Below are 115,343 nucleotides of genomic sequence, written 5' to 3'. Positions count from 1 at the left end.
AAAGATGGAGCTGGAAGAGATATTTATCGTGCCAGTGTGAAAGTCAATGGTAAAAAGACTGCCAGTTCAGTTATTGAGGCTTTAAAAAAAGAGAATCCTGCTATTTATACCAGAGAATATCTTGCAAATAAAGGGATCATTGAATTTGATATTCGGGCTGTTTCTGATGAGGAAATGGCTATGATTAGTCAACGCATAAAAAAAATAATGAATGAGGCGGAATAAATGAAATTGACACCAAATTATTTAGAAAATAAAATTTGTTTAAATGTATTAGCAAATTCGGTAAAAAATGCTCAAGAATGCTATGATGCTGCGGAAGGACATGTGATTTTAGGCGTTTTATCAAAAGATTATGAAACAGATGAAGCTGCCATCGTTGATATGAAAAAATATCAAGAAGCAACGAACAATGCACTTTCAGTAGGACTAGGTGCTGGCGACCCAAATCAAAGTCAAATGGTTTCACGAATTTCTCAACAGTTACAACCGCAACATGTAAATCAAGTATTTACTGGGGTTGGTGCGACACGAGCTTTATTAGGGCAAAACGAAACAGTAGTCAATGGCTTGATTTCTCCTACAGGAAAAGTTGGTTATGTAAATATCGCTACGGGACCATTAAGTAGTAAAGCACCTAAAACGGAAGTTCCAATTGAAACGGCAATCAAACTTTTACAAGATATGGGCGCTTCTTCAGTGAAATATTTTCCGATGAACGGACTTGCGCATAAAGAAGAATATCAAGCTGTTGCAAGAGCCTGTGCAGTCTATGACTTTTATTTGGAACCGACAGGAGGTATCGATTTAGATAATTTTGAAGAAATCGTTCAAATAGCTGTAGATGCTGGTGTAAAAAAAATAATTCCACATGTTTATAGCTCGATCATTGATCAAGAAAGTGGAGATACGAAAACTGAGGATGTAAGAACATTATTGGCAATAATGAAAAAAATAGTAAAGTAGAGGAAATCAGATGAAAATAGGTGCTTTTGGAGAGGTCATGTTACGTTTAACGCCACCAGAACAATTATTATTAGAACAGACCAATACTTTACGAATGTCATTCACTGGAACCGGCGTTAATTTATTAAGCAATTTAGCACATTTTGGATTTGAAAGTTTTTTGTTAACAGCCTTGCCTAACAATCGTCTTGGCGAAGCGGCTCTTAGTAAGCTTCAATCACTGGGAATCAATACAAAAATGATTAGGAAACAGCATGATCATTTAGGCACATATTTTGCTGAAGTGGGGTTTGGTGTGCGGCCGACACAAGTCACGTATCAAAATCGAACGAATAGCTCTTTTGGTCTATCCAAAATTTTAGATTATGATCTAACTGGTTTTCTTAGACAAGTTGATTTAATTCATATTTGTGGTATTTCTTTAAGTTTGACTGATAGGACAGCTGAAGCCGCACTAGAATTGGCAAAAAGAGCTTACGAAAACAATAAGAAAGTTTGTTTTGATTTTAATTTTCGCCCAAGTTTGAATCAAGAACCAAAGAAGAAACAACAGCTGAGATCACTTTATGAAAAAATTTTACCGTATTGTTCGATTATTTTTGGTTCTAGTCGAGATTTGATTGAATTGCTACAAGAAGAACCAACGAATGACGATGATAAAAATATTATGCTGATTCAAAAGTTCTTGAAAAAATATGATATCGAATGGTTTGCTGGTACACAAAGGGAGACCACGATAGATAACAAAAAAATTAGCGGTTATTTGATTACACAAACAGAAAGCTTTCAAACAAAAATGTATAACTTAAAAATTTTAGATCGAATTGGTGCTGGCGATGCTTATGCAGCAGGTATTTTACTAGGATATGCAGAAAAATGGTCTTTAGCAGAAACGGTTGAATTTGCTTTAGCTAATGCAGTGTTAGCCCATACGATTCATGGAGATGTTCCATTGACCACACGAGAACAAGTTTATCAAATTTTACACAATCCAACCGTTGACTTGATTCGCTAGAATAAAAATATTTAGTGAAATTTTGAAGCGATTAATAGGTCAAAATGATTCGATTTCTGATTTAGAAGATAGAACAAAAGTGATTTTTACTTTTGTTCTATCTTCTTACTTTTTTATTTCTAGGGAATACAAATTTCGTTATAATCTTAAGTCTTGTTCTAATATTTTTTGTTTTATAATTAGAGTAAGTAAAGTTATGTTTCTAAATTAATTCTTGCAATATAAGAGTCTAATGTTTGTTTATCTATTAATGAGGTAACGACACCGTCTCTAGAAATTGAAAATCCAGCTGCATAAGTAGCAATTTCTATGGCTTTTTCAATTGGGTAACCATACATTAAATAAGCTGTTAAGGCACTAATAAATGCATCTCCAGCTCCAGTGCTATCAATAACTGGAAAATCAGAAGCGCGAAAATATTTGTTTGTCGTTCTAGTTTTTAAATAACTCCCTTTTGCTCCCAACGTAACAATTACTACACCAACGCCTTGCTCAAGTAACCAATCTGTTTTTTCTTCTAAGGAATCCCCTTTTTCAGCAATACTATTCAAGGCATCTTCGTTTGGAATCAAGTAATCAATTTTTTGCATGATTCGTTTAGGGATTTTTTGATTGATCGCAGGTTTTAAAATTGTTTTTGCTTGATAATGATGGGCTAAATCACAAGCTTTTTCAATCGCATCAAGTGGAATTTCAGTTTGTAATAAGCAATAAGCTGTATCACGGAAACGTTCTTTTTGTTTTTCTAAATCTTTTGCAGAAAGTTCGCTATTTGCTCCAGGTAATATGGAAATCATAGATTCGCCATCCGCTTGCACAAAAATATAAGCACGACCTGTATGACTAGAATCAGATTGAATTAATCCAGATGTACTGATACCACGAACTTCTAATTCCTTATAAATCCGATCGCTATCTGTATCGACACCGATTTTTCCAATCAATTTGACACGTTGACCAAGTTTAGCTACGCCTACCGCTTGATTAAGTCCTTTTCCACCTGGAAGATTTGAAACGTTTGAGAGAATAATTGTTTTTCCTTCTTTAGGAATTTCTGGTGTATTTAAATAAGTATCAATGTTGATGCTGCCTACAACCGTTACTTTAAGTGAATGTAGATCATAAGGCTTGCTAATTGTCGCAAAATGATCAATTTCTAAAGTATCGCTTAAAAAATTCGTTTTAGATTGTTGTCCCTCAATAAGATTAATGATTTCTGTACAAATGAACTTTCCAAAATCAACATTTTTAATAATCAAAGAAGAAATTTTTATTCTAGAACTTGATAATATGGCGGCATCATCATCATTTTGTATCGAAATAATTGAAAAATTATCTGGAATTCGGATAGTAGAATGATTTATTAACGCATATAATTCCATTGCTTGAAGATAGTGTGAAATGATAATTCCTGATATTTTCTGATTCTTGATCAAACGCAACAAATCATTCGTTATTTCTTGAAAAACTAACGTATCATCTAATTTTAATTGTTGATTAAATAAGGCTTTTTTATAACCTGTGATAAAGGTATTCATCTGTTTATTATCGGAAACGAGACAGGCAATAGTCGTATGCCCTTTTTGAATCAAGGTATTCGTCATTTTATTAGCCGCTTTTTCATAAGGTAAAAGAAGGGCATTGTCTCCACCATTGATTCCTACTGTTTGAAGCGGGACATTCAGTTCCTCAAGTAAATATTTATAAGATAAACTCTCTTTGTCTACAGGTTCCCAAATAATGCCGTCAATATTTGAAGTGCACAATTTTGTAATGTTTTTAAGTTCTTGTTCAGGATCACTATAGTTATTGAATACTAATGTACTATAACCATTATTTTGTGCTTCTTTTAAAATCCCATCTAATGTTGAATCTAAAGTAATAGCAGAATTTAATAAGATGCCAAGCACCCAAGATCTTTTAGGTGAAGCGATTTTGGAAGAATAGGGTGAATAATTGTATTCCTTAACAATTTTTAAGACTCGTTCACGCGTTTCTTGACTAATCGTCTCATCTTTTTTATTCACTATTTTCGAGACTGTTGATACAGAAACACCCGCTAATTTTGCTATATCTTTAATATTCATTTCAAACCTCCTTTAAATTCATAAGTTATCTTGACTTAATGATAATCTATTGCAGGAACTATCGTCAAATTGTTATTAAAAAAATACAGAAAAAGATTGACAACGCTTTCAAATGGTGTTAAATTTTAATTAAGTTAAGAAAGTATTTTCCGAAAACATTTTCTTTAGAAGTGATTATCTACAATTCACTTAAAATGGGAGAGATCATATGAAAAAAAAATCGTTGAAACTTTTTTTTGCTAAACAATTAACAACGAAGTCTCTAGTACTTATTCCAATTGCGGTCGGTATTAATTTAATTGGTGGAACGTTATGTTCGACGCTTAAATTACCTTTATTTTTAGATATGATTGGGACAATTTTGATTGCTTGTTTATCTGGTCCTTGGGTTGCAGCTCTTTGTGGATTAATTACAAATATATTTTTGACGATTGTTGCTAATCCAATTTATTTACCTTACTCAGTTGTGAGTATTCTTTGTGGATTGCTTACCGGCTATCTGGTTAAAATGGGTCTATTTAAAAATATATGGGGTGCAAGTCTTATTTGGTTATCCTGTACATTGATGAATACAATCAGTGCTTCTTTGATAACGATATTTGTATATGGTGGTGCGACGGGTGTTAATACAAGTTCGTTAGCAACCGCAGCTTTGATCGCAGCAACAAAAGAAATTATTTTTTCTGTTTTTTCAACGTCAATGATTGAAAATTTAGTTGATAAAGGAATTGTTTTTTTTATTGCTTACTCACTTTATAAAAAGATTCCTAAGAAATTTGCTGCTCAATATGCACCTTTAGACTCTACGAATGTTTAATAATTGTAAGAAGGAGGGGGAAAAATGCAACAACTATCTCAAGTTATCTGGAAATTGAATCCATTAACTAAATTATTAGCAGTCTTTATTTTTGGTATTATGACTCTGATTTTCCCGAAACCTTGGCTAGGACTTAGTCTACTATTCTTTTTATGTATACTTGCTATTATTATTAAGCTTTTTCCTGCTTTTTTTAAACTAATTATAAGTTTCGGTATCCCATTAACATTAATGCTTGTTTTTATTCAAGGGTTTTATAGTCCGAAAAATAAGACAATTTTGTTTGATTTAGGTTTTGCACAGCTTGGTACAGAAGGGACTCTTTATGCACTTAAATTAGTCAGTACAGTGTTGGTTTTTATGGGGGCCTTTTTTCTAATGAATGAAACAACGCCAACTTCTGATCTTGTCGCAGCATTGGTGGCTAGTGGAGTTAATACTAAATGGGGCTATTTAGTTTTAGCAAGTTTAAATGTAGTTCCTCAGATGAATCGTCGAATGAAAATCATTAAGGAGGCACAAGAAGCGCGAGGGGTTGATATGAGTGGCTCTATTATTCATCGAGTTAAGACGATCCTACCACTTATTGGTCCGGTGGTTTTAAGTTCATTCACGGATGCACAAGAACGGGGGATGACTCTGGAAACGAGAGGATTCGGATTAGTGGGAGTCAAACCTACGACATTAAATGTAATCAATTATTCATATGTTGATTTAATTGTCAGAATTATATTAATAACTTTATTAATTAGTGTTATTCTATTCGTTTTATTTATCAGTTAAATATTGAATAAAGTAGGTGAAAAATATGAAACCAATAATTGAAGTGTCAGATTTATCTTACCGCTACAACCAAAGTAAAGAACGGAGTTTGGATCACATTAGTTTTACGGTTGAAGAAGGCGAATTTTTCTTTATTATTGGCCCCAACTCTGCTGGTAAATCAACGCTTTGTAATGCATTAGTTGGACTGATTCCGCATTTTTTTGTAGGAGCAAAATCAGGAAGTATAAAAATTCAAGGAAATAATGTGGATGAGTCGACCATTGGTGAATTATCGACGGTCATTGGCTTAGTCTTTCAAAATCCTTTTAACCAATTATCTTATACCACTGAAACTGTAGCTGAAGAATTAGCATACGGGTTAGGAAATCGCGGTATTTCGAGAGAAGAAATGATAAGAAAAATTGATATTGTTGCAGAACAAGTCGCTTTAACGGATTTTCTAAATAAAGATCCATTAGAACTTTCTGGTGGGCAAGTGCAACGAGTGGCTTTTGGTTCAACGTATATCTTATTTCCGAAAATTTTAGTTTTAGATGAATGTACAACACAGCTCGATCCTATTGGGAGTGAAAAACTAATGAGCATTATAAAAAGATTGAATGCTCAAGGTGTCACCGTTATTATGGTTGATCACGACATGGAACGAGTAGCTAAATACGCCGATCGAATCTTGATCTTGAATGAAGGTAAAGTAGGGGCAATTGGTACGCCAAGACAATTGTTTACACAAGAAAATGCTAAGAAATATCAAATTGATTTACCTAATTTTGTAAAATTAAGTTACGCTTTACAAGAACATGGGTATAGCAATGAGACAATTGCTTTAACTGAAGCTGAAGCATTAGACATGATGAGGAGGCTAAAAACTGATGTTAGTGGAACTACGTGACGTAAAGTATACTTATCCATCAGGAGAAGAAGTTCTAAAGGGAGTTAGTTTCAAAATAAATACGACGGATCCAGTTGCAATTATTGGTCAAAATGGTGCAGGAAAAACAACAACGGTAAAACATTTAAATGGCCTACTAAGACCAACTTCCGGAGAAGTAATCATTGATGACATCGCCATTCAAAAACGAAAAACAGCAGAATGGGCAAAAACGATTGGTTATGTTTTTCAAAATCCAGATAATCAACTTTTTTTAGATTCAGTAAAAAAAGAATTTGAATTTGGACCTAAACAACTTAAAATGCCCAAGCATGAAATCACTGAACGATTGACTTGGGTCGCTGAATTAATGGGATTGGCACATAAATTATCGGTGCATCCGTTTGATTTAACTGCGACAGAAAAAAAGTTCTGCACAATCGGTTCTGTACTGATGATGAATCCGAAAATAATAATTTTTGATGAACCAACTTGTGGACAGGATTGTGCAGGAACAAAGCGTTTACGCACTATTATTCAAGAGATAACTAAAAAAAATATCTTATGTATAACGATTTCCCATGATATGAAATTTGTAACAGAAAATTTTGAGCGAATTATTGTGATGAAAAAAGGGAAAGTAATTTTAGATGGAGAAAAAGCTCTAGTGTTCAAAGAAACTGAAAAACTAGCTAGCAGCTATGTTTCACCACCCCCTATTACAAGATTGGGACAACTTATGGGTTTAAATCAATTAGCATTCAATGCTGATGAATTTATAAAAATAGTTGAGGAGGAAAGCATTAATGACTGATATTATTTGTCAGATTTATTGAAGTAGTACTAGCCATTCACTAAGAAGATAAGCTAGCTTGCCAATAGGGGACACTAGCTGATTGTTTTAGTTATCACAATCAGTATGCGAAATCAAAGAGTTGATCATTTAAAAGTATGAAATACTTTATGAATTAATTGTAATTGACGGTCAATGCAAAGAGTTGAAAGTGAGGAAGAAAATGGAAAACACAAAAGAAGTATCACAAGTTACGGGTGTACCAGTACCAGAAGAAGGCACGCAAGAATTTGAAAAAATGAATAAGATGGCCAAAAAAGCTATACCGTTGATTTTGCTGATTTTTATTTTTGGAATTTTGGAACAACAAGCTTTTGGAATGATTTTTGTGAATATCGGGGAACAATTGGGCACGCCTAATTTAGCTTCTCTTATAACTTCAATTCCAGGGATTATTTTAGGAATTGTTTGTGTTATTTATGGTTCATTAGGTGATTTTGTTTCTTTGAAAAAAATGACAATTTTAGGCGTCATTATTTTTGTAGTAGGTTCAGCTATTGGATTTATCTTCGGACCGATGAGTATTTGGGCAGTTGTTATCGCTCGTGTTTTACAATCAGCAGGTGGACAAGTTGCTGGTTCTGTTTTTCTGGTACTAGTATCAAAATATATTTCTAAAGAAGACCGGGTAATTTATTATGGGATTTTTGTAGCAGTCTTTCGTTTTTCAGCAGCATTAGGTGTTGTTGCAGCAGGATATATTACCAAAATAGATTGGCGTTGGTTGTTTGCAGTACCATTGGTTTCAATTTTCTTTATTCCTTCGCTTGCAAAAAACTTACCTGATGATAAAGCAGAAGGAGCAAATATTGACTGGTTTGGTTTTGCTTCAATAGGTGCATTTGCTGGTGCAATGACTATGTTTTTCACCGACATGACTATTTTTTGGGCAATTTCTTCAGTCGTCACTTTGATCATATTTATTATCTATATCAATAAAGCCAAAAATCCATTTATTACACCAGAATTTTTCAAAAATCCAGCATTTATTGCAACAATGATCGTTATTTTTGTAGGATATTTCTTCAGTTATACATTAAATGCGGGGATTAATGCAATTGGTTTAAATGTATTTAATATTGATTCAGCTGAAGTGTCAACAATGTTGGTTTGGTCAATTTTGTTAGCAGCAGTTTTAGGATTTGTTTGTGGGCCAGTTGTTAAGAAAATTGGCCGTTCAGCAGCAATTATAATGGCGTTATTATTTATGGGCTTAGGCTTGCTAGCGATTGCGTTTGCAATTCCATATGGAAAAATTATGACTTTAGCCATTGCTCCTTGTGTCTATTATTTCGGTACTTCATTTTTCTATTCACCGATTGTTGATACGGCGACACTTACTGTAACGCCACAAGAATCTGGACGTGTATTAGGTGTTAATGATCTTGTTCAAGCCATTACTGGTTCGGTTGGTGTAGCAGTTTTTGGTGGCATGATGTCTTCTGGCGCTATGTCAGGTGGTAGTATTACAGGTGTTGAAACAGGTGTAGCTTCGACTTATTCGAATGTTTTCTTGCTTGGCGGTGCAATTGTTTTAGCTGCAATGGTTATCTTTATTCTAACTAAAAAAATGATTTATAAATATTCAAGTTCTATTAAACGTTAATATATATAAATGAATGAAATTTGGAGGCGGACAAAGAATGAAAAAAATAATTTTGGATTGTGATCCTGGTCATGATGATGCAATGGCTTTATTGATGGCGTTGGCATCAGATGAAATTGAACTATTGGCAGTTACAACTTCTGCTGGGAATCAAAAACCTGAAAAAACATTTGCTAATGCAAAAAAATTATTAGCATTAGCTAATAGAGAAGAGATTCCTGTAGCTAAAGGGGCTAATAAACCATTGCTTCGAGACTTGATCATTGCAGAAAATATTCATGGAAAAACAGGCTTGGATGGTGCCGAATTACCAGAACCTTCAGTTCCGGATTTAACAATTCCTGCCAATGATTTGATTGCTAATATGTTGAGAGATTCTGAAGAAAAAATAACGCTGGTAGCTACGGGACCATTAACGAATATTGCTATTTTTCTATTGTCTCATCCAGAATTGAAAGAAAAGATTGAAATGATTTCATTTATGGGCGGTGCTTGTTTTGGAGGCAATTATTCATCGCATGCCGAGTTTAATATCTATGTTGACCCTGAAGCTGCGAGTATCGTTGTTAACTCAGGTGTGCCGATTGCAATGTTTGGCCTGGATGTAACCCTTAAAGCACAGCTATTTGAGAATGATATTAAAGAAATTAGAGTAATTGGGAATCCTGTAGCGACAACGATGGCAGACTTACTAGACTTTTTCAATTTAACAACCACGGTTCCTTTTTGGGCAGATAAAGATCATGTGGAAGGAATCCATATGCATGATCCTTGTGCGGTTGCTTATATCATTGATCCAACATTATTCACGGTTTATCCAATGAATGTTCAAGTAGAAACAAGTAATGGGTTATCATTAGGAAGTACAGTTGTTGATTACGATAATATATTTAATAAAGAGAAAAATGTTTTAGTCGGATTTGATGTAGATTTGCCACGTTTTCGAGAGTTGACGATGAATACGATGAAGTATTTCAATAACTAAACGGGAGGCAAGAAAACTGTCTATTCAGCAATTATTTATTGAATAGAGATGAGAGGGAAATGTATGAATAGAGTAGCGGTAATCGGGAGTATAAATTTGGATACTGTATTGAGAATGGAAGAATTGCCTAAACCAGGTGAAACTGTTCATTCAAAAGAAGTTTTTACAAGTGGTGGTGGAAAAGGGGCCAATCAAGCCATTGCTTCGCAGCGAAGCGGCGCTGAAACATATTTTATTGGAGCTGTAGGGAATGATGAATCTGGCGAATTATTGTTAGATTTGTTGTCTCAGGAAGGTGTGGATATTTCACAAATAAATAGATTAGAGAAGGAACGGACGGGTTCGGCCATCGTGATGGTAGATGATCATGGTGAAAATAGCATTATTATTCATTCAGGGGCCAATAATCATGTGAATTTGAAAAATCGTCAAGTCATCGAAACAATTGAAACGAGTGATTTTTTAATTTCGCAATTTGAAATCAATATTGATGTAATTATTGAAGCTTTTAAAATAGCGAAAAAAGCGGGCGTAAAAACGATTTTAAATCCAGCACCAGCAATAAAAGAAATTCCTATTTCCTTGTTAGAAAATACAGATATTTTAATCCCAAATCAAACTGAAGCAGAAAGCATTACAGGAATCAAGCTAGATAGCCAGCAGCAATTAGAAGCAGCAGGAAAAGAAATGCAAGACTGTGGTATTGATGCTGTAGTAATCACTTTAGGACAACAAGGCGCGTACTATCTTACAGATACTATGAGTGGAATTGTACCTGCACAACAAGTTACAGCTATTGATACAACGGCCGCTGGAGATACATTTATTGGTGCATTGGCCGCTGTTTTACGAAAAGATTATCAAAATCTACAAGCAGCAATCAATTATGCATCACACGCTTCAGCAATTACAGTGCAACGATTAGGAGCACAACCTTCGATACCTTACAAAACTGAAATTGAAAACACTTTGTAAGATAGAGAAAAAATAGAATAACATTATGAATCACTAATAACTGAATGGATAAGAAATGTTATCGAATCCTTTGGTTTTTGGTGATTTTCATTTTCTTAATGGTCCCCAACAACAAAAAATGCAGATTTTTTTTGTTGTTGGGGACCATATCTTTATTTTTCTATTCATGTGAAAATAAGGATCAGGAGGCGAGATAGAATGATAAAGAAAGCAACAATAACGAAATTTTTGTATGATGTAGGAGCGTTGGCGATCGTTAGAACGGATTCTTTTGAAAGGGCTTGCGAAATTGCTGAAGGATGTATGGCAGGCGGGATCCCAGTAATGGAAATGAGTTATACCTTAAGCAGTGCAGGAGAAATGATCGAACAATTAAAGAAGAAATATGGGGATAAATTATGTGTTGGTGCTGGAACAGTACTTGATTCAGAAACAGCTAGACATGCAATTTTAAAAGGTGCAGATTTTATTATAGCGCCTAATTTTGATATTCAAGTTGCCAAAACATGTAATCGCTATCAAATTCCTTATGCACCTGGTTGTACCTCATTAACTGAGGCGGTCGATGCTTTATCGGATGGAGTAGGGTTTATTAAAGCATTTCCTATTTCTGATTTCTATGGTCATGGATTAGTTAAAGTCTTTAAAACTCCGATTCCAGATATGCCAATTTTGGCAAGTGGCGGAATCACGTTAGAAAATTTACATTTATGGTTAGAAAATGGCGTCGATGTTTGTGGTTTTGGTTCATTGCTAACAAAAGGAACAACGGAAGAAATTGCTGGAAATGCAAAAGAAATTTCAAAAATAATAAAAAAATATCGAATGGGTAGTGAGGGATAAATTATGGGGATTGCATTAACAAGAATCGATTTTCGTTTAATTCATGGACAGGTGATTACTCGTTGGCTTAAGCAGTGTGATATTAATGAAATTGTAACAATTGATACCGAATTAAGTAAAGATAGTTTTATGCAAGATGTATTTAAAATGGCGGCACCTAAAGGCGTTAAAATCAGTGTGCTATCTTCTGATGCTGCAATCGAAGCGCAACGTGAAGGAAAATTTGAAAAAAATAGAGTCTTGCTACTATTTAAAAGTGTAAAGGAACTAAGTAAATGTGTTCAAGATGGCTTAGTTTTAGAGGAAGTACAAGTTGGTGGGTTAGGTGGGGGACCAGGAAGAAAAGCGGTAAATAATGCCATCACATTAGACCGAACAGATGCTGACTTGTTATTAGCTTTAGAACAAAAGGGAATTCATGTTTATTTTCAAACAACACCAGATTATCCATCAGAAACGTTAAAAAATGCTGTCGCGAAATTATAAAAAGGAAAGGAGATTATTATGGTTATTCAATCAGCGTTAGTTGGTCTTATTTATTGGATTGCAATGGGGAGAGCGCAATATTTCTTCTCATTTGCATTTAGAAAACCCGTTGTTTTGGGTGTGTTTATTGGGTTGGTTTTTGGAGATGTTCAACAAGGTTTATTATATGGAGCAACGATTCAATTGATTTATATGGGAGGAATCGAAGCAGGTGGGAACATCCCAAGTGACCAAGCTTTAGCAGCATGTATTGCGATTCCAGCCGCTTTGTTAAGTAATTTAGATGCTAATGCTGCGGTTGCATTAGCGGTTCCGTTTGGCGTTTTAGGGGTATTAATCAACAACGTTAGACGAACATTTAACTCTTTTTATAACACAAGAGCGGATAAACTTATTGAAGAAGGAAAGTACAACCAATTATCAACCTTTTCCTTTTTAATTCCTTGGTTAACAAATGGCGTGCTCTATTTTACACCTGTTTTTATCGCAACACTTTTCGGTGCCAATGTCGTGAAAGCTTTTATTTCCGTTATTCCAGAATGGTTGATGAACGGATTATCTAATGCAGGAGGGATGTTGCCAGCTTTAGGTTTTGCATTGACGCTAGTTGTAATGGGGAAAAAACAATATTTACCATTTTTTGTATTGGGATTCTTTATGTATTCAGTGATGGGTTTTTCAATGTTAACAGGCGCCGTTTTTGCTGTTTGTATTGCAATGATCAGCTCGTTATTTAAACAAAATTCTGATGAGGGGGAATATGTATGAGTGAAGTGAGTACAGTGTCAGAAAAGAAAGTTACTCGTTTAGATTTGTTAAAAGCATGGTGGAAATGGTGTTTAGCTGTCGAAGTGCCTGTAAGTTTCGATAGAATGCAAGCGCTAGCATTTAGTTATTCAATCAATAAAATTTTGCAAAAAATTTATAAGGATGATCCAGAAGAACTACAAGCGGCGATGAAACGCCATGTGCAAATGTTTAATACCAATGCTGACTGGGGAAGTGTGATTCACGGAATCATTATTTCGTTAGAAGAAGAAAGAGCGATGGGAAATGAAGAAATCACACCAGAAGTGATGGAGTCGTTAAAAATTGGCTTAATGGGTCCATTAGCTGGAATTGGCGACAGTGTTGATCAAGGAATTGTTGCAACGATTCCGTTAGCTATTTTCGTACCAATGGCGTTAAATGGATCAGTATTAGCAGCATTTATTCCTGCTTTGATTTATCTTGCTTGGTCTTATGGCTGGTCATGGTTTTTGTTCAACAAAGGATATACATTAGGGAAAAATTCGGTCATGAATATTCTGCAATCAGGAACAATCAAAAAAGTAATCGATATAGCTAGTATTGTTGGCTTATTTATGATTGGTTGTTTATCGGCGGCTTATGTGAAATTTTCGACGGTGCTTGAATTTGCTAATGATGCAGGGAAAGTTTCATTACAGGAAATTTTGGATGGAATGTTGCCAAATCTTTTACCGTTTTGTTTAGTGATGGCGATGTATTTATTTATCATTAAAAAAGGACCTAAGTATTTGTATATTATCTTAGCTACGATGGTCTTTGCTATCGCACTAACATTTTTCGGGATTATTTAGGAGTGAAAATGGATGAAAGTATTAATTACACCACGTGGTTTTGCTACGTATGGACAAGAACAAATTAAAAAAATGCAACACTTAGGAATTGAGGTTCATTACAATGATACAGGACTCGCTTATACTGCTGATACGTTTTTAGAATTAGCAAAAGATGCAGACGGAATCATTGTAGGCGTTGATTTAATTGATAAAGAGTTTATTGATAGTTGCCCCAACTTAAAAGTGATTTGTAAATTTGGAGTGGGGACGGATAATATTGATGTAGCGTATGCTGAGAGTCAAGGGATTTATATTGGTAAAACCATTGGCTCTAACTCGAATGCTGTTGCTGAACATGTAATGAGTTTAATCTATTGTGCTTCGAAGAATTTATGGACAACAATCAAAGAAGTGAAAAGTCATCAATGGAATAAACCAACGGGTGTTGAAATTAGAGGGAAAATCTTAGGAATTGTTGGGTTTGGCGCGATTGGAAAACATTTAGCGAAACAAGCAGTAGGCGTAGGAATGACTGTTCAAGTAAATGATGTTTTTCCAATCTCAACGGAAACTTTGGACGAGTACAGCGTTGAAAAAGTCGAACTAGATCACTTGCTTGAGACAAGCGATTATATCTCACTACACCTACCGCTAATTAATAATACCAAAAATATGATTTCAACGGAAGCATTTAGAAAAATGAAACCATCTGCGTGCTTAATTAATACAGCTCGAGGTGGAATTGTGGATGAACAAGCTTTGTATCAGGCATTAGTGAGTGGGGAAATAGAAAGTGCTTGTTTCGATGTGTTCAGTGAAGAACCGCCTGCTAAAACAGAGGCCCTATTAACGTTAGATCAATTTTTATTAACGCCACATATAGCGGCAAGAACTGTTGAATCAGAGCAAAGAACCTGTGAGCTTTCGACCAAGATTGTCATTGAAAAATTAAAAGTAATATAGGAGAGAGAAAATGAGTGGATTAAATATAATCGTTGCAACACACGGGAGATTTGGTGAAGAATTAGTTAAATCGGCAGAGATGATTATTGGTGAAACAAATAATGTATACGCTTTGTCCTTATTGCCAGAAAAATCATTTGAAGATTTTTATGAAGAAACAAAGGAAATTTTTACTGAAATCGAGGGACCAACGATTGCTTTGGTTGATTTATTTGGAGGAACACCTTCGAATGTTTTAACTGCATTGACACAAAAATATGAACACAAAGTAGTAAGTGGTCTAAATTTACCATTATTTATTGAGTTATATATGAAAGCAACTTTGTCAGATACGATTGATTTAGATCAATTGATTGAAGAAAGTCAAACTGTTTTTACCGAAAGTTTTGTTTTAACAAATGATCGCTTAGCAGATTAGTAAAGGAGAAATGAAAATGTTTGATGGAATTATTACCCCAATAGTGACACCATTTAATCGAGACAAGGATGAAACCATTAATTTAGAAGCGATGAAACAATTAGTTGATCATTTAATTGATAAAGGCGTTTCTGGAATTTTTCCTTTAGGTAGTAACGGTGAATTTCATGTGTTAGATAGTGCTGAAAAGTTGGCTTTTACACAGGCCGTAATTGATCATGTGAATAAACGGGTTCCTGTTTATGTAGGAACAGGAGCTTGTTCGACGAAAGAAACTATTTATTTATCTAAACAAGCCGAATTAATGGGCGCAGATGCTTTGTCTGTGATTACGCCTTACTTTATTAAACCGAATGATGAAGAATTGATTGCTCATTTTACTGAAATAGCCAATAGTGTTACAATACCTATTATTTTGTATAATATTCCGAAAAATACCGGGATTACTATTTCTAAGAAGGTCTTAAAAGAGCTTGCTAAAATAGAAAATATCAAAGGAATTAAAGACAGTAGTGGTGATTTAGAAAACTTAAAGGACTATATTGCTGTGACTGAAGGAACGCAAATTAGTGTTTTGGTTGGTTCTGATTCTAAAATTTTGGACGGTTACTTATTAGGTGCTTCTGGTGCTATCGCAGGAACGAGTAATTTGATTCCTTCCGTTTTAGTAGACTTAGATCGTGAAATTCGTGCAGGAAATATAGCGAATGCTGAAGAATTACAGTTGAGTATTGAAGAATTAAGAATAGCTTTGAAATTAGGAACCGTACCTGCTATTTTGAAACGAGCAGTGGAACTGGCTGAAATTGCGGAAGTAGGGCCAGCTAGAAAACCTGTACAAGCTACGACCGATGAGACAGATGAAAAAATAAAAAAAATGCTCGCATACTATCACTTATAGCCAACTATGAAAAGTCGGGAAAGCAACTGTTGTCCTTGAGAGTTAATGATGTATAATTTTGTAGTTTTATAAGATAATACTCTTAAATTAGAATTTTTGGTGATTAAAATGAAATTGAATCAAATTTTTGAGGAATTTATTCATGTAGTCCAGGAGAATCCCGACTATATTATTGGGTTATTAGATAAAAAAGGAATGATTATTTCTTGTAGTATTGAAGCAAAGAATGGTAGTCGAGTGAATCTAACAGAGTTGGATTCAAATAGTCGAATTTATGCGATAGAGATTAAAGGAAGTAGTTATGGGTATCTCTGGATTAATGGACCTAGCCAAGCCATTAACATGGTAGGGAATATTTTATTCGATTCTTTGAAGACACGAATTCAATATGAAATCAATCAACAAACGGCGAAGAAAAGTTTGTCTGTAGAGGACCAAATTATTAAAGAATTACTGAAAGAAGAGCGCTCTAACTATCATTATTTAGAAAAATTACTAGAAAAGGTACAGTTCGATCTTTCGTTACCGAGAATTTCAATTGCTATTACAAAAGATGAAGAATTTGACCGTGATGAGATTATGGGGCTCAAATATAAAATGAATGATAAGAGTACCATTTATTCATTGATTACTAGTCAATTTTTATTGATTTTCAAATCGGTGCCAGAAAATTTGAATGATAAAAGTTTATTTGGATATATTTCGGACTTTATCAATGAATTGATTGAATGGGGCTTATCGGATTGTTATTATGCAATTGGTACAATTCAAATGGATCTCGACTTATACCGTTTGAGCTATAAACATTGTCTATGGTTGAAAGAAAATATTTCTATGAATAAAGACAACCCCCTTTATTTTGAAGATTATCTTTTTTCATATGCTGCTTCCAAAAACTCACCCCAAACAATGGCATCGATTTTTGATTATTATAAGAAAAAAGCGACTCAAATAGATATAGATGAGCTTATTATTATAGTTGAAGAACTTTATTCAAATGATTTTAGTGTTAAAAAAACAGCAGAACTATTGTTTTTACACAAAAATACGTTGTTATATAAAATTAAGCGGTATGAAGAATTATTTAGTATTGACATTAGAGGAAGTTTTCATGGGAAAATGTTCATTTACTACTTAGCCAATTTTCTTAAAGACGAAAAAAGTAGAAAGCCGTAGGTGTATGAAAAGATGAGTCTGAAAATAAAATTAGTTCGTGTGGATAATCGATTATTACATGCTACTGTTGCTTTAAATTGGAATAGTTTTGTCAATGCTAATTTTATTGCTATTGTGGATCCTAGTCATATAGACGATCCTTTTTTAACGAAAGTATTGCAATTGAGTTTCCCGAAAAAAGATGGGGTGGGAATTTTTTCTATCGAACAATTGTTAGATTTTTTAGCACAAGACAGAGATGAAAAATGTAATTTAATGATTATTTTTAAAAATTTAGATATTTTAAATGAAGCGGTCGAGAAAGGATTCCAAGTCAAAGAAGTTCAACTTCCTTATCCTGCAAGTAGAGTGCTTATTAAAAAGTTAGATGCGTATTTTAGCGAAAAAGAAATTGATATGATCCGAAAAATGCAAAGAAAAGGGGTCAACTTTTATTTACAAACGGCACCTTACGATTCTAAAGATTATACAATTTTTAAGTAAAAAGATCGGAGGTCAAGCATGACAATAAAATTTGAAACGATTATTAAAAATGAAATCGCTCAATTATTTGATACCTTAGATATGGAAGCTTTAGAAAAAGCAAAGCAACTAATTTTAACAGCGGAAAGTCAAGGTGGACGTGTTCACATAACAGGAATTGGAAAACCGTCGTATGTTTCTGGTTACATTGCTTCTTTGTTTTCTTCTACAGGGACACCGACATATTTTTTAGACGGAACAGAAGCAATTCACGGTTCAAGTGGACAAGTTAAACCAGGAGATGTGGTTATCGCAATCTCTAACAGCGGAGAAACCGAAGAGTTGCTACGATCTGTTCGAACATTGAAAAACAACGAGGCTATAATTATCGGTGTGTCTAGTAGCAAGGAGTCTTCTTTGAGTCTACTAGCCAATGAAAGTTTATGTACGTTTACTGAAAATGAAGGAGACGATTTGAATAAGCCTCCTAGAGCATCTATAATTAAACAAACACTCTTGTTACAAGTATTATCTATTTTACTTCAGGAAGCCAAAAATATAGGTCCGAAAGAGTATGTGAAATGGCATCCCGGTGGAGCAATCGGGAAATCTTTTACAAATCAATAGAATTGAAATTTTTTGATTCCTAAAAAAATGATAGAGAAAAAAGCTGCAATTTATGAGAAATCTTTTTTGATTTTCTATAAATTGTGGCTTTTTTTTCAGGGAATAAGTTGATTTTGGAATGATTTCAGAAACCCAAGGACAAGCTGATTTATATGCTATACTTAATCAAAAGGGGGGAGACAATGAATCGCTTATTTGAAATAGTTTTACTATTGATTGACCATAAAAAAATGACCACTAAACAACTCGCAGACTATTTTGAAATCTCTCAAAGAACTGTTTTAAGAGATTTAGACAAATTACTTGTAGCAGGAATTCCGATTGAAACGAATCAAGGTTATCAAGGAGGAGTGTCACTTGCAAAGACTCACCGTTTGGCCATCGATTTTATGAGTAAACAAGAAAAAGAAGCCTTAGTAGTTGGTGTAAAGGCAATCGATAGTGTTCAAGCCAACCCCTTGTTACCGATTGTCACAAGAAAAATTTTTCAACACCTACCAGATGAAAGACCAATGATGGAAATCGATTTGTCCTCATGGTATGGCAATAGTCTAAAAACTAAAATTGAATCAATCAAAGATTGTATTTCTCAACAACAGAAATTGTCATTTCTTTATTATTCAGAAGCAGGAGATAAAGAGAAAAAAGTCTCTCCTTATCAACTTGTTTTTAAATGGGGAAATTGGTATTTAAAAGGAATTTGTGAGGAAAATCTAGATTACCGTTTATATAAATTAAATCGTATGGATCAACTAGAAATCATTGCTGAAACAGCTTATTCATTAGATGAAGAAACAGAAACTGATGATTATTTTGAACAAATTAATTTTCAGGTTTATGCTCGATTTAGCAAAAAAGTAAAAGCACAGTTGATTGACGATTTTGGGAAAAATTCGTTCACAGAAAAAGAAGAAGGTCTTTATTTTAAACAAGGATTTACGAATAAATGTTACTTGATTCGTTGGCTTTTAGGTTTTGGTGCAGAAGTAGAAATTTTAGAACCACAGGAAATCAGAAATGAATTGAAAGAAATCAGCCAAGCAATAAGTGAACTTTATTAATATGACAGTCAGTTGTCATATTTCTTTTGGTAAACTAATTTGGAGGAGGTATTCAAATGAAACTTTCAATGGTTGGAATTATTGTTAAAGAAATGGAACGAGCAATTGCATTTTATGACTGTTTGGGATTAGTAGTTAGTGAACGATTTGGTGAAGAGTATGTGGAATTAAGTAATGCAACGATTCGCATCTCATTAAATACTCAATCAATGGTCAAAGGAGTCTATGGTTTTGAACCAAATCTATCTGGTGAACGACTTGAGTTAGCTTTTGAACTAACAGATAAAAATGAAGTCGATGCATTGTATCAAAAAATCAAAGACAATGATTATGCAATAATCAAAGCACCATGGTCTGCGCCTTGGGGACAATATTATGCATTAGTGGCAGATCCAGATGGGAATATTTTGAGTTTATTTTCGAATAATTAGGAGGAAAGAAATATGGAAGTCGATATTCCGAAAAGACAAGCCGAACTGATTACTTGGGGTGAATCGAAAAAAGGAGCAGAAGTCTACTTTAGAGAGGATTGGGATTGCTATTATTTTTCTTTACTAGGAAAATGCTACGGGATGATGAATAATGAGTTGATCACGTTGAAAGGACCTGTGACAGAAAATGAACAGCTAAGAGAAATGTACCAAGATATTATTCCAGGCTATTATGCGAATAAAGCGCATTGGAATTCTATCTATCTGAAAACAACTGAATTGACAGTTGAAGAATTAAAGCAGTTTATTGATCGTTCCTATCAGTTAGTTTTTCAAAAATTGACGAAAAGGGATCAGCAGAAAATTAATGAGTTGCCGACCGATTGATTGTGCGATGTACTTATTTTCATAAAGAAGAACTAAAAACAGCGTGCCTTAATGAGTGATTCGAACGACCACTCATGTAAAGGGATGCTGTTTTTAGTGATTGATGGAATTATTTTTATCGTTATAATGATTCGATAAAATGGTCTGGATAAGTATTCCAATAGTCCATGTAAATACGATTCTTGTTTTTATCCAAATTCATTTGATAAAGCCGAAAAGTGACTAGTTTATTCTTAGGTTGCCACTGTTCTTTGTAAGAGTATTGATAGTTGAATCCAAGCTTTGTCATGACAAGACCGCTTGCTTGATTATAAATATCGTGGGTGGCAGTTAGATAAGTCCAACCTTGATTTTTTAGAAAATGGATTACAGGTAGACAAGCTTCTGTTGTAATTCCTTGATTCCAAAATTTTCTTAATAATCCATAACCAAAATCATGGCTAGCTGTTCCGTTAATCGAGATGTATCCGATTGGAGTGTCATTCTCTTTTAAACAAATGACGAAGTAGTAGCCATTTTGTTCTTTATAATGTTTTATTTTGGTTTTATAAAAATCTTCGGTCTCTGCTATAGTTTTTATCGGGAACCATGGCAAATAAGTATTAACTTCTTCATCTGATAAAATTTTGTAGAGTGCTTGCATGTCGCAACTATTTTCTTTTATTTCTCTGACAATTAATCTTTCTGTTTCAAGCATAGATTCATCCTTTTTATTTAATTTTAGAGGAAAAGAGCTTGAGACGAAAGTCAATCACTTTTGATTCAATCTCTTTATCCTCGTAAGTTTACTGCCAGTTATTATCAATTGCGATGTTTAATGACGATAAGATAAAATATTTATCTATTTACGGAACGGGCAAAACGTGAAACGGTATGTCGTTTCCCTCTGATGGCATCAGAAAGTTCTTTGATATTTTCAATTCCAACAAGGCCCATGTTTGCATCACCGATATGCTGGATATCAATACCTAATACTTTATTTCTGATAGCTAACTCACGAATCGTTTGAGGATCAGAGCTTTCCTGAGAAGTTCCAATAGCACTCATAACAAGTACATTATTGGCATGAGCGAGTTCTACTACTTGGCGAACTTGTTCGTCACTAATTCCCCAAACTGTTCCGACAGCTGGAACTAGAATAATATCAGCACCAGCTTCAATAAATTTTTTAGCTGATTCTGTACTAACAACAGGTTCATCCACTCCTGAACTATGCATTTTACCAGCTATAATGACACCTTCGAAATGTTCTTTAGCGATTTTGATATTTTCTTCAATTAGTTTATTTGTTACCCCAGTACCTGGGTTACCTGTTAAAAGAATGAAGTCTAATCCTAACTTATTAGCTTTGATAAAGCTATCTTTAGAAGCTTGTCTTCCTTTAGCAATAGTCAAGCGAGTAGAGGTCATCGTAGCATCGTCATCTACAGGTTCAAGGTTTGCTCCGATAGGAAGACCAACGATATGTTTCAAATCTTCAATTGCTGATTCATGAGGTTTGGCAGTATCCAAAGTGAATTCTTTGTCATAGAGTCCTAGTATAATCGGTTCATTTACATCAAATGCATTTAATAAAATCATGTCAGCACCATAAGCACGTGCTAACTCGCTTGAAGTGATGTCTCCTACAATTGAAGGATGAACGACTACATTTTCACTTAAAATAACCCTTCCTTCACTCGCTTTGATACTTTGAAGTAAATCGTTCTTTGAAAAATTTTTGATTTCACTCGCATTAGCACTGATTAATCGATTGACCATTTTGTTACCACCTTTATTTAGTATTTTTTTGTAGTTTGTAGAATATATTTTTATCCGATAGTTCCTTCTCTTTGTTTTCTATCGACTGCCAAGAAAAATGGAAGATAACAGAAAATGTCGACTGCTATAATAATGATTTGCCAAATCACTCCGGTAATGCTACCTGTGGCGATGTATCCACTAACAAGCGGTGGAGTTGTCCAAGGTACAGCAATCCCAATAGTTTTGTGAAGTAAGCCAGTAGACATTGCAAAATAGGTGATAATGACATTTACAACTGGCGTAAAAACAAAAGGAATCAAGAATGCCATATTCAACATGATTGGCATCCCAAACATCAATGGTTCACTGATATTGAAGATATTTGGAACAACACCAACAGCTTTCATTGCTTTAGATTCTGGGCTTCTTCCCCAGAAGAAAATAGCTAAAGCTAAACCGAATACTGCTCCACCACCACCGATATAAACAAACATATCAAAAAACTGTGTAGTAATAATATGTGGTAATTCTTGACCAGCTTGCATAGCAAGACGATTTGCATCTGTGTTTGCTAGAAAAATAGGTGCTGTTACAGAACCAACGATATTTCCCCCATGAATTCCAACAAACCAAAAAAGACTGTTAAGCATAACGGTGATTATAGCACCAAAGATGTTCCCACCAATGAAGCCTAAAGGGCCAGCCAAAATTGTCGCTAATAATTCATGACTATTTTCGAATGGAGACAAATCAATAGCTAAACTACAGACAAATGCTAAAGCTAAAATCACAGCTCCAGGAATAATTGCGACAAAGCTGTTACTAACTGCAGGTGGTACACTGTCTGGCATTTTAATGATAATTTTACGATTTACGAACCATTGGAAGATGTAAGCTGAAATAAGTGCAACAACAATTGCGATAAATAATCCTTTACTTCCTAGATAAGTGACAGGAACTCCTTCGCCTAAATCACTAATAATATTAGGTGTTAAAACTAACCAGGCGGACATAGATAAAACTCCAGCAGTAGTACCATCAACGTTGTACTGTTTAGCCATACTGCGACCAATCCCAAATGCTGCAACAAGTCCCATGATACCAAATGAGGAATTTACTACGTGATTAATTGCATTTGTCAGTTTTCCATCTAACAGTGTAGCTAAAAATTCTGGCCAACCAACGATTGGAAAACTACCAATAATAAGAAAAATACTACCAATAATTATCAAGGGCATAGCTAAGGCGATTCCATCACGGATAGCAATTAAGCCTTTGATGTTTCCTAATTTTGCTGCAGTGGGCATTAAATATTTTTCCATCCAAGCTTCGACCTTTTTCATAATTCTAACCTCCTAGTTTTTTTTTGGTATATACCTTAATTAAATGATAGCGCTTTCTTATCGTGGTGTCAATGGGATTAGCAGCTTTATTGGGTGTTCGAAATGATTATCTAATAGATTTTTTTTTGTTATTAAATGTACTTTTAAGTGTTTCTTGGTTAAGAAAAAATAATTATAAGTTAAAAATAAATGTTATGTCTTTTTATGATTTATGTAAAAAGTGTAGGGAATATAAAGTAGAAACTTATTTTATTTGATAAAATCAAAAATATGGTTTGACAGCGTTTACAAATGATGCTATAGTACTGTTTATAAACACAGGGTGTAACTATTAAATTAGGCACGACCTAAGATTTTTTTCTTAGGTCGTTTTTGTGCCTAAAAAATTTAGTTAGTGTGAAGATAAAAATGGGAGAAGGATAATATGTAGCGAACTGAAAAGGGATAATTTCACTTAGCTTTCTGAAGAAGGAGAATGTTAATGGGGATGAGTATTACAAAAAAAATAAATCACAATGTTGTTTTAGTAGAGGATGCTGGAGTCGAAAAAGTTGCTATGGGCAAAGGAATTGGATTCTCTGCCGTCATTGGGGGAGAGTTTGATGAATCAGCGGCAGATAAAATATTTGTACTGGATTCCAAAGAAAAAACCAAATTATTCAGTGAGTTAGCAGCTCAAATTCCGTTAGAATTTATTGAGTTTTCAGAAGAAGTCATTCGTTTTGTCCAGTCGAAAATTAGTATCACATTAGATTCGAATATTTATATTGCTTTAACTGATCATATTTATTTTGCGATTCAACGAGGAAAAGAGAATAGTCAAGTAACAGCTATTATGTTACCTGAGATGAAATTGCTGTATCCTGATGAATATTATGTATCAAAAGAAGTTGTTGAGATGATCAATCAGCGTTATGGAACAATACTTGGAGATAACGAGGTTGGTTTTATTACTATGCATATTATTAATGCAGAATTAGGGGAAAAAAATAGTTTAAATAGTTTGAAATTATTAGAAATGACGACCGAAATTTTACAATTATTAGAACGAGAATATTTTATGGAGATAGACAAAGATTCGTTGTTGTATCATCGTCTAATGATTCATGTTAAGTTTTTAGTCAAGCGTTTGATTTACAAAGAGCAAGTGCCAGATGAAGATTATTCTTTCTTCAATGAATCTTTTATTAAAAGTTCTCCATATAAAACAGCAACTTATATTACAAAGATTATAAGTGAAAAATATGGACTTGAAATTAAAGAAAATGAAACTATTTACTTAGCGATTCATCTTGCAAGAATTAAATGAAAACGATTTAGGGTGTTACTATTCGGTAGGCGCGACCTAATAAGTATTTTTAGCAGTAAGCTATTAAGATACTTATTAGGTTGTTTTTTTATAAAAAAGAAAAGAGGATTTAAATGGGAAAAGTAATAATAAATTCAGATGATTTTGGCTACAGTCGAGGAGTAAATTATGGGATTATTGATACCTATCAAAAGGGAATTTTAACATCGACAACATTGATGCCAAATATGTATGGATTTGATCATGCAGTAAAACTTGCTAAGGAGTTTCCAGATTTTGGTGTGGGTGTCCATTTAACACTAACTTGTGGCAAACCGTTATTACAGAATTTGAGTAGTCTGATTGATGAACAAGGTTTTTTTAAAAAGTTACCATTTTATGAACATGAATTTGAAATCGATCTTGATGAATTATACCAAGAATGGAATGCTCAAATACAAAAAATTTATCGAGCAGGAATTGAACCAACGCATCTTGATAGCCATCATCACACTCATACTTTTGCACAAAATCAAGAAATTATTGTTTTGTTAGCTAAAAAATATGATTTACCAGTTCGAGGGAATTTTGAAAAAAAAGCACAAGTTCGTCATGTTGACTATTTTGAACCATTTTTTGATGATGTAGGAACGCCAAATCAAGAAGAACAATTTGAAGAATCATTAAATAATTATCTATCAAAGTTATTGACGCGATTGCGAACAGAAAAAACGACAGAGATTATGTGTCATGCTGCTTATATTGATCAAGAATTATCTCGTGGTTCAAGTTTTATACAATCTAGAATCAATCAAGTTAATTTTTTAATTCACTCAAAATTTGCTACCGAAGTAAGCCATGATAAAGAAATAGAACTGATTACTTATCGTGATTTGTAAAAAGGGATGATAGAATAGAACGTTTATAGTAAAGATTTATTGAGTTTAATTCTAGATAGGAGGAAGAAAATGACAAATTTTAAAGCAAATATACAAAAATTAGGTAGAGCAATGCTGTTACCTGTGGCAGCTATGCCACTTGCTGGGTTGATCTTACGTTTATCTGCAGGCGATATGTTCAATATTCCAGTTTTGGGAGCTGCCGGAAATGCTGTTTTTGGTAATTTAGATATTCTTTTTGCGGTGGGGGTAGCAATTGGTTTTGCAAAAACTAAAGATAAAGGCATCCCGGCGTTAACTGGATTTTTAGCGATTGCTACGCTAAAACAAGGTCTAGAAATTATGAATCCAGATGTCAGTATGGGGATATTTGGAGGGATTATTTCTGGATTGATTGCTGCTTGGACGTACAATCGTTTTAAAAACCAAAAATTACCACTTGTTTTCTCTTATTTTGCTGGAGAAAAATTTCCCTTAACAATGGTTATGATTATCCAAACGGTAGCATCTGTTTTTTTGGGAATAGTGTGGCCTGTGATTCAAGCAGGAATTGACAGTTTTGCAAAAATACTGGTTGATATGGGCGCTTTAGGTGTTGGAATCTTTATGTTTTTAAATCGTTTATTGATTCCTTTTGGTCTTCATCATGTGTTAAATACGTATGTTTATTATGATTTAGGTAGTTATACAAATCCTAGTGGAGAAGTATTTCGCGGTGAGATGACACGCTTCATAAATGGCGATCCGCAAGCGGGGTTATTTTTATCTGGATTTTTTGTAGTGATGATGTTTGGGATTCCTGCGATTTGTTTGGCGATTTATCGCGCTGCTTTTAAAGAAAATAAAGAGATGGTTAAAGGCATTATGGGAAGTGGAGCGGCCACTTCGATTATTGCTAATATAACAGAACCAGTTGAATTTAGTTTTATGTTTATTTCGCCAATGTTGTATGTTATTCATGCTTTTTTTGCTGGTCTTGCAGGGATTGTTTGTTACTTACTCAATATCCGAATTGGTTTTACTTTTGGTGCGTGTATTGTTGATTATTTGATTAATTTTAGGATTGCTACAAACCCAATTTTGATTGTACCAGTTGGAATAGTGTTTTTTATTCTTTATTATTTTACATTTTATTATTTGATTACTAAACGAAACATTCCGACTCTAGGAAGAGAAACCACCGCTGAATTTAATGAAGAAGTAAATGAAGGGAAAGAAGAAACTCTCTCCTTGGCAAGTAAAAACTATGAATACATGGCGAAAAAATTACTTGATGCATTTGGAGGGAAGGAAAATATTGAAGATGCTTATAGTTGTAATACACGTTTGAGAGTTGAGGTTAAGGATAACAACGTTGTAAATGAGCAACGGATTAAACAATTAGGGGTTAGCGGACTGATTAAACCGACTGAGAGAAACTACCAAGTGATTATTGGTTTGGAAGTAACATATATTATGGCAGAATTTGATAAATTATTAGAAAAGTAAGGACCGGTGAAAAAAATGACAAAAAAACAAATTATCACAATTGCGGGTGGCGGAAGTACGTACACTCCAGGAATCATTCAAGCAATATTGAATAATTCAGTTAGGCTTCCACTTAAAGAAATTCGTTTGTATGACATTGATAAAAAAAGAAACGATGACATGTTTTTGATTATTGATCTTATGTTGAAAAAGGAGCATCAAGAGGAGGTATCATTGGTTTCCACGGAAGATCCTGAAATCGCATTTTCGGACTGTGATTTTGTTTTCTCTCAAATTCGTGTAGGTGGTATGAAGATGAGGGAACAAGATGAAAAAATCCCATTAAAATATGACTTAGTTGGGCAAGAAACTTGTGGATTAGGAGGATTTTCCTATGGAATGCGTTCAATCAAAGGATTATTAGAAATTGTCGGATATGTTCAAACTTTTGCTCCTACTGCTTGGATTTTAAACTATACGAATCCTGAATCAATTGTTTCAGAAGCCATTCGCCGGACGTACCCTGAAGCAAAAATGATCAATGCTTGTGATATGACGATTTCTATCGAAGAAACAATTGCTGTAAATTATGGTTATGACAGAAAAAATTGGATACCTAGTTATTACGGGTTGAATCATTTTGGTTGGTATACATCAATTTATGATAAGTCACTTTGTAGAGATGTTATGCCAGAAATTATTGAAAAGTTAAAGACACAAGAAATGACGGTGGCTGATTTTAATGCTGGTGATAAAACCTGGCAGGAAGCTTTTAGTATGATGTCGATTATTACCCAAAACTTTCCTATGAATATTCCAAATAATTATTTAGAATATTATCTTTATCCTGATATGGTTGTTGAACATACAGACAAAAATTATACTAGAGCAAATATGGTTATGGATGGAAGAGAGAAAAATACACATGAAATGGCACATAAAATACGTGAAGGATTAACAGAAGATGTCCTCAATTTTAATTTTGGGGAACACGGGCAGTACATTGTTGATATGGCAACCTCTATCTTAAATGATGAACGACGCCGATTTATGTTGATTGTTCCAAATCAAGGTGCGATTCCTAATTTACGATTGGATGCAGTTGTAGAAGTTCCTGCTTACGTTGGAGCAACAGGAGTTGAACCAGTTTCCTTAAGAGAGCCAATTAATGATTTTCATAAAGGTTTGATGGAGGCGCAGGTTGCAGCCGAAAAATTATTAGTGGATGCTTATTTTGAAAACTCCTATCAAAAAGCATTACAAGCATTTACCTTAAATCAAACAGTACCTAACGCTAGAGTTGCAAAATTAGTTTTAGATGACATGATTGAAGCTAATAAAGAATATTGGCCAAAGTTAGTATAGAGGTGGCGGGGAAATGTCAATTTTTAAAAAGAAAAAAATAATAAAATCAGTTACTAGCGGACAGTTAATTTCTTTAAATGAAGTAAAAGATCAAGTGTTTTCTAAAAATATGATGGGGACAGGTTTTGCAATTGCTCAACATAGTGGGCAAGTTTTTTCCCCGATTGCTGGTAAAATTTTATCTATTTTCCCAACCCGACATGCTATTACCATTGAAACAATAGTAGGTGATAAACTATTCATTCATATGGGATTAGATACTGTAGAACTAAAGGGAGAACCATTTCTAATTTCTGTAAAAGAGGGAGATATGGTCACTTGTGGCCAATTAATAGCTGAAATGGATATTGCGATGATTGAAAAAAAGGAAAAGGATACGACGATTGTTGTTGTATTACCTGAAGTTTCTAAAGGGAAAGTGAGTAAGAAGAAACAAGTTACTATTGAAGATGATGTTTTTGTCTTTTGAAAAATAAAAAATTTTAGAAAATAAGTAATTTTTATATTCGTCTCAGATATATAAAGTAGAAAAACTAGTCAAAACGAATTTTTGGTTTTGGCTAGTTTTTTAGCATAAAATAGAAGAATGGACTAAATATATTATTTTTAATAGCGTGTAGTACAGCTGGAAATTTATAGAAGAGAATTTTTTGAAAAGTGTTGAAGCGTATCGTTGAAAAAGTTTTTGTACATTTTATATAACATGAATCGTTTGTCTAGATTTTCAGCAAAATTATTAGGGAATCTGAATTCCTTAATTAGCTACAAACTTACTATAATTTTAATTAAAGCTAATTCTTGCTATAATGAGGTTGGGACAAAGGCGGTTAGCTCCAAGTAATAAGAAGGAATTTCCGAAAATTGCTCTTCAAATTTTTGGTAAATTTCGGCTTATTTCTGAAGGAGCTGCTTTTGCAACACCGTTTGTTCGGTTTTAAGAGGTAAAACAAAAGTGTTCTTTACTTTTGTGTCATCCACACTTATAGACAAAAATTGACATTTTTAATTGCTGATCAATTCTATTCAATAATAAATTCTGGGGGGAATAAAAATGAATGAAGAACAACAAAATAATACATATCACACATTTGATTTTTTGAGTAAAAGAAGAAATGACCCTAAGTGGCGACCACAGTATTTGGAACGATTAGCGGAAATGCAGAAGTTAAAAAGTAAAAGGGAAAATAAAGTGATTGCTTTTTTAATAGTAGTTATCATTATCGAACTCGTAATACTAGGTTATTTAATGTTTTTTAATCCCAATGCTAATCAGGAATCTAGTATGAACTATCCAAGTCAGACTCAATCCCACATAGAGATACATCAAGAAGAGACACAAAAATTATAACTGAAAGTTTAAAGTAGCCAATGGAGTAAAGTGATAATTTGGAGGAATAAAAATGTTGTTTATCTCAAAAGAAGAAATGATGGAACATTATACGATGAGAGAGGCGATTGAGGCGGATAAAAAAGCTTTAACGGCTTATTCAAGTGGTAAAGCGACTGTTCCACTGAGAACAAATCTGGCAATACCTGAAGCGAACGGGCAAAGCTTGTATATGCCAGCCTATGTGCAGGGAAGTCAGCCGAGTTTAGGTATCAAAATCGTCTCTGTCTATCCTGAAAATAGTAAAAAGAATTTACCGAGTGTACCAGCCACAATGGTTGTTTTAAATCCAGAAACAGGAATTGTTGAAGCGATTTTGGATGGCACTTATTTAACACAGTTACGAACTGGAGCAGTTCAAGGGGCGGCTACAGAATTATTAGCTAGAGAGGATGCTGAAATAGGGGCTTTGATAGGTACTGGTGGTCAAGCTCAAGCACAATTAGAGGCAATGCTGACTGTAAGAAAACTAAAAGAAGTTCGCATTTTCGATGTTGATGTAGCGCGTGCTTGTCTATTTGCAGAGCAAATGAAGGAATTGTTTGAGGCAACTATTGTTGCTATAAAAACGAGTCAAGAGTGTGTAACGGATGCAGATATTATTACCACAGTAACGACATCTAAACTGGCAACTTTTTCGGCAGAATGGATTAAAAAGGGAGCTCATATTAATGGGGTAGGTGCATATACACCTGAAATGTGTGAAATTCCTAAAGAAATTATCAAACAAGCGGATGTAATCATTTTTGATACGATGGAAGGTGTGTTAGCGGAAGCTGGAGATTTTATGCAACCTTTGAAAACTGGTTTTATTTCAAAAAATCATTATCGTGGGGAATTGGGACAATTGATTAATGGAGAGATTCAAGGGAGGCAATCAGCTGACGAAATTACTATTTTTAAAACCGTCGGATCTGCTGTTTTAGATACGACGGTTGCTAATGAAATTGTAGCGAAAATAAAGCAAAAAAATTAATTTGCTAAAAAGACAACTGAGTATTAGGTTGAAATGAGAATTATTACTTGCTGAATAAGTTGTTTCAGTAGGATATAGTTGGAAAAATGTGGGACAAAAGTGGTTCTTGGAGCTAAGTACTTCTGTCCCAATAATTTATTTGAATAACTCTTTATTACTCAAAACCTTGCGGATGTTTCTCTTGCCAACGCCAAGCATCTAAACACATTTGCTCAAGAGAATGTGCAGGTTGCCAATTCAGTAGTGCTTTTGCTTTTTGAATTGAAGCGAAACTTTTTGCGACATCACCCGTTCTTTTTTTTGTATACTCATAGGGGATTTTGGTACCAGTAACTTTTTCAAAAGTAGTAATAATTTCTAATACCGAATAACCTTTTCCACTTCCGAGATTAATTGCATCAAAACCATTAGTCTGGGAGCTATCAAGTAGATAGTTTAGAGCTAAAGTATGACCTAGTGCGAGATCTTCAATATGCAGGTAATCTCTGACGGTTGTACCATCGATTGTGTTAAATGTACTACCGAAAATTTTTAGTGAAGGCAGATTTCCAAGCGCAATTTGAGTGATATAAGGAATTAGATTATTTGGAATTCCTTTCGGATCTTCCCCAAGGTCTCCGCTACTATGTGCGCCAATAGGATTGAAGAAACGCAATGAAATGAAGCGCCAACGTTTATCTGAACGTGCCAAATCTTTAAGAATAATCTCGTTCATTTTCTTGGTTTGCCCATATGGGCTGATTGGTGTTAAGTCCGCTTCTTCAGTAATTGGCAGCACTAACGGAGTGCCATAAACGGTTGCAGAGGAACTGAAAACTAAATGAAAAACTTGTTTTTTTTGCATAATGGTTAACAGATTGATCAGACCACTGACATTGTTTCGATAATAATCCAAGGGAATTTTTGTCGCTTCGTTTACCGATTTTAATCCAGCGCAGTGTATTACGGCAGTAATTTTATTTTCTTCAAATACTTGTTTAAGCTGAGAAAAACTACAATAATCAATAGGATAAAAAGTAATTTTTCTATTTGTTAATTTTTCAAGGGCAGCAATAACTAAAGGATTTGAATTACTAAAATTATCTACAATAACAACTTCAAATTGTTTGTTGATCAAGTCAATCACGACGTGAGAACCGACATAACCAGCCCCACCAACTACTAAAATTTTATTCATAAAAACCTCTTTTCTAAAGAAAAAGCTAAAAGTCTTCTGTAATTTTTTTTGAGATTGAGACAAAAGGATTAGCTACGAGAAAAGAATGGATCCGATGCATCATCGAATCACTACGTTCTTCGTGTTTTGTCTCTCACTTTTTTATTTGAACTATCTTTAGTGTAATCATTTTGTTTTGAATCAGTTAGGACATATGTCATACTCAAAATAATAATGAGAAGGAGTTGACGAATGGAAAAAGCTAATTTGACTCAAAGAGACAAGCAACTATTAAAAGCATATCAATTAGAGGCACAAAAGCTAGAAAACATTTGTGTAGTAACGTATGCTCCAAGTGAAATTCTTTTTTTTGAAGGAACTCGAAATGAATACTTGTTTATCATTACTGCGGGACAGGCGCAAGTTCGTACCACAGCTACAAATGGTAGAAATCTAATTTTAAGTTATTACATTGAAAAAGGGTTACTAGGAGATATGGAAATGATGTCTGACTCAAAAAAGGCTTATGCCACAGTGACGGCAGTGACTGCTGTTTCTTGTATCTTAATTCCTTATGCTAAAAATATGGAAATAATCAAAACAAATAACCGTTTTATGAATATTTTAGCCAAAAGTTTATCTGATAAACTAATCAACAGTACCAATCATTTTGTGTTAACAACCCTCTATAATGGCTTGCAGCGAGTTTGCGCATTTATCTACCAGCAAGCTGAGGAAGATTTTTTTCAAGTGAATTTAACGGATATGGCTGATACGATAGGGATTTCGTATCGTCAACTACATCGTTTGCTCAAAAAGCTTTGTGAACAAAAAATATTAAAAAAGAGTGCGAAAGGTTACGTTATTCTAGAGAGTCAAAAATTGTGGGAGCTTTCAATGGAATAACTAAGAGATACTGAAAAAACAGGAGTCGAATAAAAAAGATTTTTACTTTTTTATAGTGATCGTTATTTGTTTTAAATAATTCCAAATTGAAAAAAGTTTTTTTCGCGATAGTTTTTGGCTATCACTGGTTTGTTTTTCCTATAAAGTGAGTGCTTGAATAACGAATTCAAGTCTTGTATATTTAAGGAGAATCAATAGATAGAGTTGCAGTTAAATGAAGTAGATGATTTAACCGTCAAAAAGTGATGATTGAAGCGTTGTGCAGTAAGTAGTTAAATATATAGGAGGAGATTGTTATGACAAACATTTATAATTCAGTGACTGAAGCAATTGGAGCGACACCAATCGTTAAGTTTAATCGATTGACAAACGAAGCAGATGCCGAAGTTTATGGGAAACTGGAATTTTTTAATCCTGGCGGTAGTGTGAAAGATCGTATTGCATTAAGTATGATTGAGTCAGCTGAAAAATCAGGGAAATTAAAACCAGGTGGAACAATTATTGAACCAACGAGTGGGAACACAGGGGTCGGTTTAGCTATGGTAGGAGCTGCTAAAGGGTATCAAGTAATCATCGTAATGCCTGAAACAATGAGTATTGAAAGAAGAAAACTAATTAAGGCTTACGGGGCACAACTGATTTTAACACCTGGGGCACAAGGGATGAAAGGGGCAATTGCTAAAGCGAAAGAATTAGCTGCTGAAAATGGCTACTTTTTACCTTTACAATTTGATAATCCTGCTAATCCCGCTATTCATGAAGCAACAACGGCGAAGGAAATCGAAGCAATTTTTGGTACTGAAGGAATTGACGCCTTTGTGGCTGGTGTAGGAACTGGCGGAACGGTAACAGGCGTTGGAAAAGCGTTGAAAAAAGTGTATCCTGAGATTAAGATTTATGCAGTAGAACCGACTGAATCAGCTGTTTTACAAGGCGAACAACCTTCACCACATAAAATTCAAGGAATTGGCGCAGGATTTATTCCTTCTATTTTAGATACAGATATTTATGATCAAGTGATTTCTGTAACTAGCGAAGAAGCATTAGAAACTGCAAGAGAAGTTGGTAAAAAAGAAGGTATTTTAGTAGGGATTTCAAGTGGAGCTGCAGTTTTTGCGGCACTTAAAGTAGCGAAAGAATTAGGCAAAGGCAAAAAAGTCTTAGCCTTGATTCCAGATAACGGAGAACGCTATTTATCTACGGTTCTTTATGCAGAAGAAGAATAACGATTAAATGATAACAAAACTTCTATTAAGTGGAGAACATTGATTTATCAGTTGTTTAGCAACAAACTTCCTCTAAAAACAAAGTACATGATGAATTAAGTTGACTATTGATTCATTTGTTATTCACAATAAAGAGATTATAAAAATTAAAGGGTTCAAAAGACAATGCTAACTGTCTTTTGAACTCTTTTCTATTTATATAAAACCCGTTAAAAAAAGGGGGTGAAGTAGCGTATTTTACAAGCAATTTTTTTTCTTAGCATGGAAAAAATTCGTTGCTTATAAAATAAGTTGAAATTGTTGTAACAGATAGTGAATAAGCTAATGTTGCACCATTCATTTTTGTTTTTCGAGGCTAATTACTTTTCACATAGAATTATTAAGTTGTCTTATTTAGAGAAGTATTTTTTTTGAGGTTCATATTTGAATAAAGTTTAGTGGTAATAATCTAATAGACAAAATTAAAAATAGTAATCTAAGCTCAACTACTATAATAAATTTGTTTTACGTTTTTTGGTCCATACCACTAGTCAAAAAAAAAAAATCATGCTATAATTGGACTATACCAAAAACGAGAAGGAGCGAATAACCTTGGAAATTATTAAAGTTAAAGACGCGCAAGAAGGCGGAAAAAAAGCATTTGAAATCATTAAAGCAGGTATGAATAATGGGGCAAAAGTTCTTGGACTAGCTACTGGTAGTACGCCGGAAACATTATATAAAGAAATGGTTACGAGTGATTTAGATTTTTCTGCTATGACATCTGTTAATTTAGATGAATATATTGGCTTAGAAGCAACAGATAAACAAAGCTACCGTTACTTTATGCAAGAACAATTATTTGACAAAAAACCTTTCAAAGAAACGTTTGTTCCAAATGGAAAAACGGCTGATTTAGAAGGCGAATGCAAACACTATGAAACAATTGTTGATGAACATCGAGTAGATATCCAAATCCTTGGAATTGGTGAAAATGGACATATTGGTTTTAACGAACCTGGAACTCCATTTGATAGTAAAACACATGTGGTTGAATTAACAGAATCAACAATCAATGCGAACAAACGTAATTTTGATAAAGTAGAAGATGTGCCGACTAGAGCAATCTCAATGGGAATTGGTTCAATCTTAAAAGGTAAAAAAATGGTCTTGATGGCATTTGGAGCAGCGAAAGCAGATGCTGTTAAAGGATTAATTGAAGGACCAGTTTCTGTCGATTTACCAGCTAGTGTTTTACAAGATCATTCAGATGTGATTGTTATTATTGATGAAGCAGCAGCTAGCAAATTATAATTCAAGCATGATTTCCCAACTATTCTAAGTAGTGAATTTGACACACTACTTAGTTGAAACTGATTAGAATAGAAACCTTGGTTCAAAACTATTTTGTAGTTTTAGCGGAGGTTTCTATTTTTTTGATAAATAACTATGACCAAAAGTTTGAATTGAAATTTGTTATTTAGAAGAAGACTTTCTACTTGATTTCTAATTAATATTATTATCTCCGTATGTTATAATATCAAAGGAGGTGGCAACTATTTTTATAAGCCTAATATTGTTTTTTTGTTTATTAGTTATACTGAAAGGATCTTGGTTAGTTAGAACAAGTGTAGCCCTAGTGACAAGTATTTACCAACTAACTACAAGTCTATTTCTATGTAATCTATTAACATTTACAAAAATAAATGCATTTTTTTCTCTGAGCTTAAAAAAATCTTACGTACTTACTTATTTAGTGATGGTGATTATTGCTATTATTTTTGCAACTATAGCAAAGATAATGAACTTTATACCAAAACCAAAAATAGTAAACAATATGGTAAGATCAAATAAAAAGAAGCGATTTAACTATACTAAACTCATAAGTCTATTTTTTATATTTGTTTTTATTTTTGTGGGCTCATTAAGCTATTTTTCTGCCAAATGGACCGTTGACTATTTTGGTAATGTTGGCATTGAGGAAATTTTATATACGCTCTCACAACCACTTGAAGGAAGTGATAAAGGCCAAATTGATAGTTTTCTTCTAGGTCCTTTGCTGACTTCGTTTACTCTTACAACTTCCATCATGTTTTTCATTTACTTTTTAGAAAGAGGATTAAATGCTTCAAAAAATAAATTTCTAAAATCAAATAAAAAATTCTATCTTTTTTTAGTGACTAGTGTTATTTTTCTAGGTTGTGGTTTAGCATTAGGAGCGGATCAATTTGGGTTTAAAAATATTAAAAATTATTTTTTTGAAAAGTCTACTTTATATGAAACTTATTTTGTAGATCCTGAGGAAACAAAAATTACTTTTCCTAAAAAAAAGCGTAACTTGATTTATATTTTTTGCGAATCTCTGGAAACAACCTTTCTATCAAAAGAATTAGGTGGAAGTCAAGAGGAGAACCTGATGCCAAAATTAAGTCAGTTAGCTCTTGCGGATGGAGTCAACTTTTCGAATACTGATTCGTTGGGTGGGGCTTTACAGTTACCAGGAGTCGGCTTTACTGTTGGCGGGATGGTTGGACAAAGTTCAGGAGTTCCTTTGAAAGTAACTGGACAATATAATGAAAATGAGTATGGAGCAACAACTTCTTTTATGCCAGGTCTAACTTCGTTAGGAGATATTCTTGAAAAAGAAGGGTACAATCAAACGTTGTTAATCGGTTCGGATGCAAGTTTTTCTGGTAGAGATAAATATTATCTGCAACATGGAAATTATGAAATTAGAGATTACAACTATGCACAAAAAGTTGGCTGGATTCCAGAAGACTACAAAGTTTGGTGGGGATATGAAGATGAGAAATTATTTCAATTTGCCCAAGAAACTTTGCTAGAACTTGCTGATTCAGATGAACCCTTTAATTTAACTTTATTGACAGCTGACACTCATTTTCCTGATGGTTATTCAACAGACGATACACCAAAACTATTTGATAATCAATATAGCAATGTTATTCATTATTCAGATGAATTAATCGGGAATTTTATTGCTTGGATTCAGGAACAACCATTTTATGATAATACGACAATTATTTTGTCTGGAGACCATTTAAGTATGGATAAAAACTTTTTTAAGGATGAAGATAGTAACTACGATCGAACAGTATTTAATCTTGTTTTAAATGCTCCCATTACTACTAGTTCTACAAAAAATCGTCAATTTAGTACAATGGATCTATTTCCAACAACATTAGCAGCTTTAGATGCGAAGATTGAAGGCAATCACTTAGGACTTGGTACAAATCTTTTTTCTTCAGAAAAAACTTTAATTGAACAACTAGGTTTTGATACGATGACTGAAGAGCTAAGTATGGGATCACAATACTATAATAAAAAGATTATGCAAGGCTCTGATTTGGAAGTATCTAAAAAACAGCAACCAGCTTCCACTAATAGTGAAGAAAAATAAAATTTACATTAGAGATAAAAGCAAAAAAACAGGATTTTGGTGATTTTCCAAAGTTCTGTTTTTTTGTCTAATTGCTCGATTCTAAGCAATTGTTTTAGTTTCTTGAAAAATGTTCGTGCCAAAACAGTTGCTATGCTTCAATCTCAGTCGAGAATTTTTAAAGATTTGTTGCTTATTTTTGTAGAAGTTACTTTTGTTCCAACTTCCTCATTCATATAAAATTTTCCTATTCAGTGATACTTTAAATAGTTGCATTGTGGTATTATTACCATATATGTTACAAAATGAACATGTATAAAATGTAATTTTTATCTATGTAAATGAAAAATAAAAAGTAAGAAGGTTGGGGGAAATTATGTCGATTCATACACTTTATCAAAAACAAAAACCAGTTGTATCTGTAGAACTGTTTCCACCGAAAAAAGAAGCAGCAATTGAGTCAATTTATCAAACATTGGACGGATTAAGCGAATGTAAGCCAGATTTTATCAGTGTTACTTATGGTGCTGGTGGGTCAGATGCAACAAATCAAACCTTGCAACTAGCTTCTTTGATAAAAAATGACTATAACATGGAAGCATTGCATCATTTAACCTGTATCACGAATACGAAAGCAGAAATTCAGCAATTATTGACTAATATGCAAGCAGCTGGAATTGAGAATGTTTTAGCCTTAAGAGGGGATATTCCCGCTGATAAAACCATTGAATCGGCAGATTTTCATTTTTCAAAAGATTTAATCACAACGATTAAATCAACAACCGACTTTTCGATTGGTGCAGCTTGTTATCCAGAAGGTCATATTACTCAGTTAGATTGTTCAGAGAATATGAAGCATCTACAAGAAAAAGCAGAGGCAGGAGCCGATTTTTTCATTTCACAGCTTTTTTTTGATAATGAAGTGTTTTATCGTTTGTTAGAAGATGTAGCAAAAGCGGGAATCCAAACACCGATTTCAGCAGGAATCATGCCGTTACTTAGTAAGCAACAAATTGAACGGATGATTTTCATGTGCGGTTCTTCACTACCAGCAGAATTGATTAAAGTTATTCATAAATACGAACACTCGCCAAATGATTTACGTCAAGCGGGATTAGAATATGCACTAAAACAAATGGAAGAGTTAGTTTCTCATGGGGTTTCAGGAATCCATGTTTACGCAATGAATCGACCAGAAATCGCTAAAGCTGCTATGCAATGCTTAAGAGGAGGCTAATCAAAATGCTCCCTTTGAATAAAAAAGAAATTTTGCGCTATTTAGGCTATAAAAGAAAACAAGAACTGACTGAAACAATTGATAAAGAGATTGATCAGTTGATAGAGGAAGTTCAGACGATTGCTCATCCTCGATATACCTATTTGATTTTTGAGTGCCAATCCAAAGAGACCGAACAAGAAATCCATGTGTTAGGAACGGATTTAATTTTAACGGGAAATTCTATTTATCAGCACCTAAAACATGCGGAAAAAGTGGTTTTATTAGCTGCAACTTTGGGGATAGAAGTAGAGCGCCGGATTCGTTATTATTCTTTGACCGAAATGAGTAAGAGTGTTATTTTAGATGCTTGTTGTACTGAATATGTTGAAAAAATCTGTGATTTGGCTGAATGTCAGATAGAACAAGAAGCTGAAAAAGAAAATCTTACAATGAATCGTCGCTTTAGTCCAGGATATGGCGATCTACCGTTAACCATTCAACCAGCTTTTTTAGCAGTTTTAGAAGCGGATCGTCGTCTAGGAATCCAATTATCTGAGACCTTATTAATGATTCCACGGAAATCTGTAACAGCGATTATTGGTTTATTTGATGATCCAAAACTTGCACGACCTAAAAGGAAAAAAAATACGTGTGTTGATTGTACTATGAATCAATCGTGTCAGTATAAAAGGGGATAAATATGAAAATTTTAAAAGAGTTGGAAACAGGTCATTTGCTTTTCGATGGTGCGATGGGAACGATGTTACAGAAAATGGGGTTACCGATTGGTTTAGAGCCTGAATATTTTAATCTAAGTTATCCTGAAACGGTAACAAAAATTCATCAAGCCTATGTTCAAGCAGGTGCTGATATTATTACTGCTAATACTTTTCAAGCTAATCGAATCAAGCTACCACAAACAGAATTAGCCGAGATTATTTTTGCAGCAATCAAGTTAGCGAAAAAAGCGCAACCTAAATATGTTGCCTATGATATGGGGCCGTTGGGTCAATTAATGGCACCAATGGGAACCTTAAGTTTTGATACTGCTTATGATATTTTTAAAGAACAAGCGATTTTAGCTGAGCAAGCAGGTGCCGATGTTATTATTTTAGAAACAATGTCGGATTTATTAGAAACAAAGACAGCGATTTTAGCAATCAAAGAGAATACTCAGTTACCGATTTTTTGTACAATGACTTTTCAAGAAGATGGTCGTACATTTGTTGGGACTGACCCAGTTACTGCGGTGATTACTTTGCAGTCTTTAGGGATTAATGCAGTAGGCGTTAATTGTTCTTTAGGACCTAAAGAGCTTTTACCAGTTGTAGAAGCGATGCTAAACTATGCAAAAATACCTGTTATTGTTCAAGCCAATGCTGGATTACCAGAAATTGAAAATGGTCAAACGGTGTATCGGATTTCTGTTAAAGAGTATGGTGCAGCAGTCAAGTCATTGCTTGAAAAAGGGGTTCGAATTGTTGGTGGGTGTTGCGGAACGACACCTGAATTTATCCAAGAATTACGTGAAATCGTTGATCAAGCATCTGTTCAACAATTAAATCCGCAACTAGTTACAGCAGTTTCTTCAGGTAGTCAAACAGTTCTTTTAAATCAAGGTCTACACTTGATTGGTGAACGAATCAACCCGACTGGAAAAAAACGCTTGAAAGAAGCACTTAGAAAAAATGAATTAAGCTATTTGTTGAAAGAAGCAATTAGGCAAGTTGAAGCAGGTGCCGATATTTTAGATGTAAATGTTGGCTTGCCGGAAATCGATGAAAGTCAGATGATGAGACAGGCAGTTCAAGAAATCCAAGGAATCGTAACCGTACCATTGCAAATTGATAGTTCTAGTATTGAAGCGATTGAAACAGGAGCGCGCTACTATAATGGCAAGCCCTTGATTAATTCGGTTAATGGAAAACAAGCAACGATGGATGCGATTTTTCCCATTGTAAAAAAATACGGCGGGGTTATTTTAGGCTTGGCATTGGATGAAACAGGAATTCCAGAAACAGCTGAAAAACGTTTAGCTATTGCGCGACGAATCGTAGAAACGGCTGCATCTTACGGGATTCCCAAAGAAGATGTGATGATTGATCCCCTTGTTTTAACGGCTTCCGCGCAACAAGAACAAGTGCAAGTGACGTTGGAAACACTAGCGTTACTTAGAAATGAATTAAGTGTTTTGACGGTAGCAGGTTTGAGTAATGTTTCGTTTGGTTTACCAAACCGCGAACTTTTAAACAGTACCTTTTTAGCAACAGCAGTAGCTTCTGGTTTAACGACACCGATTGTCAATCCGTTATCTGATAGTTTGATGAATACAGTTAGAGCTTTAAAAGTCATTTCAAATCAAGATAAAGAAGCGCAAGAATTTATTCAAAAAAGTCAACCAATCATAGTTCAATCAAATCAAGGAATTGCGATAGAACAAGGAACTACTATAGCTGATCCTCAAGACTTAAAGGAATTGATTTTAAAAGGACAAAAAGAAGATACGCCGTCACTGACAAAAAAATTACTAGAAACATTGACACCCTTAGAAATCGTGAATCAATATTTTATCCCTGCCTTAAATGAAGTCGGTAGTAAATTTGAATCAGGTCATTTGTTTTTACCGCAATTGATTCAATCTGCTGAAGCAGTCCAGCGTTCACAAGAAGTCTTGAAGGACTATTTTGAAAAGCAAGGACAAGAGAATCAAACCCATGGGAAAATTTTATTAGCAACAGTTGAAGGAGATATTCATGATATTGGGAAGAATATTGTAAAAATGGTGTTGGAAAATTATGGCTTTGATGTAATCGATTTAGGGAAAGATGTTCCGATTGATACGGTTGTTGAAACCATTGAGAAAGAAAAGATTCAGTTAGTCGGTTTGAGTGCGTTGATGACGACAACGGTTCAAAATATGAAAAAAACAATCGAAGCTGTTAAAGAAGCAGGTTTAACACCAAGTTTTATGGTAGGTGGAGCAGTCTTAAATGAAGAATACCGCGAATTTGTAGGCGCCGATTTTTATGCAAAAGATGCATTAGAAAGTGTTACGATTGCTCAAAAATTTTTCGGCGTAAATCAGTAATTAACGTTAGAAGTGTTCTAATTACTCCTAAAATTTAGTTAAAATTATTTTCGTGAATATAAGAATAACAGTTAAGAAATTTAGTGTTGATAGTTAGATTTCTTAACTGTTTTTTATTTATTTTTTTGAATCAACTATGCTCTTTAAAATTTCTTCCAAAAAGTTTTTTGATAGTGTTGAACCCAAGCGATACTAATTCCAATAACAAGAACTAAGACTGTAAGATTCAATGGCCAAAAAGGCAATTTGATTGCCAAGAAGCCGTAAAGCACTAAAATAATTATACTGACAATCATTGAAAGAAACATCGTTAAAACTAAACCCATACTCCCTGACCCGCGATTAAATAATTGTTCAATATTTGTCCAATCTAATAGCAGTAAGCGTAAGTCACGTGAAAAATAACGCAATGAAAACAGATAAGAACCTAAACATGCTCCAAGTATTAAGGCAAGCAAAAGGAGTAAAGGTAAGTGAAACAGTAGACCAGCAATTAGAGCAATTCCACCTGTTAAGAAGAATTGAACAACTAGTCCAACGATAAATTTTTGCTGCATATATTTATGCATAGAAAACGGTAAAGATTGCACGAAATTAAAGTTCTCTTGATCTAATGAAATCATAGTAGAAATAAAAGAAGTTTGATTGACCGTTAAGGTTGCTAAAGCTACACCAGTTAAAAATACTACACCAATAAAGCGAACGTCTAAATTACTTAAATTAATCGTTCCACCAATAGAAAATGAAATAATAAAAATCATTGGAAAGAGCAAAGAATTTGTAAGAACTTGCATAATTAAATTCGGTTCTTTTAATAATTGAATATTATAGGTTGTCAATAATTGACTGATACTTTGATTTGCCTTATGTTTTCGTTGCGGATTTCCTTTTGCAGTAGCTGCATCCGTTAGTTGTTCATAAAGTTTTGGTAAAATAAATAATTTGATTGCGCCAATACAAAGGAAAACGAGTAATACTAAACCACCAAAGCTGAGTAGACCATTTAAAGAAAAGGGAGCCATGAAAATTCGGTAAATAGGCATAAAAATGACTATTGGATTTCGATCAAATTGAAGGGTGGAAGAATCTGAAGTGTTAAGATTCATAAATAGAACCCCACCAGCAGCTGTCGCCATTGAAATCACTAAAAGTAAAGTTGTGACGATTTTTTTGTGTTTCTTAAAAAAACTAGTTTTCGTCAAACCAAAAACAATCAAGCAACAAATTGAGAAGATAATTACTAATATCAATAAGAAAACGATGATTGCTAAAATAATGCTTAGTGGAATAAAAATTTTTGCCCGCCAACCTGTTAAAATAAACAAGATAAACATCGGTAAAACAAATGGTATTATCGTTAACGCAACAACAATAATCTTAGCAATAAAAATTATATTTTGTTTAAATGGTAAAGGAAGATAGGCTTGTAAATCTTGACTTTCAAAAAAGACGTTATAGATGACTGAAATACCTTGTGAAAAAGCTAAAATCGAAAATAAAGCTACATAATAGGTAAACATGCCAGGCATTTTTGAGAAATCAGTTAGAATCATCAGGAAACCATAAAGGAAAAGAAAAATTAAACCAGAAAGAAAATATTGTGAAATTAATGAACGTGTTAAGTCTTTCCCGTTTTTGCCTTTATTTCTAAATCGATTCGTTACTTGAGGATTGGCATAGCGCAGATTCACTCGAGTAAGTTCAAGCAACTGTTGTTTATTCATAGCTATCACCTAAGGTTTCCAATTGTTGTTCATTCGATTGACGACCTGCCATTTTTAAGTAAATGGTTTCTAATGATTCATTAGGAGATTGAGCTAACAGATTTTCGACCGAGCCATTATAAATCAATTCACCTTTCTTTAAAATCGCTAATTGATCACAAAGTTGTTGCGCTGTATCCATTGCATGAGTAGAAAAAACGACAGTTTTTCCTTTTTTTGCATGAGTTTTCATCAATTCTTTCAAATCAAATTGTGCTTGTGGATCCAAGCCTTGTAAGGGTTCATCTAAAATCCAAATATCTGGATCAGGTAATAAAGCACCGATAATAATTGTTTTTTGGCGCATACCATGAGAAAAACTAGCAATTGTTTCGTTTTGATGAGGTCCCATATCAAATAAAGAAATCAATTCAGTTAGACGCGTTTGTTTTTGCTCACTTTCAATTAAATAAGCCGCGGCAATTAAATCCCAATATTCATTCGCTGTCAATTGAAGAAAAATATCTGGTGTATCCGGTACATAAGCCATTTTTCTTTTTATTTCTAAACGATGTTGAAAAAGATCCATTCCGTCTACCACGATATTGCCATAAGAAGGTTGAATGATACTGACAATACTTTTGATTGTGGTTGATTTACCAGCTCCATTATGACCCAAAAAACCAAAAATTTCTCCTTCTTTAATCGTTAAATTCAATCCATGTAGTGCTTGTTTTGTCCCGTAATCTTTACTAAGATTGATTAATTCAATCATCTTATCCCCACCCTTTCAAATTAAAACTATAGTTCAATTTTACGCTATTTATAAAATGAAGCAACTAGTTTTTATAGAAATAGTACAGATTGTAATTGAAGTTTAGAAAGACTGTTTTTTTTAGAAGGTAGTTATTCAGATAGTGTGTGAAATATATAGCGACAGATATTTTTGTAATCTAGCTGAAACTTATCGTTATGGAGTTTTTAGGTTGAAACAAAACTATTTTTTACTTTTGACTCACTTCATTAAAATTGACCATTCAGGAAATAAAAACGACAATTCAGGGTGATTTACTAACGAATCATCACTTACCTGATAAAATTTAAGTAGAGAAAATGGAGGAGATAGAGAATGATAGAAGTAAAAAATTTAACCAAAGATTATGGGAATGGTGTTGGAGCCAAAAATATAAATTTAGTTGCTAAACCAGGAGAAATCACGATTTTATTAGGTTCAAATGGGGCTGGTAAATCGACGACAATTAAAAGTATTATCGGATTACTAAAATTTGAAGGCGAAATCGAAATTTGTGGTTATAACAATTTGAGTGTAGAAGCCAAAAAATGTTTTGGTTATATTCCTGAAACACCGGTTCTCTACGATGCTTTAAGTATTCAAGAACACATTGATTTTATTGGGAATGCCTATGCAATTTCTAATTATCAAGCGAAAGCAGACAAATACCTTTCATTGTTCAAACTTACTGAAAAACGAAATAGTGCAGCCAAAGAATTGTCTAAAGGAATGCGTCAAAAACTATCGATGATCTTAGCGTTAATGATTGAACCTAAAGCGTTGTTAGTTGATGAACCGATGATGGGGTTGGATCCAAAAAGTATCCAAGATACCTTAGACATTTTAATAGAATTAAAACTTTCTGGAGTTAGTATCTTGATGAGTACACATATTATCGATATGGTGGCAGATGTTTGGGATAGTGCCTATATCATGAAAAAAGGTGAAATGATTCGCCATGTAAAACGAGAACAATTAAGTGATCAGTCATTGAAAGAGCTGTTTTTTGAGTTAGACAGTACAGGTGAAGTCAATGAAATCACTGCTTAATCTCTTTTTAGTTAAGAAAAAAGCCAAAATTCGTGGACTATTCAAAAAGCCAATTGCGGGAATCTTAACACTTATTATTGTAGCGGTTTCTATTTATACAATGATACCGATTTTTAAAACAAAGGGAAAAGCACCAATGGATGAGATGATGACCAGTATTTTTGTGGTTGCGTTATTGTTTTTGGCTCTCCTTATTTCTTTGATGATTTTTTTGCAAAAGAAACAAGCCTTATTTTTTGAAGAAGATTCCTATTATCTATTTATTGGGCCGTTTTCAAATCGTCAAATTCTATTGTATAGTGTGATCGATTGTTTGTTTTCAAGCTTTGTTACAGCATTATTCTGTATGATTCTTCCTGTTATTGCTGTTGGAGCTAAAGCAATCCTGCCGTTGTCGTATCTTTTTATCGGACTATTGATTACAACGCTAGTTATTTTTATCTTTTCATTATTGTCACAGTATATTTATTTAAAAGATTTAATTCGTGGAAAAGTCAGTAATAGTAGAAAATTTATCGGACTAGCTATTATTGTAATCATCTTAGTCTTTGTCGGGTACGCGTACCTCTCAAGTGATTTTGATATTAGAGCAGCGCTTCTCAATTTTATCCTTAGTAAAGAATTCTATTTTGTTCCTGTTCTTGGCTGGTCAAAATATGCTTTAGAAGGGTTGGGAAATAGTAATTCTGTTGCTTTGTTTGTCGGAATAGGTTTGTTACTTCTAGTAGCGCTGCTTTTATCTATCCTGATGATTAATACAAAGGGTAATTTTTACGAAAAAGCGATGGTCGATGCGGTTGAGTTTTCCGAAAGTTATAAAAAAGCAATGCGTGGAGAAACAGTTGCCAACAATAAGAAAACTTACGCTGCCAGTGTCAGTTATCAACAAGGTGAAGGAGCTATTTTTTCTAAAAGTTTGTTAGTATTAAAAAAATCGCGTGAGCTTTTTACTAAACAAGATTTTCTGAGTTTGTTTTTTGTTGGCATGCTTGGTTTTACTGTGGCACCTAATCTACTTATCTATTGTGGATTTATTTTGTTTTATTTAATGAATACTTCTGGAGTGAACTCTTTAGTCGAAGAACTAAAGGTAAATTACATTTATTTAATTCCTGGTAATCCGTTGAAAAAATTATTGAACTGTTTGTATATTCCATTACTTAAGACTTTGTTATTAAGTTTGGCAATGACTGTAGCTAGTTATTTTATGTTTGATGTTTCTCTTATTGAAATAGTAATCGCTATCTTTGTTATCGCATCTTTTGTATTTGTTTTTTATGCATCAGATATTTTTGGAATCCGTTTTTTAAAAAATCAATCAAATAAATTGTTAGAACAAAGCTTGCGTATGTTAACAGTAGTAGTCGCTTGCACACCTAGTTTTGGATTGATTTGGTTGATTGATCGTATGACAGGAGATGTGATGACGAATTTACCAGTAATGGCCATCATCGTGATTAGTTTTAATTTGATTGTTAGTAGTGTAGTGATTTACAAATGTTCTTCAATGATGAATGGCAATGCTTATGCAGCTGAATAAACTAGTTTTTTATTGAACAGATTATCTATTCTTTAAAGGAACACTTAGCTTTAGTTTAATCAGTTCTATGTCAAATTGTGTTGGTGATACAAATACAAACAACTGAATACAATCGTAAAGCTTGGAATAAAATCAGAATTCTTCTGGTTTTGCTCTGAGCTTTTCTAATAATATAAGTGGATATTGGTTATATCTTCCGTTATGTTTGTGAAAAAATAAGATCTTGAATACTGTAAATACGTGAACGAAAATGGTAGAAGTTGAGATACTCATAAGCAACTTTTTTACTCCCTTTGATTTTTTTGTTTAGTCTTTCTATAATTTTAGTTGAAAAAGAATGACAGATTGTATTCGGGACTTTTTGTTTGTCATTTTCACAAATTTCTTTTTATTTCTCGGAATTAGCCGCTTTTACATCACTTTTTACTCACGTCATTAAAGATAAGAATGTTCACACACAAAGATTGTTATAGAGTCATTTAATTTAGAAAAAAATTTAATAACAAACCTGTTAGTGATGTGACAATTTTGTTAGTTAATTGACCTCTGGTTTGTATTATAATAAATCTGCACTGTTAAACATTAGGAGGCATAACATGGGAATTAAAATAGTTTAGTAAGTATTAATTAAATAACGATTGATATGTAATTTGGAGTGGAAATTTATATGTTTTTAAAAGCAAGTATCAACTTGAGGCGAAATTTTTGTCAAAGTGATGCTTGTTTTTGTGTTTTTTTTCACTATGTTTGGTACAAAATATGAAAATTTCAAATGTTCTAATTCAGATTTCTATTTGGATCAAAAAAACTAAATTTCCGGAAAAGTTTAGTTTTATGACTTTTTTATCTTAAATAATTTTTGTTGCAATTATTTTCTTAAATTTTTTACTTTTTTTGGATTTTTAATGAAAAAAATAAGAAATGAGAACTTTTGCTTATATGATACGATACGTTGAGAAAGATAGAGAGAATGAACTAGGTATGGTCGTTTGTCTAAAAGTATGAAATAATTTTTGGGTTTATATAATCTTAATAAATAGTATAAAATAATCGGAATAACAGCAATTTCCAACGTACCAGTGATTGAAAAAAACGCAATAACGTTTGGTTAGCCCAATTGCTCGATTATTAGCAATTCTTTTATGATCTGATAAACAGTAATGCAAAAGCAGCTACTACGTTGTGCTTCGATTACAACAATTTCTAAGAACTAAAGCTCTAAAAAGAATTGAAGGCTTTGGGAGTAAACCGAAATTGATATCAGATACAGGGAGTGAAATAGCGATGGTGCATCATACCTACTTGTTTCTCGAACCTAACTGCTTTTTCTCCGATCTCTTTGGACAAGCTTATTTTTAAAAACTTTAATGACAAGATGAATGAATTGAAGTGAGTTAAAAAAATTCAGATTTTAATAAATAGTTCACACTCAAAAAATTTAAATACACTATACGATTTGATTCAATTTGATCAAATAAAATTCTCTGATTTAACAGTTCTCGCTGAACAATCAACTGTTGAAAAAAATTTGACAAGATGATGAGAATAAGTTTATATACGATCAGTAATAATCATGATATTTCTATACCAAGATGATGATGAAATTATGAAAAAATAGTAACTGAGTACAAAGAAAACTAGAAGTATCAATTTCAAATATAGTGAATACAAGTACGTAGTAAAAACATGTTCTATTGTTGACTATATTTCAATAATTATAGAAATATTTTTGTATACATAAGAATTTGCTACTTGATATAGAAGGGAGTCGGAGACAATTGATTATTAAGTAGTTCGCTTATGTGTTGATTGCAATCATTTCTATCGCATTAAAGCATTTCAGAAGAAAGGAGAGGCGTTCGTGAGCAAATATAGGATAGTTATTCAACTTTCCTTATTATTATTTTTTTGTATGCTGCTTTCAACAAATGCATATGCTGAAGTCAATAATACAACGGTCACGATAAATGTTCACGATGTCATTCCAAACACTGAGATGCCAGATGAGGAGATGCCGGTATTTACAACTTCTGTATCGATTTATAATTTAACAAAAAACTATCAAGAGGCTAAAAATAAGGGAATGTTAGATATTAAGGATTTTAATGAAGAGTGGATAAATAAATCTTTATCAAAAAAAGGTTTATTGGATTTAGGAGAACCCTTAGCAACGGAGCAAACGAATACCAAGGGAGAGTGTTTGTTTAAAGTACCGCTGTTAATTGATCAGCATTATGGAGTTTATTTGATTACCTCTAAAAATTGTAGCATCACGGATCAAGGAATGTTTCTCCCAACAATCATTTTATTTCCGATTGTTTCTTCCAAAACAGGAGAACTAATAAATCCAGTGTCAATCTATCCTAAATATATTGATGATGTGCATTCAAAATTGTCCCAATTTGAACAATCAGATTTAGTTGAAAAAAAGCCTGTAGCTTCTAAAACAAAAACCTTCCCTAAAACAAATGAAATTAAATCAATATTGCTTGTCGTTGGATTGCTATGTTTATTTATGGTTATAAATTACTATTTGAAATTCACATTTAATAAATAAAAAAATTGTAAGTTGATGAAGCTTGCTACTTTTGATAAGTCAAAAATTGCACTTAAATTTAGAAGGAAAGAAGTGAAAAAATTGTTAACAAAATTAGGTATTAAAAATTATAAGTGGTTTTTTCTAGCTATAGTACTTATTTTTCTGTTTTTATGCAGTATTTTTGCACCTGGAGCTGAAGCGGCAAAAAATGATTCTTACATTGGTAACTATGATCCTTATAATAAAGAAGATTCAAAAGTTCCGTACGTTATTAATCCAGATGGATCTAAAATTATTGCTTACTGTTTTAACCATGATCGATCATACCCTGAAAAAATATCATATACAAGATACGAATTATACGAAGGTATAACTAAAATAGCACCTAAAGATTTTGATAATTTAAACTATGTTGTGGCTGCGATGTTTGCTGGTTCACCAGAAAATAATGTTTTTACATTTTCTGATAATCTTGAAAAATCTTACACTGCGTATAAAAAAGAGGTTAAGACAAATATAACAATAGAACAATTTCAAGAAAATGTGATTCAACAAGTTATGTGGTCTATCCTTTCTGGAACAAAGTACTATGATAACTTACCTTATCGCGATGATTTATTTAACTATGCTAAAGAACATCCTATTTCCCAAAATGATTATTCGATAGAAAATTTGAAGTTTAAAGATATGAATGGTTCGCAAATTGATAGCTCGAATCCATTAAGAATAAATCCTTCAACTAAGCAGAGCCAGATTTTTGTGTTATCAAACTACAAATTACCTATCAAAATAAGCTCTTTACCAAGTAATTATAAAGTTGTTGATCAAAATGAACAAGAAGCAACATTGATTTATCCAGAGAAACAATATAAAGTAGTTGTCAAAAATAGTCAACTTGCATTTGATTCTGGAGAACTTTCGTTTCTTGCACTTGCCATGGATCATGCCTATTTTTATGCAAGTTCAAACGGAAAATATCAAAATTTGATTAGTGGACAGGTAAAAAAACAAAAAATCACGATTCCTATTACCGTGGGTACTAAAGAGATTCAAGGAGAAAAAATTTGGCAAGATTTTGATAATAAATTGAACACACGTCCTGAATCAATTGTAGTTGATTTGTATCAAAATAATTCACTTTATGCCACACAAGAAATTAAGGATCAAAATGGTAAGTGGTTGTATCATTTTGCTGATCTGCCAGCAGTTGATTCTCAAGGAAAAGAATATAGTTATACAGTTAAAGAGGAACCTGTTGATGGCTATAAAACAACGATTTCAGATGATGGAACGATTACCAATACCTATGTGAATCAGGAAAAAATCAATCTAGCTGGAAAGAAAATTTGGCAAGATTATGATGATAAATTCAATACGCGACCTGCGAAAATCACCGTTCGACTTTTTCAAAATAACCAAGAAATCGCCCAACAAGATGTGATTGCGGATGCAACGGGCAATTGGATTTATCAATTTAAAGATTTAGCGAAATACGATACGCAAGGAAATGAGTATGTATATACTGTGAAAGAAGATTATGTCAAAGACTACAACACGACAGTAGATGGAACAACAATCACAAACACCTATACAAATACTGAAAAAACAAGCCTTTCTGGGAAAAAAATTTGGCAAGACAATAACAATAAATTGAATAAACGTCCAACGTCGATTACAGTTCACTTACTTCAAAATGGCACACCAATTAAGCAAGCAGAGGTAAAAGCAGATGATGCGGGCAATTGGGCATATCACTTCGATAACTTAGCGAAATATGATTCAACAGGTGATGTTTATCAGTATACCGTGAAAGAAGATCCAGTGGATGGATATACGACAACGATTGATGGAACCACGATTACCAATACGTATGAAAATAAAGAAAAAACGACAATTACTGGACAAAAAATTTGGCAAGATAACAACAATCAACACGATGCTCGTCCGACATCAATTACAGTTCGCTTGTTTCAAAATGGGAAAGAAATTGACCATACCGAAGTGACTGCAGGAAACGATGCTCAATGGACGTATGAATTTGTTGATTTACCGAAATATGATGCAGATGGCGATGCGTATACATATACAGTAACAGAAGATGCTGTTGAAAACTATGAAACAATCATAGACGGTACCACAATCACCAATGTCTATAATCATAAAGGTTTACTACCAGATACTGGTGGCGATAAGCGCCAACTTATTATTACAATCGGTGCGTTTGTTTTGATTCTCGCCGTTAGTTGGGGTGTCTTCATCTATTATCAAAACCGCAAAGGGGGAATTAGTTAAAATGAAAAAATTACTATTCGCTACTCTCTTCTCCCTTGTAGGATTAGGCTTCTCCTCGCTAATGGCTGTTTCTGCTTTTGCTGAAATAGCTGAAACTCAAACAAGTACAATAGAAATGGTCACCTTAACGGTGCATGAGTTGGGCGAATCAACAAGTTCTGATTCTAAAGAGACCACACCGATTGTAGGAGTTCCTGTTTCAATTTATGATTTAACAGCTGTTTATCAAACCGCATCTCAACAAGGAACAGTTGAGATGAAAAAATTTAGTGAAGAATGGTCAGAAAAAGCTCGTAAAGGAACGTTGAATTTAGGAATCCCGCTAATCACAAAAATAACGGATGAGATGGGTATATGTACATTTTCGGTACCTTTAAAAATCAATGAACAGTACGCTGTATATTTAATTGTTGAAGAAACGAGTACTACTGTAGAACAAACAGGTAAAACTGTACCAACAGTAATAATTTTTCCAGTGGTTTCACCTGAGACAGGCGAATTATTGAATCCTGTTGAGGTCTATCCGAAGTATGTAAACGGAGGAACACCTGAAAAGCCAATGCCAGAAAAACCGCAATCTGAGAAGCCAGTAACACAGAAACCTTCTTCAAGGGAGGAAAATTATCCAAACACCAATGAAACAACATCTTCTCTATCTACGATTGGATTGTTACTAATGGTAGTAGTTGGAAGTACTTGGTATATCAATAGAAGAAAAGGTATCGAAAAAAACATTTAATGAGGAAAAAAAATGAATAATCGATTAAAACGAACTTTTGTTAGTCTAATAATGATGGTACCAATAATTATAGTAATGATTAGTTTACGAATAGATAGAGAGTATACGGATGAAGATACCGCTTTAATTACACTGAATCAAAAATCATTAGATACTTCAGGGACAGCAGTTCAATCAATTGAAGAACAAACAACTAATAATAAACAACAGACGAGTTTTACTGTTGATCGAAGAAATGGTACGATCAATGAAGAAAATGGGGTAAAACATTCTATCAAACACTTAATATCCATGGTGCGATGGATAAAATCGGTCCAACATGTGTAGACGTCGATAAAATTGTTTCAACAACTGATTTAAACATAAATATTGAAACAGATTTAAGTCCTTATTATATTTTAACAAGTGAAACAAATACAAAAAATCTATCAAGTTTATCTATTTGTTTAACAGAAGCTATATATGATTTAGTAAGTCAAACAATAGGAAAAGTATTAGCACCATATGATGGAGTATTTACTATTTAGTAGTTAATGCTGTTCCAGATCAACTAATGTAAAATATGGTAACTGAAATGATCATCTGTAAAGAGGATGTTTCAAGGAAAATAAATAGAATGTCAAAAACTAATTGTTGGTGGAAAACAGTAAAAAAATATTTATGAGAACGAATGTAGTGCTATAGCAGGTGCTCATTTTTGAGTTATTAAAGTAGTTAAAAGAAATGGTACACATGTATAATAAAGCAACTTTCAATCAAAGAATTTATTCAAAGAAATTACGCTATGATATAAAAAGTGAGAGACGAAATTTGTTCTTTTTTAATTTTCGTGTCTCACTTTTATACTATTTATAGTCAGACAAAAAGCGAAATTATCTGGAAGATCGGTGATAAAATAAATTTTTTTTTATTCTTATATTGACACCGTTTTCAGCTTGTGATAAATTAGATACAGATATATGAGGAGTGTAACTGACTCGATCAGGCACCACCAAGTCTACAGTAGAAGATGTCTACTTTAGTTTGGTGTTTTTTTGTTTTTCTGACCTATAGAGTAAGAGGTGATCAGAATTTATACAATGATAAAATCACTAAATAATAATCTTGTCTTAGCGGTAAATGAAGAAGCGGAAGAATTTGTATTATTTGGAAAAGGAATTGGTTTCAAAAAGAAAAAAGGCGATGTGATTGATCAAACCTTAGTGACAAAAATTTTTGAATCGCAAAGCCAAACGCAAAATTTCAGTGCAATATTGGCGAATATTTCACCAGAAATCCTCTCTTTGACAGAAAGAATTATTGAAAAAGGTGAGCAAGAATTAAATAAAAAAGTCAATGCAAGTATTATCGTGGCGTTGTCAGACCATATTCAATCAGCGATTGAACGACAGAAAAATGGTCAAGATTTAACTGAAAATGCGTTACAGTGGGAAATTCCATTTTTATATTTTAAAGAATATGAACTTGGGAAGAAGGCATTAGTGATGATTGAAGAAGAGATGAATGCGGCATTACCTGAAATAGAAGCCTCTTTTATTGCTCTCCATTTTGTCAATGCTCAAGATGGTTTAGAGTCAATGGATGAAACGATGTTTATTACAAAAGTGACGAAAAGTATGGTAAAAATCATCCAGTCATTATTTGATATCTCACTAAATAAATCAAGTATCAATTACTCTCGATTTGTGACTCATATTCGCTATTTTATGAATCGTCAGTTACATAATAAGGCGTTTGTTTCAGAAAATAATAATGGATTGTATGCAATTATTCAAGAACAGTATCCAAGAAGTTATGCTTGTGGTTTGATGATTCGTGAAATGTTGAAGAAGGATTATCAAATGAGCATTAGCGATGATGAAATGGTCTATCTCATCATTCATATTGAAAGAATCACAAAAGACCACGAATAAAATTAAATCTTTTTGTAAAAGGCGTGTCATTGTTGAAATGAACAAGCATTAACCTGAACAAAAATTTGTGTGAATATACGATATTGGTGTATTTATATAGGTTTTTGTTTAGGTTTTTTTGTTGGAAAGAATGAATAAAAAAGAAAAAGAGGGGAAAAATATGGATAAAAGTGAATTAGCAAAACAAATCGTAGCAGATTTAGGTGGAGCAGATAATATTACCCAAAGTTGGCATTGTATCACTCGATTGCGATTCAACGTCAAAGATCAGAAGAAGGTTGATTTAGAAGGCATAAAAAAATTAGATGGTGTGATTGGTGCTCAATTTCAAAGTGGTCAATATCAAGTCATTATTGGAAGTGCGGTTGAAGAAGTATTTGCGGAAGTTTCATTACTGTTAGGAGACATGAGTGAAACGGGTGATGAGCAACAAGCAGGGACCGCTAAAAAATCGATTTTAGATAGTCTTTTCGATACCGTTTCAGGAATTTTTAACCCTATTCTGCCAGCAATTGTTGGTGGTGGTTTACTAAAAGGAATCATGGCGTTATTAGTTAGTTTGAATTTATTGTCAGAAACGAGCTCAAATTATGAAGTTTTAGGATTTATTGCGGATGCGGCGTTTTATTTCTTGCCATTTTTGATTGCTTTTTCAGCTGCTAAAAAATTCAAAACAGATGCTTCTTTAGCGGTAACGTTGGCAGGCGTTTTGATGTATCCGACCATTATTCAGTATGCAACAGGTGGGGAAGTCAATAGTTTGAAGTTTTTAGGATTAAGTGTTCCAATGAACAACTATTCTTCTTCAGTATTACCGATTATTTTAGGGGTTTGGTTATTAAGTTATACCAATAAATATATTAAACGAGTGATTCCTAAAACATTGAGTATCATCTTTGTACCACTTTTAACATTGGTTGTCACAGCTCCTTTAGTATTACTTTTTATCGCACCGTTAGGAAATTACATTGGCGTATATTTGCAACAAATTTTCACGTCGTTATTTGATATAGCTGGACCGATTGCTGGACTATTAATGGGTGGTTTGATGCCATTAATTGTTATCACAGGGATGCATTACGCCTTCTTCCCAAGTACCTTTGCTAGTTTTGAAAAACTAGGCTATGACTCTGTGTTGTTACCGATGAGTTTAGTATCTAATTTTGCCCAAGCTGGAGCAGTTCTTGGTGTGTTGCTGAAAACAAAAGATGAGAAAATGAAACAACTTTCTTTCTCAACACTATTACCAGCGATTTTTGGAATCACTGAACCAGCGATTTATGGAGTAACAATGAAATTGAAACGTCCATTTTATGCGAGTTTAATCGGAGGAGCGACAGGAGGAGCAATTTTTGGTCTCTTATCAGTAAAAGTTTTCTCATTTTCTCAACCAGGCATCACGGCATTACCTTCTTATATTGAAAAAGGAACAAATAATTTTATTTATGCGTTAATTGGAGTGGCAGCTAGTTTTATAGTGGCTTGTGTTGTTACCTTGATTTTCTTGAAAAATGAAGTTCCTAGTGAAGACAAAGCAGAGATCGCAAAAGATGAAATCAATCAAAACCGAGCATCAGAGCAACTAAATAAAAAAAATCCAATTCATGTTCAATCTCCTTTGACAGGAGAAATTTATCCTTTAGCAGAGTGTCCAGATGAAACATTTGCTGCCGAGCTAATTGGTAAAGGAATCGGTATAATTCCATCAACTGGAGAAGTAGTTGCTCCATTCGATGGAACGGTTACGATGACCACTCAAACCAACCATGCAATCGGTTTGATGTCTAATGATGGCGTGGAATTGCTGATTCATGTTGGGATGGATACGGTTGATTTAAAAGGTGTTGGATTTAAATGTTTGGTAGCCGAAGGCGATGCAATTGCTAAAGGAGACCCACTGATTCAATTTGATATTGAGCAAATTAAAGCAGCGAATTTAAGTTTATTTTCACCGATTATTGTAACAAATACAACGAACTTTTTAGATGTCGTGACGGTGGCAAAAGAAAAAGCAGTCCAAGCGAATCAAGACGAGTTGTTTATTGTAGTTAATTAATTTTAATAACTAATTATATAGAGAAACTTAAGAGGAGGAATTTTTGATGAAAGAATTACAAACAGGTTTTCCAAAAGGATTTTTATGGGGCGGCGCAACAGCTGCCAATCAAATAGAAGGAGCGTATTTAGAGGATGGAAAAGGATTATCTACTTCCGATTTTGCGGCATATAAAGATCCTTATGCAACAGGAAAAGTAGACAATTTTACCTTTAATGTTAGTTCGAAGGAGTTAGCAGAATATAAAGAGCATCCTGAAAAATATCTATTTCCGAAACGTTGGGGAATTGATTTTTACCATCGCTATCAAGAAGATATTGCATTGTTTGCTGAAATGGGCTTTAAAACGTTCCGAATCTCGATTTCATGGGCACGAATTTTTCCAACTGGTTTAGAAGCAGAGCCAAATGAAGCGGGTTTAGCGTTTTATGACAAAGTGTTTGATGAATGTAAAAAATACGGCATCGAACCGTTGGTAACAATGTCTCATTATGAAATGCCAATTGCATTGACTGAAAAGTATAATGGCTGGGTTAGTAGAGAGTTGATTCCTTTGTTTGACAAATATGCACGTTGTATTTTAACTCGTTATAAAAATAAAGTGAAGTACTGGATTACGTTCAATGAAATGAACATGAATTTGAATAGTTTATATACTGGAGCGGGTACATTAGAGGATTTAGTGGATGACAAATTACAAGCGACTTATCAAGCTTCTCATCATCAATTCTTGGCTAGTGCGTGTGCTGTAAAGGCATGTCATGAAATTATTCCAGAGGCAAAAATCGGTTGTATGATTAATCAAATCGAATCGTATGCAATGACGACAAAACCTGAAGATCAATTACAAGCGTTAAAATCGAATCAATTAAATATGTTCTATCCAGATGTTCAAGCACGTGGTGAATACCCAAGTTATATGGCACGCTATTTTGCGGACAATGATATTCATGTGGTGATGGAAGCTGGCGATGAAGAACTCTTAAAAGCAGGAACTGTTGACTATGTAGCGATTAGTTATTATATGTCACACGTTACAGAAGCGAGAGAAGATGCTGCGAAATTAGCGGGATCCTTTGACAGCCCAATTAAAAACCCGCATCTTGAGTTGACTCAGTGGGATTGGCCAATTGATCCAATGGGCTTACGAATTTCGTTGATGAAATTATATGATCGTTATGAAAAACCTTTATTTGTTTGTGAAAATGGTTTAGGAGCAAAAGATGAATTAACAGCTGACCAAAAAATTCATGATGATTATCGTATTGATTATTTGAAAAAACATGTGGTTCAAATGAAAGAAGCAATTAAAGACGGCGTTGATTTAATGGGGTATACAACATGGGGCTGTATTGATTTAATTAGTTGCGGAACGTCTCAAATGAGTAAACGCTATGGCTTTATCTATGTCGATCAAGACGATAAAGGTCAAGGTAGTTTAGCACGATATAGAAAAGATTCTTTCTATTGGTATAAAGAGTGTATTGCATCTAATGGTGAAAATCTATAGAATATAAATTAAAGATAAAAAAATCTAAGGATTGAATCGATTGAATTTTTGGAAGCTAAAAATCTTTAATTAATAGACATAAGCTGAAATTTCCAAAAGTATCCTTTGCTTTTTGGGAATTTTGGCTTATTTTTAATTGAGGATAAAGAGGAGAGAATAACATGGCAAAAATTGCTTTTTTTGATGTTGATGGAACTTTATGTAATAGTAGCGGAGAGGTTTTACCTTCAACGATAGAAACTATTCGCCAGTTCAGGAAAGCTGGAAATTTGGCGTATATTTGTACGGGACGTTCGAAGCCAGAAATAATTGATAGTATTTTAGAAATTGGTTTTGATGGAATCATTGGCGCTGGTGGTGGTTATGTTTCAGTAAATGATGAAGTGGTCATGCATAAAACCATGCCCAAAGAACTTGTGTTAGACATTATTGCTTATTTCGATAAGAATGATGTCGGTTATTATTTAGAATCAAATGATGGCTTATTTGGCAGTGAGAATTGTATACGGAAAATTCAAGAAGAAATCAAAGCGATAACAGATCAAACAGGCGATGATTTTGAAAAACTCAATGAGAAATCTAATTGGTTTTATGAATTGATCCATAAATTTGATGCGATTCCGATTGATTATGGAAATGTGAATAAAATTTCTTTTGTTAATAATACCTTGCCATTTTCAGCGATTGCTGAACGATATGGAGACGATTTCTATATGTATCATTCAACGGTTCCACTTTTTGGACCAGAAAGTGGTGAAATTGCGGTAAAAGGAGTGGACAAGAAAAAAGCCGTTGAATTTGTACTTGATTATCTGAATCTTGTTAAAACGGATGCGATTGCTTTTGGTGACGGAGATAATGATTTACCGATGTTTGATGCTGTGGGATATAAAGTGGCTATGGCCAATGCAACAGATAAGCTTAAGGCTGCTGCTAATGAAGTGACTGCGGATGCAGATGCAAATGGGATTGCGATGAGTTTTGAAAAAGAAAAATGGAGCCAATAGGAGACAACGATAAATCAAAAAATACATCTAAATAAAAAAATTTGACACCTGTCGATCCAATAGTTTGAATCCCAATAGTTAATTAATAGATGTCTTTTTTGACAATAAAGGGATTATAAAATTTAAGAGGTTCAAAAGACGATAATAGTAGTCTTTTGGCCTTTTTTCTATTTTTAAAAGAAACGTTTAAATAAGTTATGAAACAGAATGTTTTATAAGCCGTTTTCTTTGATAAACATAGTAATTGGGAGAAGTTCGTTGAGAAACATAGGCAAAAAATCCGTCTTGTAGTAAAAAAGAAGTCAAAAAAATTCGAAATTGTGGTGATATTAGAAGAAGCTATCGTTTGTTTTTCTGTGAAAGATGTCATGAGGTGAAATATATTTCCTTGAAATGCCAAGAAAAGTTTTGCCCAACTTGTACTAATGGCGGAAGGCAACCTTGGTCTGAAATCGTTGTAAAGGATTTATTTAAAGTGAAACATCGGCAGGTTATCTTTATGGTTGATAAAGGATTGATAGATGAATCCGCTAGATTTTTTGCCGAGTTTTGCAAGCTGCGCATATCAATAATGTGGAGGGATTTTATGAAAATGCTCCTAAAAGGAGCTAGACAAATCCCCAGTATTTAGTACAGTATATTAGTCGCTATATGAAGTCTGGTCTCAACGCAACTGATCGGATCATCATGTATGACAGAGAAATAGTTATGTTTCACTACAAAGACAAATGAACGAATACGACGTTAACGAAAGTAATGACTGCTAAAGAGTGCATAGGTGCACTTATTCGCCATATTAACGACTATCATTTCTTAATGATTCATCGATACGCTATCTATAGCAGATGTATTAAAACGTTGATGAAGCGTATGGTGATAGCTTACCAGCAAATGATTCATAATCTATTGGCAAATATAACAGGTTTGGAATTTGTTTCCGAAGGGGATACGCAGTTTAAGTGTGAGCGCTATGAAAATGAAAGGTATCCAGAATATTACAAAAATGAGTTAAGAGTTGAATTCAAGATAAGTGGTGTACGATAATAATTAACACTATACAAAAAATTCCTAGCTGCGTTTTATTTGCACCTAGGATTTTCTTATTGGTTGAAAATTCGTTATTGCTTGTTAGAACTATCTAACGAGTGTTGTACTTTTATTAGTTTCATTTGATTAATATTGAGAAACTGTTGCAAATTAAAAACAAGTCCCCCTAGTAATGTTGATTTTTCGTTCAATTTACTATTTCGAACAACGACAGCTTTTGAAAAACGATCAGATAAGTTATTTTTTAACATAGGAATCATTTCAGGTATTTCTCTATAAAGAGAACTATTTAATACAATTGTCTCTGGATCAAAATGAGCAATGGCATTATTGATACCTATACTAAGATACCGTGCATTTTCTTCAACAACTTGTTTAGCATCAAGATCACCATTAAGATAATATTCTCTTAAAATAATCGCATTAACAAAATCAATTTTTTTCCTCTTGGCAAATTGATCAAAACAGACTTTGTTTGCGGCATAGGCTTCCAAACACCCTAAATTACCACAAACACATTTTTTTCCATCAAGCACCACAATTTGATGACCGATTTCTCCAGCAAAGCCATGAGCGCCGATTTCTAGTAAACCATCATGTACGATTCCGGCCCCAATCCCACTATGCATATTGATACTAATTAAGCTAGAAGAATCAGATGTAAAAGAATACTCTCCTAAAGCAGACAAATTTGCCTCGTTCTCAAAAAAGATTGGATAATTTGTCAATTCTTCTGTAATCTCTCGGAAAGGAATTTTATCCAAATTATAGTGAGGGGTAAAAATGATTTGGTCATCAAAAACCGGCCCGTGTACACCAATAACGATACCGATGACATCATAAGGTGTTTCTGGTTTTACTTGATTGAACCGATCGAAAATTTCAGAAAAATAAGTCGTAATATTTTCTACAGTTAAAGAAATCGGTTTTCTTTGTTCGAATGCAATTTCTTCTCCATCAAGAAAGGTTAAAAGTGCGTTGATGTAATTGTAACCGACATCGATAGAGATAGATAAACCTGCTTTACCATTATATTGCAAATGGATTGGTTTTCGTCCACCCTGAATGGTCGATTGCCCCATGCCAGTTTCAACGACAAGCTGATCATCCAATAATTTTTTGACGATGACCGAGACAGTTGCCTTAGTTAAACTCGTGATACTAGCTAATTCTGCTCGAGATACACCATTATTATTTATAATTGCTTCAAGACAGTTTGATTCATTTGGTGTTCGAATGTTATAATTAAAATTTTTCATATGAGAAACACTCCAAGTTAATTTGTTAGATGAATATACCTACTTTATTGTACAGATTTATTATTAATAATGCTAGTATTTTTCTTTAATTAATACACTTGGTTAAAAAAAAATCTAAAAAAGTACTTGATTAATTATTTGAAAGCGTATACTATATAGTCAGTAAGTTAGTTCGTAAAAAGAACTAATTAACTATAATGATTCTTAGGAGGAAGCATATATGACTTATTTTCCAGAAGTAAAAACAATCAAATATGAAGGGACAAAAACAAAAAATCCTTTTGCATTTCGCCATTACAAAGCGAATGAAGTAGTACTAGGAAAGCCAATGAAAGAACATTTACGTTTTGCACTTGCTTATTGGCACACGATGACACAAGATGGAAGTGATCCGTTTGGAAGTCCAACGAACCAACGTAATTGGTTTGGTGAAACGCCTATGGAAACCGCGAAAAATCGTGTTGACGCATTTTTTGAATTATTAGAAAAACTTGGTGTTGAATATTTTTGTTTCCATGATATTGATATTGCTCCTGAAGGAAATTCATTAGAAGAATTTTTTGCTAATTTAGATGAAATTACTGATTTGATTAAAGAAAAAATGGATCAAAAAGGAATCAAATTGCTTTGGAATACAGCGAATATGTTTTCTAATCCTCGTTATAATAATGGTGCAGGCTCAACGAATAATGCAGAAGTTTTTGCGTTGGCTGCTGCTCAGGTGAAAAAAGGAATCGACATTTCTAAAAAATTAGGTGGAGAAAATTATGTGTTTTGGGGTGGTCGTGAAGGGTATGAGACGTTACTGAATACTGATATGGGACTTGAAATGGACAACATTGCTCGCCTATTCAAAATGGCTGTTTTATATGGAGAAGAGATTGGTCACAAACCGCAATTTTTATTAGAGCCAAAGCCAAAAGAACCATCAAAACATCAATATGATTTTGATGCAGCAACAACGTTACAATTCATTCAAAAATATGGGTTAGAAAATGATTTTAAATTAAATCTTGAAGCAAATCATGCAACTTTGGCAGGTCATACATTTGAACATGAAATTACAGTCGCTCGTATCAATGACGCGCTTGGCTCTTTAGATGCAAACCAAGGAGATGTTTTGTTAGGATGGGATACGGATGAATTTCCAACAAATGTCTATGATGTGACTTTAGCAATGTATGGTGTATTAGAAAATGGTGGGATTGCACCAGGTGGAATCAATTTTGATTCAAAAGTTCGTCGTTCATCCTTTGCAATGGATGATCTAGTGTTAGCTCATATAGCCGGAATGGATACATTTGCCAGAGGGCTAAAAAATGCTGCGAAATTAAAAGAAGAGAAATTTTTCGATGATTTGATTGATCAACGTTACGCTTCTTTTAAAGAAGGAATCGGTGCGTCAATTATTGCGGATAAAGAGAACTTACAATCGTTGACTGAATATGCACTAAAACATGACCATCCAGTAATCGAATCGAGTCATATTGAATATGTGAAAAATGTGTTGAACGACTATATCTACTAGAAGAAAGGTATCGATGAGGATGGAAAAAAGAGATAGTTGTTGGCTGGGAAAAAAAGTCACAAACCCTAACTATACAACATTTAAGTTGGATAAAATTGATAAGATAACGGAAAGTATTGAAAAAGAACTAAACAGATTATTTCCTTCTTGCGAAAAAACAAACGAAGAAACCGCTACAATACAATTTGAATTGATTAATGAATCTAAACTTAAGCATGACGGATTTAGAATCACGAGTAATGAAAATAATTCAAGTGTGATTCAAGCGAATACAACTCGAGGATTATTGTATGGTTTTTTCCGATTCTATCAAGAATTGATTATCAATGACACTGAAATGAAAAATCTTTGTTCTGTACCAGATCAAGCCATTCGGATGTTGAATCATTGGGACAACTTTGATGGCTCAGTGGAACGTGGATATGCAGGCGAATCATTATTTTACAAAAATAATCAATTTCGACACAATTATGAGACAATTTATGAGTATGCGCGTCTTTTAGCATCAGTAGGAATCAATGCTTTGTCGATTAATAATGTCAATGTTCATAAACAAGAAACATTTTTTATTACGAGTCCTTATTTGGATGAAGTCAGAGCGCTTGCTGAAATAGTTGAATGCTATGGTATTCAACTATTCTTAAGTATTAATTTTGCGGCTCCGATTGCAGTGGGAGGGCTAGATACTGCTGATCCATTAGATAAAGCAGTCGAAAAATTCTGGAATGAAACGGTTGCAAATATCTATACAGTCATTCCTAATTTTGGTGGGTTTGTAGTGAAGGCTGATTCTGAGGGAGAGCCTGGACCATTTGTTTACGGACGCAATCATGATGAAGGAGCCAATGTGCTAGCGCGAGCATTGAAACCATATAATGGGTTAGTTTTCTGGCGTTGCTTTGTCTATGACTGCTTGCAGGATTGGCGGGACCGTTCCATTGATAGAGCGAAAGCAGCCTATGATAGTTTTTTGAAACTAGATGGTAAATTTGAAGAGAATGTTATTTTACAAATCAAAAATGGTCCTATCGATTTTCAAGTTCGAGAACCAGTTTCTCCGCTTTTTGGGGCATTACGACAAACTAACCAAATGCTAGAATTTCAAATAGCACAGGAGTATACAGGGCAGCAAAAACATATATGTTATTTACTCCCAATATGGAAAGAAGTATTAGATTTTGATACAAAATATCAAGTAGAAAAATCTCTGATCCAGGATGTTATTCATGAGCAAAGTCCAATACCTAAATATTCCGGTATTGCCGCTGTGGTAAACGTAGGAATTGATAATAATTGGACTGGTCATAAGTTAGCGCAAGCCAATCTTTATGGTTATGGTCGTTTGATTTGGGAAAATGATTGTTCTGCTGAAAAAATTGCTTCAGATTGGATAAACTTAACATTTGATTTTCCGGAAAAAGAAAGATTTCAGCTCATGGAGATTCTATTGACATCTCGCCAAACTTACGAGAACTATACAGCGCCTCTGGGAATTGGCTTTATGGTACGTCCAAATCATCATTATGGACCAGATATCGATGGGTATGAATATGACCGTTGGGGTACCTATCACTTTGCTGATCGTAATGGAATCGGTGTAGAACGCACGGTCAAAAATGGAACAGGATATACGCGTCAATATTCTGAAGCGCGATTTATGGAATATGAAGATTTAGCAACTTGTCCAGATGAACTAGTGCTCTTTTTCCACCATTTAGCTTATGATCACAAACTAAAGTCGGGAAAAACAGTGATTCAACATATTTATGACACGCATTTTGAAGGATATGAAAAAGTGAAAGAATATATGGAAATTTGGAGAAATTTGAAACCCCATTTAGATGAAATAAGTTATCAAAATGTGTATGAACGTCTTAAAGAGCAACAGCGTTCAGCTCGTGATTGGAAAGATCAAGTGAATACGTATTTTTATCGTAAAAGTGGAGTACCCGATCAGCACAAGCGTAAAATTTATGCATAAGGAGGTCAGCAAGTGGAGTGGCGTAATGTATGGAGTTATACGCAACAAGATTATCGTTCATGGCCTTCAGTGATTGACAATGATCGACAAGTTATTCGAATTCGCTCCAATCATTTTACTAATCAGTTGAAAATACGTTTCTCTAACGAATATGGACAAGAAAAAATAAGTTTGGATGCAGTCAGTATTTGTTTGTTAGAGCCAGAGACATTAGCAATTAGAGCAAGAAAAACAGTTACTGTGAACGGGAAAAAAAAAATCACTCTTCTTCCTTCAATTCAATTAATTAGTGATTCTATCTCACTCGACATTCAACCAGGATCGATTCTTGAAATTGAAACGATAATAACTAAAAAAACTATTTTACAAAGTGGTACTGTATCATACTCTAGACGAGAACTAGAAGTCTATAATTATCAAGCAACCAATCACAAACAACTTTTTGTTGAACAACGTGAACTTTTTCGAATGGTTAAAGAAAATGAGCGGATGTTTTTTGTATACGCTATCAGTGGAGTGGATTTTTTTACGGATAAAAAGGTAAAAACAATTGTTGCATTTGGTGATTCTTTAACGCAACAAGGATTTTGGGTAGATCATTTAAAAAGACGATTATTTTTGAATCATTTAGAGGGGTATGCAGTATTGAATCGCGGGATTGGAGGAAGTCGTATTCTAAAAGGACAGAACCCTATCAATGATTCATACAACCGTCATGGAAATGCAGGACTATATCGATTTGAACGAGAAATATTTATGTTTGGTTCAGCTGATATAGTAGTCTGTTTACACGGTATCAATGATTTAATCTCTCGTCATGATGGAACAAATGAATATCCTTACTCAGTTCAAGAGATAAAAATGGGATTAAAGCAGTATGCGCAGTTGGCTCACCAACATAATACTAAACTAATTATAGGAACATTGATGCCTATTGGGCACTCTATTTTTTACAGTTCATCTTTAGAAATAGAACGATGTGAATTAAATGATTGGATAAGAAATAGTGATTATTTTGATGGTGTTATTGATTTTGACAAGGTAGTTAGAGAAAAAGAAAAGTCAAATCTACTTCAATGTGACTATGATTGTGGAGATGGCCTTCATGTATCTGATCAAGGTGGAAAGCGAATGGCAGAAGCAGTAGACTTAGAATTTTTGATTTCACTAAATTGAATTCTGAAAGGAAGAAAAATGAAATGAAAAAATGGAAAATTAGAGCGATTGCACTTATTTCAATGGTAACAGTATTATCTTTAGTAACGGGCTGTAATGCAGGAAGAAAAAAAGCGGACACCGCTAAACAAGACGGTGATGTAGAAATTAGTTTTAGTTGGTGGGGAAATGATGATCGACACAAAGCAACACAAGATATGATTAACAATTTTGAGAAAGATCATCCGACAATTAAAGTAAAAGGTGAACCAAGCGGATTTGGAGACTTAGATCAAGTTTTTACAACAAGGTATGCAGGAAATACGTTGGCTGATATAACTACGGTTATGTACAATTGGGTTCCACAATTTGGTCAAAATGATGGTTTTTACGATTTAGATAAAATCGAAAGTTTAGATTTATCTACTTATGATAAAGAGTTTTTAAAGTTTGGTCAGGTAGAAGGAAAACAAGTTGCAGTACCATATGGCGAAAATACGTTAGTTATGTATTTAAATAAATCTGCATATGAGCGCAACGGTATCGATATTACAACATTGAAAACATGGGATGATTATGTCCAAGCGGCAAAAAAATTACCAGAAGGCTCGTTCTGTATCGCATCACCAACTTGGCGTTTTCCTGTAACGGTTTGGTTACAACAAAAAACGGGTAAATCTGAATTCGATGAAAAGGGAAATATGAATTGGTCAGAACAAGACTATTTAGAGGCGATGACGTGGTATAAAGAAATGGCTGATGCTCGTGTATTCGTTTCACGTAAAGACTACTTAGAAAATGTTGGAACAGAACCAGTTTCTTTAGCAACAAATAAAAAATGGCTTGAAGGAGAATACGGCGGTGGAATTGGATGGAATGCTGGAATTACTTCTGATTATGAATCATTAAAAGAAATTGGCGACGAGTTAGTAATTGTCGATTATCCAATTGCTGAAGGTGGAAAAGAAGTTAATTTGTTATCTAAACCATCTATGTTATTCGCTGTCAAGCCAGATGAAAAAAATCCTGAGGAAGTAGGAACTTTCTTGAATGATTTTCTAAATGGCAAGGAAGCAAACAAAATTTTAGGGTTATCTCGTGGAGTTCCAGCTTCTTCTGCAGCAGTAAAAGAATTAGTTGAAGATGGACAATTGTCTGGATTTATGAAAGATGGCTATGATTATGCGCAAGAAGCCGTTAAAATCAATGAAACACCATTTTATGAGGATGGAACACTAACAACAATCTATACGACAGAAATGGAAGCGGTTGAATTAGGGAAAACAGATTTACCAACAGCTGCTAAAAATGTCTATACAAAAACAAAAGACCAAGCAGCGAAACTTGCAAAAGATTATAAATTACAATAGTTGATTCCCAACGACATAAAATAAATGAGTGTGAACCAAAACAGGACGAGTTTTGATTCACACTCTATATCCTAATAAACAGGAATAAAAAGATTTTTATTTTTTGTAAAAAATTACTTTTGTTTTATCTTTGGAAATTGGATAAATGGCATAAAATCATCAGAATCTTGGCAATTTCCAAAATGTCATCGATTGAACAGAACGCTATAAGTGGTATTTTATCCAAGTGCTTGATTCTAAGTGATAACTTTATGACCTCGGTAAATTAGTAGCTTCGATCTAAACAATGTCAAAGAGATGAAAATTCAAAGTTCTAGAAATTTTTATCATTGTGACAAATCACAATGAATGAACTAGTTCAATGATGTATCTTATTAATTTAGTTCTTGGAATTGATTATTTTGCCTCGACCTCGTTCTAAATCAACTACATTTCTTAAAATAGTGTTTATCTTATGTTGATTTTTAATAATTCACTAGTTGTGAATATCTCATAGTATTTCGGAGGTTTTTAATTATGAAAGAAAAAAAAGCGGGTCTAATCTATATAACCCCTTGGCTAATTGGTTTTTTGATTTTAACTCTTTGGCCAATTATAGCATCGTTTTATTATGCATTGACAGATTATTCTTTGGCACGTGTGGGTCAAACGCCTGAGTTTTTAGGCATACAAAATTATGTCAACTTATTTAAAGATCAAACGTTTATAGCTTCTTTAAAAGCAACCTTGATTTATACGGCATTTACGGTTCCATTTCAGTTAGCATTTGCGTTGTTTGTCGCGTTTATATTGAATTTTAAATTGAAAGCGATTAATTTGTATCGTACAGCGTACTATATTCCTTCTATTTTAGGGGGGAATATTGCTATAGGCGTGTTATGGCGCTCAATGTTTCAACCCAAAGGCCTAGTCAATATCTTCTTGGGCTCCTTTGGCATTCAACCAATCGATTGGTTATCTACAGCGACTGGTGCAATGACTGTTCTAATTTTATTAAAAATTTGGCAATTTGGTTCGTCCATGTTGATTTTCTTAGCGGCGTTAAAGGAAATACCAAGAGATTTGTATGAATCTGCTAGTTTAGATGGCGCATCAAAATTCACTCAATTCTGCAAAATTACAATTCCACTGATTACACCAACTATTTTCTTTAATTTAGTAATGCAATTAAATAATGCTTTTCAAGAATTTAATGGTCCGTTTATTGTAACTGGAAAAGGACCGCTAAACTCAACCTATCTAACTTCAATGTTTATTTACGACAAGGCATTCAAAGAATTTGATATGGGCTATGCTAGTGCGGCTAGTTGGGTGCTATTTACTATTATTGTTGCAACAACCATTCTACTGTTCGCAAGTCAGCGGAAATGGGTCTACTATTCTGATGGAGGTGGAAAATAAGATGGAAGTAACACCTAGTTTAGCTGAAAAAAGAAGAATACAAAAACAACGAATTCAATCAGTTATTCGTTACGTTTTGCTGACTGTGTTAGCAATTGTTATGCTTTATCCGATTATCTGGATGATTGGGGCATCGTTTAAACCTAACAATGAAATTTTTACGTCAATTGGTTTTATACCTAAAAAGATAGATTTTCAATCATATATTGATGGATGGAATACCAAAGGTGATTATACCTTTACCTTATATTTTATCAATACGTTTAAATATGTATTACCCAAAATATTCTTTACAGTGATTTCTGCGACAGTTACAGCGTATGGGTTTGCACGTTTTGATTTTCCATTCAAGAAAATTATGTTTTCTTTACTTATGGCAACGATGTTTCTGCCACAAGTTGTAACAAGAATTCCTTTGTACTTATTTTGGAAGAACTTAGGAATGCTTGATACATATATTCCATTAGTTGCCAATTCTTTTTTCGCACAAGAACCATTTTTTGTTTTTATGATGATTCAATTTTTACGTTCAATTCCGAAAGATTTAGACGAGGCAGCTACTATGGATGGGTGTAATTCTTTTGAGATTCTATGGAGAATTTTAGTTCCAGCTTTAAAACCAGCATTGATTTCCTGTGTAATTTTCCAATTTGTATGGACATTTAGTGATTTTCTTGGTCCATTGATTTACATTACTTCACAAGATAAATATCCAGTTTCATTAGCTTTAAAATTGAATGTCGATCCGTCAACAAATACACCATGGAATCAAGTGTTTGCAATGTCACTGATTTCATTGTTGCCAGCGATTATTTTATTCTTTAGTGCGCAAAAATATTTTGTTGAAGGTGTAAACTCATCTGGTATCAAAGGATAGGAGATATGATGGATGTTTAACAAAAATTCTGATTTTCTCATAAATTATACCGTATCTTCTGTTCAATTTATCTATCGTTTATTTGTGCAAAATACTTTTTTTATTCTTTCAAATGCGTTATTTCTATGTGTATTATTTTTTATCCGTTTATCCATAAATAATTTTGTGTTCTTTATTATTCCGATTTTCTTTTTTTTGGTTAGCTTTTCGGGACAATTTAAAGTGATACAAGAAAGTGAAGAGACAATTTCTCTTAGAAAATACTTTTTATTGTATAAGGAGATACTGAGAAATAGTTGGGCAACGTTTCTCTTTTATACGTTTTTTATTGTATTCATAGTTGTTGATTTACGTATTTTATTTTTAGCGAAATTACCTGTGATGATGTATCCATTTTTAATTACGAGTTGTTTTTTACTAAGTAGTATGTTTTTTAATCTATTGATTTCTTCAGATGTGCGTGCGAAAAAACTTTCATTTAAACGTAAAATACTTTGGTCTATACGAATTAGTTATCGATTACCTAGAGTTGCAGTCGTAAATGGAATATATTTATTCATCTCATTGTTCTGCTTGCAAAATTTTTCATTGGCATATCTCTGTTTTTTTGGTGGAGCAATCAATTATTTTTTATTCAAGAATCTAACACGTAGTTTTTCTGTTTCGTTATTTTATAAGCAAATACTTGGTGAGGATACGAGTAGTGAGGAAACAAAAAGCCTCAAAAATAGTTCGAAAGACATGTCACATTAAAAGGTAGAGGAGTCTTATGTTTATACATCGAAATTTTTTATTACAAACAGAGCTAGCGAGTTATTTATATCATGATCATGCGGCACAATTGCCGATTATCGACTATCATTGTCATTTAAATCCAGAACAAATTGCTGAAGATTATCGTTTTACATCGATCACAGAATTATGGTTGGGTGGAGATCATTATAAATGGCGTGCGATGAGAGCCTGCGGAATTCCAGAACGTTTCATAACTGGTGATGGTAATGAATGGGAGAAATTTCTAGCTTGGGCTCAAACAGTCGAACGATCTTTGGGCAATCCATTGTATCATTGGACACATTTAGAATTAAAAATGTATTTTGATATAACCGAATGTTTAAGTGAAAAATCAGCTCCAAAGATATATGCAAGATGCAATGAGTTTCTTGCTACACATCAAGTAACCGCACGTTCTCTGATAAAAAATTCAAATGTTCGTTATGTTGCTACAACAGATGATCCGTTAAGTGATCTAAAGTTTCACAAAAAAATCAAAGCGTCAGGTTTTTCTTGTATTGTAGCACCTAGCTTTCGTCCAGATCCATTTTTTGCAATCGGAAATAGCACATTTGTTGAATATGTCAAAAAAATTGAGTTAAAAACAAATCGATCAATCAAATCTTTTTCATCATTGATCACATTTTTGGAAAATAGAATAGCGTACTTTCATCAATGTGGAGGAAGAATTAGTGATCATGGATTTACAGAGTTAGCTTATGCGAAGGCGAGTAATCAAGAGTTAGATGAGATTTTAAGAAAAGCGTTGGCACAATCACCTCTGACAGTACATGAAAAAGCTCAGTGGCAAGGTCAATTAATGGTTGCGTTAGGGCGAATCTATCATCATCATAACTGGGTCATGCAAATTCATTTTGGTGCGATTCGTAATACAAATACACGATTACTAGAGCAAGTAGGCTATGATGCTGGTGGTGATTCTATTTATGATCAAGCCCAAATCGCAAAACCGATGAATGAGTTTTTAGACAGTCTTGATCAGACGAATCAATTACCAAAGACGATTTTGTACAATTTAGATCCTAAACAAAATGATGTCATTGCTACGACTGTAGCGAATTTTCAAATGAATAATGATGGAATCAGAAATAAAATTCAATTTGGAGCTGCTTGGTGGTTCAATGATTCTTATCGAGGGATGGTTCAGCAAATGGATTCGTTAGCGGATAATGGACTGCTTAGAAACTTTGTTGGGATGTTAACCGATTCGAGAAGCTTTCTAAGTTATTCTAGGCATCATTATTTTCGACGGATTTTAGCGAACTACTTAGCTGAAAAAGTGACAGCAGGTATTTACCCAAATGATCTCGAATTAATGGAATCCATCATCAAGGAAATCAGTTATGCGAATGCTGAAACCTACTTTGATTTAGTTGAACAAGTAAGTGGAAATAAAAAGAACAGAAAAAAATAGATTAGAAGGAGGGGCAAATGAGTTACGTATTAGGTTTAGATTTAGGAACAAGTTCGATCAAAGGATTGTTAGTCAATCAAAAAGGAGAGGTTGTTTCTTGTGTCTCGCATAACTATCCAGTACTTATACCGCAAGCAGGTTACAGTGAACAAGACCCTACTTTATGGATAGAAGCGACAAATAATATTTTGCAAGAAATGGTGCAAAAGGTACCAGACATGTCTTCTGAATTAGAAGGAATTAGTTTTTCTGGTCAAATGCATAGTTTAGTTTTACTGGATGAATCCGGTACGGTCATTCGAAATGCTATTTTGTGGAACGATGTTCGTACCACAGAACAATGTAAATACTTAATGAAACACTACAAAGAACAGCTACTTGAAATTACAAAAAATAGTGCGTTAGAAGGTTTCACTTTACCTAAAATTTTATGGGTGCAAGAAAATGAACCAGAGAATTGGGAACATACTGCTAAGTTTTTGCTGCCTAAAGATTATCTTGCCTATTACTTAACTGGAAAAATGCAGATGGATCTATCAGATGCGGCTGGTACTTTGTTATTAGACGTCCAGTCAGAAAAATGGTCCGATGAATTGATGAATGCCTTCTCTTTGAAAGAAGAGGTTATGCCAGAATTGATTTCTTCGACTGACTTAAGAGGAGAACTTCGCGAAGAATTACAAGAAAAATTTGGGTTTCAGCAACCTGTTAAAATTTTTGGAGGCGGAGCGGATAATGCCTGTGCTGCATTAGGAGCTGGAATTGTTTCAGAAGATATAGCATTAGCTTCAATCGGGACGTCCGGCGTATTTCTTAGCTATGAAAATGATAAAACGAAATCTTATCAAGGAAAATTACACTTATTCAATCATGTGTTGAATGATGCAGTGTATTCAATGGGGGTTACATTAGCTGCTGGAGATAGTTTAAGTTGGTTTAAAGCTACGTTTGCACCAAATAGTCCATTTGAACAGCTTTTAAATGACATTGATACTGTCCCACCAGGGAGTGATGGGTTGATTTTTACACCTTACATTGCAGGAGAACGTACACCTTATGTCGATAGTCAAATTCGTGGTAGTTTTATTGGCATAGATAGAAACCATGAATTAAAACACTTTACAAGAAGTGTACTGGAAGGAATAACGTTCTCATTGCGAGATAGTCAATCCTTAATGGAGAAAGTAGCAGGAAAAACATTTAATAAAATTGTTTCTGTTGGCGGTGGTGCTAAGAACCATGATTGGTTGCAGATGCAAGCAGATATTTTTGAAACACCTGTGGTTACACTGACTACTGAACAAGGACCTGGGTTAGGGGCGGCGATGTTAGCAGCATTAGGTTGTGGTTGGTTTGAAACAGTTGAGGACTGCGTTGCAACATTTGTCCACTATACAGAAGAATACCTTCCCAATGAGAAACATGTTCAAAACTACCGAGAAATATATAAAATTTATCAAGAAATATATGGTGTAACAGCAAATTTAACCCACCAGTTACAAAAGTGTCGTTAAAATTAAATGGCGTCTATTGATGTCGGAAGGAAATGAGGAGGAGGACTTTGATTTCACGTCAAGAAGCACGAAAAATTGCGACAGAAGTAGTAGGGAAGATGACTCTTGCAGAAAAAATCGATCAAATTTATTTTAGAGCGCCAGCAATTCCACGATTAGCTATTAACGAATACAATTATTGGAGTGAAGGATTACATGGCGTAGCTCGAGCAGGCGTAGCAACGATGTTTCCTCAAGCCATTGGATTGGCTGCAACGTTTGATGATCAGCTGATTCATGACGTAGCCGAAGTGATTTCGATTGAAGGAAGAGTAAAATACAACTATTTTACGGCTGTCGGAGATCGTGATATATATAAGGGGTTAACGTACTGGTCGCCAAATCTTAATTTATTTCGTGACCCACGCTGGGGAAGAGGGCAGGAAACTTATGGAGAAGATCCTATTGTGATTTCAAAGTTAGGGAATGCTTTCATCAAAGGATTGCAAGGAGAAGGGGAGTACTTACGTTTGGCTGCATGTGCAAAACATTTTGCGGTTCACAGCGGACCAGAAGCAGACAGGCATTCATTTGATGCAAGAGTTACTCTCAAAGATCTTTTTGAGTTCTATCTTCCCGCATTTAAAACTGCGGTTGAAGAAGCCGAAGTAGAAAGTTTAATGGGGAGCTATAATGCAATCAACGGTGTCCCTGCTTGTGTAAATGAAGAGTTGTTACAAGAGATTTTGAGGAAACAATGGCAGTTTGAAGGACATGTTGTTTCTGACTATGGTGCTTTAGAAGATGTTTATCAGCACCATCAATATGTAGCAACTGCTGCAGAAACAATGGCTCTAGCGATGAAAGTAGGCTGTCATTTATGTGCAGGGGAGATATCTTCAGCCTTGTTTGAAGCGTATATAAGAGGAATCGTAACAGAGGAGGAAATTACAGAGTCCGTGATTGCTTTATATACAACTCGTGCCCGTTTAGGGATGTTTGATACGGCGTGTGAATTTCAAGAGCTTCCTTATGAATTAAATGATTCTATAGCACATCAAGAATTAAATCGAAAAGTAGCTCAACGATCAATAGTTTTACTTAAGAACGAAAATTTATTGCCTTTGGATAAAAAAAAATTAAATACAATTGCAGTAATCGGTCCCAATGCGTCAAGTGAGCTAGCTTTGAAAGGGAATTATTTTGGAACGGCTTCTAGTTATCACACTTTTTTATCAGGAGTAAAAGATGAAGTGGCTGATTCAGTCCGTGTTTATTATGCATTGGGCTGTCATTTAGTTAAAGATCATGCAGAATCTAGTTTATCTAAACCAAATGAAAGAGAATCAGAAGCCGTGATTGTAGCGCAACAAGCAGATGTCGTTGTTTTATGCTTAGGATTAGATGCTACTTTAGAAGGGGAGCAAGGTGACGGAGGAAATATTTACGCTGCAGGAGACAGAGAGGAAATCAGTTTACCAGAACCACAAAAAAGGTTACTTAACGCAATTTTAAAACAAGGAAACCCCGTTATTTTGGTTCTTGCTTCTGGAAGTGCAATCAGTTTAGATGGTCTAGAAACACATCCATTACTTAAAAGTATTATTCAAACTTGGTATCCTGGCAGTTTGGGTGGTAAGGCATTAGCAGATATTTTATTTGGTAACATTAGTCCTAGTGGTAAACTACCTGTAACGTTTTATCAAAGTGTAAAAGACTTACCGAATTTTACTGATTATTCCATGTCCAATCGAACGTATCAAAATTCTAAAGCAGAGGTTCTCTATCCGTTTGGATATGGATTAACTTATGGAAAAAGTCAGGTAACAAAAATGCTGATTGAAAATGCTGAAAATATCGTTATTACTATTGAAATGAAAAATGATTCTGAATGGCTAATTGAAGAAGTAGTACAAATCTATGGGAAAATTGAAGGCTCGATTTATGCACCAAAAAATTGGAAATTAGTAGAATTTCAGCGCATACAATTAAATGGAAATGAAAAGAAAAGCATAAGCCTTTCTTTGGATAAATCATGTTTGAAAGTGGTTGATGAGAAAGGGAACTATTTTTATGATGGAGAGTATGTCACTTTTTATGCTGGATTCTCACAACCCGATGAACGTTCATTACAATTAACTGGACAACCCCTTATTTCGCAACGAATTCAGCTAAACCAACTAATTGGCAAGGAGTGACTGTTATGAAAACCATTGCGATTTTTGGTGATTCGATAACTGTTGGTTGGTTTCAAAATCGGTCTACAACGCTATTGAAAGAGTTGTTAGAAGAACAACTCTTTGAGTATAAAATCGAAGCGAAAGTCGTGTTGTTTGGTGTTGCAGGAGAAGATACGAACGATGGGTTAAAACGAATTAAGGATGTTCAGAAACAACAAGCTGACTATGTTTTGATTTTTTTTGGAGCCAATGATGCAGCTAAACATCATAATGTTAATCCTAAGCAGTACCAAGCGAACGTAACAAAAATGCTCTCTTTAATAGAAGAAAAAGTTATTTTATGCACACCACCAAGAGTAAACGAAAAAAAAATCGACACCTCTGAACGAACGAATAAACAAGTTGCAAACTATGTACAGGCAATCTATCGAATTCATAAAACATTGAATATCCCCATTGTAGATGTCTATCAAGCAATGAGTCAATTCCAGCAGCCTGAGACACTTTTACAAGAGGATGGACTTCATCTTTCATTGCGTGGCTATCAATTGTTGACTTCGTTAATCGTTTCAGAAATTAGAAAGGACCTATTATGAAAATTAAAAATCCTATTTTACCTGGGTTTAATCCAGATCCATCCATTATTCGTGTAGAAGATACGTATTATATTGCAACCTCAACCTTTGAATGGTTTCCAGGTGTTCGAATACATGAGTCGAAGGATTTAGTTCATTGGAATCTATTACCTGCACCACTTTCGACGACAACCTTATTGGATATGCAAGGAAATCCATCATCCGGAGGTATTTGGGCGCCAGATTTATCATATGCGGATGGAAAATTTTGGTTGGTTTATACCGATGTTAAAGTTGTAGAAGGCGCATTTAAAGATATGACCAATTATCTGACGACTGCAACGGATATCAGCGGACCGTGGTCAGATCCAATTAAATTAAATGGTGTTGGATTTGATGCATCGCTGTTTCATGATGATGATGGGCGGAAATATTTATTACAGCAAACGTGGGATCATCGAGAATATCACCATCCATTTAATGGTATCACACTGACTGAATTTGATGTAGATCGTATGAAGCTAGATCCTAAATCTGCAAGAACTATTTATGAAGGAACAGATGTCAAGCTTGTTGAAGGCCCACATATTTACAAAATAAATAATGAATATTATTTATTTGCTGCAGAAGGAGGAACTGTATATACACATCAAGAAGTGGTTGCTCGCTCAAAAACATTAGAAGCCTTCTCTTTTAAAACACAACCAGATGCGCCATTTTTGACTAATTTCGATACGCCAAATTCTTATTTACAAAAACAAGGACATGGCTCACTAGTAGAAACACCTAGTGGAGAATGGTATTATGCGTCATTGTCTTCTCGACCATGGCATCATCCAAATGAATCTGTTACGGACCCACGCGGTTGGTGTTCTTTAGGTAGGGAAACGTCAATCCAAAAGGTAACGTGGAATCAAAACGGTTGGCCGAAAATCGTTGGTGGTCATGGAGGAGAAACTGAAGTAGAAGCGCCTCAAGATGCTATCATCACAGAAGCGCAAGCTAATCATTCACAAATAGATCAGTTTATTGGCGAGACTCTTGATCAGAATTGGAATACACTACGTGTTCCATTTAATAAACAAATGGGAAGGCTAGAAGCAGGGAAGTTAAAATTAGTTGGACAAGGAAGCTTATCGAATTGCCACAATACATCACTAATTGCTCGTCGTTGGCAAGCTTTTTATTTTGATGCCACAACGAAAGTCAACTTTGTACCTTTTTCTTATCAACAAATGGCCGGACTAACGAATTTCTATAATGATAAACATTGGTCTTTTGTGTTTATTACCTGGGATGAGGAAAAAGGTCGAGTGATTGAAGTTGCAGAAAATAACCGTGGGATTTACACCTCATTCTTGAAAGATAAAGCCATCATTATTCCCGAAGATGTAGAATATGTTTGGTTCAAATCAAAAAATAGAAAACAAACGTATTCATATGCTTACTCATTTGATGGTGAAAATTGGCAAGATATTCCTGTTGTTTTAGACGCTGTTATTCTGACAGATGATTATGTGTTACAAACCTATGGAGGCTTTTTCACAGGAGCCTTTGTTGGACTAGCAGCGGTAGACTATGCAGGATATGATACAGTCGCAACATTTGATTATTTTGATTACTATGAATATGGCGATAGCGAAGAATTTGTTGATTGATAAAAAGAGGTGAAGATTTGTGGAAATCACAGAAAATTACAAAACAAACCCAGAGATTTTTGAAGAGAGAAATATAAAGATTCCTTGCTACAGCGATCAGGTAATGAGAAGTGCCACCGAAATGAACCCTGAATGGGTTCATTTCGGTGGAGGAAATCTCTATCGATGTTTCCATGCTGGAGTTGCCCAAGAATTACTCAATACGAGTGAATTGACGACAGGGATTGTCGTTGTTGAAACATTTGGTCAAGACATGATAGAAGAGTTGTATCATAATTTTAACAATCGATCATTGACGGTGACAATGAAAACAGACGGAACATTTACGCAAGAACTAATTGCGTCCACCGCAGAAGCTCTTTTTTTCAATCGAATGAATCCAAAAGATGTTCATCGATTAGTTACTATTTTTAAGAATCATTCCCTAAAAATGGTGACATTAACAATCACTGAAAAAGGGTATCTAGTCAAAAAAACAACTGGAGAATTATTGCCTGATGTTAGCCAAGATATTAAAGTAGGTCCTGTATTTGAACAATTAGAAAATACAATGGCTAAACTCGTATTTCTTTTATATCAACGCTTTTTAGCTGGAGCAACGCCTCTAGCAATGGTATCGACAGATAATTTTTCTCAAAATGGGGATCATTTAAAAGCGGCTATCATAGAAATTGCTAAAGGATGGGCGCAAATGGGGCATGTTCCGGCAACCTTTGTATCGTATTTGGAAACAGAAGGGAAAATTAGTTTTCCATATTCGATGATTGATCGAATTACACCATTGCCAAATCAGGAAATTGCGGCATCATTAGAAGCACAAGGTATTGAAAAAATGTTTTCGTTTGTTTCCAAAAATCAAAACTTGCATTTAGCCGCATTTGTTAATACAGAAGAAGCTCATTATTTAGCAATTGAAGATGATTTTCCAAATGGAAGGCCAGCATTGGAAAAAGCAAGTGGTGTATTTTTAGGAGACAAAGAAACAATTAGAAAAGCAGACTTGATGAAAGTTTGTACATGTTTAAATCCGTTGCATACAGCATTAGCAATTTTTGGTGTGTTACTAGGATTTGATCGTATTTATCAAGAGATTCAAGACAACGATTTATTGCATTTAATTGAACAAATTGGATTTATAGAAGGAATACCTGTTGTTGAAAATCCTAGAATCATTGAGCCAAAAACATTCATTAATGAAGTAATTTATCAGCGTTTTGCTAATCCAAACATTCCAGATACACCCCAACGTATTGCAACAGATACATCGCAAAAAATTGGTATTCGTTTTGGGGAAACACTCAAAGCTTACAGACAAGATCCAACAAGAAATGTGACAGATCTCCACTTTATTCCGCTAACAATTGCTGCATGGTGTCGCTATTTGATGGCAATCGATGACAAAGGAAATTCGTTTGAACCTAGTCCGGATCCTTTATATGACGAACTGTATGAGCAAGTTGCAGCGTTTAAATTAGGAGAGGTGGATCCAGTTAAGACTCACCAAAAATTACAACCTATTTTACAAAACAAAGCTATTTTTGGTAGTGATTTGTATGAGTTGGAGATTGCTGAGAGAATAGAAGACTATTTTACAAGAATGATTTCAAAACGTGGAGCTGTAAGAGCAACATTACAAGAAGTATTAGCAAAATATAAAAAATAAGCATAAAGGAAATGGTGACTAAAATGAAAATGACCATGCGCTGGTATGGAAAAGATAATGATCCTGTAAAAATCGAGTATATTAAACAAGTTCCTGGAATGAAAGGAGTTGTTGGGGCATTATTTGATGTTCCAGTCGGAGAAGTTTGGCCTATGGATAAAATAAAACAACTAAAGGTAGATACTGAAGCAGCTGGTCTAACTTTAGAAGTGATTGAATCTGTAAATATTCATGAAGATATCAAATTAGGGTTGCCAACACGTGACCAATATATTGAAAATTACAAAGAAACGATTCGTCGTTTAGCTTCAGTTGGAGTGAAAGTTATTTGCTATAATTTTATGCCTGTTTTTGACTGGATGAAAACTGAAATGGCATACCCCTTGCCAGATGGTTCGACAACGATGGCCTTTTTTCTTGAAGGAGTACAAAAATCACCCGAGCAAGTCGCAAAAGAGGTTTTAGAAAAAAATGAGGGTAATCATTTACCAGGTTGGGAACCGGAGCGTTTAAATGACGTGACGAAATTAATTCAACAGTATGAAGGAGTAACAGAAGATGATCTTAGAGCAAATTTGGCATACTTTTTAGAAAAAATTATACCAGTTTGTGAGGAAGTGGATGTTAGAATGGGGATTCATCCAGATGATCCACCATATTCAATTTTTGGCTTACCAAGAATCGTAAAAAATCGTGAAGACTTAGATTATATTTGTAGAGTCGTTGATTCTCCATATAATGGAATTACCTTATGTACAGGTTCGATTGGAGAAGACCCTAAGAATGATTTGATTGCTATTGTTGCTGAATTTGCTAAACGCGATCGCATTCCATTTGCTCATGTACGAAATATCCGTTTTGTTGGTGAAGGAAAAGATTGTTATGAATCAGCACATCTATCAAGTGAGGGATCACATGATCTCTTTCGTGTGATGGAAGCGTTGTATGATAATGGTTTTGACGGGTATATCAGACCTGATCATGGACGAATGATCTGGGGTGAAAAAGGACGCCCTGGCTACGGGTTGTACGATAGAGCATTGGGAGCGATGTATTTAACTGGAATTTGGGAAAGTCTAGAAAAAAGAGAAACTCCTCAGTCACGTTCCTAAATTTTATTTTACGATTTCTACAGATAGAATTTTATGAGAAACGGCTATGGCTGAAAAAGCTATATGCTGTTTTTTTATTATAGATATAGAAAATAAACTTGTTTTAGAACAAACTGAGGAGATGAGAAAGTTGGAAATTAGCAAAAGGAAATTCGGAGAAAAAGCTACGTTGTTGACTTTGAAAAATGATCATGGTTTTGAGTTGTCAGTGACTGATTATGGGGCACGTATTACATCACTAATTGTGCCTGTAGCAGGTCATTTAAGAAATCTTGTATTAGGATTTGATTCAGCTGAAGAATATATAGAAAAGGATACTTATATGGGGGCAACGATTGGGCGTTTCGCTGGAAGAATCAAAAATGGGATATTTCGAATTGATAATCAACAGTATCAGACCCCTATAGATAAGCAAACAGGACATATATTACATGGTGGCTATGGTTTCGATAAATATTTTTGGACGTACTCTGAAAAAATCGAAACAAATCAAGTCTCAGTTACATTTACATTAAAGAGTGCTGCAGGTACGGAAGGATTTCCAGGTGATCTATTCGCTGAAGTCACTTACAAATTAACAAACGAAAATGAATGGATTTTGGTATATAAAGCCGAAACTGATGAACCGACCATTTATAACCCAACAAATCATGTGTATTTTAATTTAGATGGAGATCCAACCATACCAATCGATCACCAAGTACTGAAAATTATGGCTACAAAATATATCGAAGTAGATTCGCAGGTAATACCAACTGGAAATATACGAGTGACAAGAGATACACCGTTTGACTTTAGTCAAGGGAAAAAAATAGGCGATTTGTTTGACCATGTAGGCTCAGAACTCAGTAAAATCGATGGATTAGACCATCCGTTCTTATTGGATACAGCATCAACACAGGTGTGTCTAATTTCAGCAGATAAAAAAGTTTCCTTAGAGATGACGACTGATGATCCAGCAGTCGTTGTTTTTACAGCAAATTTTGGAAATAACGGTCCTTTAATTCGAGGCAAAAAAGTGGCAAATCATGGAGGGCTCACTTTGGAAACCCAAGTGCCTCCTGGTGTAACTGATTATTGTTCTTGGGGGAATGTGATACTTAGACCAGAAGATAAATATGAGAAAACTACTAAATTTAAATTTTATATTAGTTGATATAAGTTATGGATGAGCTATTTGAGGCAAAATTGGAGCTCACTTAAAAATAATTGATTCCAAAAATTGTATAAGTAGGAGGATCATCGAATTATTTTATTCATCTTAATTTATGAAATGAAACCCTTAAGTTACATCTATACTGTTGATTTATTTAAGTGATAAGACAAAAATGATTTTTGCTCCAGTCTCTTAGTAAGAAATTAAATATTCTTTAAAGGATGAAGTGAAAATGAACGAAGACTTTTATTTTATAGTATAGTTAATGTCTAAAATAAAACCTATTATATGGAGGTCTTTATGAAATTCAAACCCAAAAAAATAGTAGTAGCATTAGCGGCGGCTTTGATACTAATACCATTCTTTTTGAATAGCAGTTCAGTATTAGCGACTGAAAGCAGTTCGAGTGCTGATGAATCTAGTTCAACCGATAGTTCTGAAAAAACAACCGATAGTAAAAATGAACCTTTGCAAATAAATGCTGTTGCGTTAGGAAATGCGTTAAACCAAGAACAAAAAGAGTATACACTGAAAAAACTTGGGGTAAAAGGTGAAACGCCTATTTATACAACAACGGGTGCAGATCTTGTAAGTTTTATTCCTGATGGCGGATTTAATAATGATTGGGCGGTTTATAGCTCTGTACGAATGCAAACCTTAAAAGCTGGAGAAGGAATTTCAGTCGATATTGCAACGCCTGAAAATATTACGAGAATCACGGCTGCACAGTATCAAAATGCTGCCTTGACAGCTGGGATTTCAGATGCTAAATTGACGGTTGCTTCAGCAGTGCCAATCGATGGTTCGGGGGCTTTAGCAGGTGTTTATAAAATTGTTGAAGAATCAGGCGGGATTATTAGTCGTGATCGAGTAGAAGTAGCGCAAGATGAGATGGATGTCTTATCTAAAATCACTGAAGAAAATAAAGATAAAAAAGGCTATTCAGATGAAGCGTTAAACGCGGCACAAGAGCAAGCTAAAAAGGAACTAGCAGCTATGACTGCAGATGGTACAACGTTGACACAAGACGACATTAAAAATGCTGTCGAAACAGCGTTGAAAGATCAAGGAATCAGTGACATCATTACTTCTGATCAATTAAATGAGCTTACTTCACTAATGAGTGATATGAAAGATAAAAATATTTTTGAAGATTTTGTTAATGAATTAGATTTAACAAAAGCAAAAGAACAAATTCAGGCTAAATCCAAAGGTCTTTGGAATGGCATCAAAAACTTTTTTAGTGGAATTTGGTCTTCTATAACAGGCGTTTTTGAAAAATAAAGCAAAGTACTTAAAATTAGTAAGGGATTCAAAATGTTCAAATACGATTAATACATTAAATAAAAAATGGAATAAATAGCTTAGGTAACAACAGGCTTTTGTTCCATTTTTTATTTTGTTAAAATGAGGTTGGGACAAAAGTGATTAGCTCTGAGAACCGAGTAGGTATTATGCTCTTTGCAATGAATGATGGTTAAGAAATTGCGAAGATTCTGATTGTTTTATACATTTGTTCGGTGTTAAAAGATAAAACAAAAGTGATTTTTACTTTTATCTCATCCACTTTGGATTCATAAAAGTTAAAGTATACATATGCTAAGACTTTTTTGAATTAAAATCAGTAATTTCTATAATCATTCAGTAAAATAAACGATGACAACTAGTGAGTTTGAAAGTGAGCGGATTAAAATGACAGAAACAAGCTATATTATGGCTATCGACCAAGGAACGACCAGTTCACGTGCCATTATTTATGATAAAAAAGGTCAGCAAGTGGCAAGTTCACAAAAAGAATTTACACAGTATTTTCCTAATGACGGATGGGTAGAGCACAATCCAAATGAAATTTGGAATTCCGTTCAATCAGTGATTGCCGATGTTTTTATTGAATCTGAAATTAAATCAAACCAAATTACCGCAATCGGTATTGCAAATCAACGTGAAACAACTGTTGTTTGGGATAAATATACGGGAAAACCGATTTACAATGCGATTGTTTGGCAGTCACGTCAATCCGCAGAAATAGCCAATCAATTAAAAACAGCTGGTTATGAAGCCTTTTTTCATAAGAAAACAGGGTTAGTTTTAGATGCCTACTTTTCAGCAACAAAGATTCGTTGGTTATTAGATCATGTTGAGGGAGCCCAAGAACTAGCCGAACAAGGTGCCTTGCTTTTTGGAACAATTGATACTTGGTTGACATGGAAATTAACGGACGGAAATACTCATGTAACGGATTATTCGAATGCAAGTCGAACGATGCTATACAATATTAATGAACTTGAATGGGATCAAGAAATTTTAAAAGTACTAAATATCCCTCAGTCTATGTTACCAAAAGTTTGTTCAAATTCTGAAATCTATGGCTATACAAAAAGCTATCATTTTTATGGCAGTGAAGTTCCAATTGCTGGAATGGCTGGCGATCAGCAAGCTGCTTTATTTGGCCAAATGGCTTTTGAACCAGGAATGGTAAAAAATACGTATGGAACAGGTTCATTTATTGTGATGAATACTGGAGAAAAGCCTAAATTATCAAAAAATAATTTATTAACAACAATTGGTTATGGCATTAACGGAAAAGTTTACTATGCGCTAGAAGGTAGTATTTTTGTTGCAGGCTCGTCTATTCAGTGGTTACGTGATGGGCTAAAAATGTTATCTAAAGCAAGTGAGGCCGAAGCAGCAGCGTTATTGTCTCAAAATCAAGATGAAGTCTATGTGGTTCCTGCTTTTGTTGGTTTAGGGGCTCCATATTGGGATCAACAAGCGCGCGGAGCCATGTTTGGATTGACCAGAGGAACAACGAAAGAAGACATTATTAAAGCAACATTACAGTCGATTGCTTATCAAGTGCGAGATATTATTGATACGATGCAAGAAGATACTGGGATTGAGATTCCAGTTTTAAAAGTCGATGGCGGCGCAACGCAAAATAATTATTTATTACAGTTCCAATCAGATCTTTTAGCGCTTCCAGTCCAAAGAGCGCATAATTTAGAAACAACTGCGCTTGGCGTCGCTTTTTTAGCAGGACTTGCGGTTGGCTATTGGAAAAATATTGATGAAATTCGAGCATTTTATCAACCTGGAAAACTATTTGAACCACATATGGATGAGCAAAATCGGGAAAAACTCTATCATGGTTGGCAACAAGCAGTAAAAGCGACGCAAGCATTTAAGCCAAGTGAATAAAAGCTTTAAACAGAGAAATGAGTGTGAAAAATGGTTAGAAAAATTTATGATGATCCTGAATTTTTTAAAAAGTATAGTGAAATGTCACGAAGTCAAAAAGGTCTTTCTGGTGCAGGAGAATGGCATGAATTGAAAAAAGTTTTGCCTGATTTTCAAGATAAGGTCGTTTTAGATCTAGGTTGCGGTTTTGGCTGGCATTGCTTTTACGCAGCCGAACATGGCGCAAAACAGATTATTGGCGTGGATATTTCTGAAAAAATGTTAGCAGTCGCAAATAAAAAAAATGAATTCGAGCAACTTTCGTTTGTGCTAGATAATATTGAAACGGTTGATTTTGAAAAAGATACGTTTGATGTTGTAATCAGTTCATTAGCCTTTCATTATTTAGAATCATTTGACGTAATTGCTAAAAATGTCCGTAGATATCTAAAGAAAAATGGTAAATTTATCTTTTCAGTAGAGCATCCCGTTTTTACAGCAGAAGGAAGTCAAGATTGGATATACAAAGATGGCGAAATTGATCATTTTCCTGTTGATCATTACTTTGATGAGGGAGTAAGAACAGCGAATTTTTTAGGGACAGAAGTTGTAAAATACCATAAAACGTTGACAACCTATTTAAATGGATTACTACAAAATGACTTTCAAATTGATCAAGTAATTGAGCCAATGCCTGATCAAGATATGTTGACTATACCTGGAATGAAAGATGAACTGAGACGACCAATGATGCTGATTGTGGCAGCAACGAATAGAAAATAAATACAAAAAAGAGGAGGTTGGAACAAAAGCGGTTAGCTCCGAGAACCGAGTAGGTACGATGCATCATCGAATCACTACGTTCTTCGTGATTTATCGCAATAAGAAGGAATTTCCGGAAATTGCTCTTCAAATTTTTGGTAAATTTCGGCTTATTTCTGAAGGAACTGCTTTTGTACCACCGTTTGTTCGAGTTTATAAGATAGAACAAAAGTGTTCTTTACTTTTGTCTCACCTACTCCTTTTTAATCATTACTCAAAGTTTATAAATTTAGCATTCGGCTCTATGAAACATAAGTAAAAAATAGTTTCATTTATTCCATTGTTGAATCAATTGTTCAAGCGATAAATAACTCGTATCTGGAACGACAGTTGTCGCAGCCTTTAAGGTTTCTTGATCTCCTATCCCGATAGAAATCATTTGTGCATCATTGATTGCTTGGACACCAGAATAAGCATCTTCAATTCCGATACATTGATCTGGAGTTACATTTAGTTGTTCTGCTGCTCGAATGAAAATTTCTGGGTCTGGTTTTCCTTTAGTCAAGAGTTCAGGATTCACAATTGTATCAAAAGTATCCATCAAATTTAAGTTTTGTAGAATTTGTGGTGCATTTTTACTGGCAGAAGCAAGACCAATTTTGATGTTTGCTTCTTTTAATTCAGCTAACAAACCTGAAATACCTGGTAAAATATCTTCTGGTGTCAATTGCTCAATCAATTGTACATATAAATTATTTTTTTCTGTAGCAAGTGCTTCTTTTTCTTCAGCTGTAAATTGGTTCTCCAAATTTCCTAAGGCTAAAATTCGGCGTAACGATTCTGTTCGATCGACCCCTTTTAACTCTTCATTAAAGCTTTCAGTTAAAGTGATACCAAGTTTCTCCCCCAATTTTTTCCAAGCAACAAAATGAAACTGAGCGGTATCGGTAATTACACCATCTAAATCAAAGATTACTGCTGTAAACATAAAAAACCTCCTAAAACGTTTTAGTAAAATCTGATTTTGATTATAAAACAACTAAAAAAATAATGCAAACTTTTTTTGAAAACGCTTGAAATTAATAAAAAAATTTGTTAATATGCAAATATAACGAAAAGCTTTTCGTAAAAAGGCGGTGATTTTTTGAATGGAAAAATGGTATTAAGATTTTTAGCTTGGATGATTGATATTTTATTGATTTTACTTCCAAGTTATATGCTTTTAGCTGTTTTAGGCATCAATGGTTTAGCGATGGTTGTTTTACCACAGTTATTATTCGCGGTCTATAATTGTGCTGCGACTGTTTCTTTTAATGGCAAAACAATCGGAAAATATTTTGCTCGTCTGTCGGTTCATGTAGAGGATAAGGGTGCAATTCATTATGGCATGCGGGAAGTGGCGAAATTACTTTATTTTTTACCGAAAATTGGTGTTGTATTCATGCTTTTAAATGGAGCATGTATTTTAATTTTTAAAAAGACCATCCAAGATTGGCTAGGTAAAAGTCAAGTGCTATTAGATCATGAGAAAAAGCAGTTAGAAAGAGGCGATGATTATGAACGACAATTCATACGATGATATTTTAGCTGAAAATCCAATTGCTCACATTGACTCGCTCCGTTTATTGTTGTTATTCTTTATGGCAATCGTCGTGGGTTATCTTTTAGCATGGGTGTTAAAAAATAAATACGATACAAAGTACCTAATTCGAGCGTATCTTATATACGGTATTATTCATTTACTTATTGGTATTATGCTATTAAAAATGGCCTTAGTGATTGTTATTGGTTCCTATCTTTTGGGAGGCGTTTTCACCATTTTTCGTTCAAATCGCTATTTTTATGAGTAATTTTTTTAGTTTAAATCTAAAACGTTTTCTGTAGGAGGAATTTATGCAAACTGGAATGAAGTATTATAAAGAAAATCCATGGTTGATTGGAGAAAGTGAGTTTCAATTAGATTGGTTAGGTAAAGCAGAAGCTGTGATGTGCTTAGGAAATGGCTATATGGGACTTCGTTCAGCGACGGAAGAATCATATATTGGTGAAAAAAGAGACACCTTTGTTGCAGGAACGTTTAATAAATTTGATGAAAACGAAGTAACCGAATTGCCTAATGTACCAGATTTGATTGCGATGGATCTTCGTTTAAATAAAACACGCCTTGATTTGACTAAAGGAACAGTCTCTGACTATCAACGAACATTGAATTTAAAGACAGGCGAATTGGTTCGTTCGTTTACTTGGAAACTGAATGAGATTCATGCACAATTTATATTTAAGCGTTTTGTTTCCTTTGATAATAAGCATTTGATTGGTCAAACAGTCGAGATTAAAAACTTAGGTGAAGCGCTAGCGATTGAATTGATTTCTGGGATTGATGGACAAGTAACCAATAGTGGTTCGCAACATTTTACAGAAGGTGATAAAGCATTAACCGAAGGAAAGTATATGCAAATGATGCCATATACCAGCCAATCAAATATCTTTTTTGTTTTATCGACCGTTCATAGTATCAAGAAAATGACGGATGTATATGAAGAAACTAAAAAGCGAATCGAGATGGGACGCCGAAAAATTTACAATCGTTATTGGTTAAATTTAGAAAAAAATGAAACAGTAACTATCGAAAAAATTTCTTCGATTCATACTAGCATTGATAAAGATACTTTAGGTCAAACGTTAGAAGAAGTAAAAAATAGAGCAATCGAGGAATTAAAACAAGCTCGAACAGTCGGTTATGAAGCCTTATTAAAAGCGTCAAAAATAGCGTGGGAAAAACAAGTCTGGTCTGTTTTACCGATAACGGTGCAATCTGAAAACTTTAAAGATCAACTAGCGATTAATTTTGCGAAATATCATTTACATGTGATGACACCGGCTCACGATGAACGAATGAACATTGGTGCCAAAGGGATGTCTGGTGAAGGATATAAAGGTCATACGTTTTGGGATACAGAAGTTTTTATGCTTCCTTATTTTACCTTTACCCATCCAGAAATTGCCCGAAAATTAGTAACCTATCGTTATTTAGGCTTAGAAGGTGCGCATAAAAAAGCCAGCAGCAATGGTTTTGAAGGTGCTCAATTTCCATGGGAAGCGGCTTGGCCGGATGATGGGGAAACCACGCCGGTTTGGGGAGCTGCCGACATCATCACAGGGAAACCAACTAAAATTTGGTCTGGCTTTATTGAACAACATATTACTAGTGACGTTGCCTTTGGGATTAAACAATTCTTAGATGTGACAGGTGATCAGACCTTTGCCAAAGAAAAAGGCTATGAAATTATTTTAGATACAGCGAAGTTTTGGGCAAGTCGCTTAGAATGGCAGGAAGCAAAACAACGCTACGAGATTTTAGAAGTGGTTGGGCCTGATGAATATAAAGAACATGTGGACAACAACGCGTTTACTAATTATACAGCGCATTGGAATATCACATTAGCGATGGGGCTATATGAAAGATTACAGTCGTTTGATCCAGACACCTTTAACCGTTTGAATGACAAACTAGAGTTGGAGCGTGTTTATCAAGAGTGGCAGGAGAAAGTGGGGAAAATTTATTTACCACAACCAAACGAACAAGGTGTGATTCCACAAGATGATACCTATCTTTCCAAGCAAATTATCGATTTGACGAAATACAAAAATGATGTTCAAGTGGGAACGCTTTTCCATGAATATAATTTAGAACAAGTCAATAATATGCAAATTACGAAGCAAGCAGATGTTTTGTTACTGCTTTTCTTATTTGAAGATCTTTTTCCAAAAGAAGAAAAATTAGTGAATTGGAATTATTATGAACCAAAAACGATGCATGATTCGTCGCTTTCATTATCAACGCACGCTATTTTGGCTGCTGATTTAGGAAAACAAGCATTATCTTATGAATTATTCAACCAAGCAATGAATATTGATATGGGTGAAAATATGACTTCTTCAAATGAAGGGATTCACGCAGCATCGTTAGGTGGTATTTGGCAAGTAACTGTTTTTGGATATGGTGGCGTTCGTTGTTTAGATGGCCGTTTACGGATTGAACCTCATTTACCGAAAGAATGGCAAAAACTATCTTTTGGGATTGTTTGGCAAGGAAATCCAGTCATAATCGAAGTCACTCAAGCCCAAGTTACGGTAATGAACCAAGGAACAAAAGAAATTTCCTTTGAAGCATTTGGAACAACTTATTCTGTGAAAGAGCAACAAACCGTTACGTTTTAGTTGAAACAACTTATTCTGTAAGCATGATGAACAAACAAATAAATTTTTTAGGAGGAAGAAGTATGAAAGCATGGAAAAAAATTGTAGGTGCAGGTTTGGTATTAGCAACAGCTGTTTTGGTGAGTGCGTGTGGTAATAATGGAAGCTCGGAATCGGGAGCAGATAAAACCGATTTTAAAGGCGATACCTTGACAATTGGCGTTTGGGGCGGAAATGAATCAGAAGAAAAATCTTTGGATACGATGATCAAAAATTTTGAAGAAGAAACGGGCGCTAAAGTCGAGAAGAAGGTTTATACAGAGTACAATACGCAAATTCAAGCGGACATGGCTGGAAAAACGGCACCCGATGCTTTTTATGTAGATGTTTCAATGTATCCGTGGTTTGCTGAGAATGGTGTTTTAGCGGAACTTGATGCCGATAAATTTGAAACTGATAAGTTTTATGACAGCTTAGTTAAAGCTTTTTCAACGGATGGAAAAACGTATGCAATTCCGAAAGATATGTCAACGTTGGCCCTTTATTTAAATACTGAGATTTTTGATAAAGCGGGCGTTTCAGTTGATGAAATTCCTGAATCTTATGAAGAATACGTAACCTGGTTACCTGAATTTCAGAAAAAAATCGATGCAGCTTATGGTGAAGGAAAAGTATTTGCTATGAGTTACAACCAAGATATGGCTCGAAACTACCATTTAGCGACTCGCGATGGTGGAAAACCAATCAATACAGATGGAACAGCGAATTTAGCTGATAAAAAAGTTGTGGATAATCTTTCTATTTTGAAAGAGCTTGTGGATACCAAAGCAGCGGTTACGCCAAAAGATATTGGAACTGGTTGGAATGGTGAAGCATTTGGCGCAGGAAAAATAGCAATTATGGATGAAGGAAACTGGGTTTACGAAACATTGAACACTGAATTCTCTGATATTCCATTCACCGTTCGCAAAATGCCAACGTATAAAGGAACAGAAGGTTCTATGATGTTTTCAGTTGGTTGGGGTAAATATGTTAATACGAAACAATCTGCTTTAGCGGATAAATGGATTCAATATGCAACCAGTGAAGATGGAATGAAAGGTTGGGTAGAAGGAACTGGAACATTACCAAGTCGTGAAGATGTAGCTGAAGCGGCTAAAGTAACAGAGAATAAAGACCTTAAAGTTCATTTAGATGCTTGGGATTACGCAACAGTTTGGCAAGATGGCACAACCTTAGATACAGTCAATAAAGCGTATCAAAATTTCCTTCCAAATGCATTAGATGGAAGTGTAAGTTTTGAAAAAGCAATGCAAGAAGCAGATGATCAAGCGAATGCAGATATTACAGCTAAGTAGGCTTTATTAAAATAAGAGTTAGATAAACAGATATTTTTTCAGACGGTGTTTAGTCAGAATTTTAGTATCTAACTTGATAGATCTTAATTATAGAAAAAACAGTAGGAAAATGTCTAAAAATAAGTAGACTGAAGTAAAGTTCATTGTATTAAAACGGAGATTAACAAGTCACACAACTATTGTTTAATACACACTTTTATCTATCCTACTGTTTTTTTCTACTGTTGAAAGGTGGTCAATTATGGAAATTCCTAAAAAAAGTAAACGAACCAAAGCTCAATGGCAAGAAATTAGACAAGCATGGATTTTTCTAGCACCAGCGATTGTCGTTGTTGGCATTTTCTTCATATTAGCAGTTTTGTTTGCGGTTTATTTATCTTTTAATGACGTAAATTTATTTACAAATACTTATTCCTTCAAAGGAATAGACAACTATTTACGTATTTTTCAAGATAAAAAAGCGATGATTGCTTTAAAAAATACAGCAACATTTTCTTTTATCGTTGTTCCCTTACAAACGATTTTTGCTCTTATTATTGCTTATATTTTAAGTACAAAAGGAATCAAAGGGAAAAAACTATTTCGAATGATTTATTTTTTACCAACGTTGACATCAAGCTCGGCTTTAACGATCATTTTTATGTTTATTTTTAATATTTATGGTCCAATTAACAATTTTTTCATGAGTATTGGTTTATATAGTACACCAATCAATTTTTTACAGGAGCCAACTTATGCACTAAAAGTAATCATGGTGATGAATATTTGGTCTACCGTTCCTTATTATATGACGATTTATTTAGCATCATTAGTTGATTTACCGGCATCTTTATATGAAGCAGCTGAAATCGATGGCGCTTCAGCAATTGATAAGCTACGTTATATTACCGTCCCTTATTTGAGACCTATCACAACCTATGTTTTATTGACAGGTATTATTGGGACATTCCAAATGTTTGACCAAGCGTACATCTTTTCAAATGGATCGGGCGGTCCGAATAATTCGACCTTGACGATTTCCTTAATGATTTATCAATATGCTTTTGGTCAAATGAATACCATGGGCTATGCTGCATCATTAGCCATTGTTTTAGCTATTATTATTTTTATTGTGTCACGATTAGCAGAAAAACTGAATGGGGAAAGGTAGCGATTAGAATGAAAACGACGAAAAAACAAAAAATCCTTAAAAGTCTGTTATATTTTATCTTGATTGTTTATGCAGTATTGACGTTTTATCCATTTATTTGGGCCATCGCAGCATCCTTTAAACCTTATTCAGAGATTGTTTCAGGAGATATGGGACTAATTCCCAAAGAATTTACTTTTGGCAACTTTCAATATGTCCTTGGTAGATCATCATTATTCACAAGATGGTTTATCAACTCCGTCTTTATTTCAGTTATTGGGACAGCAATCAATATTTTATTGAATACAATGGCTGGCTATGCGTTAGCGCGTTTAAATTTTCCAGGACGTCAACGCATTTATTATGGCTTTTTAGCTTTAATGATGGTTCCTGCCCAAGTATTATTAATCCCAAACTATTTAATTTTGATGAATTTAGGTATGTTAGACAGTTTTTCTGCGCTAATCTTGCCTGCGGCGATTAATATTGGTAACATCTTCATGATGAGACAATTTTTCCTTTCTTTTCCTAAAGACGTGGAGGAAGCAGCTTCAATTGATGGATTAGGTAGAATTCAAACCTTTTTTAGAATCGTTATGCCATTGGCGAAACCATCAATTGCGACACAGGCTGTTTTCGTCTTTATGGGGTTTTGGAATGAATTCATGAAGCCGATGCTCTATTTGACAACACCAAGCAAGTATACATTGACTTTAGGGTTGCAAACGTTTCAAAGTCGAAATGGCGGTGTTCGTTGGGATCAAACCATGGCGGCCAGTGTAATCACGATTCTCCCGATTGTCATCATCTATTTATTGTTCAACAAATACTTTTTACAAGGAGTTCGAATGGATGGAGAAAAATAGCGCATTTATGTTAGAGATGACGGATCTGAAAAATCAACAAGCAGAATATTTAGAAACGTTATTTGCACTTGGAAACGGACAATTTGGGATTCGTGCAGGAAATCCACTAAAAATTAACCAACGTTATCAAGGCAATCCAGGTACTTTTGTTAATGGTTTTTTTGAAAGTGAACCAATTCAATATGGTGAATGGGCCTATGGATATGCCAAAGAGCATCAAACAATTTGTAAATTACCGAATCTTCGCGGAGTTATTTTTCAAATTGGAATAGAGAATTCATCGGAAGCAGAATGGCTGATTACCCCAGTAACGATGCAATTGAATATGCAGCAAGGGGTACTTTATGAAACGTATAAAATTGAAACTCCACTTGGCAAATCATTTGAATTGTTGCTGACTTCTTTTGCTTCATTGAGTAGACGAGAATTGTTTGTCTGTGAGTATTTAGTCCGCAACTGTAATTTTACAGAACCAATCTTAATGAAGCATGCAATGATTCAAGATGGAAAGGTACTTGAAACAGATGATCCTCGTGTTAGTAGTAAAAAGCAGGAGCTGCTGATTACGCAAGAAGTCAATTGTTTTTATTTTGCAACTAAAAGAAGTGAAAAAATGATTGCGATTAATGTCTTGAATGACGAACATATTTTTGATGAACAAAATAAAAGTGCTGTGACTATTTTTCAAATCAGCACGATTTACGAAGCAACCGATAAAGATGTCGTCACGTTTGCAGATGAAGTGCTGACTTTTGAAGAGCTACTTGCAGAGCAAATTGAGGCATATCGAAAATTTTGGACCATTAGTGATATTCAAATTAAAGGGAATCAGACCTTACAGCAAGGGATTCGTTTTAATCTCTTCCATCTGAATCAAGGAGCTGGACGTGATGGGAAAACAAACTTTGCAGCTAAAGGCTTGACTGGGGAAGGGTATGAAGGGCATTATTTTTGGGATACAGAAATGTATATGTTGCCATTTTTCATTTATACACAACCTGAAACAGCTAAATCTTTATTGATGTATCGTGCTAATATTTTGGATCAAGCGAAAGCACGGGCAAAAGAATTGGATCAAGCAGGCGCCTTGTTTGCTTGGCGAACAATTGATGGACAAGAAACAAGTGCTTATTACCCTGCTGGGACAGCTCAAGTTCATATTAATGCAGATATTGTTTATGCGTTTCAGTTATATGAGCGTATCACAGCTGATGAAGCTTTTATTAAAGAAATTGGTCGAGAAGTTGTTTTTGAAACGGCTAAATTTTGGCTAAATTTTGGCGATTTTAGTTTGAAAAACGGTCGAGAAGCCTTTTGTATCAATGGTGTCACTGGACCTGATGAGTACAGCGCACTTGTTAACAATAATTTCTATACAAATAAGATGGTACAAAATAATTTATTTTATGCAGCTGAGTTAGCTATACGTTATAATATGTATGACTCAGAACGAGAACTTTGGCAAAAAGCGGCAGAAGCAATGTATTTTGGCTATGATGAAATAAAACAAATTACGAAGCAAGATGATGATTTTTTGGAACAAGCCATTTGGGATTTTGAACAAACACCAAAAGAAAAGTATCCATTGTTATTGCATTATCATCCGATGATTATATACAAATATCAAGTCTGTAAACAAGCAGATACTGTTTTAGCTCAGATGTTGTTCACTGGTGATTTTACACCAGACCAACTTGCTAGAGATTATGATTACTATGAACAAGTTACAACGCATGACTCCTCACTTTCTCGTTCAATTTTTAGCGTAATGGCTAGTCGAACGGGTCAAAGAGAAAAAGCTTATGATTATTTTATGGATACGGCCTTGATGGATTTGACTGATTTACAAGGCAATGTGGTAGATGGAATTCATGCGGCGAATATGGGTGGGAGTTGGCTAAGCTTGATTTATGGTTTTGCTGGCTTACATTTCGATCAGGGATTAAAATTGAGTAATCATTTACCAAATGAAATCGACCAATTGACGTTTAGCATCATTTATAAAGAAGAAAAAATAACCATTACTCTTTCAAAAGAAGAGATTAACTGTGTATTGCCTGAAAACTCAAAACAAATTTTAGTGAAAACGGAACAAGAAATATGGATTAAATAAGAGGAGGAACGCCTATGCGCAAGCGGGCAACAATACGTGATGTGGCCAAAGTTGCTGACGTATCCATTGCAACAGTATCTAAAGTGTTCAATGGCTATAGTGATATCAATCATGAAACGAAAGAACGAATCTTAGCAATAGCTAAAGAACTTGATTATACACCAAACATGGCTGCTAGAACACTATCCTCAAAAAAACAACAAACTATTGCATTAATTTTAAATGAACTGAATTTTAATCGTAAATCAACGATGCCACTTGAAGTCTTGAACGGTGTCTACCGATTTACCGAGCAATCTGATTATGAATTTGTTTTTTATGGTACGAACACCAAGAAGCAACAAAGTAAAACGTTTCGACAATTTTGTAATGAACATAATATCTCTGGGGCCGTAGTTCAAGGGCTAAAAATGACAGATCCTTATTACCAAGAAATACAAGAAACGGATCTACCCACTGTTTTAATTGATATTGAAATGGAAAAATCAAAAGCAGGAACAATCTCAGTTGATAATGAACAAGCTGCTTTCGAAGCAGTTAATTATTTGATTGACTGTGGACATGAACAAATCGGTATGATTAATGGTAGTCGTGATGCCAATGTCAGTATATTACGTGAGGCTGGGTATCGAAAAGCTTTGATTGAAAATAAGCTCCCTATGAACGAAGCGTATATTCAATATGCAAATTTTGAAGAAGAGATTTCTTTTTTGATCACCCAAAATTTATTGATCAACCATAAAGAAGTCACTGCTTTGTTCTGTGCCAGTGATTTGATGGCTATCGGAGCGATTCGAGCAGTTAAAGACATGGGAATGAAAGTACCAGAAGATCTTTCGATTATTGGTTTTGATGATATTGTCTTAGCCTCATATGTTACACCTACACTAACATCGATTTCTCAGGATATGGAATTGATTGGTTTTGAAGCAGCCAAGCTATTGGCAGAGATTATTAATGAAGGGGTTGAGAAAACGCATACCCATCGAACGATTCCATATGAAATTAAACATCGAGAAAGTGTAAAAAAAACTTGAAAATAATTAGTTAGAAGAAAATACGATCTTTTTTTGTATCACAAAAAAAGATCGTATTTTTTTCTATAAACAAATCTTTCAAAATAAATTAATGAGAATTATATTTTGTAGTAAACGAAATAATATCCTTTTATCAAACATAATTAACTGGTTAGTTGTTTTTAAATGTTTTTATATAGTTTATTTATTTTATTTCCGATATATAGTTTAGTGTTTTGGTTTCTGTTTTATTAGTTTTTTATTGCGAATCTATTGAGCCTTTGAAAAATTCAATGATGTTAAAAAAATTAATATATGTATTAATTTTTTTAAGTATTGATTATAAGGTTCTTTTGATATTTAAATAAGCACGTAATTTTTTGTGTATAAAAGAAGTAAGGTGTTGTCTGAAAAGTACAGTTAATATATTTTATTATAGCCAGAAATAAATGGTGTCCTTTATTCCATACTAATAAAAAATGTTGATTGTAGGATGGATTTTAGGAGATTTGATAAGTTGTTTAATTTTATAGTCGATTTATAAAGTTAGTTCGAACTATGTTGCTAGATATTCTTATTTTTTCGATTGATTACAAAAAACAAGAGGAATTTAAATACTACATTAGATTTAATAACTCTAGAGTACAAAAATCATATTAAAAATAAATGTGATTTTAATTATTTTGTATCAGTTTTTTTTGTAAAAAAATTACGATTAAAAAAAAGTTAAATTTTTTCATAAATATAAAAAAAACTTCTATTTTTCAGCAAATATTGTATACTTATAATTTGTAGTTATCTTTACTTTGATATTATTTTTAATTAACATAAATAACTAAAAAAAAATTTTAGTTAAAGTTTGGAGTAAGTATATGAATAAATATAAAAAAATAGTGAAAAAAATTATCTCATTAGCTTCGAAATATAAACAAATGTCTGATCAAGAGCTTCAACAACAAACGCAATATTTAAAAGAGAGAATTCAAAAAGGAGAATCCATTACTAAAATATTACCAGATGCTTATGCTGTAGTAGTAGAAGCAGATGAGCGTATATTAAAGATGCGTCCTTATACTGTTCAATTGATTGGTGGAATAGCTATGTTCTATGGAACAATAGCTGAAATGAAAACAGGTGAAGGGAAAACATTGACGGCCACAATGCCTCTTTTTTTAAGAGGATTAATGGGAAAAGGTAATTTTTTAATTACGGCTAATTCTTATTTAGCTTGGCGAGATGCAAAAGAAGTAGGCAAAGTATTTGAATGGTTAGGTTTAAGCGTATCAGTTGGAGTACCTAAAGAGCATAGCGAAGAAGAAATAGATAAGAAGACTGTTTATCAGTCTGACATCATCTATACAACGCATAGCAGCTTAGGTTTTGATTACTTATTTACCAACTTGACAACGGATGTAGATGAACAATATGTGAAATATTTTAATTTTGTTTTAATAGATGAAGTAGATGCAATTTTATTAGACATGGCCCAAACACCCCTTATTGTCTCTGGTGCGTCAAAGGTTCAATCAAATTTGTTTGAAAGCTGCGACTGGTTTGTAAAAAGCATAAAAAAAAATACTGAGTATAAGATGAGTGAAGATCAACGACATGTTTGGTTTACACGTAAAGGAATTCGTCAAGCAGAAGTGTTTTTTGGTATTAAAAAGATACTTGGTCCAAATTGGAAAGATTTGTATCGACATTTGGTTATCGCTTTAAAAGCTAATTATATTATGAAATTGGATAGAGACTATGTAGTGGATAATGGAGAAGTCTTTCTTTTGGATGAAGTCAATGGACGCAAACTGATTGGTACGAAATTACAAGCTGGAATGCATCAGGCACTTGAAGCAAAAGAAAAAGTGGAAATTACTAAGGAAACAAAAGCAATGGGTATGATTACTTATCAAAATTTGTTTAAAAAATTTAAAGTTTTATCTGGAATGACGGGTACAGCTAAAACTGATGCAGATGAATTTAGAACTACCTATAAAGTGAATGTTATGGAAATTCCAACCAATAAACCGGTTATTAGAAGAGATCATCCTGATCGTGTTTATGCTAGTAACAAAGCAAAAATTTTAGCCTCACTACAACTTGTTAAGAAAGCTATAAAAAAAGGACGTCCTGTTCTAATTGAAACGGGTTCAGTTTCTATGTCTGATTTATATTCTAGAGTTCTATTAGAACAAAAAATACCACATAATTTATTAAATGCTACTTCTGTTGCAAAAGAGACACGAATTATTTCAAAGGCTGGTGAAAAAGGTGCGGTGACAGTTGCAACTTCTATGGCAGGTCGTGGAACAGATATAAAATTAACTGAAAAAGCGAGACAAGTAGGAGGATTGTTAGTTGTTGGGACAGAAAAAATGACGAGCGAACGGATTGACAATCAGCTTCGTGGGCGCGCTGGGCGTCAAGGAGATCCAGGGGACAGTGTATTTTATATCTCTTTAGAGGATCGAATTGTTGTTGAAAGTGCGCCAAAATGGGTATCCAAAGAACGAAAAAAAATAGTGCATTCTGAAAAAAATGATAACAAACCTTTAAAAAATAGAAAGTTTCATTCAATAATTTTTAAAGCACAAAGTAATCGAAAAAAACAAGAAGTATTAGGTCGAGAAAGTACTCTTGAGTATGATGAAATTGTTAATGTTCAACGTGAAAAAATATATGAAACTCGAAATTTAATTCTTAGAGCTTCGTCTGAAGAACTTAGCCAAATGATTAAGAGAGGTATAGATCAAGCGATTGAACATTTAATAAATACTGGGATTTATAAACAAAAAGTTAAATTATTAGATTTTATTTATAATTCTATTGATTATGATTTCGATGCAAACAAATTACAAAGTATAACTAAATGGATACCAAAAGATACTACTGTTTTCTTGAATAGACTCATTACAGATAAAGAAAAAAAAGTGAAATTAAAATTTGAGGATTCTTTTCAGTTAACATACTTTAAGCGAATTATTTTATTAAAAGCAGTTGATTCTATGTGGATTGAGCAAGCTGAAAATTTGCAACAACTTAAGGCAGTAGTAAGTAGTCGAAGTTGGGGGCAACATAGACCAATCTATGAATTTCAAACAGAAGCTCGTCGTTCGTTTGTTGAAATGAAAGAAGCAATTTGGGGTCAAATATTGAAAAATTATTTGCTCTCAACATTAACAAAAAATAATGATGGGTCAATGGAATTAGATTTTCCTTAATCTTTAATAAATACATATTTTATTAATATATTGTTATAAGAACATCAGGTTGGAGGATTAATTCAAGTTTATGATAAAAAAAAATCATTTAAAAAGTAAAATTTGTTGGAGTCTATTTTTTTTATTTATAGTCGAGATTGGTAAGCATATTTATGTACCTGGTTTTTTATTTGATGAAGCAATGATGGAAAGCCAAAATAATTTAGTTCGACTTCTGTCATCGACAACTGGTGGACAGTATGGGACCCCTACCTTGTTTTCTTTAGGAATGAGTCCGTATATGACAGGATTAATCATCTGGTCAACTATTACAATGATTGATGCAGATAGAATTAACAATTTATCGATAAAACAACGAAGTATCTTTCAAAAATTGTTGATATTACTTTTTTCTTTTTTACAGGCAACTGCTCTTGCTTTTCGCTTTAGAAATGAGTTGCATTATGAAGTGTTTCAATTTTATAACTCTAAACAAGTGCTTTTAATCGTTATTTTAATTCTAACTACAGGTGGAATGTTACTTTCTTGGTTTGCAGATATTAATTGTGAAAAAGGTGTAGGCGCACAGAGTATTTTTATCATTCCCAGCTTAATTGGCAACCTTCCGGCTATGTTGATTTCTGGACAAAGTGAAAATGTACCATTTACCCCTTTAGTTATTGCTTTTTTAGTTGGAATTACTCTTTTATTTGTGTACACTACACTTTATTTTTATAAAGCAGAATATCGTTTACCAATCGAGCGAACGGGAGTAGATAACCAATTCAATCACTCTTATATACCCATTCGTTTACTAACAGCCGGTGCAATGCCTTATATGTTTGCTACAACAATTTTTTCATTACCACAACTTTTATTACTAAACAAATCATTAACTAATACGATTTTTTCAAAAATACTGACAACTTATTTTTCATTTAATACGTTTCAAGGTGTAATTATGTATGGATTAATCATTTTTGCCTTAGCCATTGGATTTAGTTTTGTCAATGTACGTCCTCATGATATAGCCAAAAATATGAAGTATTCAGGAGATTATATCTTGGGAGTTGTTCCAGGGAATACTACAGAAAAATATATTAGAAAAAAGTTATTAACAATTGCTGCAACGGGGAATCTTTATTTAGTAGTCGTTTCTGTAGTCCCTTTGTTCATTGGCTTATGGATTCCATTTGTCTCAAATTTAGCTCTGTATTTTGGAAGTACGTTTATGTTGATTATTATTTTAGATAATTTGTATCAGGAATTAGAATTTCTTTACTTTAATCGACTATATACAATTTTTTAAAAGGATGTGGCGAGGGAGGAAAAAAATGATTTATTTTATTTCAAATTGGACAGAAACAACGGTAAATTTAGAAGAAGATTGTCTACTTCATGTAAGTAAACAATTTGGAGAAAATAGGCAGGATTATCGCATACTTACAGTAAATTATCTTCCATTTTTACGTTATATGATGCAGTCAGTATCGGCACTTTCTGAAAAGTATATTAGCATATTTGATTTTATTCAGAATATAGAAACGTCGGTAGGACATCCGTTAACTATAGAAGACATTCAATTTCCAGAAGATATAGAACAACTTTTTCATCCAAATGGGGTGACCTTGTTAAGAGAGGGAAAAGAGTATGGAAATGTATACTTTAATGAACATGGATGCTTAGAAAAAATCATATATGAGAATGACAACGGAAGCATTGTCGATTATTATGATGATCGAGGTTTTTTATCAATTAAAGAAATAAGAAATGAAACAAATCAAATAGTGAAAAAAAAATATTTCAATGAGCACGGGTATCATACATTATCAGAATGTCTTGATGAAACACCTCAAATAATTATAGAAAAAATGGGCAATAGTATACTGCGAAAACAAAAATTTTTGAAAATAGAGGATGTTGTACGATTTACTATCAGTCTTTTTTTAGAAGAAATAAATTCTAAAGAGGATCAAGTGATCTTTGAGGTATCACCGTTTTTAATACAGTTACTTAATGCTCCCCGATTGCAAAAGAAAAAAATTATTCCTATTTTTTTTGAGAATAGTCGATTTGATAGAATATCAAATGAACTGCAACAATTTATTTTAAAAGAAAGTACATGTATCGTGACAGATACAACTAACAAAAAAAATGATTTAGAAAAATCCACAAAGTATTTTCCTGAGTTAAAAGAAAAGAAAATAGTTTTTATACCAATTTACACAACTGAGGTTCGTTTGGGAATAAGTAACTCCATTCCACAGTTGATTATTTATTTGAAAATCGACGAAATTAATCAACATCATCAGTCCTTATATCAAGCTATAGTAAAAGAAATGATTCAAAATCCAGAATACAGTTTGGTGATACAAGTTAATAATACGAAAGATCAAGAGACGTTGACGGAAATGCATCACTTATTGGTCAATAAACATTTTGAAGTAGATCATTTGTCTGAAGATTATCAAAAAGTAGAAACGTTTATAAAGGCAAAGAAAGCAACAAAATTATTTGAGAAAGATGAAAAAGCGGTAGAAGGAATACGTAAGACAGCAAAATGGCCTAAATTAGTTGAAGCAGTAGAAACTGTTGATAGATTTGAATTTTTAGTCTCACCATCAGTTACAAGTATAAAAGTTATGTTGTCTCGAGCGCGAATTTTTATAGATTTAAATAAAAAAAATCATTTATTATTACAATCAATTGCAGTAAGTGCTGGAATACCATTGGTTTTAAAAGAAGAAACAGACTATCTTATTAATGGTAAAAACGGATTAATTGCTGAAACGATTCCAGAGAGTATTGTTGCAATGAATTATTTTTTAACAGATTTAGATCATTGGAATAAATCTTTAGTAGAAAGTATTGAGGTTATTAAAAAAAATAGTATTGAACAAACAATGAAAAAATGGAGACGAGTTCTAAATGAGTAAACGCATAAAAGTAATACATATTAGTGAAAAAAAAAGTGAATTGTCCTGCTTATCTGAGCTTTTTGAATATATTTGGGTTCCATTATTCTATGATTTTTTGATAGATGAACAAGAGTTAGCGCTTTTTCCACATGGTTTGTATAATCCAAGTAACCACAACGCTATTTTTATAATAGAAAATTATGCCAAAATTGTGAATGGTGAAAAAAAATTAATCGAGCAATTACCCGCTCATCGAATTATACTTTCCAAAGAAGCTAGTTATCAGCGTGAAACACAACGAATATTTGACCTGAAAGGAGCAGTCCGATTATCTACAGATTCATTTGAAAAAGTAGAACAATATTTGAATGAAAATTTCTTAATAAAACAGGAAGGATATAAATTAAACAGTCAATATATAAATGTTCAGCCTGGTTTTAAAGGAGAAGTAGTTAGACAAGGGAATACATACATAGAACTTTCTGGGATATTTCCCGATAAAATGACTCAAATAATGACATGGAAAATGACTACAGTTATTGGTGAAAACGATCGTTTTGAATTTTATCCTGAGTTTGAATTAGTTGATGGTTTGATTGATTTAGTATTTAAAATTTTTTTATTCAAAGAAAATAGCAGAGAAATCATTGACTGCTTTAATATTCCAGTAAATGATACACGAAAAAAAGAAAAAGTGATTATAAAAAATACGATGGAAACAGCGTATATGAGTATCTCACTCTATGCAAAAGGTAATATAGGAAAGATACGCATAGGCTCTGTTCATCTAAGAAAAGCATTACGAAAGAATGATACGTTACTTCCAGGGGGACAAGCAATTTATGATCCAGAAAAATTAAACGGCGAACTTCTTTATTATTTTGAACCAGGAGATTTCAAACCACCTTTAGCTGTCTATTTCTCTGGCTACCGACCTGCTGAAGGTTTTGAAGGTCGTAGAATGATGAGCAGTATGGGATGTCCGTTTTTATTGGTAGCTGATCCTCGTTTGGAAGGTGGAAGTTTTTATATGGGTAGTTCATCCTTAGAGACAAAAATTGTAGATATAATCAAAGAAAAATTAGATTTACTAAGATTTGACCGTTCTCAATTAGTTTTATCCGGATTATCCATGGGAACATTTGGAGCACTATACTATGCAGCTGATTTACAACCCAAAAGTGTAATTGTTGGGAAACCATTAACTGATGTTGGTGATATTGCTGTTAATGGAAGGATAAGAAGGCCAAATGAATTTTCAACAGCATTAGATATTTTATTTGCTATTACAAATGATGTTTCTTTAAAAGCAGCAAAACAATTGAATAAAAAATTTTGGAAAAAATTTATTCATGGAGATTATAAAGATACAAATTTTGCTATTGCATACATGAAAGATGATGATTACGACAAAATGGCCTTTCCAAGGTTGTTTAAAGTTATAAAAAAAAATAGTCCATCAACAAAGCTATTATATAAGGGATTGGTGGGACGTCATAATGATAATAGTCCTGAGATAAATAGTTGGTTTTTAAAGCAATATCGGAATGTCATGGTACATAAATTCAATCGCATACCAAGTACGTTTAAATAATTAAAAAAGGAAGAATCGTATGACAAATTTTTTTATTATTAAATGGGAGTCTAGTTACTTAAATACCTTTAGTTATGGTTCAAAGATTGTTCATAAATCAAACGGAGACGTATTTTTTTCTTCCCCTTTGATGCCCTCTGGTGCAACAATTAAAATGTGGAAGTCCAATACACAATTTCATGTTGATAGAGAATCACCCACTCTACCGTTGTTAAACCAATCAAATCATTACTATATTAAGCTAGATACAGAACAGGTAAAGGATACTTCTATTCAAATAAGACTTGCATTTTTTGATTCTGAAGAGGAACTTATTGAAGAACAATATTTTCAAAACTTAGAAGGTCATTTTATATATCCAAGTGAAGCGGTATCGTATACGATTGAACTTATAAATAAACATATTCAATCACTTACATTTAGACAAATTTTTTTAATGGACTATGACTTGCACTTACTTTATACAATTAATGAATACAAAAATGGTGATTTATTAATTTTTAAAGCCAAAAAAAAGATGAAAAATAGAAGAAAAATCATTACCTTTTCAAAGGCAGCGAAAAATATTCAGTTTGACTCAATAGATTACTTGGAATCCGAGTATATATTTGTATTTGATAGTCCTGAGAAAAAGATGGAAATAGCTAAAAAATTATACGAAAAAATTAGTAAGAGTAAATCATTAGTTTTTAGACGTGGGCAAGGATTTGTGATGACAAGTCAATGGTTTCAGTCATTGCCTGATGCACTTGCGTTGCTTTTGAATAGGGATAGTGTAGAACAATTTAACGTTACAACAAATTCAAAATATAATGTACAGTTAAAATTGTTAAGCACAAGAATAGCGACTGATTTGATTCTAAGTGAAATATAGGAGGAAGGCATGAATTTTTTTATTAATAAAGCAATGGGAATTGGAAACTCTGGTGTCGAACATGCGCAATTTTATCGTGGTAAATGTTTTGATGCTGTGAAACTTCCCTATAAATATGTATTTACAGAATTTGTTCACAATCTTCATGAAGCGATGGATGTATGGCATATTCCAACGAATCGAGTTATTAATATGTGGGAATTTTTCGTTTTTGGAGACGATTATCTAACAAATGGAAAAACTCAAAAGTATTCTTTAAAAGAAGACACAATTGTTGATATGAGTAATACTCATAGAGAGAAACGTATCGTTACTTCAACAGGAATAATGTTAATAGAACATCTTGAAAAATCACTTAGTAAAAAGAAAAAAGACTTATTACTTGTATCTAGCTATAAAGTTGAAATGTATGATTATGAATCAATGAAACGAAAAGTTATGTATGAAATCATTGATCATCCTCGTAGAGGTCGACTGATTCAAAATATTCATCTATTTGACATGAAAAATGAGCATTTATTTTTTCGGAATGAAGTAATGCTACAACGATTCTTTTTTAAATATTTAGCAAATTTTTTTGGTGGTAAAACAAATTTTATTTTGGATAGAGGGCAAGAATCTGAAACAGCTTTATTTTATGATAAGCCAGAGAACTCGCATATTATTGAGGTGATTCATGCAGATCATTTATCTGATAGGGAAGTTCCTACTGCGCCGCTTTGGAATAATCACTATGAATATCTATTTACTCATATTGAACAAGTGGATCAAGTCGTAGTTTCTACTGAATTACAAAGATCGGATTTACTAATTGATTTTCCAGATAAACAAAATAAAATAACTATGATACCAGTTGGAGGTATTAGGGAACAGGAAGAATCTTATGAAGCAGCTACTCATGAAAGTAATAAACCTTCCAAGTTTATTACTGCTTCTCGTTTGGCCTCTGAAAAACATATTGATATTGTTATTCAAGCTGTAGCTTTACTTAAAGAAGAATACCCAATGATTCAATTAGATATTTATGGTCAAGGTGGAGAAGATGTGAAATTAAAAAAACTAATTAAAGATTTAGATGCAACCTCCTATATTCGTTTAAAAGGATTATCCAATCAATTAGATAAAATTTATAATTTATATGATGTATTTATTTCTGGTTCATACTCTGAAGGTTTTGGACTCACATATATTGAAGCCCTTAATGCTGGATTACCAATTATTACTTTTAATGCACGTTTTGGTGCCATGGAGTTAGTAAAAGAGGGGGTAACAGGTTTTTTACAAGATTTTTCTCGTACGGATGACACATATAGTATTCAACAACTTGTTAAAGGGATTAAGAAGATGATGACAACGGATTATGAAAGTATGAAAAAAAGTACACGTAAATCCGTAACTGAATTTCAAGATTCAAATATTGCTAGAAAGTGGAGGGATTTACTCGATGCATTATGAAGTAGTTAGCACAATCAATCCAACAAGTGAAATATGGAGAAAGCAAAAAGAGCGTATATTATTAAAACAAGGACAAGTTTTATCTATTTCACCTAGCCCAAATTTTAATCAGTTAAAATTACAAGAGAATGTTCAAGGATACAATCTAATAGATCAACTAACGAAACGCAAATATAATTCAAAAGCTTCATTATTTTTTGATCAAGTACCAACAGTGACAAAAGCAGAGATTTTTATGAATGAAGGGTGGACAATTTCAATCAATCATGATGGTGAAGAGATTGGTCATATGGCATTGTATCCAGATACTAGGCGTCTTGTTAGAGCAGTTTCATATTTAAATCAAGATGGGACGACTGATTTTGTAGAAGAGTATGCAGATGATGGAGCTGTATTTAGCAATATTTTTTATGCTAATAATCAGGCTGAACAAATTGATTTTTTTAATGATGAACAATTACCAGTACTAAGTTATTTTTTTTATGAAGGTCAGAATAATTTTGTAGTACAAAGAGACCCTGAAACTCTTACTGTGTGTGAAACTTACCCAAACGCTATAGATTGTATGGCAAATCAATTAAAAAAACAAGTAGAAAGTACGGATACAATTGGAATTAGCTATATGGGAATTGAATTATCTGTATTAAAAGATACTATTTCTCGAAATACTTTGTATTTAGAAGAATCACCATTAGATAATTCTGGTAATGTTAAATTAAATTTAGCTGATATATTGGAAAATCGTATTCCTTTTATTCAAGAAGTACAAATGAGTACAAATTACTATGAACAATTAACATTAAAAAATATTTCTTTAGATAAAATAGTCATCAATGATGAATAGTAAAGGAAGGGTAAAAGCTAATGAAAAAAGACCAATTGTCACAGGAAATTGAAAATCGATTTACTGAAGAAGCCTCTAAAATAGTAGATACTGATTCTGAGCAAGAGAATAACGGGAAATACGTCCGAATAATAATTTCACTTATTATGTCAATAGTTATTTTAGGATCGCTACTTTATACATTGGTCACTTCCTTAAGATAACACTTTAACCGTTTGGAGGGATATGAATGTTGGGCATTGAAAGATATCTTAATAGTAAAAATCCGCAGTTGTTAATTCCGCAATACTCGACATTAGCGGTAAGCATTCAGCGGGAAAAAATGGAGAAAATTAGAAAAGAAAAGGGAATCCCTATCCGTGTTTTAGAAAAAAAAATTAATTTATCGAAATCAAGATACTATAGGTGGTTACAATATGAAACAGATTTACCCATTGAGTTAATTGTTAGCCTAAAAAAATTATTGAACTTAACCGATTATGAATTTCTGAAGCTGTTTTCGAATTCAACAGATGAGCAAATTCAAATGCTTTCTTTAGTAATTTATTTATCACAGTCAAAAGACATTGAAGAAAATAAAGTGTTTTTTGTGTTAAAAGAAAAACTAGAAAAGTATCGTATATCTCAAATAGGAAATATCCCATATAAGCTGATTTTGTATTATTCTGATTTATGGTTAGCTTGCTATAGAAATGAAGAAACAAATAGCTACATAAAACAACTGGAAACATATTTTTTAGAAACTGATTATTTTACATTATTTGATATCTTTTTGTATCTTGCTGTGTTGATTATTGAAATAGATTTTTCAATTGAAGCAACATTTTTAACAAAAGCAACATTTTTTTTTGAAAAAGAATTGTTGCGCAAATTATCTGAAGATAATTTGGGTGAATGGGCTGATATTCTCATTGGTTGCATACTAGATCTTTCTTTTTTCTATTGGAAAAAAGAACAAAAAGAAAATGCTTATATCTTAGTAAAAAAGGCAACAGAAATACTAGTCCTTAGCAAACAATTAGATCGCTATAATCAAGCACTATTAACATTTGTTTGTGATATCTTTAGTCAAAAGGAAGAATCAAACGTTAAAAAACGAATTGATATGTTTAAGAGAAAATTTGTCTCTATTACTTGGTCTTTACCAGAATGTGAATTGATTTTTTATAATAAATTATTATCTTAAGGAGAAAGAAATGAACAAATGGATTACTTCTATAATTGAGGCTCCCTCTGTAGATGCAGTATCAAAGGCACGAAAAGATATTGTGGAGATTGCAACGTCTGTCGGCTATCAACCAACCTATATTTTTAGATACATAGATGAAAATGAAACATTGGATGCTCTTCACTCAAGAATTGATGGAATTACGGCAGCATTATATCGTGGCGATATACTTATATATCAGTATCCTTGTTACAATAGTGACCGGTTTGAGAAAGAATTTATTCATCGAATGAAATTAAGAGGGATCCATGTAGCGATTTTGATACATGATACAGAATTGTTAAGAGGAAACTCTGGAGAAATTGAACGAGCAATTTTTTCTGAGGCAGATGTATTAATCACTCATGGAGATAAAATGACCACTGCACTTCAGAAGCTAGGAATTTCGACACCAATGATTTCTAAGGAACTGTTTGATTACATACTAAACGAAGAGATAAATGATACAAGTGAAGAAGTTGAAAAAAAACTGATTATTGCTGGTAACTTAAGAAAATCTATATTTTTAGAAAATTGGTCATCTCAAATACCTCTCCAAGCATTTGGACGTATAGGGCAGCTTACTTTAGATGCGTCAATTGATTATAGAGGTGAATTTCACCAATCAGATCTTCTTCGGATCATTCCAAGAGAAGGCATTGGTTTGGCCTGGGATTCTAAAATTATTGGTGGAGGTGATTATCAACAATACACAAGATACAATGCACCACACAAATTATCTCTCTACCTTGCTTTAGGCATACCAATTATCGTTTGGAATCAATCTGCTGCTGCAGATATTGTAAATAAATATGCTCTTGGTTTTACTATTTCATCTTTAGAAGAAATTGATAATGTAATTGAAAATACAAGCGATGAACAGTTTTTACGTATGAAAAAAAACGTTGCTCAATTTAGTCGCATTTTATCCGAAGGTTTTTATACTAGACAAGCCTTATTAGCTGTTGAAAAATTCATTTTTTTTAATGAAATTGAGATGAAGTCAGATGAGTAATCAAGTGAATGAAGCACATGAAGTACTTGAACAATTAATAGGAAAAAAAAATAGACTATTGAGAAAAATAGTTGAGAGCAGAAAAAAATCACTCAAGATTAATGATAAAAAAGATCAAGAACTAGTTACTCAAAAAAAAATCATTCAACAAATAATGCAGATAGATAAGAAAATAGAGTATTTCTCGAATTCAACTTTGGAATTTAAAGATGAAGAAAAAATAGTTTTTTTATTGAAAAAACAAGAAATGCTACTGAGTAAGCTAGCTAAGAAGCAAACTATTTCATCAAATAAAAAAAGAGGATCGGTGAAAAAAAGACTTATTCAAGAAAAAGCGAAAAAATATAAATAGTTATAGATAGTAGAAAGAGGGCTGTTTTGATGACAACGTATATACTGCATTTTAACAATACGATTGAACCAGGCTATCCTTATTGGTCGTATGGTGCTGTCGGAAAGTGGCGAAAAGATTTTGAAACATTTGCGACAGAAATAGGAGCTGAAATGATACGAGGATTCAAGTACCATTGGCCAGATGAACCTGCTGATGTATTAAGTGCTCGTTTAGATGGGTTGTTAGGTGGATTAAAAAAAAATGATATCGTGATTGTCCACTGGGCATTTGCTATTGGTGATGAACGTTGGATTAGGCAATTTACTCAACGTATAAAATTATTCCAAGCTTATATAGTGTTTATGATTAGTGATATTGAGTCGTGGCGTATAGAGTCATCGATTGCTCATGAAAATGTACCAATATCATTGACAATGCAACAAAAAAAAGAGGTAGAGTTACTTTCTTTAGCGGATGGGTTGATTTTACATTCAGTAGAAATGAAAAAAAGACTTGAAAAACAGTTTAATCTTGCTAGTAAATCATTAGAAGCAAAAATTAGTTATATTGGCCCTTATGGGTATAAAACTACATATTATAAAGAAAAGCGAGTATTTAGTAAAAGTATTGATTATGCAGGATCTTTTGAAAAAGCAAAATTTTTGCTATCTTTGCCAGAGATATTCCAAGTTAATGCTTTTGGTGCAATTAAAGATGAATGTACACAATTATCAGCGAAAAAAAATATTACTGTTTATGAACGTATGGATCCAGAAGGAATTCCGTTTATTTTAAACGGGGCGTTCGGTTTGGTTTGGGATTCTGATAGTTATCCAGAGGTTACAGGACCGTTTGGGAAATATCAGCTTGTGAACACACCTGGTAAACTACCATTATATTTAGCTTCAGATCAACCAGTTATTATTTGGTCTAAGGCACCATTGGCGAAATATGTAGCAGAAAATAATCTTGGATTTGTACTTGATGACTTAGGCCAACTTCCTAGAAAAATGGATGAATTGACTGAAGAAATGTATGTAGAAATGTGTGAAAATGTTCGTAGAATTAGTCCTCTTATTCGTCAAGGTACATATATAAAAAAAGCAATTTTGGAAATACAAGTAGCTTTACTAAGTTGTTAGTCAAGATGTTCTTTTTTTAGAAAAAAATTCCTTTTTTTTAGAAAAAATTCCCATTATCGGAACGTTTTGAAATATTTCATAAAAAATGTGTAATAATTTTCATGAAATTAGAAAGGAGTTGTTTTTAAATTTATGAGTCGTAAAAGTAATTATAATAAATTATTGAAATCGAATAAAAAAGAACGTTATAAGATGTATAAAAGTGGAAAGCATTGGATGTATGCAACAATTACTGCCTTTACTAGTATTTTTGGATTAAGTAGCCATGCGGAAAATGCGCAAGCGGTATCAAACAATACACAACCTGACGCAGGGAAAGAACTTGATCCTGGGAATATACTTGCGAATAAAAATTCTACTCAAATTCCCGCCTCAACTGATAAGAAAGAACCTGAAAAAATTAGCGACTTGTTTGAAGGATTAACACCCGCAGGGAGTGAAGTATCTGTAGACGACAAAACAAATGAATTAAATGTGACATTACCTAATGCATTGAATCCCAGCAATGACTTAGTTCGTGCAGCTACTCAATACTCAGAAAATAATAATTTGATTACAAATTTCACATCGCGGTCTGCAACTGGAGAAATTAAAGATAAAGTAAATGTTGCAGTTGATTCTGATACAGGTAGAACGGATTTTGATAATGGAATAAATAATCCCTCAGAACAATCAACACCAACCTCTGTTAATGTGAAAGTTTCTGATCAGATTACTAATTTAGCTACTTACAAAGCACAAGCACAAGCAAACAGTACATACGCTTCTGTTAGTAGCTGGACAGAATTAAAAGCAGCATATAGTGATAATACAAAAACTTATATTGAAGTGACAGGAGATTTCGCTGCCCCTACAAATGTTGCTACACGAGATTTAGGGTGGAGACAATCGAACATTATTATTGATGGTGGAGGACACACACTCAATATGGCGGGGGCTGCATTTAATGTTGGAACAACAGCTACTACAAAAGGTTCAATTTTTACTATTACAAATGTAGATTTGATTCATTGGCAGTCAGGAACAATGAGTGGAGATAGTTTTAACGGAGCTGCTGACGGAGTTATTGACAGTCGAAATGCAGTTGGAGGTTATGGCTATTGGAATTATAATATTGATAATGTATCTTTACACGGACGCGACGGTGCCAGCGGAACTGATGCTTATCAACCCCGTCGTTTGTTAGATGCAGAAGATAGTCAAGTTACGTTGTCAGGAAAAATTAATGTTGCTGCTAAACAAGAATTGATGCAAATCGGTCAAGTTGATATTGCAAATAATGCTGAGGTAACCTTGCAACGAACGCTTGGAACAACAGGATACTCGATGTTTTATTTTATGGCTATTCGTGGTGACAATGCTACCGATACAGGCTATGCACACACGTTTACTGTTGGAGATGGAGCAAAAATTCAGGGAAATGAGTTAAGCTCTTACAATGGAAATACTTATCCAATGGTTTACTATGGATACAATGGTATTAAGGTTGGCGATAATGTTGAGTGGTCGCAAGATGGTTTTCAAATGTTGCTAGACTTAAATAGGTATTCTGGAAGTAACGCATCAGGTAGAGAAGTTACGTTTGGACAAAACTTAAAAATGACTGCTACTCGAACCGTCGGAAACAATTCATTGTATGCTACAAACCGTTCAAAAGTAACCTTTAATGCAGGAACAATATTAGATTTACAGCAATGGAATAATAGTTCAGTAGTACAGACAGATGCTGGTTCAACTATTACGTTTATTTCACCTAAATCACTACACTTATCACGAAATACTGCAACTGGTGGGGTTGCTACAGGAAATCTATTTTCAGGTGCAGGAACTTTTACAATGAACAACTCCCAGATAAGTACTTGGCAAGGAAGCGATAGTAAAAATGCAACACCAGCAGGGAATCGTAATCTAAAATTTGCTAAATTATCTGTTTCAGGAGGAACTACAACGGTAACAGATACGGCTGGAAATACATCAACATCAAATATTATTGATACATCTACTAGGGAATTGAGTACAAATGCAATAGATCCAGGTACAATTAAATTGAATTATGTAGATCAATATGGAAAAACAATAAAAACAATCCAATATCCAATTACCAGTACAGATAATTATATTGGTCAATATCTACAATTGAGAACTAAAGAATATGCAATGACTAATATGCCTGATAATTATATGTGGGCTATCGCGGATCAATTACCTACTTCAGCAGCGACAGATGCTCAAAGTGGTGGGGATTCAACAACAACTATAGATAATGGGGATAGCTATGGGCAAGCTGACATAGCGATTGTTCCAATGGAAGGAACAGAATATACCTATAATATTTATGTTTATGGAAATAAAAATACGAATATTCAATATCAATATAAAGATTTAAAAACAGGACAAATAGTTAAAAGTGACTATTTGAATTCTGAGCAAGAAAAAGCTGGCACGACATTAGCACCAGCGAACTATGGAAATAAGATTGACTGGAGTTCTTCGTATTATACAAAAACCAATGTACCTGATGGATATCATTATGCGACTTCAAGTGAATTGAACGGGAATATTCAACCTACAGAGACAACAGTTGGGACTGAAGCTGAACTTGTCACATTATATTTAGTTGCAGATAAACAAACAGTAAATGTAACTTTTGAGAATGCTGACGGGACTCCATTAGTGAATCAAGCATCACCAATATCAATTGATGGTTATTCGGGACAAGAAATTAGTTACGATGATTTATTGACCGGAAAAATCACTCAATCAGGATATCATACTGAAGAACCGAATAAATTTGTTTTTGATAATACTGATAACAAAGATAGTGATGTTGATAAAGATCCACAAAATATTATAGTAAAGCTATATCCAGATTATCAATTAGCAGGAATTATATCCAATAATTCACCATTAGTAGATCCAGCGAATGGACAAGGTTACGAACAACTTCCTACAACAGTTACAGAAGGTGCGTACAGTTCGGCTGGGGTTTCGAATGGAATAATTAATTTACCTAAAACGGATAATGATTTAACTAGAAATGGGTACATCTATACTGTAAAAGGGCCTGACGGAAAAGTTTATGACACATTAGAGGCAGCTTTAAACGCGAATAATAAGTATGATACCACTAGCAATGGTGCTACAAAGGCTGATAGTTCACCACAAGCTTATGAAGTGGTGTATGAAAAAGATCCAGTATCAGAGTCTATGTCTGCATCTGATTCGACTTCATTATCGGATAGCACTTCGATTTCAGCATCGACTTCTACAAGTACAAGTTTATCTGATTCAACATCTATAAGTGATTCGTATTCAATTTCGACATCAACTTCATTGTCCGATTCTTCGTCACTGAGTGATTCAAAATCAACATCATCTTCATTAAGCACGTCAGAATCATTATCAGATAGCGAAAGAAATTCGCAAAGTAGTACAGATGAATCTACTTCACTTTCAACAAGTGATTCATTATCGAAATCTTTTTCGGAAAGTTCATCAATTTCTATGTCGGAAAGTTCATCGTTATCAATTTCGAGTTCAGATAGCTTATCAGACTCCCTTTCTATAAGCGATTCAATTTCAGAATCACTTATAACAAGTGATTCTACCTCTGTAAGTGAGTCTCTGTCTATTAGTATTTCTGATAGTGGTTCTATTAGTACAAGTAATAGTGATAGTGTAAGTGACTCAACTAGTTTGTCAACAAGCTATAGTACGAGCGGAAGTATAAGTGACTCAAATAGTCTATCGACAAGTTATAGCGCAAGTGGGAGTATAAGTGATTCAAGTAGTCTATCAACAAGTTACAGCACGAGTGGAAGTATAAGTGACTCGAGTAGCTTATCGACAAGTTACAGTACAAGTGGTAGCTTAAGTGATTCAAGTAGTTTATCGACAAGCTATAGTACAAGTGGAAGTATAAGTGACTCGAGTAGCTTATCGACAAGTTACAGTACAAGTGGTAGCTTAAGCGATTCAAGTAGTTTATCGACAAGTTATAGTACAAGCGGCAGCCTGAGTGATTCAAGTAGCGAATCTGCAAGTAATAGTGAGAGCTTATCATTAAGCGTGAGTGAATCAAGTAGTGAATCTGCAAGTAATAGTGAAAGTTTATCAATAAGCGTAAGTGATTCAAGTAGTGAATCTGCAAGTAATAGTGAAAGTTTATCAATAAGCGTAAGTGATTCAACAAGTAAAAGTATTAGTGGAGATATAAGTACTTCAAGTAGTTTATCAGCAAGTATAAGTGACTCAAATTCATTAAGTACCAGTACAAGTTTGAGTGATTCAAACAGTCTTTCAGGAAGTTACAGCACAAGCACAAGTGTAAGTGATTCAAATTCATTAAGTACAAGTACAAGTACAAGTGCAAGTGTGAGTGATTCAAATTCACTAAGTACAAGTATGAGTGTAAGTGATTCAAATTCATTAAGTACAAGTATGAGCGTAAGTGATTCAAATTCACTAAGTACAAGTATGAGCGTAAGTGACTCAAATTCATTGAGTACAAGCACAAGTGTGAGTGATTCAAACAGTCTTTCAGGAAGCTACAGCGCAAGTACAAGTGTAAGTGATTCAAATTCACTAAGTACAAGTATGAG

96 protein-coding genes and 1 pseudogene (1 of these 97 running past the window's edge) are annotated in these 115,343 nt (G+C 33.8%); 88 read left to right on the top strand and 9 right to left on the bottom strand.

The features are described from left to right. The 3 genes in view from ACYSNW_RS10650 to ACYSNW_RS10640 are tightly spaced (at most 10 nt apart) and all read left to right on the top strand, a layout consistent with a single transcriptional unit that may run on beyond the window. On the top strand, window positions 1-225 hold the 3' end of the coding sequence (locus ACYSNW_RS10650; protein ID WP_461744480.1) for a DgaE family pyridoxal phosphate-dependent ammonia lyase. The gene continues 879 nt to the left of window position 1, outside the view; the window shows 225 of its 1,104 coding nt (coding positions 880-1,104); the start codon falls outside the window, past its left edge; the stop codon is at window positions 223-225. Further along, the gene (gene dagF, locus ACYSNW_RS10645) at window positions 226-966 is read left to right on the top strand and encodes a 2-dehydro-3-deoxy-phosphogluconate aldolase (RefSeq protein ID WP_461744479.1); all 741 of its coding nucleotides are present in this window, start codon (window positions 226-228) and stop codon (window positions 964-966) included. 10 nt (window positions 967-976) lie between these two features. Further along, complete coding sequence (locus tag ACYSNW_RS10640) at window positions 977-1,981, top strand: sugar kinase (protein WP_461744478.1); 1,005 nt, start codon at window positions 977-979, stop codon at window positions 1,979-1,981. 194 nt (window positions 1,982-2,175) lie between these two features. On the opposite strand, the gene ACYSNW_RS10635 is transcribed toward ACYSNW_RS10640, so the two are convergent. Further along, window positions 2,176-4,068 carry a PfkB family carbohydrate kinase gene (locus tag ACYSNW_RS10635; protein ID WP_461744477.1) on the bottom strand — a complete coding sequence of 631 codons (1,893 nt, stop codon included), beginning with the start codon at window positions 4,066-4,068 and terminating at the stop codon, window positions 2,176-2,178. A 208-nt stretch (window positions 4,069-4,276) separates the two neighbouring features. Between ACYSNW_RS10635 and ACYSNW_RS10630 the strand changes: the two genes are divergently transcribed. From ACYSNW_RS10630 to ACYSNW_RS10535, 20 genes are all read left to right on the top strand, one after another. Beyond that, window positions 4,277-4,885 (top strand): ECF transporter S component, encoded by a 609-nt coding sequence (locus tag ACYSNW_RS10630; RefSeq protein WP_461744476.1) that lies wholly within the window; start codon window positions 4,277-4,279, stop codon window positions 4,883-4,885. Between the two features lie 24 nt (window positions 4,886-4,909). Continuing rightward, window positions 4,910-5,668, top strand: a complete 759-nt coding sequence (locus tag ACYSNW_RS10625) for an energy-coupling factor transporter transmembrane component T (RefSeq protein WP_461744475.1) — start codon at window positions 4,910-4,912, stop codon at window positions 5,666-5,668. Window positions 5,669-5,693: 25 nt separating this feature from the next. Next, a complete protein-coding gene (locus ACYSNW_RS10620; RefSeq protein WP_461744474.1) occupies window positions 5,694-6,560 on the top strand; it encodes an energy-coupling factor ABC transporter ATP-binding protein in 867 nt (288 codons plus the stop codon). Then, the gene (locus ACYSNW_RS10615) at window positions 6,541-7,353 is read left to right on the top strand and encodes an energy-coupling factor ABC transporter ATP-binding protein (RefSeq protein ID WP_461744473.1); all 813 of its coding nucleotides are present in this window, start codon (window positions 6,541-6,543) and stop codon (window positions 7,351-7,353) included. The genes ACYSNW_RS10620 and ACYSNW_RS10615 overlap by 20 nt, the downstream gene beginning before the upstream one ends. Window positions 7,354-7,555: 202 nt before the next feature. Further along, the gene (locus ACYSNW_RS10610; protein ID WP_461744472.1) at window positions 7,556-8,998 is read left to right on the top strand and encodes an MFS transporter; all 1,443 of its coding nucleotides are present in this window, start codon (window positions 7,556-7,558) and stop codon (window positions 8,996-8,998) included. Window positions 8,999-9,035: 37 nt separating this feature from the next. Continuing rightward, a complete protein-coding gene (locus ACYSNW_RS10605) occupies window positions 9,036-9,983 on the top strand; it encodes a nucleoside hydrolase (RefSeq protein WP_461744471.1) in 948 nt (315 codons plus the stop codon). 63 nt (window positions 9,984-10,046) lie between these two features. Then, entirely contained in the window at window positions 10,047-10,958 is a 912-nt protein-coding gene (gene rbsK, locus ACYSNW_RS10600; protein ID WP_461744470.1) for a ribokinase, read from the top strand. A 201-nt stretch (window positions 10,959-11,159) separates the two neighbouring features. Continuing rightward, on the top strand, window positions 11,160-11,801 hold the full coding sequence (locus ACYSNW_RS10595) for a beta/alpha barrel domain-containing protein (protein WP_461744630.1): 642 nt from the start codon (window positions 11,160-11,162) through the stop codon (window positions 11,799-11,801). Between the two features lie 3 nt (window positions 11,802-11,804). Next, window positions 11,805-12,287 (top strand): PTS system mannose/fructose/N-acetylgalactosamine-transporter subunit IIB, encoded by a 483-nt coding sequence (locus tag ACYSNW_RS10590; RefSeq protein WP_461744469.1) that lies wholly within the window; start codon window positions 11,805-11,807, stop codon window positions 12,285-12,287. Between the two features lie 18 nt (window positions 12,288-12,305). Beyond that, window positions 12,306-13,055 carry a PTS mannose/fructose/sorbose/N-acetylgalactosamine transporter subunit IIC gene (locus ACYSNW_RS10585; RefSeq protein ID WP_461744468.1) on the top strand — a complete coding sequence of 250 codons (750 nt, stop codon included), beginning with the start codon at window positions 12,306-12,308 and terminating at the stop codon, window positions 13,053-13,055. After that, on the top strand, window positions 13,052-13,888 hold the full coding sequence (locus ACYSNW_RS10580; RefSeq protein ID WP_461744467.1) for a PTS system mannose/fructose/sorbose family transporter subunit IID: 837 nt from the start codon (window positions 13,052-13,054) through the stop codon (window positions 13,886-13,888). Before ACYSNW_RS10585 ends, ACYSNW_RS10580 begins: the two co-directional genes overlap by 4 nt. Before the next feature lie 12 nt (window positions 13,889-13,900). Further along, on the top strand, window positions 13,901-14,833 hold the full coding sequence (locus ACYSNW_RS10575) for a phosphoglycerate dehydrogenase (protein WP_461744466.1): 933 nt from the start codon (window positions 13,901-13,903) through the stop codon (window positions 14,831-14,833). A 10-nt stretch (window positions 14,834-14,843) separates the two neighbouring features. After that, window positions 14,844-15,251 carry a PTS sugar transporter subunit IIA gene (locus ACYSNW_RS10570; protein WP_461744465.1) on the top strand — a complete coding sequence of 136 codons (408 nt, stop codon included), beginning with the start codon at window positions 14,844-14,846 and terminating at the stop codon, window positions 15,249-15,251. Window positions 15,252-15,267: 16 nt separating this feature from the next. After that, complete coding sequence (dapA, locus tag ACYSNW_RS10565; protein WP_461744464.1) at window positions 15,268-16,152, top strand: 4-hydroxy-tetrahydrodipicolinate synthase; 885 nt, start codon at window positions 15,268-15,270, stop codon at window positions 16,150-16,152. A gap of 108 nt (window positions 16,153-16,260) precedes the next feature. Next, window positions 16,261-17,328 carry a PucR family transcriptional regulator gene (locus tag ACYSNW_RS10560; protein WP_461744463.1) on the top strand — a complete coding sequence of 356 codons (1,068 nt, stop codon included), beginning with the start codon at window positions 16,261-16,263 and terminating at the stop codon, window positions 17,326-17,328. A gap of 12 nt (window positions 17,329-17,340) precedes the next feature. Then, on the top strand, window positions 17,341-17,811 hold the full coding sequence (locus ACYSNW_RS10555) for a PTS sugar transporter subunit IIB (protein WP_461744462.1): 471 nt from the start codon (window positions 17,341-17,343) through the stop codon (window positions 17,809-17,811). A gap of 18 nt (window positions 17,812-17,829) precedes the next feature. Then, window positions 17,830-18,417: an SIS domain-containing protein gene (locus ACYSNW_RS10550; RefSeq protein ID WP_461744461.1), complete on the top strand. Its 588-nt coding sequence runs from the start codon at window positions 17,830-17,832 to the stop codon at window positions 18,415-18,417. Window positions 18,418-18,599: 182 nt separating this feature from the next. Then, complete coding sequence (locus ACYSNW_RS10545; protein ID WP_461744460.1) at window positions 18,600-19,478, top strand: helix-turn-helix transcriptional regulator; 879 nt, start codon at window positions 18,600-18,602, stop codon at window positions 19,476-19,478. Window positions 19,479-19,534: 56 nt separating this feature from the next. Then, window positions 19,535-19,909 (top strand): VOC family protein, encoded by a 375-nt coding sequence (locus tag ACYSNW_RS10540; protein WP_461744459.1) that lies wholly within the window; start codon window positions 19,535-19,537, stop codon window positions 19,907-19,909. Window positions 19,910-19,921: 12 nt separating this feature from the next. Next, a complete protein-coding gene (locus tag ACYSNW_RS10535; RefSeq protein WP_461744458.1) occupies window positions 19,922-20,296 on the top strand; it encodes an MmcQ/YjbR family DNA-binding protein in 375 nt (124 codons plus the stop codon). Between the two features lie 121 nt (window positions 20,297-20,417). Here the strand turns inward: ACYSNW_RS10535 and ACYSNW_RS10530 are convergent, their stop codons facing one another. From ACYSNW_RS10530 to ACYSNW_RS10520, 3 genes are all read right to left on the bottom strand, one after another. Beyond that, the gene (locus ACYSNW_RS10530) at window positions 20,418-20,993 is read right to left on the bottom strand and encodes a GNAT family N-acetyltransferase (RefSeq protein ID WP_461744457.1); all 576 of its coding nucleotides are present in this window, start codon (window positions 20,991-20,993) and stop codon (window positions 20,418-20,420) included. Between the two features lie 140 nt (window positions 20,994-21,133). Next, a complete protein-coding gene (locus ACYSNW_RS10525) occupies window positions 21,134-22,057 on the bottom strand; it encodes a DUF7916 family protein (RefSeq protein ID WP_461744456.1) in 924 nt (307 codons plus the stop codon). Window positions 22,058-22,107: 50 nt separating this feature from the next. Continuing rightward, window positions 22,108-23,382, bottom strand: coding sequence for a PTS sugar transporter subunit IIC (locus ACYSNW_RS10520; protein WP_461744455.1), 1,275 nt, complete (start codon window positions 23,380-23,382; stop codon window positions 22,108-22,110). Window positions 23,383-23,869: 487 nt separating this feature from the next. Between ACYSNW_RS10520 and ACYSNW_RS10515 the strand changes: the two genes are divergently transcribed. The 7 genes from ACYSNW_RS10515 (at window position 23,870) to ACYSNW_RS10485 (ending at window position 30,764) form a co-directional block, all read left to right on the top strand. Further along, the gene (locus ACYSNW_RS10515) at window positions 23,870-24,691 is read left to right on the top strand and encodes a PRD domain-containing protein (protein WP_461744629.1); all 822 of its coding nucleotides are present in this window, start codon (window positions 23,870-23,872) and stop codon (window positions 24,689-24,691) included. A 113-nt stretch (window positions 24,692-24,804) separates the two neighbouring features. Beyond that, window positions 24,805-25,569, top strand: coding sequence for a chitin disaccharide deacetylase (gene chbG, locus ACYSNW_RS10510; RefSeq protein ID WP_461744454.1), 765 nt, complete (start codon window positions 24,805-24,807; stop codon window positions 25,567-25,569). Window positions 25,570-25,638: 69 nt separating this feature from the next. Beyond that, complete coding sequence (locus tag ACYSNW_RS10505) at window positions 25,639-27,057, top strand: PTS transporter subunit EIIC (protein ID WP_461744453.1); 1,419 nt, start codon at window positions 25,639-25,641, stop codon at window positions 27,055-27,057. A 15-nt stretch (window positions 27,058-27,072) separates the two neighbouring features. After that, entirely contained in the window at window positions 27,073-28,401 is a 1,329-nt protein-coding gene (locus ACYSNW_RS10500; RefSeq protein WP_461744452.1) for a family 4 glycosyl hydrolase, read from the top strand. Between the two features lie 13 nt (window positions 28,402-28,414). Further along, window positions 28,415-28,870, top strand: coding sequence for a PTS sugar transporter subunit IIA (locus ACYSNW_RS10495; protein ID WP_461744451.1), 456 nt, complete (start codon window positions 28,415-28,417; stop codon window positions 28,868-28,870). 582 nt (window positions 28,871-29,452) lie between these two features. Next, window positions 29,453-29,749, top strand: coding sequence for a hypothetical protein (locus tag ACYSNW_RS10490; protein WP_461744450.1), 297 nt, complete (start codon window positions 29,453-29,455; stop codon window positions 29,747-29,749). 52 nt (window positions 29,750-29,801) lie between these two features. After that, the gene (locus ACYSNW_RS10485; protein WP_461744449.1) at window positions 29,802-30,764 is read left to right on the top strand and encodes an ornithine cyclodeaminase family protein; all 963 of its coding nucleotides are present in this window, start codon (window positions 29,802-29,804) and stop codon (window positions 30,762-30,764) included. Window positions 30,765-30,918: 154 nt separating this feature from the next. On the opposite strand, the gene galE is transcribed toward ACYSNW_RS10485, so the two are convergent. After that, the gene (gene galE, locus ACYSNW_RS10480) at window positions 30,919-31,941 is read right to left on the bottom strand and encodes a UDP-glucose 4-epimerase GalE (protein WP_461744448.1); all 1,023 of its coding nucleotides are present in this window, start codon (window positions 31,939-31,941) and stop codon (window positions 30,919-30,921) included. Window positions 31,942-32,172: 231 nt separating this feature from the next. Here galE and ACYSNW_RS10475 point away from each other — a divergent pair, with 231 nt between their 5' ends. The 7 genes from ACYSNW_RS10475 to ACYSNW_RS10445 all read left to right on the top strand — a co-directional run bounded on the left by ACYSNW_RS10475 (window position 32,173) and on the right by ACYSNW_RS10445 (window position 41,735). Then, window positions 32,173-32,826 carry a Crp/Fnr family transcriptional regulator gene (locus ACYSNW_RS10475; protein WP_461744447.1) on the top strand — a complete coding sequence of 218 codons (654 nt, stop codon included), beginning with the start codon at window positions 32,173-32,175 and terminating at the stop codon, window positions 32,824-32,826. Window positions 32,827-33,122: 296 nt separating this feature from the next. Beyond that, window positions 33,123-34,052 (top strand): cysteine synthase A, encoded by a 930-nt coding sequence (cysK, locus tag ACYSNW_RS10470; RefSeq protein WP_461744446.1) that lies wholly within the window; start codon window positions 33,123-33,125, stop codon window positions 34,050-34,052. 591 nt (window positions 34,053-34,643) lie between these two features. Further along, window positions 34,644-35,345 (top strand): glucosamine-6-phosphate deaminase, encoded by a 702-nt coding sequence (nagB, locus tag ACYSNW_RS10465; protein ID WP_461744445.1) that lies wholly within the window; start codon window positions 34,644-34,646, stop codon window positions 35,343-35,345. Between the two features lie 523 nt (window positions 35,346-35,868). Further along, window positions 35,869-37,449, top strand: coding sequence for an LTA synthase family protein (locus ACYSNW_RS10460; RefSeq protein ID WP_461744444.1), 1,581 nt, complete (start codon window positions 35,869-35,871; stop codon window positions 37,447-37,449). 355 nt (window positions 37,450-37,804) lie between these two features. Next, window positions 37,805-38,665: a methylenetetrahydrofolate reductase [NAD(P)H] gene (metF, locus tag ACYSNW_RS10455; RefSeq protein ID WP_461744443.1), complete on the top strand. Its 861-nt coding sequence runs from the start codon at window positions 37,805-37,807 to the stop codon at window positions 38,663-38,665. A gap of 5 nt (window positions 38,666-38,670) precedes the next feature. Then, a complete protein-coding gene (locus ACYSNW_RS10450; protein ID WP_461744442.1) occupies window positions 38,671-39,345 on the top strand; it encodes a methionine synthase in 675 nt (224 codons plus the stop codon). A 2-nt stretch (window positions 39,346-39,347) separates the two neighbouring features. Beyond that, window positions 39,348-41,735 (top strand): homocysteine S-methyltransferase family protein, encoded by a 2,388-nt coding sequence (locus tag ACYSNW_RS10445; protein ID WP_461744441.1) that lies wholly within the window; start codon window positions 39,348-39,350, stop codon window positions 41,733-41,735. 143 nt (window positions 41,736-41,878) lie between these two features. Here the strand turns inward: ACYSNW_RS10445 and ACYSNW_RS10440 are convergent, their stop codons facing one another. Both ACYSNW_RS10440 and ACYSNW_RS10435 read right to left on the bottom strand, forming a co-directional pair. After that, the gene (locus ACYSNW_RS10440; RefSeq protein WP_461744440.1) at window positions 41,879-43,459 is read right to left on the bottom strand and encodes an ABC transporter; all 1,581 of its coding nucleotides are present in this window, start codon (window positions 43,457-43,459) and stop codon (window positions 41,879-41,881) included. Next, complete coding sequence (locus ACYSNW_RS10435; protein ID WP_461744439.1) at window positions 43,452-44,213, bottom strand: ABC transporter ATP-binding protein; 762 nt, start codon at window positions 44,211-44,213, stop codon at window positions 43,452-43,454. The genes ACYSNW_RS10440 and ACYSNW_RS10435 overlap by 8 nt, the downstream gene beginning before the upstream one ends. 354 nt (window positions 44,214-44,567) lie before the next feature. On the opposite strand from ACYSNW_RS10435, the gene ACYSNW_RS10430 reads away from it, so the two are divergent. From ACYSNW_RS10430 to ACYSNW_RS10375, 12 genes and pseudogenes are all read left to right on the top strand, one after another. Continuing rightward, window positions 44,568-45,281 (top strand): ABC transporter ATP-binding protein, encoded by a 714-nt coding sequence (locus ACYSNW_RS10430; protein WP_461744438.1) that lies wholly within the window; start codon window positions 44,568-44,570, stop codon window positions 45,279-45,281. Further along, on the top strand, window positions 45,265-46,821 hold the full coding sequence (locus ACYSNW_RS10425; protein ID WP_461744437.1) for a putative ABC exporter domain-containing protein: 1,557 nt from the start codon (window positions 45,265-45,267) through the stop codon (window positions 46,819-46,821). Before ACYSNW_RS10430 ends, ACYSNW_RS10425 begins: the two co-directional genes overlap by 17 nt. Before the next feature lie 1,861 nt (window positions 46,822-48,682). Further along, window positions 48,683-49,378, top strand: a complete 696-nt coding sequence (locus ACYSNW_RS10420; RefSeq protein WP_461744436.1) for a pilin N-terminal domain-containing protein — start codon at window positions 48,683-48,685, stop codon at window positions 49,376-49,378. Between the two features lie 72 nt (window positions 49,379-49,450). After that, on the top strand, window positions 49,451-51,652 hold the full coding sequence (locus tag ACYSNW_RS10415; protein ID WP_461744435.1) for a Cna B-type domain-containing protein: 2,202 nt from the start codon (window positions 49,451-49,453) through the stop codon (window positions 51,650-51,652). Window position 51,653: 1 nt separating this feature from the next. After that, a complete protein-coding gene (locus ACYSNW_RS10410; protein ID WP_461744434.1) occupies window positions 51,654-52,391 on the top strand; it encodes a pilin N-terminal domain-containing protein in 738 nt (245 codons plus the stop codon). Between the two features lie 12 nt (window positions 52,392-52,403). Further along, window positions 52,404-52,718, top strand: coding sequence for a hypothetical protein (locus ACYSNW_RS10405; protein ID WP_461744433.1), 315 nt, complete (start codon window positions 52,404-52,406; stop codon window positions 52,716-52,718). After that, window positions 52,691-52,918, top strand: a complete 228-nt coding sequence (locus ACYSNW_RS10400; protein ID WP_461744432.1) for a hypothetical protein — start codon at window positions 52,691-52,693, stop codon at window positions 52,916-52,918. The genes ACYSNW_RS10405 and ACYSNW_RS10400 overlap by 28 nt, the downstream gene beginning before the upstream one ends. Before the next feature lie 552 nt (window positions 52,919-53,470). Further along, window positions 53,471-54,304, top strand: a complete 834-nt coding sequence (locus ACYSNW_RS10395; protein WP_461744431.1) for a PRD domain-containing protein — start codon at window positions 53,471-53,473, stop codon at window positions 54,302-54,304. A gap of 160 nt (window positions 54,305-54,464) precedes the next feature. Beyond that, window positions 54,465-56,360, top strand: a complete 1,896-nt coding sequence (locus ACYSNW_RS10390; protein ID WP_461744430.1) for a beta-glucoside-specific PTS transporter subunit IIABC — start codon at window positions 54,465-54,467, stop codon at window positions 56,358-56,360. A gap of 46 nt (window positions 56,361-56,406) precedes the next feature. Next, window positions 56,407-57,870 (top strand): glycoside hydrolase family 1 protein, encoded by a 1,464-nt coding sequence (locus ACYSNW_RS10385; protein ID WP_461744429.1) that lies wholly within the window; start codon window positions 56,407-56,409, stop codon window positions 57,868-57,870. 161 nt (window positions 57,871-58,031) lie between these two features. Continuing rightward, window positions 58,032-58,877, top strand: a complete 846-nt coding sequence (locus ACYSNW_RS10380) for a Cof-type HAD-IIB family hydrolase (RefSeq protein WP_461744428.1) — start codon at window positions 58,032-58,034, stop codon at window positions 58,875-58,877. Window positions 58,878-59,172: 295 nt separating this feature from the next. Continuing rightward, window positions 59,173-59,508, top strand: a pseudogene (locus ACYSNW_RS10375) (transposase zinc-binding domain-containing protein); the annotation flags it as partial. A 487-nt stretch (window positions 59,509-59,995) separates the two neighbouring features. Here the strand turns inward: ACYSNW_RS10375 and ACYSNW_RS10370 are convergent. Next, a complete protein-coding gene (locus ACYSNW_RS10370) occupies window positions 59,996-61,183 on the bottom strand; it encodes an ROK family protein (RefSeq protein WP_461744427.1) in 1,188 nt (395 codons plus the stop codon). A 220-nt stretch (window positions 61,184-61,403) separates the two neighbouring features. On the opposite strand from ACYSNW_RS10370, the gene xylA reads away from it, so the two are divergent. The 18 genes from xylA to ACYSNW_RS10280 all read left to right on the top strand — a co-directional run bounded on the left by xylA (window position 61,404) and on the right by ACYSNW_RS10280 (window position 85,501). Continuing rightward, window positions 61,404-62,711 carry a xylose isomerase gene (gene xylA / locus ACYSNW_RS10365; protein ID WP_461744426.1) on the top strand — a complete coding sequence of 436 codons (1,308 nt, stop codon included), beginning with the start codon at window positions 61,404-61,406 and terminating at the stop codon, window positions 62,709-62,711. Window positions 62,712-62,730: 19 nt separating this feature from the next. Next, window positions 62,731-64,692, top strand: coding sequence for an alpha-glucuronidase (locus ACYSNW_RS10360; RefSeq protein WP_461744425.1), 1,962 nt, complete (start codon window positions 62,731-62,733; stop codon window positions 64,690-64,692). A gap of 12 nt (window positions 64,693-64,704) precedes the next feature. Further along, window positions 64,705-65,868 carry an SGNH/GDSL hydrolase family protein gene (locus ACYSNW_RS10355; RefSeq protein WP_461744424.1) on the top strand — a complete coding sequence of 388 codons (1,164 nt, stop codon included), beginning with the start codon at window positions 64,705-64,707 and terminating at the stop codon, window positions 65,866-65,868. 23 nt (window positions 65,869-65,891) lie between these two features. Then, window positions 65,892-67,217: an ABC transporter substrate-binding protein gene (locus ACYSNW_RS10350; protein WP_461744423.1), complete on the top strand. Its 1,326-nt coding sequence runs from the start codon at window positions 65,892-65,894 to the stop codon at window positions 67,215-67,217. Between the two features lie 516 nt (window positions 67,218-67,733). Continuing rightward, window positions 67,734-68,618, top strand: coding sequence for a carbohydrate ABC transporter permease (locus tag ACYSNW_RS10345; RefSeq protein WP_461744422.1), 885 nt, complete (start codon window positions 67,734-67,736; stop codon window positions 68,616-68,618). A 1-nt stretch (window position 68,619) separates the two neighbouring features. Next, window positions 68,620-69,495, top strand: coding sequence for a carbohydrate ABC transporter permease (locus ACYSNW_RS10340; RefSeq protein WP_461744421.1), 876 nt, complete (start codon window positions 68,620-68,622; stop codon window positions 69,493-69,495). A 12-nt stretch (window positions 69,496-69,507) separates the two neighbouring features. After that, on the top strand, window positions 69,508-70,248 hold the full coding sequence (locus ACYSNW_RS10335) for a hypothetical protein (protein WP_461744420.1): 741 nt from the start codon (window positions 69,508-69,510) through the stop codon (window positions 70,246-70,248). Between the two features lie 16 nt (window positions 70,249-70,264). Further along, on the top strand, window positions 70,265-71,704 hold the full coding sequence (gene uxaC, locus ACYSNW_RS10330; protein ID WP_461744419.1) for a glucuronate isomerase: 1,440 nt from the start codon (window positions 70,265-70,267) through the stop codon (window positions 71,702-71,704). A gap of 17 nt (window positions 71,705-71,721) precedes the next feature. Further along, window positions 71,722-73,218 (top strand): xylulokinase, encoded by a 1,497-nt coding sequence (xylB, locus tag ACYSNW_RS10325; protein WP_461744418.1) that lies wholly within the window; start codon window positions 71,722-71,724, stop codon window positions 73,216-73,218. Window positions 73,219-73,265: 47 nt separating this feature from the next. Further along, window positions 73,266-75,395, top strand: a complete 2,130-nt coding sequence (locus ACYSNW_RS10320) for a glycoside hydrolase family 3 C-terminal domain-containing protein (RefSeq protein WP_461744417.1) — start codon at window positions 73,266-73,268, stop codon at window positions 75,393-75,395. Window positions 75,396-75,400: 5 nt separating this feature from the next. Then, window positions 75,401-75,973, top strand: coding sequence for a DUF459 domain-containing protein (locus ACYSNW_RS10315; protein ID WP_461744416.1), 573 nt, complete (start codon window positions 75,401-75,403; stop codon window positions 75,971-75,973). After that, on the top strand, window positions 75,970-77,610 hold the full coding sequence (locus ACYSNW_RS10310) for a glycoside hydrolase family 43 protein (protein ID WP_461744415.1): 1,641 nt from the start codon (window positions 75,970-75,972) through the stop codon (window positions 77,608-77,610). The genes ACYSNW_RS10315 and ACYSNW_RS10310 overlap by 4 nt, the downstream gene beginning before the upstream one ends. Before the next feature lie 19 nt (window positions 77,611-77,629). Then, window positions 77,630-79,273 (top strand): mannitol dehydrogenase family protein, encoded by a 1,644-nt coding sequence (locus ACYSNW_RS10305; RefSeq protein ID WP_461744414.1) that lies wholly within the window; start codon window positions 77,630-77,632, stop codon window positions 79,271-79,273. A 23-nt stretch (window positions 79,274-79,296) separates the two neighbouring features. Then, window positions 79,297-80,385, top strand: a complete 1,089-nt coding sequence (gene uxuA / locus ACYSNW_RS10300) for a mannonate dehydratase (RefSeq protein WP_461744413.1) — start codon at window positions 79,297-79,299, stop codon at window positions 80,383-80,385. A gap of 121 nt (window positions 80,386-80,506) precedes the next feature. Then, entirely contained in the window at window positions 80,507-81,541 is a 1,035-nt protein-coding gene (locus tag ACYSNW_RS10295; protein ID WP_461744628.1) for an aldose epimerase family protein, read from the top strand. A gap of 300 nt (window positions 81,542-81,841) precedes the next feature. Continuing rightward, window positions 81,842-82,825 carry a DUF1002 domain-containing protein gene (locus ACYSNW_RS10290; RefSeq protein WP_461744412.1) on the top strand — a complete coding sequence of 328 codons (984 nt, stop codon included), beginning with the start codon at window positions 81,842-81,844 and terminating at the stop codon, window positions 82,823-82,825. 408 nt (window positions 82,826-83,233) lie between these two features. Beyond that, complete coding sequence (gene glpK, locus ACYSNW_RS10285) at window positions 83,234-84,739, top strand: glycerol kinase GlpK (RefSeq protein ID WP_461744411.1); 1,506 nt, start codon at window positions 83,234-83,236, stop codon at window positions 84,737-84,739. A gap of 30 nt (window positions 84,740-84,769) precedes the next feature. Next, window positions 84,770-85,501: a class I SAM-dependent methyltransferase gene (locus ACYSNW_RS10280; protein WP_461744410.1), complete on the top strand. Its 732-nt coding sequence runs from the start codon at window positions 84,770-84,772 to the stop codon at window positions 85,499-85,501. Window positions 85,502-85,808: 307 nt separating this feature from the next. Here ACYSNW_RS10280 and pgmB read toward each other — a convergent pair whose 3' ends face one another. Beyond that, window positions 85,809-86,468: a beta-phosphoglucomutase gene (pgmB, locus tag ACYSNW_RS10275; protein WP_461744409.1), complete on the bottom strand. Its 660-nt coding sequence runs from the start codon at window positions 86,466-86,468 to the stop codon at window positions 85,809-85,811. Between the two features lie 156 nt (window positions 86,469-86,624). Here pgmB and ACYSNW_RS10270 point away from each other — a divergent pair, with 156 nt between their 5' ends. The 21 genes from ACYSNW_RS10270 to ACYSNW_RS10170 all read left to right on the top strand — a co-directional run. Next, on the top strand, window positions 86,625-87,059 hold the full coding sequence (locus ACYSNW_RS10270; RefSeq protein WP_461744408.1) for an RDD family protein: 435 nt from the start codon (window positions 86,625-86,627) through the stop codon (window positions 87,057-87,059). Beyond that, the gene (locus tag ACYSNW_RS10265) at window positions 87,037-87,330 is read left to right on the top strand and encodes a hypothetical protein (protein ID WP_461744407.1); all 294 of its coding nucleotides are present in this window, start codon (window positions 87,037-87,039) and stop codon (window positions 87,328-87,330) included. Before ACYSNW_RS10270 ends, ACYSNW_RS10265 begins: the two co-directional genes overlap by 23 nt. A 43-nt stretch (window positions 87,331-87,373) precedes the next feature. Next, window positions 87,374-89,701 (top strand): glycoside hydrolase family 65 protein, encoded by a 2,328-nt coding sequence (locus ACYSNW_RS10260; protein WP_461744406.1) that lies wholly within the window; start codon window positions 87,374-87,376, stop codon window positions 89,699-89,701. 62 nt (window positions 89,702-89,763) lie between these two features. Then, window positions 89,764-91,038, top strand: a complete 1,275-nt coding sequence (locus ACYSNW_RS10255; protein WP_461744405.1) for a sugar ABC transporter substrate-binding protein — start codon at window positions 89,764-89,766, stop codon at window positions 91,036-91,038. Window positions 91,039-91,279: 241 nt separating this feature from the next. Next, entirely contained in the window at window positions 91,280-92,188 is a 909-nt protein-coding gene (locus ACYSNW_RS10250; RefSeq protein ID WP_461744404.1) for a carbohydrate ABC transporter permease, read from the top strand. A gap of 8 nt (window positions 92,189-92,196) precedes the next feature. Next, window positions 92,197-93,033, top strand: coding sequence for a carbohydrate ABC transporter permease (locus ACYSNW_RS10245; protein WP_461744403.1), 837 nt, complete (start codon window positions 92,197-92,199; stop codon window positions 93,031-93,033). Further along, on the top strand, window positions 93,020-95,146 hold the full coding sequence (locus tag ACYSNW_RS10240; protein ID WP_461744402.1) for a glycoside hydrolase family 65 protein: 2,127 nt from the start codon (window positions 93,020-93,022) through the stop codon (window positions 95,144-95,146). The genes ACYSNW_RS10245 and ACYSNW_RS10240 overlap by 14 nt, the downstream gene beginning before the upstream one ends. 14 nt (window positions 95,147-95,160) lie before the next feature. Beyond that, entirely contained in the window at window positions 95,161-96,183 is a 1,023-nt protein-coding gene (locus ACYSNW_RS10235; RefSeq protein WP_461744401.1) for a LacI family DNA-binding transcriptional regulator, read from the top strand. Window positions 96,184-97,034: 851 nt separating this feature from the next. After that, complete coding sequence (gene secA2 / locus ACYSNW_RS10230; protein ID WP_461744400.1) at window positions 97,035-99,380, top strand: accessory Sec system translocase SecA2; 2,346 nt, start codon at window positions 97,035-97,037, stop codon at window positions 99,378-99,380. Between the two features lie 70 nt (window positions 99,381-99,450). Further along, entirely contained in the window at window positions 99,451-100,668 is a 1,218-nt protein-coding gene (locus ACYSNW_RS10225) for an accessory Sec system protein translocase subunit SecY2 (RefSeq protein ID WP_461744399.1), read from the top strand. Between the two features lie 25 nt (window positions 100,669-100,693). Further along, complete coding sequence (asp1, locus tag ACYSNW_RS10220) at window positions 100,694-102,295, top strand: accessory Sec system protein Asp1 (RefSeq protein WP_461744398.1); 1,602 nt, start codon at window positions 100,694-100,696, stop codon at window positions 102,293-102,295. Further along, window positions 102,288-103,871, top strand: coding sequence for an accessory Sec system protein Asp2 (gene asp2, locus ACYSNW_RS10215; RefSeq protein ID WP_461744397.1), 1,584 nt, complete (start codon window positions 102,288-102,290; stop codon window positions 103,869-103,871). Before asp1 ends, asp2 begins: the two co-directional genes overlap by 8 nt. A gap of 19 nt (window positions 103,872-103,890) precedes the next feature. After that, window positions 103,891-104,745 carry an accessory Sec system protein Asp3 gene (gene asp3 / locus ACYSNW_RS10210; RefSeq protein WP_461744396.1) on the top strand — a complete coding sequence of 285 codons (855 nt, stop codon included), beginning with the start codon at window positions 103,891-103,893 and terminating at the stop codon, window positions 104,743-104,745. 9 nt (window positions 104,746-104,754) lie between these two features. Continuing rightward, the gene (locus tag ACYSNW_RS10205) at window positions 104,755-106,200 is read left to right on the top strand and encodes a glycosyltransferase (RefSeq protein WP_461744395.1); all 1,446 of its coding nucleotides are present in this window, start codon (window positions 104,755-104,757) and stop codon (window positions 106,198-106,200) included. Next, window positions 106,190-107,044, top strand: coding sequence for a hypothetical protein (locus ACYSNW_RS10200; RefSeq protein ID WP_461744394.1), 855 nt, complete (start codon window positions 106,190-106,192; stop codon window positions 107,042-107,044). The genes ACYSNW_RS10205 and ACYSNW_RS10200 overlap by 11 nt, the downstream gene beginning before the upstream one ends. A gap of 20 nt (window positions 107,045-107,064) precedes the next feature. Further along, on the top strand, window positions 107,065-107,247 hold the full coding sequence (locus ACYSNW_RS10195; RefSeq protein WP_461744393.1) for a hypothetical protein: 183 nt from the start codon (window positions 107,065-107,067) through the stop codon (window positions 107,245-107,247). 26 nt (window positions 107,248-107,273) lie between these two features. Beyond that, window positions 107,274-108,230, top strand: coding sequence for a helix-turn-helix domain-containing protein (locus tag ACYSNW_RS10190; RefSeq protein WP_461744392.1), 957 nt, complete (start codon window positions 107,274-107,276; stop codon window positions 108,228-108,230). Between the two features lie 10 nt (window positions 108,231-108,240). After that, window positions 108,241-109,266, top strand: a complete 1,026-nt coding sequence (locus ACYSNW_RS10185) for a sugar transferase (RefSeq protein ID WP_461744391.1) — start codon at window positions 108,241-108,243, stop codon at window positions 109,264-109,266. Beyond that, window positions 109,259-109,618, top strand: a complete 360-nt coding sequence (locus ACYSNW_RS10180; RefSeq protein ID WP_461744390.1) for a hypothetical protein — start codon at window positions 109,259-109,261, stop codon at window positions 109,616-109,618. The genes ACYSNW_RS10185 and ACYSNW_RS10180 overlap by 8 nt, the downstream gene beginning before the upstream one ends. Window positions 109,619-109,647: 29 nt before the next feature. Next, window positions 109,648-110,742 (top strand): glycosyltransferase, encoded by a 1,095-nt coding sequence (locus ACYSNW_RS10175; RefSeq protein ID WP_461744389.1) that lies wholly within the window; start codon window positions 109,648-109,650, stop codon window positions 110,740-110,742. Window positions 110,743-110,874: 132 nt separating this feature from the next. Then, window positions 110,875-115,343, top strand: a 4,469-nt coding sequence (locus ACYSNW_RS10170) for a pectate lyase-like adhesive domain-containing protein (RefSeq protein ID WP_461744388.1), incomplete at its 3' end; no start/stop codon positions are given.

The sequence above is a fragment of the Enterococcus sp. LJL99 genome (assembly GCF_054871725.1).
The sequence above is the reverse complement of the archived record's forward strand: the minus strand, read 5'-3'. Positions and strand labels throughout refer to the sequence as shown.

What these genes read in the sequence shown, in the direction of transcription:
- ACYSNW_RS10490 (WP_461744450.1), top strand. Translation starts at nt 29,453, where the DNA reads ATGAATGAAGAACAACAAAATAATACATATCACACATTTGATTTTTTG.
- ACYSNW_RS10195 (WP_461744393.1), top strand. Translation starts at nt 107,065, where the DNA reads ATGAAAAAAGACCAATTGTCACAGGAAATTGAAAATCGATTTACTGAA.
- ACYSNW_RS10520 (WP_461744455.1), bottom strand. Translation starts at nt 23,382, where the DNA reads ATGAAAAAGGTCGAAGCTTGGATGGAAAAATATTTAATGCCCACTGCA.
- ACYSNW_RS10625 (WP_461744475.1), top strand. Translation starts at nt 4,910, where the DNA reads ATGCAACAACTATCTCAAGTTATCTGGAAATTGAATCCATTAACTAAA.
- glpK (WP_461744411.1), top strand. Translation starts at nt 83,234, where the DNA reads ATGACAGAAACAAGCTATATTATGGCTATCGACCAAGGAACGACCAGT.
- ACYSNW_RS10280 (WP_461744410.1), top strand. Translation starts at nt 84,770, where the DNA reads ATGGTTAGAAAAATTTATGATGATCCTGAATTTTTTAAAAAGTATAGT.
- ACYSNW_RS10360 (WP_461744425.1), top strand. Translation starts at nt 62,731, where the DNA reads ATGGAAAAAAGAGATAGTTGTTGGCTGGGAAAAAAAGTCACAAACCCT.
- ACYSNW_RS10225 (WP_461744399.1), top strand. Translation starts at nt 99,451, where the DNA reads ATGATAAAAAAAAATCATTTAAAAAGTAAAATTTGTTGGAGTCTATTT.
- ACYSNW_RS10240 (WP_461744402.1), top strand. Translation starts at nt 93,020, where the DNA reads ATGGAGAAAAATAGCGCATTTATGTTAGAGATGACGGATCTGAAAAAT.
- ACYSNW_RS10575 (WP_461744466.1), top strand. Translation starts at nt 13,901, where the DNA reads ATGAAAGTATTAATTACACCACGTGGTTTTGCTACGTATGGACAAGAA.
- ACYSNW_RS10495 (WP_461744451.1), top strand. Translation starts at nt 28,415, where the DNA reads ATGTCAATTTTTAAAAAGAAAAAAATAATAAAATCAGTTACTAGCGGA.
- ACYSNW_RS10340 (WP_461744421.1), top strand. Translation starts at nt 68,620, where the DNA reads ATGGAAGTAACACCTAGTTTAGCTGAAAAAAGAAGAATACAAAAACAA.
- ACYSNW_RS10405 (WP_461744433.1), top strand. Translation starts at nt 52,404, where the DNA reads ATGAATAATCGATTAAAACGAACTTTTGTTAGTCTAATAATGATGGTA.
- uxaC (WP_461744419.1), top strand. Translation starts at nt 70,265, where the DNA reads ATGTTTATACATCGAAATTTTTTATTACAAACAGAGCTAGCGAGTTAT.
- ACYSNW_RS10290 (WP_461744412.1), top strand. Translation starts at nt 81,842, where the DNA reads ATGAAATTCAAACCCAAAAAAATAGTAGTAGCATTAGCGGCGGCTTTG.
- ACYSNW_RS10350 (WP_461744423.1), top strand. Translation starts at nt 65,892, where the DNA reads ATGAAAAAATGGAAAATTAGAGCGATTGCACTTATTTCAATGGTAACA.
- ACYSNW_RS10550 (WP_461744461.1), top strand. Translation starts at nt 17,830, where the DNA reads ATGACAATAAAATTTGAAACGATTATTAAAAATGAAATCGCTCAATTA.
- ACYSNW_RS10425 (WP_461744437.1), top strand. Translation starts at nt 45,265, where the DNA reads ATGAAATCACTGCTTAATCTCTTTTTAGTTAAGAAAAAAGCCAAAATT.
- ACYSNW_RS10620 (WP_461744474.1), top strand. Translation starts at nt 5,694, where the DNA reads ATGAAACCAATAATTGAAGTGTCAGATTTATCTTACCGCTACAACCAA.
- xylB (WP_461744418.1), top strand. Translation starts at nt 71,722, where the DNA reads ATGAGTTACGTATTAGGTTTAGATTTAGGAACAAGTTCGATCAAAGGA.
- ACYSNW_RS10440 (WP_461744440.1), bottom strand. Translation starts at nt 43,459, where the DNA reads ATGAATAAACAACAGTTGCTTGAACTTACTCGAGTGAATCTGCGCTAT.
- ACYSNW_RS10200 (WP_461744394.1), top strand. Translation starts at nt 106,190, where the DNA reads ATGCATTATGAAGTAGTTAGCACAATCAATCCAACAAGTGAAATATGG.
- ACYSNW_RS10260 (WP_461744406.1), top strand. Translation starts at nt 87,374, where the DNA reads ATGCAAACTGGAATGAAGTATTATAAAGAAAATCCATGGTTGATTGGA.
- ACYSNW_RS10635 (WP_461744477.1), bottom strand. Translation starts at nt 4,068, where the DNA reads ATGAATATTAAAGATATAGCAAAATTAGCGGGTGTTTCTGTATCAACA.
- ACYSNW_RS10450 (WP_461744442.1), top strand. Translation starts at nt 38,671, where the DNA reads ATGCTCCCTTTGAATAAAAAAGAAATTTTGCGCTATTTAGGCTATAAA.
- ACYSNW_RS10445 (WP_461744441.1), top strand. Translation starts at nt 39,348, where the DNA reads ATGAAAATTTTAAAAGAGTTGGAAACAGGTCATTTGCTTTTCGATGGT.
- rbsK (WP_461744470.1), top strand. Translation starts at nt 10,047, where the DNA reads ATGAATAGAGTAGCGGTAATCGGGAGTATAAATTTGGATACTGTATTG.
- ACYSNW_RS10530 (WP_461744457.1), bottom strand. Translation starts at nt 20,993, where the DNA reads ATGCTTGAAACAGAAAGATTAATTGTCAGAGAAATAAAAGAAAATAGT.
- ACYSNW_RS10390 (WP_461744430.1), top strand. Translation starts at nt 54,465, where the DNA reads ATGGATAAAAGTGAATTAGCAAAACAAATCGTAGCAGATTTAGGTGGA.
- dapA (WP_461744464.1), top strand. Translation starts at nt 15,268, where the DNA reads ATGTTTGATGGAATTATTACCCCAATAGTGACACCATTTAATCGAGAC.
- ACYSNW_RS10410 (WP_461744434.1), top strand. Translation starts at nt 51,654, where the DNA reads ATGAAAAAATTACTATTCGCTACTCTCTTCTCCCTTGTAGGATTAGGC.
- ACYSNW_RS10180 (WP_461744390.1), top strand. Translation starts at nt 109,259, where the DNA reads ATGAGTAATCAAGTGAATGAAGCACATGAAGTACTTGAACAATTAATA.
- ACYSNW_RS10610 (WP_461744472.1), top strand. Translation starts at nt 7,556, where the DNA reads ATGGAAAACACAAAAGAAGTATCACAAGTTACGGGTGTACCAGTACCA.
- ACYSNW_RS10545 (WP_461744460.1), top strand. Translation starts at nt 18,600, where the DNA reads ATGAATCGCTTATTTGAAATAGTTTTACTATTGATTGACCATAAAAAA.
- ACYSNW_RS10515 (WP_461744629.1), top strand. Translation starts at nt 23,870, where the DNA reads ATGAGTATTACAAAAAAAATAAATCACAATGTTGTTTTAGTAGAGGAT.
- ACYSNW_RS10500 (WP_461744452.1), top strand. Translation starts at nt 27,073, where the DNA reads ATGACAAAAAAACAAATTATCACAATTGCGGGTGGCGGAAGTACGTAC.
- ACYSNW_RS10580 (WP_461744467.1), top strand. Translation starts at nt 13,052, where the DNA reads ATGAGTGAAGTGAGTACAGTGTCAGAAAAGAAAGTTACTCGTTTAGAT.
- ACYSNW_RS10570 (WP_461744465.1), top strand. Translation starts at nt 14,844, where the DNA reads ATGAGTGGATTAAATATAATCGTTGCAACACACGGGAGATTTGGTGAA.
- chbG (WP_461744454.1), top strand. Translation starts at nt 24,805, where the DNA reads ATGGGAAAAGTAATAATAAATTCAGATGATTTTGGCTACAGTCGAGGA.
- asp3 (WP_461744396.1), top strand. Translation starts at nt 103,891, where the DNA reads ATGACAAATTTTTTTATTATTAAATGGGAGTCTAGTTACTTAAATACC.
- ACYSNW_RS10265 (WP_461744407.1), top strand. Translation starts at nt 87,037, where the DNA reads ATGAACGACAATTCATACGATGATATTTTAGCTGAAAATCCAATTGCT.
- ACYSNW_RS10485 (WP_461744449.1), top strand. Translation starts at nt 29,802, where the DNA reads ATGTTGTTTATCTCAAAAGAAGAAATGATGGAACATTATACGATGAGA.
- xylA (WP_461744426.1), top strand. Translation starts at nt 61,404, where the DNA reads ATGACTTATTTTCCAGAAGTAAAAACAATCAAATATGAAGGGACAAAA.
- ACYSNW_RS10590 (WP_461744469.1), top strand. Translation starts at nt 11,805, where the DNA reads ATGGGGATTGCATTAACAAGAATCGATTTTCGTTTAATTCATGGACAG.
- ACYSNW_RS10475 (WP_461744447.1), top strand. Translation starts at nt 32,173, where the DNA reads ATGGAAAAAGCTAATTTGACTCAAAGAGACAAGCAACTATTAAAAGCA.
- ACYSNW_RS10605 (WP_461744471.1), top strand. Translation starts at nt 9,036, where the DNA reads ATGAAAAAAATAATTTTGGATTGTGATCCTGGTCATGATGATGCAATG.
- ACYSNW_RS10235 (WP_461744401.1), top strand. Translation starts at nt 95,161, where the DNA reads ATGCGCAAGCGGGCAACAATACGTGATGTGGCCAAAGTTGCTGACGTA.
- secA2 (WP_461744400.1), top strand. Translation starts at nt 97,035, where the DNA reads ATGAATAAATATAAAAAAATAGTGAAAAAAATTATCTCATTAGCTTCG.
- metF (WP_461744443.1), top strand. Translation starts at nt 37,805, where the DNA reads ATGTCGATTCATACACTTTATCAAAAACAAAAACCAGTTGTATCTGTA.
- ACYSNW_RS10460 (WP_461744444.1), top strand. Translation starts at nt 35,869, where the DNA reads ATGGTAAGATCAAATAAAAAGAAGCGATTTAACTATACTAAACTCATA.
- ACYSNW_RS10315 (WP_461744416.1), top strand. Translation starts at nt 75,401, where the DNA reads ATGAAAACCATTGCGATTTTTGGTGATTCGATAACTGTTGGTTGGTTT.
- cysK (WP_461744446.1), top strand. Translation starts at nt 33,123, where the DNA reads ATGACAAACATTTATAATTCAGTGACTGAAGCAATTGGAGCGACACCA.
- ACYSNW_RS10395 (WP_461744431.1), top strand. Translation starts at nt 53,471, where the DNA reads ATGATAAAATCACTAAATAATAATCTTGTCTTAGCGGTAAATGAAGAA.
- ACYSNW_RS10540 (WP_461744459.1), top strand. Translation starts at nt 19,535, where the DNA reads ATGAAACTTTCAATGGTTGGAATTATTGTTAAAGAAATGGAACGAGCA.
- ACYSNW_RS10435 (WP_461744439.1), bottom strand. Translation starts at nt 44,213, where the DNA reads ATGATTGAATTAATCAATCTTAGTAAAGATTACGGGACAAAACAAGCA.
- ACYSNW_RS10630 (WP_461744476.1), top strand. Translation starts at nt 4,277, where the DNA reads ATGAAAAAAAAATCGTTGAAACTTTTTTTTGCTAAACAATTAACAACG.
- ACYSNW_RS10380 (WP_461744428.1), top strand. Translation starts at nt 58,032, where the DNA reads ATGGCAAAAATTGCTTTTTTTGATGTTGATGGAACTTTATGTAATAGT.
- pgmB (WP_461744409.1), bottom strand. Translation starts at nt 86,468, where the DNA reads ATGTTTACAGCAGTAATCTTTGATTTAGATGGTGTAATTACCGATACC.
- ACYSNW_RS10245 (WP_461744403.1), top strand. Translation starts at nt 92,197, where the DNA reads ATGAAAACGACGAAAAAACAAAAAATCCTTAAAAGTCTGTTATATTTT.
- ACYSNW_RS10250 (WP_461744404.1), top strand. Translation starts at nt 91,280, where the DNA reads ATGGAAATTCCTAAAAAAAGTAAACGAACCAAAGCTCAATGGCAAGAA.
- ACYSNW_RS10295 (WP_461744628.1), top strand. Translation starts at nt 80,507, where the DNA reads ATGAGAAAGTTGGAAATTAGCAAAAGGAAATTCGGAGAAAAAGCTACG.
- uxuA (WP_461744413.1), top strand. Translation starts at nt 79,297, where the DNA reads ATGAAAATGACCATGCGCTGGTATGGAAAAGATAATGATCCTGTAAAA.
- ACYSNW_RS10255 (WP_461744405.1), top strand. Translation starts at nt 89,764, where the DNA reads ATGAAAGCATGGAAAAAAATTGTAGGTGCAGGTTTGGTATTAGCAACA.
- ACYSNW_RS10640 (WP_461744478.1), top strand. Translation starts at nt 977, where the DNA reads ATGAAAATAGGTGCTTTTGGAGAGGTCATGTTACGTTTAACGCCACCA.
- ACYSNW_RS10345 (WP_461744422.1), top strand. Translation starts at nt 67,734, where the DNA reads ATGAAAGAAAAAAAAGCGGGTCTAATCTATATAACCCCTTGGCTAATT.
- ACYSNW_RS10205 (WP_461744395.1), top strand. Translation starts at nt 104,755, where the DNA reads ATGAATTTTTTTATTAATAAAGCAATGGGAATTGGAAACTCTGGTGTC.
- ACYSNW_RS10190 (WP_461744392.1), top strand. Translation starts at nt 107,274, where the DNA reads ATGTTGGGCATTGAAAGATATCTTAATAGTAAAAATCCGCAGTTGTTA.
- ACYSNW_RS10535 (WP_461744458.1), top strand. Translation starts at nt 19,922, where the DNA reads ATGGAAGTCGATATTCCGAAAAGACAAGCCGAACTGATTACTTGGGGT.
- ACYSNW_RS10615 (WP_461744473.1), top strand. Translation starts at nt 6,541, where the DNA reads ATGTTAGTGGAACTACGTGACGTAAAGTATACTTATCCATCAGGAGAA.
- ACYSNW_RS10560 (WP_461744463.1), top strand. Translation starts at nt 16,261, where the DNA reads ATGAAATTGAATCAAATTTTTGAGGAATTTATTCATGTAGTCCAGGAG.
- ACYSNW_RS10400 (WP_461744432.1), top strand. Translation starts at nt 52,691, where the DNA reads ATGGATAAAATCGGTCCAACATGTGTAGACGTCGATAAAATTGTTTCA.
- galE (WP_461744448.1), bottom strand. Translation starts at nt 31,941, where the DNA reads ATGAATAAAATTTTAGTAGTTGGTGGGGCTGGTTATGTCGGTTCTCAC.
- ACYSNW_RS10525 (WP_461744456.1), bottom strand. Translation starts at nt 22,057, where the DNA reads ATGGTCAATCGATTAATCAGTGCTAATGCGAGTGAAATCAAAAATTTT.
- ACYSNW_RS10175 (WP_461744389.1), top strand. Translation starts at nt 109,648, where the DNA reads ATGACAACGTATATACTGCATTTTAACAATACGATTGAACCAGGCTAT.
- ACYSNW_RS10585 (WP_461744468.1), top strand. Translation starts at nt 12,306, where the DNA reads ATGGTTATTCAATCAGCGTTAGTTGGTCTTATTTATTGGATTGCAATG.
- ACYSNW_RS10310 (WP_461744415.1), top strand. Translation starts at nt 75,970, where the DNA reads ATGAAAATTAAAAATCCTATTTTACCTGGGTTTAATCCAGATCCATCC.
- ACYSNW_RS10385 (WP_461744429.1), top strand. Translation starts at nt 56,407, where the DNA reads ATGAAAGAATTACAAACAGGTTTTCCAAAAGGATTTTTATGGGGCGGC.
- ACYSNW_RS10370 (WP_461744427.1), bottom strand. Translation starts at nt 61,183, where the DNA reads ATGAAAAATTTTAATTATAACATTCGAACACCAAATGAATCAAACTGT.
- ACYSNW_RS10430 (WP_461744438.1), top strand. Translation starts at nt 44,568, where the DNA reads ATGATAGAAGTAAAAAATTTAACCAAAGATTATGGGAATGGTGTTGGA.
- ACYSNW_RS10555 (WP_461744462.1), top strand. Translation starts at nt 17,341, where the DNA reads ATGAGTCTGAAAATAAAATTAGTTCGTGTGGATAATCGATTATTACAT.
- asp2 (WP_461744397.1), top strand. Translation starts at nt 102,288, where the DNA reads ATGAGTAAACGCATAAAAGTAATACATATTAGTGAAAAAAAAAGTGAA.
- asp1 (WP_461744398.1), top strand. Translation starts at nt 100,694, where the DNA reads ATGATTTATTTTATTTCAAATTGGACAGAAACAACGGTAAATTTAGAA.
- ACYSNW_RS10505 (WP_461744453.1), top strand. Translation starts at nt 25,639, where the DNA reads ATGACAAATTTTAAAGCAAATATACAAAAATTAGGTAGAGCAATGCTG.
- ACYSNW_RS10335 (WP_461744420.1), top strand. Translation starts at nt 69,508, where the DNA reads ATGTTTAACAAAAATTCTGATTTTCTCATAAATTATACCGTATCTTCT.
- ACYSNW_RS10185 (WP_461744391.1), top strand. Translation starts at nt 108,241, where the DNA reads ATGAACAAATGGATTACTTCTATAATTGAGGCTCCCTCTGTAGATGCA.
- dagF (WP_461744479.1), top strand. Translation starts at nt 226, where the DNA reads ATGAAATTGACACCAAATTATTTAGAAAATAAAATTTGTTTAAATGTA.